The organism is Oligoflexus tunisiensis (genome assembly GCF_001748245.1).
Lineage (GTDB): Bacteria > Bdellovibrionota_B > Oligoflexia > Oligoflexales > Oligoflexaceae > Oligoflexus > Oligoflexus tunisiensis.
In genome coordinates this window covers 1,890,829-2,006,171 of record NZ_BDFO01000001.1, presented here as the reverse complement: position 1 = coordinate 2,006,171, position 115,343 = coordinate 1,890,829, and the positions used below count along the sequence as shown (strand labels likewise).

Below are 115,343 nucleotides of genomic sequence, written 5' to 3'. Positions count from 1 at the left end.
TTGCTTTCGCCGTCACTGATGCCATCGGTCGTCGCGTCACCTCGCGTGCTACCATTGCCTTCGACCACAGCGAAATCTATCCCGGCCACCCTCCGCTGAGCCGTGTGCCTGAAACGCCTTTGCCTGCGAACATCAACCCAATCCTCAAGATCACGCACCTGGAATCCGGCCAGCTTCGGATGCTGACGGATATCGCCGTGGAACCAGCTGAAACTCTGGTCGTGTCGTCCGGCAAATTGCAGATTGAAGCCGAGGCTTATATCGATAGCGTGGAAGACAATTATAGCGGATCTCTTGATTGTACTGTCGACTGGACCAGCAAAGGCGGAGTGCCGTCCCTGATCAAGGACAATGATGAATATCCGCGAAACTTCTTTGTTCAGCAGACCATTCAAGCCCAAAGCCTGGAACCCTATGAAGTCAGTCTTGCTCGCATGACATGTATGGCTCCAGACATGCCGATCATCGTCAGGGATATTCCGCTCCTTTATACACCCGAAGCCGCGCCCCTTAAAGTGGCGCTGGATCAGGCCGAGTATACTTACGCCAGCAGTAGCGGGGCCAGACTCAAATTGTTTCTGGACAAAAATGCCAGCAACGATTTCAACCGGGTTTATAATTATACGTTGAACAGTATGGACTGTGGGCAGCAGAGCGGCACCCTGGTGTCGGCGAACAATGCTAATAAGCTCACCATCAACGGATCATTTGATGGCTTGCTCGTTAACGGTGATCCAGAGAAGCTGGTTTGGCTCAATGTTCCCGTTTGTGGCAAGACCTCGGAGATAGTCTGGAAACTTCAGTCCTCGGGCAACAACTCCAACTCGGGCACCGGAAATTCTTGTAAATTGAAAGCCTATCCCACAAAAAATAGGCTGTCACTCGACAAGCCAGCCAGCTTTGATGCCGATATGAGTCAGTGCGGCAAAGCTATTCGGCCCTTGGACTGGTCATGCTCCTGGGTGACCGCAGAAAAAACCTGGATCATTCCAAGTCTGAAGTCCGTAGTGTTTACAGCCGACGGTTGGGGTCCTTCCAAGTACAATATCTTCAGCTTTGAGACAGTCGAAAATCAAGGCTGTGTCGCCCCTCAGGTTTTCCTCGCCCCCCATGCCAAGTCATGTGACTTGATCGAGGCAGGCTACAAAACCAGGGACAGCACAGGGAACATTAAACCTGCCAATTTTGTCAATGACATGGCACAATGCGCTTTCAAGATAAAACCAAGGGACTGGGGCTGCACCTGGGTCTCTGCAGATGAAACCTGGATTATTCCAAAGTCCAAGCTTGCGATTTTTACAGCCAAAGCCTGGGGTGAAGACACATACAACGTCTTTAGCTTTGAAACCATGGGCAAGCACCGCTGCAGAGATCCTCAGTCCTTCATTGCCAAGTGATTATGAATCGCAACTGAAAAGAAGGGACCGCGAGGTCCCTTTTTTGTTGCAAGAATTCCTGCCTGCCTCTTCCCAAACCAAAATCTTCTTTTTCCGGACAATTTGAACTTCCGACTGGAAATTTGACCGCACGATGCTATTCAATCCCCATTTTCCTAACAGTTCAAGAAGGAAACTGTCATGAGACACGTAAAGTTCCTGACCATCCTATTCAGCATCATCCTGCCTTTCAGCTCGCCTCTGCAAGCCGACCTGGAACCCAGTTTGAAGGACACCCAAATTCTTGAGTCCGCTTACGTGGGCGATGCTGGTTCCCTGTCGGAGAACCTGAAGCAACTCCGCGACATATTTCAAACCCAGGTGGGTGAAGTAATTAAGAGAATTTCTGAAGGGTACTACCTGAAACAGTTTGCTTAAACCATGAACCAGGCGACATTACGCTTTTACGAAGAGCTGAACGACCACCTTCCGGCGCAGCAACGCAAACGGGACATCGCGGTCAGCTGGGTTGGAGACCGGAACGCGAAGCAACTGATCGAATCCATCGGCGTGCCGGCTGCTGAAATCGACCTGATTTTGATCAATGGCGAACCCAGCCCCTTGGAAGCCACAGTCCACGACGGCGATCGCATCAGCGCCTATCCCATGTTCGAACGTCTCGACATCAGCAGCATCAGCCCAGGAACACCCAAGCGGCAGCCTCGCTTCATTCTCGATCTGAACCTGCAGAAGCTCGGCCGCACCCTGCGTATGTTAGGCTTCGATACAATCTACGGCCTCGATCGTCATGCAATCGTAACCCTGGCCGTCGCCGAACACCGCATCATCCTCACCAGAAACCCGAGCCTTTTGAAGAACGAGAAGGTCACACACGGGATCCTCCTGCATGAAACAAAGGCCGAGGCACAGGCTCGGGAAGTGGTGCACCGGCTCCAACTCGAATCGCTGGTGCAGCCCTTCGCTCGCTGTTTGGAATGCAATACTCCCCTGGCATCCAGCGCCCTGATTCCACGGGACGGCGTAAAAAGCTGGGCCGGGGAATACCGTTGCTGCGAGAACTGTGGAAAATGCTACTGACGTCCTCTTCCATGGCAAACCATTGCAAAAACCTCCGCCGCCACTCATAATGTTGGAAATCGCAGCGCTGGCCCATTCAGTGACAGGAAGCCCCATGGATCCTACAAATGCCCTTGTATCTCTCTTCGACCGCCTTGTTTCCTGGTTTGGTTTGGACGCGAAGCGATTCCCCCAATCGCAGCAGAAGCATCAAGCCATCCTCGTTTGGCTGTTCTGTTGTGTTGCGGTTCTCACCTGGGCCAGCCATGTTCCCCTCTATGCACTGATTCTGAAGAACAGCCAGGCCATGATCTATTGCCTGGCCGTGGGCCTTCCTACGTCCGTCCTCGGACTTATCCTGGTTAAAATGCGCTGGATTAAGGCCGCCGCGATCTCCTGCTATTTCTTTGGATCAGCAACTTTATTTCTGGTTGCCACCGTCACAGGCGGCGCATGGTCGCCTGTCCTGCTGTGGATGGTCACGTTTCTCCTGGCCGTCTTCCTCACCCAGGGCATTCTGGACGGAATCATCTATACTGCCGTCATCAGCCCCCTCCTGTTTCTGTTTGTCGCCTTCGTCGATCAGGTCGGACTCACGACCTGGAGCTTTGGCTTTCAACAGTTTGATTCCGTGCATAGGCTGTTCCTGGCCGGCACATACGCGGGCGCTGTCTGTGTGGTGGCGTACCTGAGTTACATTTTTGAAAATCGCGTCAGCCAGGCCTTCCGTCGCTCGGAAAAGGCCCGCCTGGAAGCCGATCAGCAAAGGCAGCTCGCGGAGCAGGCTCGACAGGGTCTGGAAGAACAGATCGCCGAAAACAAATCGCTGATCAACGCCGCGGAAATTGGCTATTGCATGATTTATAATGACCTCAAAATAGTCCCGTCCAAAACTTCAAGCTATTTCCGCAAGCTCTTTCCAGAAGCCCTGCACTTCCGCCAGATCCTCAAACAGCTGCACCTGGAAGGGATGCATGACCTGATCCAATCGGTCCTGGGAGAAAGCGAACTCACCTGGGAGTTGAATGAGGCAAGTTTTATCACGGAAGCGCAAATTAATGGGATGACGCACGAACTGGGCTGGCGGAGGGTCGTCGGGCATTTCAACGAAACCGCGGCCCTCATCTTTGTGGCCAGGAACATACAGCCCATCCTGGACAGCAAGCTCAAGATGGAAACCGTGAGCCGCTTTGCCAAACTTCTCGTGACGATCGTGGGCGATCAGGATGACAACTTCCGACAGGACCGCGAGCGCAAGAGCAAACGGGTGATGAAAGCCATCAAGCGTCAGATTCCCCAGATACAGGAAGCGATCGAACGGGCGGAACTGTCCTTAATTGATAACTGGCAGCCTATTTTCATTACTTTGCATACGTTGAAAGGCGAAATGAGTTCCTTTGGGTTCCATGAGCTCAAAGAGCACCTGCACCACGGGGAAGACATTGTTAAGGCGGTCAAGGATATTTCGGAGGCGCCTCAGCAAAACACAGGGCCACTGGCAAAAATTCAGGAGGATCTCCTGCAAAGCCTTCGCCATATTCTGGAACGATTGGAAGAGATTCGCCAGTGCTGCCAGCAAATCGGTGCTGATCAGACCATGATCAATTTACCGCGCGAGACTCTGCTTGCGGCACACAATGACCCAAAACGCTTGCAAGAGCTAATCAATCATTCCTTGTTTGAAGATCTCCACCGGACTGTGGTCTATTTTGAAACGGAAATTTTCAAAGTCGCTGGCGACCTGGGCAAACCCACGCCGCGTTTGGTCGTAAACGTACCCAGGCTCTTTATCAGTGAATTCGCTGAAGAAAAATTAAAGCAGGCCTTCACCCATGTGATTCGTAATGCCCTTGATCATGGAATTGAATCGCGCGCCGAACGGCAACGGAAAGGCAAGCCTGAGTGCCCGGAAATCACCGTGTCCGGTCGCAAATCACACTTGGGTGTCGAACTTTCGATCCATGATGATGGACGGGGCCTCGACCTTCAGGCCATCGAAACCAAGGCACGCAAGCAGCTGCTCATCACCGGGCAGCAGAAAATGAGCCGTGAGGAGATCGCGGATCTGATATTTGTTCCAGGCTTTTCGACTTCGGATTTCGTATCCCTGATTTCAGGTCGCGGCATGGGAATGGATGCCGTGCGCAAATATATAGGCGAGTTGGGTGGACGCGCGACCATTACCCTGCTGGATCAATCCACATGTCCGGCCTGGGAACTGGTGCTGTTCATACCTCCTCAGCACTTTCCCTTCGATCAGTTTGAACAGGCCCTGCCCTTGGGGGCGTGACCGCCTCACACCTCCTCCTGCAAGGCCTCATCCCGCTTCCGCCGAATGGCCGGCAGCAGCACAAAAATCAGGGTCACAAGAGCCAAGCCCAGCATGACCGCACTCACGGGGCTTGTGACAAAGACGGTCGCATCTCCGCGTGCCAGCAGCAGGGCCCGCCGCAGATATTCCTCCATCATCGGTCCGATAATATACCCCAGAAGAAGCGGCGCCGGTTCACAGCCGAGCTTGACCAGGACATAGCCGAGCAGCGCGAATATGGGCATCAAAAAGAGATCAAACGTGCTGCCATTCAAACTGAAAACCCCGATGGCACAGAAGGATAGAATCACCGGATAAAGCAGAGGATAAGGAACCCGCAGAAGGCGCACCCAGAGGCCGATCAGGGGCAGATTCAGGATAATGAGAAAGAGGTTGCCGACCCACATCGAAGCGATAAGGCCCCAGAATAACGCCGGCTGCTCCGAGATCACCCCAGGACCGGGCTGAATACCCTGCATGATCATCGCGCCGATCATCAGCGCCATCACCGGATTGGACGGAATGCCGAGCGTCAACATCGGAATAAACGAGGTCTGAGCGCCGGCATTATTCGCCGCTTCCGGCGCGGCCACGCCTTCAATCGCCCCCTGGCCGAATTCACTCCCGTGTTTCGAGACCTTCTTTTCAAGCGAATAGGCCGCGAACGATCCCAGGATCGAACCGCTGCCTGGCAGGATTCCAAGGGCTGAACCGAGCGCCGTACCGCGAAGGATGGGGGCCACGATCCGCTTCCATTCCTCACGGGTGAGCAGCAGGCTCGTGACCTTGCTGATCGTCACGTCCTCTCCGGTTTCGCTTTCAAGGTTACGCAGAATTTCGCCCAAACCAAAAATGCCCATCGCGACGATGACAAAGCTGATCCCATCGGCGAGTTCCGGCAGATCAAAGGTAAAGCGCGCCACGCCTGAATTCGTATCCGTCCCCAACAGTCCCAGCAGAAGCCCGAGGATGACCATGCCGAAAGCATGAAGCAGAGAACCGCGCGCCAGCACGATCGCCGCCACCAATCCAAACACCATCAGGGAAAAGTATTCCGCCGGCCCAAAACTCAGCGCGACATCCGCCAGGGGTGGTGCAAAAAGAGCGATCAGAATCGTCGCCAGCGTACCGGCAACGAAGGAGGCAATCGCTGCGGCTGAGAGCGCCGCGCCGGCCTTGCCCGCTCGCGCCATCTTGTAGCCATCAAGCACCGTGACCACGGACGCGGCTTCACCGGGGAGGTTCAAAAGGATTGCGGTCGTGGAACCACCGTACTGCGAACCATAGTAGATGCCCGCGAGCATGATAAGGGCCGAATCGGACGGCAGACCGAAGGTGAGCGGGAGCAGCATGGCAATGGTTGCCGTTGGACCAAGACCAGGCAGGACACCGATCAGAGTTCCGACGAATACTCCGGACAGACAGTAGAACAGATTGCTGAGGCTCAAGGCTGTTTCGAGTCCCAGACGGATAGGGGCGATGAGGTCCATCATGAGCCGGTTTCCCCCACGAAACTCAAAATCCAGGGACCGATGAGTGGAAGGGGAATGCTGAGCCCTTTCACAAAGATCAGACAGCAGAACAGAGTCAGAACCGCAGCCAGGATCAAAGTCGAAACCAGGCGAAAGCGTGGACTGGCCCACGCGGTGAGCAGGGTATAAACAGGCAACGCGATCGTGAGCCCCAGACCACGCACGGTGGCCGCGAAAAGGAGCGTGGAACCGATCGTGATGATGAGGGGTCGCAACGCGACAGGTTCAATCGCAGGACCTTTGACCTTGACGCCGCGGCCAAGAGCCAGAAGGCCGATGCCGACCAGCAGCCAGCCCAGAATCGTAGGAAAATAAGCGGGACCCATGCGTGTCGCAGTTCCCATCTCATAGTCGCGAGCCAGAAGGATCACACAGCTGCCAAACAGGAGATAAATCAGGCCAGCCCAAAATTCCTTGGGACTGGCGATACGCAGGATCATGTCGGTAGCTCCCGGATTGGGCCAAATGAAGCATTCTATTCCGCGAACTGGCCTGCTTTCCGGATCACTTCATCCCAGCGGGCGCGTTCCTCTTTCAGATAAGTATTCAGAACTTCGGGTTTCAGGCGTTCCTCGGGTTCGGGCTCTGTTCCCAATTCAGCAAAGCGGCTGATTACCGTCTTGTCCTTCAACGCCACTTTCAAGGCCTGATTCAGACGATCGATGGCGACCTTGGGCGTATTCCTGGGAGCATAGAGGGCATGCCAGACACTGATTTCAAATCCCGGCAGGCCACTCTCCGCTGCGGTAGGCAGCTGAGGAAGGGAGGCTATCTTTTTTTTACTCGTCACAGCGTAGGCCTTAATTTTCCCCGCCTTGATCTGACTGGTTGTATTGGTGGTTTGATCGCACATGAAATCAACCCGACCGCCGAGCAGATCATTCATGGCCGGGCCGGTCCCTTTGTAGGGAACAGTCGTCAGGACCGTATCCATCGCCTTCATCAGCAGCATGCCGCAGAGATGCGAAGCGGATCCCAGGCCAGCGTTGGCATAGGTGACCTTGTCCTTGTTTTTCTTCGCAAAGTCGATGAGTTCCTTCAAATTTTTTGGCGGGAAATCCTTTCTCGCGACGATCGTCATCGGCACCGCTGTCACAAGGCCGATGGCTTCGAAATCCTCCACCTTGTAAGGGAGTTTGCGATAGAGCGAGGGCGCTGTGGCTTGACCGATATGATGCAGGAGTACGGTATAACCATCGGCGGCCGCTCGCGCCACACGACCCGCCCCGAGGGTTCCCCCGGCGCCTCCCACATTCTCAATCACAATGGTTTGCTTGAGCTCGGCACTCATGGACTGCGCGATGAGCCGGGCCACCGTATCGGTCGGGCCTCCCGCCGTGAACGGAACCACCATCGTCACAGGTTTGCTGGGATAAGGCACATCCGCGGCATGTCCCGCATCCGCGAGCAGCACGTTGAAGAACAGCGATACCGTCAACAGGGTTTTACGAAAGTTGGAAGCCATGCGTCCTCGCCTATCGAAAAGAGTGGAGTGTCAGATTCCAGGCCGGGCTTCATCATAACTGAAGCCCGGAGCCCCATCAATTCCGTTGCGCCGTCTCATGGCCATCAAAGAGTTCCAGGGCAGCCGCCGTCATCATCTTCACCCCGGTTTTAATGGTCGGCTCGGGCAAGGGAGCAAACTGAGCCGAGTGCAGACTCGGGAGTTTTTTCCCGGCAGCCAAAGTCTTTTTATGGGTCTCAGGGTCCACGCTTCCCAGCCAATAGATAAGGCTCGGAATTTTGGGATCCACGCGCCCATACTGACCAAAGTCCTCGCCACCCATGGTCGGTGGCATGTCCTTGACATGAGCCTCACCCACGATGTTTTTGGCGACAGCCACGATTCGTTGTGTCAGCTCCGGATTGTTATAAACCGAAGGTGTGAATTCATCCTGGACGGTCACCACAGGAAATTTTTCTTCCGGCAACCCTGCGGTGATGGCCAGGCCGCGCGCGATCCGTTTGATGGCGGCAATGGTCTGCTCGCGAACCTGAGGCGAGTACGAGCGGAGGGTCAGTTGAAGGTTCACTTCATCCGCGATGATGTTGTGCTTGCTCCCGCCGTGAATGGATCCGACGGTAACAACGGCCGGTTCAACAGGCGCAATTTCACGGCTGACCACCGTCTGCAAGGAATTGATCAGCTGAGCCGCGAGAACGATAGGATCCTTGGTCATATGCGGATAGGCTCCATGACCTCCTTCGCCGCGAACCTTGATATCCACCGAATCGACATTCGCCAGGGCGTACCCACTGGTAAAGCCCAGCTCTCCCGCTGGAAGCTCAGCCGATACATGAAGAGCAAGGTTGTAGTCGGGACGTGGGAACTTCTTGAAAAGACCATCCTGGAGCATGGCTCGAGCCCCCATGCCGGTTTCCTCGGCCGGCTGCGCAATCATCACAAGCGTTCCATGCCACTTGCTCTTTTGGTCGATCAACTGCCGGGCGGTCCCGCTGAACACGGTCATGTGAATATCATGACCGCATGCATGCATCACAGGCTGAACGGTCCCTTCGCGATCTTTCATCGTTTTGCGGCTCGCATAAGCCTTGCCGCTTTCCTCCTTGACCGGCAGAGCGTCGGTATCGGTTCGAATCAGCACCGTGGGTCCTTGACCATTTTTAAAGACTCCGACCACACCAAATCCGCCGACGTTTTCGGTAACGGCAAAGCCCAGGCTCTTCAGCTCCTGCGCCATGCGCTGTGCCGTGGCTTTTTCCTGCAAGGAGAGCTCCGGATTCTGATGCAGCTCTTTGTAGAGCTTTTCAAGATAAGGATAATCCTGCTCCAGTGGTTTGGCCTGAAGAATCGGAGCGGCAAGAAGAACAAGGGAAAACCATGGATTGTGTACCTTCATCGAACAGCCTCGCTGCCAAAATATTACATATTAATCAGCATCATTGCATGTGTGAACCAACGTTCCCATCTCATAGGGCAGCGAAAACTTCAAGCGGGCGGGAAAAGCCCGGCCTCACCCATATCAAAATGATTCATCAATAATAATAGGGAATTTGGGTGAGCACAAAATGTAAATGATAATCATTATCAAAATGCTTGCATCGTCCCCGGCTCTTGGTTAGAACAGGTCGTCGTTAGCACAACGTGAAAAAGGAGTTTGAAATGACAATCAATACGATTTTGGTTTCCGTCGCAGCGTTCATGTCTCTGCAGGCCGTTGCCAGTCCCATCGCCGGTCTATGGCAAGGTCCCTGTGAAACCCGCGGCACTCGTTCCGTGAAATTTACCTACGATATTTCGGAAATGGATGAGAATAAGCAGGGCACGATCGCTAAAACCAAGATTTACTATGATGATGAAGCTTGCAGCGTTTATAACCATACGGGTCGCGCATCTGTAGCTTACACACTCGGTGAGCCCTCGGCCGAAGGCATTTATCCTCTCGATGTGAAAAGTCGCACGACCGTGTTCTACGATATCGTTACGATCTCGGAAGATGGTCTGACCTTGACCTTTGGCGATGCCTACACCGACAGTGCCGAAACCCGTCCGACAACCCTGTCGTCAGATGATCGCATTTTTGTCCGAATCACGGAATAAGGTCAGTACTCTCAAGCACGTGGGTCTATCGGTGGGACAGCTGCATTCCCGTTCCATCGGCAGGCCCACCTCGCCCAGCACCCGGAACCGGTTATTTACCCAGCTCCTGCCCACGAATATCAATCAAAATAAGCTTAAAGAACTGCTTGCGGGTTCCGAAACAGGCCTATAACGCTTGCTGAGGTTCTCACTATGTCGCTCCTGATCCATTTCACTCTCGCGGCATTGACTCTGGCTTCCGTCTTTTCCGCAGGATGCAATAAGCACGCGTCGACATCAACCAAAGGTCAGGACCGCACGTGTTCGTCTCCTTCGTCGCGCGACGACCGTCTTCAGCTTATCGAGGAAGCTCCCACGGATGACGATGCTGCGCGAGCCGGTGCTCTGGCCGTAGGGAATGCCATGATTGATGATCTCTGCGATGAGATCACCACGGTGTACAACGGCGAGTTGGCGGAAGTTATCGCTGATGGAGCCAGCGAGGAGATGGCCGCAACGGTCGGCAGCCTCATCATCACAGTGGAGAATGGGCTTTTCGCACGCTCCAGGTTTTCCTTTCCTCTCGTGCGCAAATCCTTTCTGAGTCTCGACGATCCGCTGGCCGACTTCTCGGCCGTGCAGGTTGTCGCCTCACCGATCATACGGGGAGCACTTCTCAGACTCACCGATTCGCGTGCCTCGTTGCGTGCCCCTCGAATGAAAGTGGCGATGGCCCAACGCATCATGTCCGGCACATCCGCATCGCTTCAGGGCCGCACCAGTGATTTGACGACAGATGAAACGCTGCAACTCATGGGGGCGATGACCAATACCGCGGTCGCCTCGCTGCCGGCAGTGGATCTGGCGGGAGAAAATTCCCAGGTGTCGGTCGCGGCCGTGACCCGGTCCGCGGTGGGTGCACTGCCCAGGGCCGGGATTGAAACAACAGCCATAAGCCAGGGGGCCCAGAAACTTACGGAAGGTGCCGTGGCGGCCTTGAGCGGTCCTGGATTTGACCCCGCCTCGCTCGGAACCTTGACCGGAGAAGTCGCAGGTTCAGCCATTCAGGGGCTTGGCGCAGCCGGTCTGTCCGCTGACACGATCATGCAAGGCGGTGCGATTGAATTGATTATTTCGGGAGCCACCTCCGGTTTAAAGAAAAGTGAAGCCGATGCCACGCAATCGGTGGGTGCGATGGGCTTCATCGCCGGGGCAGCGGTCAGCGCTCTGGGAACCGTTGGCATCCGCACACCGGAAATGAAAAAGAGCGCCCTTGCGGTTGTCATCCAATCATCCATGAGCGGGGCTCAGTCCCTGGCGACCAATGGCAATGCTTCGCTCGCAGGGGCCATGACAGCCGTCGCCAACAAGGCCGTCATGGCTCTGACGCGCGGCGGATTTCAAGCGGATCAGATCGGGGATGCCGTTTCTGTTATCGTGGAAACCGGCGTTTCGGAAATTTCAAAAGCAGGAATTACCAACGCCAGCATCGCAACTGAAATCGCAGCCGGGCTTATCGAGGGCGCCCTGTCAGGTGCGGGTTCGCTCATCCAATCAGGAACGCTCGACGCTGAAAAAGGCACCGAAGCCGCACTGAAGGCCAGCGACGGTGCTGTCAAGGGACTGGAGAGTCTCCAGACGGCGGGCATCGTAACGGGTGACGCGGTCTCGGTCTTCACAAACAGCATTGCGCAAAGTGTTTCATCCGGTCTTGAGAAAGGGGGAGCCAATTCTGAAATCGTGGCGAATGCACAATCCAGCGTCAATACAAGGCTTGAGAGTGACGAGGTTCAGGGAACGATTCAATCCAATGCGGGAACAGCGCAAGCGGTAGCCACACCGACCATTTCCGTTGCTTCGGGAACCTATACAGCCGCATTTTCCGTGACCTTGAGCACCACACTCACAGGCGCCACCATTCGGTATACGCTCGACGGTTCCACTCCCACATCGAGCAGCGGCACCATCTATACGGCCGCTATTCCGATTTCAGCGACCAAAACCATCAAAGCGATTGCCTATAAAACGGGTTGGGCCAACTCAGCTGTGGCCTCAGCTGTCTACACGGTAAACATCGCAACATTTGCGAGTCCTGTGGGATTCTCCACAGGAACCAATCCCGAAGGCATCGCGGCCGGGGACCTCAATGGAGACGGCAAAGTCGACCTTGCGGTCGCGCTCCATACGGGACAGGGCGTGAGCCATCTTCTTGGGAATGGAGACGGCACGTTTGGAGCGAAGCAGGATGTCTCCTGCTCACCCAATTCCGATGGTACTGTCACCAATATTAACGCGGCCATGATCGATGTGGGTGATCTCAATGGCGACAACACTCCTGATGTTGCCTGGGGCGCATGGGGCAACAACTACCTCAGCTACTTGACCAACACAACCTCGGCGCATGCCTCCACTCTGACCTTTGCAAATAATATACCCACAGGGCATAACGCAGGCATATCGGGCCCCCGAGGCGTCGTGATTACGGACGTCGATGCGAATGGCATGAATGATATTGCGATCGGCGAAGCCAACGGGAACACGCTCATTTTCTATATGAATCAAAGCGGGTCGCCTGGAACTTTTGTCAAATTTGGAACAGCCTTTATTTTTAATCCTGACAGCACTGTCTATAACGGGAACACTCATCCCTGGATGATTGCAGTCGGGGACTTCAATCATGACAGCAAGCCGGACGTCGCCGGTGGCGGTGGATTTGGTGGCATCATGAGTGTCCTGCTCAACAATACAACAGTAACAGCCACACCGGCCTTTCAAACGGCGAACAGGATCAATACCAACACCGCTTTGGGTTGTACCAACAACAGCAACCTGAGCCTGAGCGATCTGAATGGCGACGGCAAGGTTGATATCGTGGCGACATGCCCGACATCCGGACAGGATAAGGTGGCCGTTTTCCTCAATACAACCACGACCAGCGCAACCGCAGCCAGTTTCACTGTTTCAAGCTTCGATGCGGCTGAGGGTATCGCAGCGGTTGCCTCCGGGGACGTCGACGGCGACAGCGTCTCCGACGTTGTCGCCATTGCGGACGGAAGCCCCAATACCTTGAGTTTTTATCGCGGCCATGGCGATGGAACCTTTGCAACAGCCGAAACCTTTTCCATCGGAACGGGCACGGGACCGAGCAAAGTCATTCTGGTGGATGTGAATGGCGATAGTCGCCTGGATGCCGTCGTGAGCCATGGGACGACAAACCAGGTTTCCATTCTTTTGAATCAGACAACAGGATCATAGCCTGAGGTCAGGCGGAAGAACCACGGCCTGACCCTGGGTTTACGTTAGAGTATAGGCCTCATGGATTGACCAGCGCTTATTTCAGGCATAAGGCCAAACGATGCGTCCTTGCTGGTATCCAGCAGAACTTCAAAGCCGCCCATGATCATGCGTTTCCCATCGAAGGGCATATCAGGCCCTGGCTGCATCCGGGGATCCTCCATCACCTTACGGTTGCCGGCATCACGGGCTTCCTTCGAAGGCCACACTATCCACGAGAAGACCACCGACTCATCGGGACGAGCCTTGACAGCCGTCTTCAAATCCGTGATCTTGCCGTCCGGCACATCATCGCCCCAGCATTCCGTTACGCTCAGCGCTCCACATTCCATGAAAACCTTCGCCGCCTCGGTGCACATGGTGCGATAGGCTTCCTTCTTATCGTTCGGAACCGGAATCACAAATCCATCCACGTAACTCATAAGGTCATCCTCACGAAGGGAGTGCCCCTGTCTCATCGATGATCCGCTGATCCACGGGCACCGGATTGTTTGTCAAACCCAAGCCGGCAGCACGGCGACTGAGATCGAGCGGCCATGACTGCTCGAGCCAGGTTTGCGAGCCTGGGTGTAGCGTACCTCATTCCCGCCTGGAATCTCTCCGGGTTTTTCTACTGAGTTTCCTTGGCTCTTGCTGGAAATCATGCAAACACGCGGCCTGGACAGCCTATATTTTCAACACGACTTTCCCAAAATTCCTTCGGGTCTCGATGTATTCATGAGCTTCATGAGCTTTCTCGAAGGAAAAGGCCCGATCCACCTCAGGATGCAATTTTCCCTGTTTCGTGAGATCCAAAATCGCATCAATCCAGCTTCTCATCATGGGAGGATCAGCGGCCAGACGTGCAAGGTTGACCCCAAACACAGCCTTGTTTCCGTTCATGAGGGAAACCGGGTGAAAGAAGGGCATGGAAAGCGCAGTACCCAGGAGCTTCACCCTGCCCCAAAAACCGGAATGCGAAGCCTCGGAAATCCCGAACATCCCGAGTCTGCCGGTTGGCGCCAGCGCACGATAGCTTTTCCGAAAGCTCCTCCCTCCCAAAGGATCAAGAATCAGGTGCGCCCCGCGGCCTCCCGTCATGGTCGCAAATGTTTGCTCCCAGTCCTGGGTATTGTAGTCGATCGGATGCGACAGGCCGCGCGCCTGCAGTTGCTCGTGCTTTCTTTGACTTGCCGTGCCATAGATGGTGGCTCCAATATTACGAGCCAGATCCACCGCAGCGAGTCCCACGCCACCACCCGCGTTGTGGATCAGAACCCTTTCCTGTGGTTTAAGCGCCCCCATAACCACCAGGAGCTGCCAGGCTGTGGCATAGGTCGTGGGCAGACCGCAGGCGACTTCAAAGGAAATCTCATTTGGCTTTTGGAAAATATGTTCCACCGGAAGACAAACCTTCTCAGCGTAGCCTCCAAAAAATGTCAGTCCAAAAACGTTCTGGCCGAGCCAGTCGCTGTCGACATTCTCCCCAACCTGGTCCACGACCCCAGCAATTTCGTAGCCGGGAACAATGGGATATCCCGGCACATCGTTATACAAACCCTGCCGCACCAGAATATCGGCGAAGTTGATTCCTATGGTTTGCACCGCGATACGCACACATCCTTCCGATGGTTCGGGATCCGGAGCGCTTTCCAATAAAAGACAGGATGGTCCGCCCGTTTTTCTCACAATGATATGACGCAAGTCTTTAGCCTTTCTAAAGGGCCCTGTGAACTCGATACTTCGGCCGGGCCTGATAATCGGCCATGCCGCGAAAGTTTGTCAACCTATCGTTGAAAATCCGGGCGGAGACGACAGAGATTGTCGGGTGCGTCTCCGTTTGCTAAGATCTTAGACTCAATACCTTTGGACATCACAGGAGCAGATATGAATCGTCGTGACATGATCATGCAGGCCGCCAGTTCGGTTGGAACACTGGCTATCGGACTGTCGATGGCTTCCAGCACGCAGGCCGCCGGCAAAGCCCAGGCTGCCGAGGCCAAATTCGCAAAGCTCGCCGACGCCAGTAACAAATGCGTTACAACAGGACTGACCTGTATCAACCATTGCCAAAAGGAATTGGCCCAGGGCAACAAAATGATGGCCGATTGCCTGAACAGTGTTTTGGAGCTGGTGGCAGCCTGCGAAAGTCTGGAAAAACTGGCCCGCTATGATTCCGCATATACAAAGGAATTTGCCAAGGTCACCGCGAAAATTTGCAGTGACTGCGCAAAAATCTGTGAAAAACATGCTGGTCATATGGAATCATGCAAGGCCTGTATGGAAGCGTGCAAGGACTGCGAGAAGGCATGCCTGGCAGCCTGATATAACCGCGATTGACTTCGAAACGCGGCTTGGATGAACGTCGGGCCGCGGTGAAGTCCATCGCACAGGCACTCGGTTCTAATCATCATTCGCCTCAAAATTCCGGGTGTCGTTGCGATCAAAATTCTGATGGCAACTGAAGCAGTTCCCGAAATCCCTCAGCATAACATCATCGTCACCATCATGCTCCTCGCGCCCCTCATTGAAGTGACAAGGCAGGCAAAACTCGGCTTTCGGTGCGCTATGGGAAAAGACAAAGGTTGCAGCGACTTCATCCGGAGTTGCATGACAGGTCCCACAGTCTTTTCCCACATAGTGGCCGCTGCCCGGTGCATTCTTATTGTTAGGATCAAAGCGGGCGGGAGGCCCTTGATTCGGATAAGATCGAAGCCCAGCCGTCGCGGGGCGTGCGTGGCATGTTTCACAGGTTGGTGGCTTGGGAATATGACTGAACGCTTGCACATTTTTAAAGGATGGATAGCTGTGACAGGCAACGCAGTCTTCTTTTGCCACATGAGGTGGAGCCGGACGATTTTTTTCATGACAGGCAACGCAGGATTTCTGGCCCGCATGCAGGGCTGCGAGGGGATCATTACCGGACGGCAGATTCCCGTCTCCAGTTGGAAGGGCATTGCCACCCGACGTGGCTACCGTCGACAGGGCATCCGCTGACGTCTCGTTTCGCTGTGTTTTTAAACAGGATATTAAGATTCCAATCAACGACATCAGTCCGAGAAGCAGGAAAGCCCGGTTTCGCCTCATAAGACACCCTCCAGTCTATGCAATATATCGGCAAAAGACGGGTGGTCCTTTATGAGAATTTCGTGACAGGAAACTTGGATGTTAAAGGGTTACGAGACAGATGAAAACGATTCCATGTGCAAACTTTTTGTCTCGTCGCCATGCCTTAAAAGCGCGATTGACACATCCAGACCGCTTGGATAGTTTGTTGAGCGAATGATTGATCTCGTGAATCATTTGGACTGAATTCCATGCGCCCTTATCACCCTGCCCTCCGGGAACTTTTCGGATATGCCCTCTACCGCAGCGGTATGCACTTTCGCTGCATGCTGGCTGAGGTTCTGGAAGAGGATCATATCGTGCCGCCTCAGCTCGCTATCCTGACGGTTTTGAAAAGCGGCGCGTCGTTCAACCAGATTCAACTGGCCGAGGAGCTGGGCATCGACCGGGCTTCGATGGTGAAATTCATCGACGGCCTGGAATCATGCGGGCTGGTGGAACGAACGCCCGATGAAAAGGATCGCCGGGCCAGGCTTTTGCGTCTGACAGGCAAGGGCCGCAGGAAATATGAAAGCCTGAGAAAAAAAGAACTCGCGGTCGAAGATCAATTTTTGTCCGGTCTTGACCAAACTGAAAAGGACGCGCTGCGTGCGCTTCTCCTTAAACTTTCCTCGCAAATCGGGAGTTCCAAACCTTGACTGTTCATTCCACGGCCGCTGCGCCGCACACCCTGGATGCCGATCAGAGACGCCTCGTCCTGATCCTGGGGAGTTTGAGCGCGATCGGGCCCTTATCTGTTGATATGTATCTGCCGGCTTTTCCTGAAATGGCCAGCTCGCTGGCGGCACCTCTGCCCTCGGTCGAAGCCTCGCTCGCATCTTATTTTGCCGGTCTTTCTCTCGGCCAGCTCTTTTATGGCCCCCTCGCCGACCGATTTGGTCGCAAGATTCCCCTGCTGATTGGCCTCGTAATTTACGCCCTGGCCTCCATCGCCTGTGCCCTGGCCCAGAGCATCGAAGCGGTCATCGCCCTGCGCTTTCTTCAGGCTCTGGGAGCCTGCGGAGGGATGGTGATACCACGCGCCATCGTCCGCGATCGTTTCGGGCATCAGGAGTCCGCTCGTATCTTTTCCCTGCTTATGCTGATCATGGGCGTGGCTCCGATTCTGGCTCCCATGATGGGCGGATACGTCTCCGCGAATTTCGGATGGAGATCAATCTTCTGGTTCCTCACGGCTTTCAGTGGAATCATCATCGCCTCAGTGGCCACGTTCCTGCCTGAAACGCATGGCGTGAATCCCGAGTTCAAGATCAAAGGTTCGCTTGTGACCTTCGGCAGGCTGCTGCGGGATCGGGAGTTCATGCGCTACACGCTGGCCGGGAGTATTGCGCAGGCGGGTATGTTCGCCTACATCACAGGTTCCCCCTTTGTTTTTATCGAATACTTCGGGATTCCCCCCGAAAATTTCGGCTGGGTTTTCGGTTTCAATGCCCTTGGGCTCATTGCGATGTCGCAGCTCAATGCGCGTCTCCTCCGCACGTACAGTTATGAAAAGATTCTGCACGTGGCCCTTTACGTTCTGACAGCGGCTGGTCTGGTGCTCATGCTAAGTGGAATCAGCGGCGGCGGGTTTTGGGCGGTGCTCGTGCCTCTCTTCATCTATGTGGCGACGCTGGGTACTACGTTTCCCAATGCGGCTGCCGGAGCATTGGCCAGTCAGGGTCGCAACGCGGGCAGTGCGTCCGCGATGCTTGGCACCATTCAAATGCTGTCGGCTTCCCTTGCGGCCTTTATGGTTTCGCATCTGCATGCAACATCCGCAGCAACGATGGCGACCATCGTCGGAATCTGTGGAATTTCATCCCTGACCTTCTACATGATCATGAAACGCAAGGAAAGTGAACCCGCTCTGTAATCCGCTCCCTGCCGCCCTGAAGCCAGCAGCCGCCCGCATTTGCGCTTGACGACCGGGACCGTGAAGTCATAATTTGGGCGCATCCATTTGGTTATCCAGCAGGAGCTCCCGTGAAACCAAGGATTTCATTTTTTCTTGGGGCCTGGATTCTTTGCGCCAGCCCTGCCATGGCTGAAACTTTGACTCTGCGGGTCGGCTATGATGATTATTGCCCATATACCTGTACCGGCCCTGACCTCAAAGGTTTTGCTGTCGATATGCTGGAACAGGTTCTGGCGTCCAAAGACGTAAAAATTCAGCCTGTTGTGGCAAGCTGGAAACGTATCCGAGCCATGGCCAAAAAAGGCTATGTGGATCTCATCCTTCCCCTCAGGGATGCCGAGGCCCTTGAAATGGGAATCCCAAGAACCAGGGAGTCGATCGGCTCCCTTCAGGCGGCGTATTTCGTTCATAAAACGTCGTCCTGGGTCTACAAGGGTGTGGAGTCGCTCAACGGTCAAGTCATTGCGATCATGCAGGGTTATACTTATATTCCTCCTCTGAGCCACTATCTGGCCGATTCAAGCAACAAAAAAAATATCGTGACCCTGACCAGCGACCAGGGCAACCATCGACACATGAAAATGCTGGCCACGCAAAGGGTCACCGTCGTCCCCTCCGATCGCCTGGTGTTTTGGTTTATCGCGCGCCAGCTCGGACTGGGCACGGAGTTCAAGGAGGCAGGGCACGTCAAGCTCCCGCTCAACTCGGGCGATTTCTACATCGGTATCACCACCAGGAAAAAATCCCTCGCGACTGATCTGGCCGCCTGGCTTGATCAGGGTCTGGCAGCCATGAAGCAGGCGCACGCCGATCGCAAAATTCTGAAGAAATATCATCTCGACGATCTATGAACATCAGAATTTCCCTCAGAATGCCGCATGAGTGAATCAGCCCATTCCTGCCCCGGCGCTGCTTTCGTGCGCATCATCCTCCGCGGATTGACATTAGGACAGGCGAACGCTAGCTTCTTTTCTGGCGAGCATGCCTGTCGAACCAACGGAAATGAAACAGCCGCAGTCGACGGAGATGAACATGGACACTCTTTATTTCGTCCTGGCTGCTTTTATCATGGTGAATGTTATCCTCGGCGGCTTCCGCATTGCCGTAGGCCCTTCCCGAACGGACCGCATGCTGGCGAGTCAGTTCCTTGGGACCGCAACTGTCGCCTTGTTTCTGATTATGGCGGAAGTTCTTGAACAACCCAGCCTTCGCAATATTGCCCTTATTTTCGTAGCCCTTGCGGCTCTGACATCGGTTGCATTCGTCAAATCCTATGCATCCAGAACGGAGCCAAGGATCAATGAATGAAATAGCAAACATTGCGACCATACTGCTCCTCGTCCTGGGCGCGATTTTTTATCTGGCAGGGACCCTGGGCCTCCTGCGCTTTCCCGATACTCCCAGTCGCCTCCATGCTCTCTCGAAAGCTGACAACATTGGTCTTGGCTTCATTGCGATGGGTCTGATGATTCAGGCTGAATCATGGATGGCAGGTCTCAAAATACTCATGATCTGGCTGATCGCCCTGCTGGCGGGTGCCTTCACTTGCTTTTTGATTGCGGATCGGGAGACAGACGATGGACGGAATTCAGGTCTATGATCTGCTGCTGTGTGCGGCTTTACTGGGATCGGCCTGGACGGCTCTCTTTGGTCGTGGACCTTTTGCGGCCACCGTCTTCTTCATCGCCTATGGACTGCTTCTGTCGCTGGTGTGGGTGCAGTTGGGTGCATCCGATGTTGCTCTTGCCGAAGCGAGCGTGGGAGCAGGGCTGACCGGGGCTTTGATGCTGGGGGCGGTTCGACTTTATGAAGACGATCCCGTCCTGCATCAAACGAAACTCCATGGCTGGCGCAGTCGTCTCGTGGGTCTTTTGGCAAGCATTCTGGTCGGCGTCCTGGGATGGACGCTGTGGGAATTGCGCCTCGTCAACAAAGGTCTTCTGCCCCTCGTGGAATCGCATATGGCTGTATCGGGTACCTCGCATCCGGTAACGGCCGTGTTGCTGAATTTCCGAGCCTTTGACACCTGGCTGGAACTGGGCGTGCTCCTGCTCGCCGCCCTTTCCGCCATCATAGTCGATCGTATCAATCGCGAGAGCCTGCCCCTGCCTCCAGCCTACCCATTGCATCCGCATATCGCGGTGATCGCGCGCACCATGCTGCCGCTTTTGATCGTCATCGGAGGCATCATGCTCTGGTTCGGAGCCCGTTCACCCGGAGGAGCCTTCCAGGCCGGAGCGTTGATAGGAGCCGCGGGCATCTTTTTGCAGCTGGCGGGCCAGAAATATTTTCCGGCCGCTTCATCCCTCGCCTTTCGCGCGACGCTGGCGCTGGGCTTTGGCACCTTCATTGTGGTCGCGGTGATAACATTCGCCGCCGGCGGACGAATACTGGAATATCCCATCCCCTGGGCCGGGACCTATATTCTGGTCATGGAAATCGCGGCCACGCTGTCCATCGCGTTGACTCTTAATATATTGTACGCCATCACTTCCAAGGTGGAGGCACCGGTTTCATGATGCCGAACATTCTCTCCCCTTATCTGCTTCATGCGATCACCGGGGCGATGCTGATCGGCATGGCCGTCTATAGCATGGCCATCCATGTGCATATCCTGCGCAAAATTCTGGCCTGGAATATTCTGGGCAGCGGCGTGTTTCTGATCATGGGAGCGTTCGGCAAACGCAATGCCGTGGGTGCAGTCGCGGACCCGCTGCCGCAGGCCGTCGTCATCACCGGCATCGTGGTGTCCGTAAGCGCCACCGCCCTGGCTTTGACCATCGCGCATCGGCTTTATGTCCTGACCAGGGACAGTACGCTCGAACCCGATCACATGACGCCGGCACATCCTGACCCCAACAAAGCAAAGCAGGATATTCATGCTGAATGAAGCCGCTCTTGTCATCACCCTTCTCCTGCCTTTCCTTGCAGGTGTGACGACGTTTCTGGCGGCTGAACGTTATCTGAAGATGATCGTTGCGGGACTGCTGCCGTTTCTGGTGGCCGCCCCGCTGCAGGTGGCTGCGCGGACCTATGATCTTCATGCCTGGCGCTATGAAATATCCGGCTGGAAAGCGCCGCTTGGCATCAATCTGCACATGGATGGGCTCGCGGCGGTGATGCTGCTGCTCACGGCAGCCGTTTGCACGGCGGTGGCGTGCTATGCGCTGGGCTATTTCGGAGAGAAACAGGCTGAGGCGGTGCGGAAGGTTCGAGGTTTTTGGTCTGTGTTCTTTTTTCTTTGGGGAGCACTCAACGCCATTTTTCTGGTGGCCGACCTTTTCTCACTTTACGTCTGCCTGGAATTGATCACCCTGGCTGCCGTGGCTGCCATCGCTCTGGAGCCCGGAGCGGGAGCCCTGAAAGCCGCCAACCGCTATCTCATGACAGCTCTGGTGGGATCGCTGGCCTATCTCCTCGGTGTGACTCTGGTCTATGGGCAATGCGGAACTCTCGATTGGCTTCTCATCCGTTCGCAGCCGACCGACAGCCTGGTTTTATGGGTCGCGCTGAGTCTGATGACCGCCGGCCTTATGATTAAATCCGCGCTCGTCCCCTTGCATTTCTGGCTGCCGGGCGCTCATTCCATCGCTCCGGCGCCGGTGAGCGCGCTTCTCTCGGCGCTGGTGATCAAAGCCTCCTTTTATGTGCTGCTGCGCTTTTGGGTGCAGGTCTTTCCAGAAACCTCTGGACCCTGGACCGTTCATTTCATTGGAGCCCTCGGTGCGGGCGCCATCCTTTGGGGCTCCTTTCAGGCCATCATTCAAACCCGTCTCAAACTTATGGTCGCGTATTCCACGGTGGCTCAGATCGGTTATTTGTTTCTGGCCTTTCCCCTGCTTAAAAGCGCGATGGATTCAGAAAATACTGCCGCGCAGCTGGATGCCTGGAACGGAACGATTTTCTTTGTCCTCTCGCATGCTCTGGCGAAATCCGCTCTGTTTTTGGTGGCCGGCATATTTTTAAAAGTGGGTGAAAATGATCTCATTCACGAGATGAAAGGTACGGCGGCCCGAGCTCCCGTGGCGACTCTCACCTGGGGGATTGCCGGCATGAGTCTCATCGGTCTGCCTCCCAGCACGGGATTTCTCGCCAAGTGGCTGCTTCTGACGTCATCGATACGCTTTGGTTATTGGACCTATGGAGCGGTCATCCTGGTGGGAGGGCTTCTGGCTTCAATTTACGTCTTTCGTGTCCTCTGGTTTGCTTTTCTGGATCAACCCGATGAGGAGATTCAACCCGCAGCTCCGGCTGTCATGCCCATGGCTGCCCTTTTTCTGGCTCTGCTTATTGTTCTGCTCGGTGTCCGGCCCACGGAACTTTTCAGCCTCATGCAGCTTGGATCCCCTTTCTCCGGAGGAGACCAGCCATGAACTGGAAAATCCTGATCCCCATCCTTTTGCCTCTTACTTCCTTCATCCCGGCCCTTCTGATTCTGATGATTCGCGAGGAGCAAAAGACCCTGCGCACCACGGTGAACATGATCGGCGCCATCGCCAAACTTGTTCTGGTCGGGGTCATAGCCTATGGAGTTTATCAGGGGCTTGAATTCGAAGCCCGCTTTCCGCTCGTGGGCGACCTTGATTTTATTTTGCGTGTGGACGGGGTCTCGCTCCTCTTCGCGGCGCTCTCGGCCGCGCTTTGGTTACTCACCACCATCTATGCGATCGGCTATTTGGAAGGATCCGCTTACCGCAAGCGATTCTTCTGCTTTTTCAGCCTCTGTGTCACCGCCACCATGGGCATTTCACTCGCAGGGAACCTCATCACACTGCTTATTTTTTATGAGATGCTGACGCTGGTCACCTATCCGCTCGTGGTGCATCGCGGCACGGAAAAAGCCCTGCGGGCCGGAAGGGTCTATCTCGTGTATACGCTGTCGGGTGGCACACTTTTTCTGATGGGAACGGCCTGGATTCATGTGCTTGCCGGTCCAGTGGAATTTGTGCGGGGAGGATCCCTCGGGCCCTATGTCCTGGATCATCAGACACAATTGACGGCAATTTTTATCCTCATGATGATCGGATTCGGCGTGAAGTGCGCTCTGGTTCCTCTGCATGGCTGGCTCCCGAAAGCCATGGTGGCCCCGGCGCCCGTGAGTGCGCTGCTGCATGCTGTGGCCGTCGTGAAAGCGGGGGCCTTTGGCATTGTGCGCCTCATCTACAATGTTTTTGGGACGGATACAGCGGAAGCCCTCGGTGTTTTGCAGCCGCTGGCTTATCTGGCTTCCTTTACCATCCTCTATGGGTCCCTTCGGGCCCTCTTTCAGGTCGATATCAAAAAGCGTCTTGCCTATTCCACCATCAGTCAGCTGTCCTATATCGTCCTGGGTCTCAGCATCTGGGGACCCATCGGCACCGTGGGTGCCCTGGTCCATCTCGTGCACCAGGGCATGATGAAGATCACTTTATTTTTCTGTGCTGGAAATCTTGCCGAAGAACTCGACATTCACCGCGTGGATCAACTCAATGGTGTGGGTCGCCGCATGCCCTGGACCATGATCGCCTTCAGCGTCGCGGCCTTGGGAATGATTGGGGTACCCCCCGGCGCCGGGTTCATCAGCAAGTGGTATCTGGGTGCGGGAGCGGCATCGGCTCGCGACTATGGTTTCATCGCTGTTCTCTGTGCGAGCAGTCTTCTGAATGCGGCCTATTTTCTGCCCATGATCCATGCCGCCTGGTTCCGACCACCTTCTGATCACATGCAGCAGGTGCTGGAAAATCACAAGACCGGGCGCCCTGAAATTTCACCGCTTTTGCTGTGGCCAACCGTGGTCACAGCAATCATGTCGCTGAGCGCCGGAGTTTTTGCAGCATCACCGATCAGCCCCCTCGGAGCCGCGCGGATGATTGTGGAAAGGGTTTATTTCCCATGAACACCCTTCTTCTCTTCAGCGCGCTTCTGCCCATGGTCCTGGCCATCGCCGGTCTTTATCCGCCCTTCGATCGGCTTCTGCGCTGGATTTATGGTCTGGCTCCGGTACCGGCTTTTCTGCTCGCTCTCATCGTGCCTCTGGACACAACAGTGATGTACCCGCATCTTCTGCTGGGATCAACCATCGGACTCGATCATGTGGGGCGGGCCTTTCTGCTTCTGACCGCCTTTCTTTGGTGTGTTTCAGGCCTCTTCTCGCTGGACTATTTCCAGGACGCGGAACACGGGAGGCGCTATCGTTTCTTTTATCTTTTGACTCTCAGCGGCAATCTGGGAGTGACCATGGCCATGGATGCGGCCAGCTTCTATACGTTTTTTGGCATCATGACCCTGTCCGGCTACGGTCTTGTCACGCAGGCACGCACCGAGGCATCCTTCTCAGCGGGACGTTTCTATCTTGCGTTCGCCCTCTGCGGTGAAATGCTCATTCTCGCGGGAATTATTCTCGAAGCGCATGTGAGTGGAACCCTCGCACTTTCCGGAGTGACGAGCGCTGTGAATCATTCCCCGATCAGGAACTGGATTTACGGCTGCATTTTCCTTGGTTTTGGCATCAAGGTGGGCCTTGTGCCCTTCCATTTCTGGTTGCCGCGCGCCTATTATGCGGCTCCCCTGCCGGCCACGGCCATACTCAGCGGGACCATGACCAAGGCCGGAATCCTCGGCTGGATTCGTTTTCTGCCTCTTGGCGGAACGGGCTCGGAAACCTGGTCCAGTCTCATTGTTTTTGCCGGCATGCTGATGGCTTTCTACGGAGTTCTGGTGGGACTCGTGCAAAGCAGGGCCAGATCCGCCTTGGCCTTTTCCAGTTTGAGCCAGATGGGTTATTTGGCGATGGCCATGGGGGCTGCCCTGGAACCGGGAGGTGATGCCGGAGGCACGGTCACAGCAGCCCTGGCCTTTGTCTTTCACCATGGTGTGACCAAAGTCACCATGTTTCTGGGCTTGAGCCTTCTTCTGCATCAGGCGTCCACACCGCGCTTGCGTTATTGTGTTTTGGGGGCCCTCGTCTTCACCAGCCTTTCGTTGGTTGGCTTTCCTTATACAAGTGGGGCTCTGGCAAAATCCCTACTCAAATTGATCGGCGGCCCCCAAGGCACCTGGCATGCCCTGTCATCGGTCACACTGGTGGCGGGGAGTGTGGGAACAACGCTCCTGATTGTGCGTTTTCTCGTTCTCTGCTGGCGCCAGGAAAGTGAGGCGTTGCCACCGACGGGACGATGGTTGCCATGGCTGGCTGCACTCATTCTGTGCCTCGCTGGTGCCTGGCTTCTGCCATGGACCTTGACCGTTCTGTTGCCTGCGGAGATTCCGCGCCTGGATTTCATGGGATATTGGCAAGGTTTCTGGCCTGTGCTGGTCTGTGCCGTACCAGCGTTGCTTTTAACCAAAAGAATCTGGCAACACGATTCGCGGCTGACACCGCGCCCGCTCGAAGGCATTAAGAATCGAATGGAACACATGATGACTGTCGTTGGGCCGGATCTGATCCATCAGGGCGCTTATTACGTCACGACGAGGATGCAAATCTTTATCAGCAGTCTCAAAATTGAGGAGCGCAGCCGACGCACGGTGGAGTTTTCCCTGAAGCTTCAAACCGGGTGGCGCCTGGGGATAACGCTCCTGCTGGCAATCTGGTTTGCGTTGTGGGCGTTTCTCAGCCTGGAGGGCATGTGATGTCGAGGAAATTAAGGTCATGGCTTCTCAGGCGTTTCGGAGCTTTGGCCATCCTTTGGTCCGTGCTTGCGGAAGGATCAACCTTTCAATGGTGGTTTGGTCTGATGGTGGTCGTGGTGGCGACAGCGGCGAGTTATATTCTGAGTTATGATGAACAGAACACAAAATCGCTGAACCTCGTGGCTCTTTTTGTTTTCCTGCCTTATTTCTTCTATCAGTCCTACAAGGGGGGAGCGCGCGTGGCCTGGGCAGCGTTTTCCCCTCGCAAAGTTCTGCGTCCTTACTTGATGAAATTTCCTTTCAGAATCCGACCCGAGGACGAGTTGGCTCGCGTTACCGTCGCGGCTGTTCTTTGTCTTTTTCCAGGCACGGTGAGCTGTCGAATCGAAAACGATTATTTGCTTATGCATGTTCTCGATGAAGGCATGTTTGATATGGATGAGACCCGTAAGGTGGAACGACTCATCGCCAACATATTTTCTGCAGATCTCAGTCAGGCGGCCGTTCGGGAATGATCGGAAAGCCTTCCGCCAGGCACATTCTTCCCAGGAAAAGACATCCTCACCCACGATATCCCGTGTAAAATGAAATGGGGCGACTGTTTCGGAAAGGGAGCCATGGAGCGTTTTCCATATTTCTTTCTTCTCTGGTTCTTTTTGAGCCTGAATGCACGCGCCCTGGCCAACCCTGCCGCCGATGAAACCGCCCTGCAGCAGCTGGAAACCTTGCGTTTGAAGACCTTTGCATTTAAAGCCGAGGCCCAGGCTGAAATTGATGCGCTCTTTGTTTCGCTGAACGCCAACGATCATCCGCGGGCCTGGCTCAAGGCCTATGCCCTGGCTTCGGCTCAGGTCAGGACCGTGCACAAGGCCCCGCCTTATTCCACCGTTCTGGAGCAGGCCCAGCAGCTGGCCGATCCTCATCTTCTGGCCACCCTTTATCTCAGCAAAGCTCTTCAGTCACGGGGTGAGGAGGCCATGGAACAGGCCGTGGACGAACTGAAGAAAGCCGTTCAGGCGGCCAGGGCAGGCAACGATCCCTTGCTCGTTGGCATGATCCTCGCCGAGACAGCCTATACCTATAGCATCTTTCATAACAGGCACGGCGGGATTCAGGCGATCGAGGAAGCTCTGGCGATCATGCAGGCTCATCCAGATCATCCGCATTATCTTTACGCGCAGAGTACGCTTTCCATCCTCATGTATTATCTGGATCGTAAAGACGAGGCCCTGCGTATCAGCAAGGAGGTTTTTCAAAAATTCTCCGAGCAGAAGAATTACTACTCCGCAGCCATTGAAGCCTGCAACATCGGACTCGCCTATCGGGACATCGACCCCCATTCCCCCGAGGTCATTGCCTACTTTGATGCCGCGATCAAACTCGCCGCCCAATCCAGGGACCGCGATGCTCTGGCCGGAGCATTGAGTGGCAAGGCTCATGCGTACCTCGACCGACAGCCGGCCCAGGCGATTCCTTTGCTGCATGAGGTGATCGCCATCTATCAAAAGGAAAATGACAAAATATTTGAAACCGAAGGCATCCTGACTCTGGCGGAAGCCTATCTGAATGCCGGGGATATCCGCAAAGCCCGGCGGACCATCAATAAGGTTCGCCGCAATCCCAAATATGGCAATATCTATACGGAGCGCACACTATCCCTCGAAAGCCGCATAGCAGCGGCCGAACGCAACTTTGAAGCGGCCTACAAGGCTCACCTCGCCTACCATGATTACTGGGAAACGCGCAAGAAAACGGAAGAGAGTGCCGAACTCAGCAAACTGTCCTCGGCCTTGAATTTTAAACTTGAAGAGGAAAAAAACCGGACTCTGCAGGTGGAACTCGAAAACCAAAGGCAGGCCCGATCCCTTCTCGATCAGCAAAATCGCAACCAGCAGCTGGCTCTCGAAAAAGCGGAAAAGGAAAAGCAGTTCCTCACCGCCACCCTGGGCCTCTGTCTGATTATCGTCGGCGTCATGCTCTGGGGCCTTTGGCAGGGTTATCAGATCAAGCGTCAGAAAAAATTGCAGCAGGAGATCATGGACTCGGTGCATGAAGGGATCCTTCGCTTCGGCGCCGACCGTCGCATCGCACACCCTTATTCCAAGCATCTGGAGGAACTTCTGGGCCAGCGTTCCCTCAGCGGCGCACCGATTGTGGATCTGCTTTTTCCAGAGTCCACGGAGCAAAAATCCATGATCGAGGCCTGTCTGTCGGCCATCATTGACGAGGATCGTACCGCCTGGGAATTCAACGCCGTTCACCTTCCGAGTGAAATTCAGCTGAAGGGTCGCATTCTGCAGCTCTTCTGGCATCCGATCCTCAATCGCGTGGGCCTGACCGACCATGTGATGCTCGTGCTGCGTGACATCACCGAACAAAGAAACTATGAAAAGCTGCTTCAGAACGAACGTCACGAAAGAGACCAGCGCAACATCCGGGTTCTGGAACTTCGGCACGCCGATCGCTTACAGGTTGAACGTTTTCTGCAGCGCCTGCACGAGGCCAATCACATCAACCTCGTCACACCGCCTCCATTGGCGATACTGCTGCGACATCTGCATACCTGGAAAGGGGAAGCGCGGACCCATGGCCTCAAGGAACTCGCTGCAGAGATCCATCAGCTCGAGGACCTTTGCGCCCATGCCACGAGCACCCAGCAGCTGCATCAGCTTCAGGAAAATCTCAACCACTTTCAGCAGTTGATCGACGGCTATCGTTCCCTGCTCGAAGATCCGGCCCTTCCCACTCAGGTTTCCCGTCGCCTGAATCTTCTCGCGCTTGCGTCGGATCTCCTGTTTGAAGCCCGCAGCCGCCTGCAGCAGGAGGGCATTCGCTGGGGCGGAGCACGGGTCACGGATGCCCTCGAGGACTGGAATGAACCAACAGCCGAATTGGTGCGCACGGTTCTTTTGCATGCGATCAGCAACAGCATCGATCATGGTTTTGTGCGCGCACCCGATAGCTTTCGCAGCCGAATCCAGGCTCAGTTTGAGGTGGAAATACGGCAGGACACTGATGCTCTGATCATCAGCCTCGGCGACAACGGACAAGGCATTCAATGGAGTAAAATCGAAGACCTGGCTCGATCGAAGGGCCTTGCAACCACGACCCGGGAGGAGCTGGTGGAAACCCTCTTCCGCGATGGTTTTTCCACAGCCGATCAGCTCAGCTTGAGCAGCGGTCGCGGTGTTGGTTTAGCCGCGATCAAGGGTCTCTGTGATGAACATGGTGGCCAGGTCAGACTCATGGACCGCCCGGCGCAGCCTGGAACGCAGCTGGAAGTCAGACTCCCCCTCGCGCCTCTCCGATTTTTCAACCAAGCATCCTGACAGAAAGCCGATTTCAACTCTCCTCCACGCATCATGTTAAAGCCTCATGTGGTGGTGCTCTCCGCGCCACGCAAACCATGCACCTGGAGGCTTTTTTTGATGAGTTGTTTCTCCTTACGTGTTCCCATTGCGATCCTTCTTGCCTCAGGACTCTGGAGTTGTTCCGACAAGTCCAATACGTCCCAAGTCAGCAGCATCCTGAGTCCGGTGGAATGTGCGAAGTTTACGCCTTCCTACAATGCCAACTCAAGGATTGCGAGTCTGAAACTGGTCAACGATTGCGGTCGCAGTCTTGACTTTTCCGAAGCCAAATTGCGCTTTTCAGGCGCAAAACCCGAAACGCAACCCTGGGGTCGCAATCCCGACTATTTCAGCTGGATCAACTGGCAGCTTGATGCTGATGGTTTCTCCTACAGTCGTGATCCTGCGGCCACCTGGTTGAATGTAAGTTTGAACGCCGGTGATGAGCTCAATTTCGAATTCACAGCCGATGCGGAACCATCCCAGCCAAGACTCTATCTCGGCGTTGGGACGGTACCGGAAACTCCTGCACCGGCCCCTGGACCGGCACCCGAGCCCAATCCGGAACCCAATCCTGAACCAACGCAGCCCCCTGTTACGCCTGATCCTGAACCAGCTCCTCTGCCCCAGCCTGTTCCTGGCGGTCAGGAAATCGTTGCGTACTATCAGAGCTGGAGTGCCGGGTGGGCTTCAGAAGGCAGCAACTTAAGTCTGGCCAAACTTCCCCCTTATATCACCACGGTCCTTCTGTCTTTCGTGCGCCCGGAAACCAGCTACCAGGCTGGTCAACAGTCCTGGGTTGGAACCGGTATGGATTTCTCCTCGGACTTTAAAGTCGTGAAGGATGCCATCAAAGTTCTGAAAACCAAAAATCCGGGCACCAAGGTTCTTCTGTCGATCGGCGGCGCCACCTATGTGAACTGGAAACAGGCCAATGCCCAGGCTGTGGCGGCTCTCGTCAGGGATTTGGGCGCGGATGGTGCTGACCTTGACTATGAGCCAACCGAAGGCGTTTGCTCATGGGGTTCCGGCGGTACGTCCTGTCCTGGTGATCAGGAGTTTATCCAGATCATTCGCACCTTCCGCCGTGCCTTGCCAAGACCTTACCTGATCACCACCGCTGCGTGGAGCACAGGTGCTTTTGGAACGGCCAAGTATCCGGCTTCGTCGTTTAACGGCAATCTGATCGGATCCAACTTTGGTCTTTATGTGAACCCCTTGAAAGCCGCCGGTACGGACTTTGATGCGATCTACATCATGTCCTATGATGCTGGTGGTCCGAACGCACCTGCCGGCACTCCAACCGGTTATGATCCGAAGAAGGCCTTCCAAGCCTATCGTGAACTGTACAAGGGTCCTCTGATGCTGGGTGTGGAGATTCCACCGGAAGCCTGGGGTGGTCATGTATCAACCCCTGCGGAAGCCGCGGAACGGGCCAGTTATGTGCGCAGCCAGGGTGGTAACGGTATGATGATCTGGTCCTTGCAAAAGGCCGGCAATCCATCCGCCACCGACTTTGTGCAGGCCATGTGCCGCACTCTGGGTCTCAGCGCCTGTGATCGCCCACTGCCTTAAGTCACACAGGAATCGGGCCAAGGGATTTGGCCCGGTTCCTTCTTCACGATGCTGAATCCATCAGCTCGATGACCAGCTCGCAACCGGGCTGGTTTTCCCTATCCTTGATATGCACGTCACCCTTGAATGTCCGGGCGATCCGGCGAATGGCGGAAAGTCCCACACCGCGACCACTGGTTTGCGAAACCTCGGCAGCGGTGCTCAATCCTTCCAGAAACACGACGTCCGCGAGGCTTTGCCCGGGCTCAGGCACAAAGTTCCGCTCCTTGATAAGCTCCTGAAGGCGTGTCCAGTTCAATCCACGGCCGTTATCCTGCACACTCAGTTGGATCTGTCCCTGTGCGCTGCGCTGCAGTCTCACATGAAGCTCAGGCTTTGCAATATCCGTTTGATCCTTGAAGCCATGATCGATGCTATTGATGATCGAATGCAGGAGCACATCCTTGATCGCCTGCCGCACATCACGATTCCATTCGAAAATCTCTTCATCGATTTGAACACGATGCAGAGGAATGCCAAGGTTTTTACAGTGCATTTGGAGCGAGCCCCACTGATCCGCCAGGATCTGCACCAGACTGCTGCCTTCGAGACCTGCAGGCTGGCTTTCGCGGGCACTCATCAGCAAGGCAAAACTCTGATAGTCTCGCCAAACGTCCTGCCATAGATGGATGGCTTCCCTGATCGCATCGTCCGATGGCGGAATCTGGTGCCGTCCATCCAAAAGATCCTCGAGCTGATGGGTGATCGCGGCGAGATCACGCAAGCCCAGACTACGTGCCTCCCCTTTCAGGCTGTGAAGTTCAGGCAGGAGATCACGCAAAGCCGAGCCTCCCTGCCGAATCTTCTCGGCTCGCGGAACTGAGCCTTGAATAAACTGCTGGTAGCGCTGCGGGGAAAGCCGGGCGACCTCTTCCATGATGTGCTGGAGCCGCCCCCTTTGTGTCCGGGCCTGATCGATCTCCAGTTCCAGTTTATGCTGTCGGGTGATATCGCGCATGGCCACGATAATGCGTCGGATTTTTTTATCCTTGCCATAAAGCGGCTGCCAATGAAGGGAAATGATCCGCTCCCCGTGATCCAGAGTTAAAGTCTGAGGCAGGTTACCGACATTCAACTCCCAGACCAGGGCGGGTTCGTCGATACAGGAGGTGATCACTTCGCGGATCATGTGCCGCTCGTCAGCCTTGAGTTCGGATTTTTCCAGGAGATAGAGCATCACATTCTGCCTTGCGGAATCCGGCGCGTCGTGGCCAATGACATGGTCGAGGTAAGGCGAGAGGCTGGATTCCACCTTGAGGTCACGACCAACTGTGATAATCCCCTCTTCAATGTTATCCAGAATATACTGGATTCTGGCCTTGGCCTGCCTGGTTTTCCGCACCTGCAGGAGAGCGAAAAACAGAAGGAGCAGACAGACCAGGATCAAAAATCCAAGAATGACGGCGACCGTCTTGATCAGGTCCGCTTCCCTCAGCTGATGTTCCTTGATCTGATTTTCCTTCTTCAGGAGCTGATTTTCCTGCTCTTTCAGCTGGTAGCCGAACTTCACCTGCAGTTCATTCAGCTGCTCCTTCTTGCTCTTTTCATCAATCTTCTGATGGATGTCGATGAACTGTTGCAACGATCGAAAGGCCTCGATGGGACGTTTCAGACCCATCAATGCGTCCGCACGCTCCTGGGCCAGCTGCGCCTTGTCGTTCTGCAGGTGCTCGGGAAACAGGGCATCGGATTCGTTCAGGTATTTGAGCGCTTCGGCCCAGCGTTTTTGAGCCAGATAAACCCGGGCTTTCCAATGCAGGGAATCCGCCGTCCAGATGATGGAGTCCAGCTTCTTGAACTTTTTAAGAGCCGCATCGATAAAGACATGAGCCTTGCCATAATCCTTCAGATTGAGCAGAGCTTCCCCACGGGTGAGTTCGCTGAACGCGGCCAGGCGATCCTCATTCAGACCCTGGATCGCGACATCGGCCTGATCAAAATAAGTCAAACCCTTGCGGATGGTTTCCGGATTGTCCTGCCTTGTGTAGTTCCTTCCCAGATTGATGAGGGCAATCGCTCCCATATGGCGAATGTTTTCCAGCTTGCAGTACTCAATCACCTGCTGATAGAGCACGACGGATTTCTCATGATCCCCCATGCGACTGGCGAGGATCGCACTATCATTCTTGATAAGGATGGGCAGGATGTCCCCGGGATAACCATAATCCTCCGCCAGTTCCAGGGCATTTTTTGCATAAATGAGCGCCAGCTGCAGATTGCTTTCCGACTCGGCCGCTGCCGCATATTCGCGGTAAACATCGGCCAGGAGTCGTCCGCCGCCGTTGTCCTCGGCCAGCTTTTTGATCGGCTCCAGAACGCTGCGAAAATCCGTCACCTCCACGCCGCTGTCGGTATTGATGCCGTCCATCATCAGATGCAGGCGAATGAGCAGAGGTTTGTCCGCCTGCTTCTCCGCAATCGCGATGGCCTTCTTGATATTTTCTTCGGTGGCATAGGAATCGTCCTCACAGCCAATCTCCATGCAGGAGCTGAGATAGATGGCCATGGCCTTGGCCCAATGGAAAGGCTCCCGGGTTTCCAGCCCATCCTGAGTGAGCTGCGTCCGGGCCCACTGATTGATGGCCCTGGGATCATCCATCATGCTCTTGAACAGCTCATCATAGCTTTGATCCAGGCGTGGAGCCTGGGCGGCCTGCATCGTCAGCGGCAGGAGCAGAAGCAGGGCCAGAAACAGAACGCGCATGGCAAGGGTCCTCTGGAAAATGACAATCTCTACCATTTTAACATGTATTGCCTCGGATTCCGGGTCGCCGCATGAAGCTCCGGGTGCGCGCTCACTGGAAAATTACCCAAAATGCATACCTTTGCGTCAGACCCCTGCCCGTGGGATCAATACCAGACCCTGAAAATCCGATGCAATTGAGGCAGGAACCTACGAAAAATGATGGGAAGATTGTGTTTGTTTAAGGCCTTGCCCATACTCTGGCTCCTCAGCCTCCTGAGCCCCTGGTTGGCGCCACTCCACGGCGCCGAGCCCGCGACGAGCTATGTTTGGGGGGACCGGATTTCCACTTATCGCGCGTACTGGGATGATCCCCGTCCCCTGCTCGCGGAAGCGGAGAGGTTGCTGACCGCGATCAATCCCGACAAGGATCCGCGACGCTGGCTGGAAGTTTTCTGCGCCTATGGCATGTCCAATGATGCGATCCATCATATGCCAGGCATCGCCCAGCATATCCTCCGGGCCAAGCGCATCGCGGCCCGACTCGACCTCTGGGAGCACATGATCGATGCGCTCATTATTGAAGGGTCTTTTCTCGAATCCCTGACAGTGGAGGACCTTGCCGCCATGGCCCATGAGTTTGGCTCTGATGTCAGCGCCCCTTATGAAAAGGCCCTGGCGATTGCCCAGGAACATAAATCCCTGCGCAATACCTATCTTGTGATTGGTAACTACAAGGGCTATCTCAAGTACACGGGACAGTCCACACGCATCATGAAACTTCTGGAACACGCACCCGAGCATGTTCAATCCGCGCGGGATCTTGCGGATATTGATCGATTGAATCTGAAGAAGAACCTGGTCTTTCTCTATAAGATAGCCAATCAGCATGAAGGCGTGGCCCAGGTCACCCGGGAACTGGCCGATGCATGCGAGACCGTTCCCTATCGCGCGCTTTGCACCTATATGCTGCATGACTATGGCGTCCTTCTCGCTTCAGGCCGGATCCCCATCGACTATCCCAAAGCCATCGAAATTCTCGAAAAAGCCGAGAGCATGGCCGCAGACCTCGATGATGTTGTGATCCAGGGACTGGCTGCACTGACGCTCGCCCAGATCGCTCAGGCTCAAAAAAAGCCAGAGGAAGCCATCCATCATGCACGACGTGCGGCCTCGCATGCCCGCAGGATGGGGTACTATTCCACTGTGGGGGAAGCCGTGCTCATCGAGGCGGATAACTATCGGCGGCTCAAACGCCACGCGGAAGCGATTCGGATTCTGGCTGAACTGAAAAGGGACATGCCGAGCAATCTCTATTCGCAGCACACCAATCTCCACAAACTGGCGGCTGATATCCATTCAGAGATGCAGAGCTGGCAGCAAGCCTATGAGGAAAGGACTCTTCAGACAACTTTTGAAAGAAAATATATCGAGGAGCGCAGCCAGGAAAATTTTTCCGAGCACATGGTCAAACTTGGACTTCAGCTCGAACAGGAAAAAAACAAGGCACTGACATCGGAGAACGAACTCCAGGAACGCGAGCGCAAAACCATTATCTATGCCACGTCTGGCATCGTCCTCATCGCCATCTTTCTGCTCTGCGGTCTGATCTGGGTGAGCCGCAAGAATCGCGAGATTCGCAAGCTGCACCGTTTCATCGAAACCCAGGTGCTCCAGCGCTTTCTGCCGCCCAGGATCGTGAGCGATATCCTGAGCGGAAAAAGTCACTTTGAACAGAATGCCCAGCATCGGGTCGTCACCGTGCTCTTCGCGGATCTGGTGAACTTCACCAAGTCCGCCGAACGCATGCAGCCTCATGACCTGACCGAACTGCTCAATGGCTTTTTTGCCGACATGAGTGAAGTCGTCTTCGCCCATGGCGGCGTCATCGACAAATTCATCGGTGATGCCATCATGGTCGTCTTTGGAGCCCCGCAGGAGCTGACGCCCGCCGAGCAGGCCGAGGCCTCCACCCGTTGCGCATTGCAACTGGTGGAATGTCTCCAGCGCCTGAACATCGAATGGCAGCAGCGGTTCAACACAACCTTTGCCATGCGCATCGGCGTCCATCAGGGACCCGGCGTGGTCGGAGCCTTTGGCAGTGAACGCCGCTCCGACTATACCGTGATTGGACACACAGTGAACCTTGCCTCACGCATCGAAGGCCAGGCCATGCCCAATCAGATTCTGGTCTCTGAAAGCGTGGCCCGGTTTCTGACGGACGCTCAAAAATCCTATGCCGGCAGTTTCCGCCTTAAAGGCATCGAGCAGCCGGTGGCTCTCTTCGCCGTTCGGACAGCTCCAGCGATCGCAGGAGAAGCGGACCGCTCGGCCAGCTGAGCGTTTCAAGGGCGGCGGATGCGAACCCAATCCACCTGCATCGTCAAATCCGTCTTCGGAGCTTCCAGGGCATCCGGCGTATCCTCGGGAGCCCAGGTCGCGGAATGCCAGGTATTCAGGAGCAGATGCGCCGGCACCTGCGGAATCCTTGAGACAGGACCCCTGTAATTCCAGAGCACGAGCTTTTCTCCACTGACAGGATGCACGATCCAGAACAGCACCCCTTCCCTTTCCCAGGTAAGGCCGTATTCATAAAAGCGCGCGGCCGCATTGTAATCCGGGAGGGCCGGGACAACCTCCGGCTGCGCTTCCGCTCCGGAGAGGGGCTCTGTGTTCACAGCTCCCCAGCCGTCCGCAAAGCGCGTATATTCAATGGTCCCTTGCGCAAGATTGATCTTGCGAATCACCCTCTGCTGAGCGCCTGTGGCCTCGTCAAAGTCAGTCCATATCGTCAGATAAATCGATTCCGGTTCAGCGCACAGCCATTCAAAGTCGATTTCACTGTTATCCGCATAGCCGTTGCCATTCGGATCCGATCCATCATTGAAGTAGGTGAAGAAACCCGAGACATTGCCTTCCCGCCTGGTGGAACAGCTCGGAGTTTTCAACCGCACTTCGATGGTTCCAAACAAAAAGGGCTCGGCTCGCCATTCCAGATTGGGTCCCTTGGGAGGACCGGCAGGACTATCTTTGGGCAGTGTCAGTGTCACCACCTGCTGATCGGCAGCATCGGCTGCCGACTGTTGTGGCAAGGCCGTGCCACCGCCCCAAAAGTGAAAGATGGAATCCTGAAAGGCGCGATTGAAGTCCTCGAAAAGCAGTTGCTCCGTGCTGTCCGCCGGCTGCGACAGAGATTCAACGGAAGGCCTGCCACAGGCCAAAGCAGTGAACCAAACACAGCCGCAGACTTGACCAAAATGTTTCATGCTGGTGCTCCATGATGGATCCGATGCAGGGAGAAGCTACGAAGGCTTCTCCCTGGGAGCTATTGAAGATTTTTCATCAAGGCTCTTCTTTAAATTCCTGCGCCTCTTCTTCTGGAATGGCTTCCGAAACATCCGACGCGCTCGACTGTTGGCCTTGGGCGACAGCATCATAGTAATTGATGGCGCTGATTTTTACGGAGCGGGAGTGTTCCAAAGGATCGGAAACGAATGTCACCTTCACCGGCGTGACAAAGTTTTTCGCATTCCAGGTGCCTTTGCCGCAAAGCTTGCGGGAGTATCCGGCGGCATCCTGAATGAGAACATGATCGAACTCACACTGAGCATGAGACTCCGTATCCAGTTCGATCTTGAAGTTTACGTACTTGCCTTCCGTGCTATTGAGAGTTGTCAGCAGCTTGTTCTCGTTTGCACCGAAGGGACCGAAACTCAACACAGCAGGTTGTGTCGGCGTGCCGGGCTGCGTGGCTGTGCTGCCCTCCGGGAAGGGATTGGCCTTGCCTGTGAGATTTTGGGCTGCCTTCACCAGCCAGCTATGGAATTCCGCGACGCCGGTATAGGTCCCACCACCGTGGCAACCATACTGCGCAGATTCCTGACCGCCGGAGAGAGCGCCGGCCACATACCATTCATTGTTGCGATTGACAAACAGCGGACCACCGGAATCTCCGGCACAGGTCCCGGTAAAGTTCCGATTGGCTACGATCACGCGCCCATACGAACCGCGGCCGGAATAGGTGTTATTCACAGAACGCAGCGTTCCAAAGGCGCCGCCACCTCTCTGCAAAGTCTCACCGTAGCCAGCCTGCAACACCGCCTCGCCCGATCTCAGGGGCTGCGAGGCCGGGAGGAGTTTCACAGGTTTGTAGTTTGCGGGAATGTTCTTCGAGAGTTTCAGCATCGCGATATCATAGGGAACAATATACGGCCCGGTGGGCTTATACTGGGCATGCACGACCTTCCGTTCCACGGGAATAACTGCGCCGGTTCCCTGCGCATACATATTGGTTCTGAAGACCACACTCATCGCGCCATTGGAGAGACAGTGTCCGGCCGTCAGGATCAGGTTTTCAGCGATGACGGTTCCTGTACAACCGCTGGAAATTCCAACAGTTGACAAGCGATCCGGGCCGCTGGCATTCTCGGCGACCTGTCGGCCGTTTCGAATTTTTAGATCGGAGTCTTCGGATTCATCCTTCGAACATTGGGTGTTCATGAGTCCTATGCCAGCCATCAGCGCGAGGCAGGGCAGGGCTTTCAGCTTCAATTCCATAGTGGCCTCCATTCAATCAGCTTGTGTGCTACCAAAAAAAATCGCTTGTGCAAGGAACGCGCCGCGCGTGATTTCCCTGCCACAAGCGTTGGCCTTACTGCAGTTGAGCCAGATAACATACGGCAGGAATAACGGCGCGTCCGCACCGCTGTCTTATTCTACCGACCACATGCGACAGACGTTTGTTTCAAGTTGGAGAGTGACAAGAAAGGAAACACTGGCAGGATTTTTTACAGGAATTCCGCATAAAACCCGGTAATAAACAGCTCCTCAGAGGTCAATGGCAGTCAACTGGCTTGAGGCAGGATGCGGGAGGAAGGTCGATCGGGATGGATGGCGAACAGTTCCTGAGACTCGCTCACCCCTTTCAGTTTGAACAGACCTGCGGATTGCCAGGTTGCGGCGTCGAGCCGATGCACGACGACTCCTGAGGCCAGGATCTGATTCGGTTTGGCCATTCCTTCAATCCGTGACGCGATGTTGACTGTCATGCCGACCGCGGTATAGTCGGTGCGCTGCGTGCTTCCAAACATGCCTGCCACGACAGGTCCCGCGTGAAGACCGATGCGCATGGAAAGCAGGCTCTCCCCTTCAGACCGGAGTTCCTCGTTGAGTTCATGCAGGGCCTCCAGCATTTTGCGAGCACAGGCGACCGCGTGATCCACCTGGTCCTGTAGGGGCATGCTGACAGGCGCTCCAAAGAGGACCATGACAGCATCCCCGATAAATTTGTCGAGCGTTCCTTGTTCCGAATGAATGACCTGACTCATCGCGCTGAAAAAGCGGTTGATGATGCTGCTGATGCGCTGCGGGTCCTTGTTCTCACACTGTCTGGTAAAGTCCACAAGATCCGCGAAGAGAATGGTGACCTCCAGTTCCCTGGCATGGGCATCCCAGGCGATCTTCCTGTTCACCACATCCTGAACCAGAACGGGCGGCAGAAAGCGTCCCAGGACATCGGTCTGCAGGTGAACGTTCAGCTCATGGATACGCTTTCTTTGCTGATAGACAAAGAAGAGGAACAGGGACAGTACCGGAACGGTAATCATCAGAAAGACCACGATGACGGTCTTGAAATCGTTCTCCCGTCTTGCCTTTTCCAATTCGATCGTCTTCAGCTGGGCATCCTTCACGGCCAGCTGACGATCCTTTTCCAAAAGCTGGTTCTGCAGCTGCGAGGCTTCAAGACCCAGAAGGGCCTTGCTGTCACTCATCACGACCTTGTTCTGCAAATTCCTGCGCTCCAGAATTTCGATCAGGTCCCTGGCCTTTTCCAGCCCTGCCTGAGGCTGCTGCATTTTTTCATGAATGGCCATGGCCACGCGGAGTGACTTGGATTTTTCCGTGCCTTGTTCCGGTTTGATCGCCTTCAGGGATTCCTGAATCGCGGCCAGAGCCTGAGGCATTTCATTGCGGTTCATATGAGCAATGGCCAGTTCCCGCCAGGCTTTGAAACGCCAGATAAGACCCTGGCTCGTGGTGAGTTCAAGCGTCTGATAACCGGCCGCGAGAGCCGCCGCAGCATCACCGCGTGCGTTGGCGAGGCTAGCCAATTTTGAAGCAGCCGCAGCGGCCGTATAGAGATCGCGGATCGACAAGGCCTTCGCCAAGGTCTCCTTGAAATAATGCTCACTTTTCGCCAGATCCGGTTCCTTTAAATTGAAATAGGCATCAGCCAGAAAAAAGGCAAGGATGCCGGATTGAAAGCGCAGGTTCATTGGGACGATTTTCCGATAATAGCGTTCAAGAAGCTGAAGGTTTTTCAAGGTCCGGTCCGCCTCGAAATTCTGCTGGACCAGATTGATTTCCACGATCAGGCGCATGATAGGGTGGATGTTCGGGTAATTCCTGAGATCCGATTTGGCAGCGAGTATCGCCTGCAGGGACTGCTCATCCGCATCGAGCCGATAGAGAAGATGGGATTGGAAATCCAGGACACGCAAAAGACTATGCGGGTCCTGGCTGGATCGGGCCAGGTCGATGGCTCCTCTGGCCAAATCCAGCGCCTTCTGGCTTTCCTCCTGATTCAGAGCCCAAAGGCTGAGCCCCACGCTCAGCAGCGCGGCATCAGCCAGGCGTTTGGATTCCAAGGCGCGGTCTTTTAGGTTTTTAAGGGACGGGTGCAGTTCTTCCAGAGTTTCCCTATCATCCAGAAGATAACAAATATAAGCAAGGCGAGCCATGAGATGCAGGTACTCATGGGATGTGGGACTTTTGCCCTTCAGCTGAAGCTTCAGCACCTCCTTGAAACCCTGAGGGTCATCCGCCTCGCTCTGAATCCACACGTCCTCTGTGGACGCGGAGCTTTGCGCACGCAGTGGCAGACAGCCACCGATCGTCAGTGTCAGGCTCAGAATATTCAGGTAAAGCCAGCTTCTTCTCAAACACCCTGCTCCTAAGCGACCTGCATGAAGCGATCACCGGGTAACGACACCGAAAACGCGAACGGAACCTGCGTGGATTCTGCACGGGCCTCTTCCAGAAAGACGATCCGCACGTCACCACCCAGTTCCTGAACCATACGCTGCACCACATTCAGTCCGACCCCACGACCCGAGAGCATCGTGACAGTACGGGCTGTGGAGAGACCACTGGTGAATATCGTCATGGCAATCTTCGACGGATCTTTCTCGTCCGGCTCAAGAAGTCCACGTGCCACCGCTTTTTCATGAATGGATTTCAGATTCAGCCCACGGCCATCATCCGCAACCAGGATGGCAATCCGATCCCCCGGGACATGGCGAATCTGAATACGAATCGTGCCCTGTGGATCCTTCCCCTTGGCCGTGCGTTCTTCAGGACGTTCCAGACCGTGATCGACGGAATTGGTCAGAAAATGTGTGAATATGCCCATCATCGCCTGGTGGGATGAATCCGTCAGATGCAAGGCACCTTCATCTTCCAGAAGGATTTTGGGAGGAAGTTTACCGGCCTGGCTTGCAATCTTGCGACTGGCTTGAATAATATCTTCCAGCAAAGCGGAAAGGGATTCATAACCCAGATCCACCAGCTCCTTTCGTGCAGCCTGAACGATCTGCCGGGCCGCCTCGGACAAGGGAAGTTGATTCAATTCCTGCAGCATGCTCGTGATCCGGTCCAGATCCGTCAGGGAACATTGAACTGTCCTTTGCCGCGTGTTCCTGCCCAGCTTTTCTTCACTCAAATGCTCCATGCTATCCACATAAGCCTCGAGAGCCTCCAGCCTCTTTTTCAGTTCCGCGGATCGACTCCAATCCGCGGTGGAGGCTTTGATCTGATCCTCAAGCTCGTGAGCGCCTCGGGCGATCGAGGTGAAGCCAAAGGTTCGGGCATTGCCTTTGAGGGTATGAAGGAAGGCATTGATCCTTTGCAGAGTGTTCACATCATTGCCCTGGGCCTCATGGAGCAGCCCCTTCAATTGGTTGAGAAGAGTTCGAATGTTCTGCAGGAACCGGCTGAATTTGTTGTGCGGGACCGCGATGATCTGCTGGATCATCTCCAGCTCTTCGCGGTTCTGTTTGTTGCGCTCCTCCAGACTTTTCAGCGTCGTAACATCCCGCACGGCGACCAGGAACTTCTCGACCTTGCCCTCGCGATTCACGATCGGGTTCCAGTCGATTTCATGGAAGAGGGTCGCGTCGCCTCGCTTGATCCGCACAAAACGAGGAAGCAGGCCATGGTTCAGTTCAAAGCTCAAGGCATCATCGCCCATGGAAAAGTCCAAAACCGAGCGGATCTGGGCCACCTGATCCGTGGTAAGATCGGATGTCCCAAACAGCACGTCGATGGGGTCTTCACCGATCAAAGGGCGCCCGGGAAACAGATCCTGCATCTGCCTCGAAAGTTCGGGATCAATCCGAATCGGTATCCCGCTGAAGGTAAAAATTCCCTGGGTGATGGTTTCGAGGATACTGCGGATATCCCGTGTTCGGGCTTCCACCTTCTGATCGAGGGTCTGGATGTTTTGTTCCTGCAGGGCGATCATCTGGGTTTGGATGGCTTCCTTCTCTTTTTTGATCTCCCGGAACTGATCCGCCAGGGCCAGGGTGAGGAGAGCCACCTGGGTCGCGGAACCGATCAGGGGGGCATGCTCGATCAAAACATGCTGCCCGAGAAGGTCCATCGTCTTGGCAGCATAAAGGATGGTCCCACTCATAAGGGCGGTAAAGGACATCGAGAAAAATTTGGCCGGTCGATACCCTTTCCAGCTGAGAAAGGCCAGCACCCAGATCAGATAGGAAGCGGACGTCACGACATAAAAAATGCCGAGCTTCATGGCAATCTCATAGCGAAACAGGAAACTGGACAGCGTAACGAAGGCACCGACCAGCAGCAGGGCCTTCAGGAACAGGTCGCAGCGTGGATACTCGCGCAACTTGGGTAGGCTCATCCTCACAAAGATAACGGTGACAATGATATTGATGCCGATGAGAAAGGGGATGCTGATCTGATTGAAAGCGACGGCGTTGGGCCAAACCAGCTCAAATCCGAGGCCAAGAATGGCCATGACCAGCAGGCAGGCAGAGGCAATGAAGACGACATAAACAGCGTAGACCGGCTCACGTGTGGTCAGAAAGAAGATGAAGTTATAAAAGAACATGATCACCATCGCGCCGATGTAGAATCGGGACCCGATGCTTTCCACATGATCCTTGTTAAAATATTCCTTGAGGCTCATCAGCGTCATCGGAAACTGGGCGGAACTTGTGGTCCTCGCGTGTATGTAGAAATAGCGATCCTGTAGCGACAGTCCAGGATGGATCAGGTAGGTCAGTTCCCTGACTTTAAGGTCCCGACCTGGGATCGGAAACTTGCGGCCATTCGTATTCATCCGGTACGAGCCATCCGGCTGTGGGATATAGAGCGTGGCCATATCGATGAGAGGATAGCTGATGGACAGGACCAGCGTGTCTTCCCGGGCGAGATGATCAGGAATCCGGAAACGAAACCAGAAGCCGCTATGAGTAAAGGTAAAGTTGGGAGCCTTGGCTCCATTGACTTGATACGCTGAGGATGGAAGCTCCTGGATGTCCACGAAGGTGAGCTGGTTGGTCTTGTCCTCGATGAACTCAATCCCGTTGTGCAGTACGACGGCAGCGCGGGCTTCACCCACGAGCATCAAACTGAAAAAAGCCGCAACAAGGAGAACAGCCACGTCGCGCCCTGCGCGATACAGCCCGAAGTAGCCCGCCTGGTTTGTACAGTTTCTGTTCAGTGGACAAGCCCTAATAGGTAAATTCCCTAGGACTTATCGGCACATAAGGGCAGGACTTGAAACTGACGTTGGACGCTTTCGCCTCAATTGACGGAAATCAGGGGTGCGATCCCCATAAATTGTCAGATAACCACATCCCTTCAATGAAACATTTGCTGCTCACTGCGGGCCGATAACTCCACAAATCGCTGCATGGTGGCCAGCAGTTCCTTGATATCCACCGGTTTGGAAAGGTGTCCATCACAGCCGGCGGCGAATGACTTCTCGACCTCCTCTTTCATCGCATGCGCGGTCAACGCGATGATCGGCCTTGTATAGCCGGCAGCCCGCAGGCGCCGGGTGGCTTCCAACCCATCCATGATCGGCATCATGACATCCATCAGGATAATGTCATAGGCATGACGCGTGGCCATCGCCAGTGCCTTTTCTCCATCGCTGGCAACGTCCCAGCTCACATCCGCTTTCCGCAGATAGGCTTTCATCAGGGCCTGATTATCGGCATTGTCATCCACGATCAGAACCTTGTAGCGCGGGCCCAAGGTCGGTTCCACATTCTTATGAATGAGTTGCACTGTCTGCTGCCTTTCCAGGGATGTGACGAATCCCGTCTGTTGCAAAGCGCCGGCCAGCACCTTCATGGTAAAGCAGCTTCCATTTTCCGGGACGCTCCAGGTCAGCTGCAGATCTCCGCCCAGAGCCTGGGCCAGTCGCCGCGAAAGATGCAGCCCAAGGCCGGTGCCTCCAAATTTCCGGGTGATCGAGGCATCCGATTGGGTAAACGGTTGGAACAGTTCCATTTGCTGCTCGGGGGCAATGCCGATTCCGGTATCCTCGACATCGACCACGAACCGGGCTGGTCCGCGCGCGCTTTTATCCTCGAATCGCAGCCCCACACGAACCTGCCCCTTTTCGGTAAACTTGATCGCATTGCCTACGATGTTCATAAGAATTTGCCGGAAACGAATGGAATCCGACTCGATATACTGGGGCACGGGAGTGTCACAGACCAGGTTCAGCTCAATCTTCTTCTTTTGCGCCAGGACCGACATGGACTGAATGCATTCCACAATCAGATCCGTGACGCAGAAGCGGCGCCACTCGATCTGGAAATGCCCGGACTCAACCTTGGACAAATCGAGGATATCATCGATGATATGCAGAAGATGAGCGCCACTGGCTTTGATGCGCGAGGCGTACATGATTCTCTCAGAGTGATCAAGGCCCGGCTCGGTGAGAAGATCCGCATAGCCGATCACGCTATTCATCGGCGATCGAATCTCGTGGCTCATATTCGCAAGAAACTGCGACTTCGCGCGGCTGGCCCGTTCGGCTTCATCCTTGGCCAGGCCAAGCTCGGCCTCGAAACGCTTTTCCTTGGTAATGTCCTGAACCACGGCGATGGCTCCGGTTAACTCGCCCGTCTCGGTATGCACCGGCACCGCCGAATTCAAAACAATTTTTTCCTGCCCGTTGAAGGCTTTGAGGATGACCACATCATTCAGGGTGGTTGTCCCATGTTTCAGAGCCCGTGCCAGGGCCCAGTCGTCGGCTCCCAGTCGCTTGCCGGAATCAAACCAATAGCCTTCATACTCATCGTAGCGCTGCAGTCCCACATTTTTTACACCACCCCAGATCTGACGGAAAGCTTCATTGGTCGTCACGATCTGACCTTCCGTATCCGAGATGACAACCCCAACCGGAAGTTGACTCAGAATCGCCCGCAGCTTGGCTTCACTGGCGGCCAGCACTTCGCTGGCCTGCTTCTGATCATGGATATCCGTGCAGGTCCCCATCCAGCGCACGATATCACCCTGCTCGTTGCGGATCGGAAGCGCCCGCCCCAGCGTCCAGCGATACTGCCCGGAACGATGCCGCAGACGGTATTCAATTTCATAGGGATCGCCGGTCGCCAGACTGTGTTGCCACACTTTCCAGGCGCGTTCCTGATCCTCGGGATGGAACATGCCGTTCCACCCGTCACCATCGGTTGAGCCTTCGGACATGCCGGTGAATTCATACCAGCGCTTGTTGAAGTAATCATGAAAACCATCAGCCAGGGTCGACCAGACCATCTGCGGCATGGCATCCGCGATCGTGCGGAATTTCGCCTCGTTTTCCTGCAGCTTCTGGCTGGTGATTTTCTGCTCATGAATATCCGTATTGGTGCCGAGCCATTGAATGATGGCTCCCTGGCTATCGCGCACGGGGACCGCACGGCCCAGATGCCAGCGGTATTCCCCATCATGCCGCCTCAGGCGATATTCAATGGAATAGGGCTCGCCGGTGGCGATACAGTGGGCCCACGCCTGAACCGTGCGTTCGATATCATCGGGATGGTGGAGACCTTGTTCCCGCCACTCGTAATCATCCTCATCGGGCTCAAGCCCAAAATAGTCATAGTGCCGCCGATTGTAGTAAAGGATGTTACCCTGCGCATCCGCAAGAAATGCCATCTGCGGCATGGCTTCCGTAAAATGCCTGAAGCGCGCTTCACTTTCGAGAAGCTTTTGCTCGGATTTTTTTCGTTCATCAATATTAAGGCAGGTCCCCACAAAACGGACCGGCTGGCCGCTCGCATCCTTATGCACTTCGCCCCGGACTTCAACGCAGACTGTCCTGCCATCCACGGGACGAATCACGCGATATTCCATCATATAGGCCTGACCCGTCTTCATACTGACATCAATCTTTTGCTTCACGAGGTCGCGATCGTCAGGATGAATGAGCGCGATCGCCTCCTCAAGGGTGTCCAGCGTCTCGACGAGGCCCCAGTCCTGGCTCATCCGCGGATCAAACAGGAGGGCATTGCGATGGATATGCCAATCATAGAATCCAATCTGCGAAGCTTCGAGAGCCAGTTCCAGACGTTCTTCATTCAGTCTCTTCGCCTCTTCAATAGCCCGACGCTCCGTCATGTCCTGCGCGATCACAAGATCCACGTTGGGCAATCTTTCCTTGCCGCTTATTTTCGCTCCGCCCCAGGACACCCAGATGCTCGTTCCGTCCTTGCGCACGTAGCAATGTTCGCTGGTAAAATCCCGACCTTCCTCGATAACAGGCAATCCGGCCTCGGCCCGGGTCATGCCCTGGAGCTCCTCTTCCGTATAACCCATCATTCGAGAATAAGCCGCATTCACCTGGAGAAAACGTTCCGTATGAGGATCCAGCTCGGCGATGCCTACCGGCGCCTTCTCAAAAATCTGCCGAAAGCGATCCTCGCTCGCCCGTAATTTGCGTTCCGCAGCATGCACCGTTTCCGCCGCAACCCAGGTCATGACAGTAAAGACAGCAATGATGATCATCACAAAGGCGGAACTGGCGAAGACGGGATCGAAAATCACTCCCGCACTCGAACCAATGACAAGACTGACGACCGGTACCGCCAGAATCAAAGGAAAGAACAGGCGTCGAATGACCTGCCCGGCCAGACTCTCGCTCGATACGATTTTCATGAATCCATGCTGCGGACGCGCGGCGAGGAGACCGATAGCCAGGGAAAAAACCGTGATGGCCGCTGGAATCGACATCTGGCGAATGGATTCAAAATAGCTCGGACCATGAACGGCCTTGTTCACATGAATGACAAAGGCCTGCAGCGGAAACATCATCGTCATGATCGCCAAATACTGGGAGGGCCGATGTCCGGCCTTGGGTTCCCAATCCAGCAGCAGGAGGCCCAGAGAAATCAGAATCAGACTCAGCGCCGTTTGAAAAGTCATCTGACCGTAAGGCGTGAATCCGCCCTGCAAGGCCAGCATGTAGCCCAATAGAACCAGAACGGACAGAACCAGCGTCACCCCACAGAACAGGCGTATCAGCCGGGACGCCCGGGCCTTGGGTTTTCCATAATCCTGGTTTTGCAGAAAGAGAGCCGCGCCCAGCAGCAGACAGAGAAAGCTGGTATGGGGTTCCATCCCTAATCCGATTTGACCAGGGAGGGGGTTGCGTAACCAAGGCAGGTCGCGAACCCAGCTCAGCAATGTGAGCAATGCTGTCACGATGACAAGGACAGAACAGGCCTGCGTCACGCGAAAAAAGCTATGTGCGAGGCCCCAAAATTCCAGAGTCGGGTTTCTGGTCTCAGGTTTCGGACGGATATGCTTATTCATTCGAATCCACTCGTGTGTCGGCCTGCGGATCGGCTGTCGCGTTTTGGATTGGGCAGACTCAGGCCAGGAGAATGAAAGGCTGCGCGGCTGGCGCCTCCACAAAACCCAGGGTATTGCGGAAGCGAGCGTATGTCAGGCAGATTACTGAGTCAAGGGTGGAAAGGGATGTATACGACAGCCTTCAGGACTTTTTGGATTCCTCTGCGGCCCCCTGAAATAGGGCGATGACCGCAGCCGAATGAGTCCCATCCTGGAGCCTGTCCAGTATCCGGGCTCACGCCACCTTCTTGATCGTCGGTTTGGTTGCTGTCCGCACGACCTGATCAAAAGCACCATAGCTTGAAGCAGCCAGGTGACCGGTCCAGGTATCAAACCGCCGTTCCCCATACGTATCCGTTCTTTGATGAACGGCAACATAAGTCAGGCTTTTCAAATGACCAAAAACATTGCCTGGGCCATCATAAATCAAAGTGCGCCAGGTACCGGTATCGAGGAAATATCCAGGCTGTGAACCCGGGCACTCCAGGGGAACCTGATCGTGGTGGTGGGTATGCCCCGCGATCACAAGGTCAACCTCACCCTTTTTCAGAAGCTCCTCCTGTGCCGCGTAAGTCGCCGGCTCCGCCTTTTCCACAAAACCCTTGAGCATCAGAGCCGTTTTCACCAGCCAGACCAGTTTCGATGCCGGCGCCTTCTTCAGGAACCAGAGGATCAAGCTCGCCATGAAACGCGTCGTCAAAAAGCGGCTCAACCAGGGGGTCCCTGGTCGATTGAAGAAGGGATTGGCGAGGATCACGGCACACGCATCGCATAAAATCGGGCGCATGAGTTCGGCCACTTCATCATCCAGGTTCTCTCCAAATTCGCGATGGATGCGCTGCAGGGCACAGGTCAGATAATCAAATGTGGTATGATCCGGCCGCACATCATCAAAGTCCAAAAGGGCAAGGTAAAGCTTCCGGTAGGGCTCCCCTTCCTGTGGCTTTTGCATCAGGGCTTCATAGCGCTGCCGGAACTTATAAGCCAGCGCCGCTCCCACTTCCAAAGCGAGCACATCACCCAGCGGTGAACGCAGGTAGCGGTCCTCAGGATTTTCCCCGGGCTCGGGCGCCACGATATTGAAGCGATCATACTCATGCCCATGCCGGATCAGAACTCCATAGCGCGCCCCGTCCTCGTGATGCCGGAACGTCAGATCGTGCCCAAAGGGTGCTTCACCCGCCGGCATGCCGAGGATCTCGCGCACCTTGCGTCGGGTCTCGGGCCAGGCGTTCACCAGGCGATCATGATTTCCTGGAATGTAGATGATCTCAAAGGTCAGATCGGCAAAGGCTGCAATCGGCTGCCCCTGCTCGTCGCGCTTATGGACGAAGAATTGGCGGAAGGCGTTCAAAAATTCCCGGTTGTCCTCTTCGATTTTACCGATGATCTTCAACACCACATCGCGCAGCTCAGGCGGCGGCAGCTTCTCGTGATAGGGCCGCAGATTGCTTTCAAGCCATACGGGCGTGCGCAATATTTCGAGGATATCACCATTCAAAACCAGGCGAATCACACGGGTTTGAAACTTTTGCTGGTAACGAATCACTTCCTCTTTCAAAAGTGTAAGGGCCTCCGGCGAGATATTGCGATGCACGCCGCACTCCCGGAGCTCTCCTTTTGCGCCTTGATAGGTGAAGACATCGGCCGCCGTGTGCTGAAGATGCAAATCACTGATAACTATAATCATTTTTAATGCCTCTAAAATACATGAATTACGCAGCGTTCACAGTTCCTTATCGGCACTTTCGCATTTCCAATGGAGTGGGTAACAGGCTGTACGGGAGACTTCCTGCCGAGTCGACTCTGTACAAAGTTTGCGACATTTTATCTTCCTGACTTTTGATTATCATGGAGGCAGCTGCCTGTTCCTGAGCAAACTTTTGGGAGAGTCGTCATGCCTGCAAATGTCTGGAAAGGTTCCATCAGCTTTGGTCTGGTCCATATCCCGGTCAGTCTGCAAAATGCCGTGCGTGAGGATCATATAGAATTCCGTCTGCTCGAAAAGAACTCCCTCTGCCAGGTGAAGTACGAGAGGGTTTGCAAGAAAAACAATAAAACGATTCCATGGGGCGATATCGTCAAAGGCTACGAATATGCCAAGGACAAGTTCGTGGTGCTGACGGACGCGGACTTTGAAAAGGCGGCTCTCGCCACCTCCAAGGCCTTCGAGATCGAGGACTTTGTCCCTGCCGATCAGATCGACTCGCGTTACTTCTCCAAACCCTATTACGCCATTCCCGAGGAAGGCGCTGAAGGCGTCTATGCCCTGCTGCGCGAAGCCATCAAGGAAACCGACACCGTTGGCATCGGCCGCATTACCATTCGCAACAAGCAGCATCTGGCGGCGGTCCGTGCGCTGGATGATGCCATCGAGATCAACCTCATGCGTTTCGCCGACGAGGTGGTCGATCAGAGTGAATTCGATATCCCGAGCGGGGAAAAGCCCAAAGCCCAGGCCCTGAAGATGGCGAAACAGCTGATCGAATCGCTCACAACCGACTTCAATCCTCAAAAGTACAAGGATCAGTATCGGGAGAATCTGCAAAACATTATCAATGCCAAAGTGAAAGGCCAGAGCATCAAACTGGTCGAGGCCGAGGAGCCCCGTCCCACGGCGGTTATCGATCTTCTCGAACGTCTGCAGGCCAGCCTGAAACGTTCCGGCACGGGTTCCGAAAAGCCGGCAAAAACAGCAAAAACGGCGAAATCAACAAAACGCGCGGCCACCAAAACAGCCAAACGCACATCGCATGTGAAGAAGAGGGCTTAAATGGCACAAACGGACATCCAAAGCAAACTCAAGGTGTATCAGTCCAAGCGTAACTTCAACCGCACGGCTGAACCAAAAGGGGATGAATCGGTTGCGAAACACCAGCGGCTCTCGTTTGTCGTGCACAAGCACGAGGCCAGCCATCTGCACTATGATTTGCGATTGGAAGTCCACGGCGTGATGAAAAGCTGGGCCGTGCCCAAGGGCCCTTCCTTCGATCCCAAGGTCAAGCGCCTCGCCGTCGAGGTGGAAGACCATCCCATGTCCTACAATAAATTCGAAGGGACCATTCCGGATCAGGAATATGGCGGCGGCACCGTCATGCTTTGGGATGAAGGCTATTACACGGTCGATGATCCCACGGCCGATCAGGATCCTGAAGAGATCATGGAACAGCGCATTAGCAAAGGAAAACTCGCGATCACCTTTCATGGCCATCGTCTGAAGGGTTCCTTCACTCTTTTGCGAACCCGTCGCGGCAGCGGCAGCAAACCGCAGTGGCTGCTGATCAAACATGCTGATGCCTTCGCGGATCCAGGTTATGATCCGGTGCGCGATGAACAGACCTCAGTCCTCAGCAAGCGTTCGATGGAAGAGATCACCGGAGACAAAAAACCTACACGTGCCACGCGAAGCGCAAAGCCGAAAGCCAGGGAAAAGCCAGCCTCGGAACCGAAACCCGATCAAGGTCCCGAACTGCGGCCAATGCTGGTCTCAACTGCCGAGGACCTGCCGCGCGGCACCGACTGGGTCTATGAACAAAAACTCGATGGGGTCCGGGTTCTCGCCTTTGTCGACAAGGATGGGGTGGCTTTGGTCTCCCGCCTGGGCAAGGACAAGACCCGGCAATTCCCGGAATTCCAGGAGCCCCTTCAGAAACTCGCCCAAAATCTGAAGGGGCCTTTAATTCTGGATGGCGAAATCACAGCGGTGGATCCCGAGGGTCATCCGCTGGGATTTCAGGCCATGATGGGTCGCATCCACCTCGACGATGAAGAGGCTGTGCAGTCCGAGATCAAGGCCACGCCTTTGGTTTTCTTCATCTTTGATATTCTGCTCCATGGCACAGAAAACCTTCTGACCGAACCCTGGAGCGCCCGTCGCGAAATTCTCGAAGACGTGATGCAGCATAATAAAAATAAACTCCTTCATCTCGTTCCCTGCAGTGAGAATGCCGAAGAGATGCAAAACCGTTCGGAAGAGGAAGGCTGGGAAGGACTGATCGCCAAGAACAAGGATAGTCTCTACCAGGCCGGTCTGCGCAGCAAGTCCTGGTGGAAGTGGCGCACGCTCAAACGCGAGGAATTTATCATCGGCGGCTGGACCGAACCCAAAGGAACCCGCACGCTGATCGGCAGTCTTCTGCTCGGCTACTATGATGAACACAATAAGCTGCAGTATGCCGGTCATGCAGGCAGTGGCTTCACGAAAAAAACGCTTGGGGAAGTCCATCGACTTCTCAAAAAGCGTGAACAGCCGCATTCGCCCTTTGCCGGGGGTGCGATCGACACCAACAGCAAACCGCACTGGGTCAAACCCGAGATTGTGGCCGAGATCCGTTTCAAGGAATGGACGGCGGATCACAAACTGCGCCAGGGCATTTTTCTCGGCATTCGGGATGACAAGCGGCCCGAGGATATTCATGGAGAACCCTCCACCGCTCCTGCCACGGAACTTCAGGATCAAATCCGCACGCTTCCCAGTCGTGAGGCGGAACTCCTGGTTGGTACGGAAACGCTCGCACTCTCGCATCTCGATAAGGTGTACTTTCCCAAAGTGGGTGTCACCAAACGGGCTGTGCTCGACTACTATGCGTCCATGATGGATTTGATTTTACCGTGGATGCAGGGTCGGCCTTTGGTCCTGAAACGCTTCCCGGATGGAGTCGCCTTCAAGGGTTTTTATCAGCAGGAGCCCGATGAAAAAGCACCGGGTCGCGTGGAAACTGTGGAAACCGAACAGGGCATGGAGCGTCGTTTGATTGGTGGAGATCCCGTCACCCTTCTCTATCTCGCTCAAATCGGAGCCATCAGCTATGATCCCTGGCATGCCCGCATCGAGCGGCTATATGAACCCGACTATTCCATCATCGATCTCGATCCCGGTGAAGGCACACCTTTCGCGACCGTTCGCGAAGTGGCTCTCGCCTGCCTCGACGTGCTCGAAAGCGTGAACCTGACAGCCGCGATGAAAACCAGCGGAGCCACCGGCATTCACCTCTATCTCCCCTTGCCGGAAAAAACCAGCTGGGAAACCTCGCGCCTGCTCGCCGAGCTCGTCTGCACCCTTGTGCTGCAGAAAGTCCCAGCCCTGGCCACGCTGGAGCGCTCGGTAAAAAAGCGGCCCAAAGGAACGGTCTACCTCGATGCCCAGCAAAACTACCTAACGCGGAGCGTCGCTGGCGTCTGGTCCCTGCGGGCCGAACCCATGGCGACAATTTCCACGCCTATCAGCCGCGAGGACCTGGAGAACGGCGTCGAACCCACCGACTTCACGATCCACACGCCGGTGCGCCATCGCCAAAAGCTTTGGGATGAAGCCATGGCTGAACCCATCGAAATCGAGCGGCTTCTGCGACTGACCGAGCCGGAACCCAAGGGGCCGGCCAGGCGATCTTCGGGGAAACGCAGCGCGCGTAAACGGAGCAAATAGTGATTATTGCCGCCACCTCTGTCTCCAATCCGCCGACACTCGACAAACGGCGGAAAAAGCACTACCATTTCCCTCTCTCAACTTATCGCGAGGTGTTCATGCGTTTTTTTCCATGTATGGTTCTGGCCCTGGGTTTGAGCGCCAGTCCCTTTGTAAATGCTGCGGATCAAAAACTGGCGTCGGTGGAAGTGACTGTTGATGGTGAAGTTGCAAAAAAGACTTCAGGAGTCCGCACGCTCTACGTCATCGTCTATGACAATGAGAGCAAAATGCCGATGCCCTACGGTGCCCTCAAGGTGGACCTGAAGGCGGATGCCAAAGGCAGCATCTATAAAGGCGATATCACCATGGCCAACCTTCAACGAATGAATCCAGACGCTCCCGCCCCCAAGTCGATTCGCCTGAAAGCCCGTTTGGACAAGGACGGTGCGGCTGGCAAGGACCAGTCTGGTGATGCGGTCGGCCAGGTCGATAGCGTAAAGGTCGGTGATGCCGCGAAGATCCTAATCAACAAAACGATCTAACCGCAGGCGGCTGCTGCCTCAGGCTTTCAGCAAAGCCTCAAGCCGTGGCAGAGCATCCGCCCCAATCTCAAACTCAAATATCGCCAAATCCTCCTGCATATGCTGATCGGAAGTAGTGCCCGTTAAGGGCACGATCCCGATCTGCGTCAGGAAGCGAAAGAAAACCTGCGCCTCCGTCCGTTGATGCAGACGCGCCAGTTCCTGAACCACCCGGCTCCTTAAAATATGCGGATTCGCCGTCAGCGTCCAAAAACTCTGGTACACCACGCCAAACTCACGACAAAAAGCCCGCAGCTCCTGATCATACCCGGTCTCTGCATAAAACCGATTCTGCAGCACCGTGGGCTTGACTCGGGCCTCATCATAAAGCCTCTTGAAAACAGCCCAATCATAGCAGTTGCTAATCCCAAGCTGCCGGGCTCCCTGCTGATCATAAATGGCTTCCATCGCCCGCCACACCGTCATAAGCTGATCAAAGCGTGGCAATGGCGAATGCAGCACCAGGGAATCCACATAGTCCGTCCCCAGATTATCCTGCGACGTGGCAAACGACTGCCTGACCTGCTCCTCCAGAGGTGCATCAGGATTATAGGGAATGCGCTCCGGATCCTGCCCGGCAACCGGTGTGAACTTGGTTTGCAGGAAGATATGCTCCCGATGCAGGCCCTGCTTTTCGAGGGCCTCCAGAGCCAAACCTACGCCTTCTTCATTGTAATGTTTGGGCTGACAGGCGGTATCAATACCGGCGAATCCATAGCGGATCGCCTTTTCCACCAGCCGCGCCGTTTGATCTTTTTTCCAAGCGGTTCCATAAATGATTTTGGGCATCATAAGCTGGTCCCTCCGCTGCGATCTTCGCATGCCAGCTCTGCGCTGTCGAGAAAAAGACCAAAATCAGCTAAAATCCGTCCGAAGGAGGACCCATGTATAAGCTGCGACCCTATCAGCAGGAGGCGGTGGATGCCGCCATACGCCACTTCCAAAAGCAACGTGAACCTGCCGTGGTTGTGCTGCCGACAGGCGCCGGCAAGAGCCTCGTGATCGCCGAACTCGCGCGCATTGCCAAAGGCCGCGTGCTGGTGTTGGCTCATGTCAAGGAACTCGTGGAGCAGAATCATCAAAAATACGAAAGCTATGAGCTGGAGGCCGGCATTTATTCCGCGGGTCTGGCTCGCAAGGATAAGACCAGCAAGGTCATCTTCGGCAGCATCCAGTCGGTGGCGCGGGCTGATGCGGCCTTTTTTCAGGACTTTTCCCTGCTGATCATTGATGAATGCCATCGTGTTGCGACGGATGGCGACACCCAGTATTTGCAGGTCATCACGCGCCTGCGGACCAACAACCCCAAACTCTGCGTGCTGGGTTTGACAGCCACTCCGTATCGTCTGGGTCTCGGGTGGATCTATCAGTACCACGCGCGCGGCATGATGCGGACCGACGAGGAGCGGTTTTTCAAGCACTGCATCTATGAGCTGTCGATCAGCACCATGATTCAGGGCGGATTCCTCACGCCGCCTATCAAAATCGATGCGCCGGTGGCCGGCTATGATTTCTCCAGCCTCCGACTGCGGCAGGGAACGTTTTCCATGAATGAAGTGGAAAACATTCTGAAGGATCAAAAGCGGGTGACGCCCGGGATCGTCGCCAATATCGTGGATATGGCCGCTGATCGCCAGGGCGTGATGATCTTTACGGCCTCGGTGCGCCATGCCGAGGAAATCCTTTCCCTGCTCCCGGCAGAATCCTCAGCGCTTGTGGTGGGGGAAACGGCTTCCCACGAACGCGATCGCATCGTGCAGGATTTCAAGGACCGGAAACTCAAGTATCTTGTGAATGTGTCGGTGCTCACCACCGGCTTCGATGCGCCGCATGTGGATCTGATCGCCCTTTTGCGTCCGACCGAATCCGTCAGCCTTTATCAGCAGATCGTCGGCCGCGGCCTGCGTTTATCCCCCGGGAAAAAGGATTGCCTGGTCCTCGATTATACCGGGCTCGGCCATGACATCTTCAGCCCGACCATTGATGACGACAAACCCTCGGATGACTCCATTCCGGTCAAAGTCACCTGCCCGCTCTGTTCGCATGAGAATGATTTCTGGGGCCTTGTCGATGAGGATAGCATTCTGATCGAACACTACGGCCGCAAATGCCGCGGCGCTCAGCAGGATCCCCGGACGCTGAAAATCATTCCCTGCACCTTCCGCTTTCGCTTCAAGCGCTGCGATCAATGCGGCGCCGAAAACGATATCGCCGCGCGGGTCTGCAGCAGCTGTGAACGGACTCTGGTGGACAATGACAAGAAACTGAAGGAGGCCATGGCGCTGAAGGATGCTCATGTCATGCGTCCGGACTCGATGGTCTTTGAAAAGAAACACGACCGCAAGGGCGGCACGCATCTCGAGCTTCGGTACTATGACTGCGACGGGGAGCATTTGAAGGAATTTTTCCCGTTCAACTCATCCCAGGACATGCGGGCCTTTTACTATAACTTCATGCGCCTGCACCTGCGCATTCCGGAACGGCGTTGGAATTTTTCCAGCATCGATGATGTGCTGCAGCATCAGCACATCTTTCGCATGCCGGTCTTTATCATTGCCCGCAAGAAGAAATATTTCTGGGAAATCCGCGAGAAAATTTTCGAATAAAAAAAAGCCCCTGGGCAGAACCCAGGGGCCATGATCACGGTCATGTTCAGGGTTTGACCCACTGAATGTTACCGGAAAGTTGGCCTTGGTTATTGGACCACTCGTACTGATCCATGATGGCCAGATACAGACGGGTGGTGCCCGCCGGGACGACGAAAGACTGCAGAATGCCGTTCGCATCCTTGCCATCGCCGATGAAAAAGATCTGACCAATCTGCGGTGACAGGGTTTGAAAATTACGCGCTTCCACCGTGCTGAAATCCAGCGGAGCCGGAGCCGCAGAACGCGACGCCATCGGTGTATCGTCGAGGAAGACACCAACGAGGCTGTTGATCGGCGCGGTGATATTGGACAGGCCATTGACACTGCCAAGAGTATGCGAGGTCACCTGACCCGGTTGCCCATCGGCATCCGAAAAAACTTCGGGTTGATCATCATAGGCAATGGTTCCCGCAACCTCGAAGTAAAGGCGCCGGCCGGCATCGAAACATTTGATATCATCGGCCTGCACGGAAACCGGAGCGTTCAGAGGCGCGACATCCATGGGAGCGCGGCCGTAATCCAGCGTGGTACCTTCCACGGCACCGGCCAGGAATGGATTCGCGGTGCCAGCGATTTCATAGTTGGTGCTGCAGGCGCTGACGGGAGGATTGGTCTGAGGTTGCGTGCCTGTACCACCCGCAGGGCGGGCTGGATTCGTGGTTGCGGCACCGGTATTGCCCGGGACGGGCGCGGTCGTTTTTCTGCCAGTCGAATCATCACTTTTATTCTTTTTGGACTTGCCACCACAGGCGCAGATCGTGGCTACACACAGCATGAGGGCCATGACGTTGGCGGTCCTGAAGGTCGTATGCATATGCATCCTCTTGGTCTGAAGTAAAACCCGAGGCCCCTGTTTAGACCAAGGCTTAGTAAATGTCAAATTGATACTGCCAATCCCCCGTCCGCAATTTTGGTTCATTTGAATGGTCACGACGCAGGCAACTGATTTATTTGAAAGCACACCATCGAGCCCCCTTTAAGTATCCGGTAAAGATTTCAAAAATTTTGCTCGCAATGGGATGAAGAATGCATCCAGATAGGCTTTCTCAGGGAGAGCCATGAGGCCAGGACCCAAGCAGACTCAAGCGCATACTATTGGTTAATTTTTCTTTACCATGAGATTGTTTACATCCTATCACCCAGCGACCTTCGCCTGGGAACACGGTCAGCTCTCCATGGGTGGAATTTGGAGTGAGGTGCGCGAAAGCCTTGAAAACAAGCTCTTTCTCGCTTTGCGAAGCGACCCATTCAAAACCTGGTGTCTTGCGACACAAAGATTTGCACACAATTTTTATTTTCTTCACAGCTTTCACGTAGTCCTTTCTCACCAGGTATTCCAGATGAAGCGCAGCAGGATTTTATGCGGTTTTTCTCTTGAATATCCTGGAATCTGGCTGCTCAAAACCTGGTCTGACCCTTTGACTTTACATCATGTATTATCTGGTGTTTCATCACGAACAGAGGTATGAAACTACGGATGGACGCAACGCAGTCAGCTCATATGGACATGCGTAGCTACCCCTGAGGTGGGAAGAGAATGCAAAGACGACTACGTATTTTTGCGGAACGTATCATCAATACGGTTCGGGAACCCTTGTTGGTTCTCAACAAAAATTATGAAGTGGTGATGGCGAATCCCGCATTTTACGAAACCTTTCATGCGTGTCCAGTGCAATCGCATGGACAATCATTCTTTGAAATGGGCAACCCCGGCTGGCATCAGGAAGGTTTGCGTGAAAAACTTCAAGGAGTCTTTGATGCTGATCAATCCTTTGAAAATCATGAAGTGACCTGCAATGCTCCCGGCGGCATCAAAACCTTCCACATCAACGCCCGTCGCCTCGAGAGTTTTGATGACCGGGCGGAAGGCAACTCGAACCTTCTTCTCCTGTCGCTCCAGGATATTTCCGAACGCAAGCGCGCGGAGTTGAATGAGCAGGAAAAGGTGAAAGCGGAGCTGGCCAATCAAACGAAGAGCTCCTTCCTTGCCAACCTCAGCCACGAGATTCGCACACCTCTGTCGTCGATTATCGGCTTTGCTGATCTTCTGCAAAGGGAGGAGGCCCCGGATTCCCCCAAGGCCACGTATGTGGAAATCATCCGCAACAATGCGCGTCACTTGCTGGACCTGGTTGGTGAGGTTCTGGACCTCTCCAAAATCGAGGCAAGAAAGTTTGAACTGGCTTCCACTGAAGTCTTTCTGTTTCATGAAATAGGCCTTGTTTTTGATATACTGCGCAGCAAGGCCAAGGAAAAGAATCTGACGATGGAGCTGATCAGCAGCCCTCAAGTGCCGGAAGTGATTTTCACGGATCCGACCCGCTTCCGCCAGATCCTGATCAACCTCCTCGGCAATGCCATCAAGTTCACGCATCAAGGCGGGGTGAAACTGCTGGTCGGTCTGTGTCCGACGGGTCTTCTGCAGCTGTCGGTGGTGGATACCGGAGTCGGCATTCCGCCTCCCATGCGCGATCTGATCTTTGATCAATTCAGCCAGGCGAAGATGCCAGGCGCAAAAAATCATGAAGGCACGGGCCTCGGCCTCACTCTTTCACGGGAACTGGCACGACTGCTCGGCGGCGACATCGTCCTTACGGAAAGCGAGGAAGGCAAAGGCAGCCGTTTCGATATCTATTTGAGTCCCGGCTCCTCGAGTTGCACCAGCCATTCCCTTGCGCCTGCTCCCCCGCCCATGCCCAAGATCGAAGGGCATCGAGCGAGTCTGCAGGGCATTCGCGTGCTGCTGGCCGAGGACGGCATCGATATTCAGGCCCTCTATGAGCGCATTCTCACCTATGAAGGTGCAGACGTTGAGGTCGTGGAAAATGGAGAGGAGGCCATCCGAGCCGCAACGAGTCAGCACTTTGATATCATTCTGATGGATCACCGCATGCCGATCCTCGATGGACTCGAGGCCACCACAAGGCTCCGTGCCCTCGGCTATGCCTCGCCGATCCTGGCGCTGACCGCCAACGCCACCAAGGAGGAGCGGGATGCCAGCCTTGCTGCCGGTTGCAATGATTTTCTATGCAAGCCCATCGACAGCATCACCCTCTGTGAGAGCGTTGCCAAATGGGGCACAGCTCGATTGCAACAGAGTATTTAAAGGATTCTCCGTGCCGGGCTCAAGGGTGCTGCGGCACGGTCGCGATCAGGCGCGAGTCCTCCAGCGCGGCCATCCGATGCAGGACCACCTTCTGATACTCAGGGCTCATAATCATCTGCACAAAGGATGTTTTCGAAGGATATTGCACCAAAAACGCATCTTCCCATGCCTCGCCTTCGGGAGCAATCAGTGCACTGTGCACAGATCCCATCCAGATTGTTTTCGCGCCCACAGCCTTGATCATGGGCACCACCTGAGCCTGGTAACGCCGGTAGGCCTCACGGCCGGAACAGGCTGGTTCCGCATTCCCTTCGGGGTACTGAGCCCTCTCGCGATATTTCAAAAGATTGATCATGACGATAGGTTGATCATCCGGGGCTGAATGGAAAAACCCCTCGATGGATCCCGGCTGCGGCTTCACACTTTTCATCATCCGCCCTCATTCTGTCCTATGAATTAGTTCATAGCTGACCATAACGGAGCGCAGGCCACCCGGTCCGCAGAATTTTTTCCCCATGGGACAATGGCGTCAAAAACAAAAAGGGCCGAGTACCTGTTACAGATAAACCAAATGTAAAGGCGGGAGCCGAAGCCTGAACTATATGACGTAGTATTTTTATTCTGACATTTGCGCCGCGTGGGCAAATAGGGCAAGATCGTCCCTGGAGCAAAGTTATATTAGCCCATGAAGGAGCGTGAGTTGGACTTCGCCAAGCTGGAGCAGTCGATCAAGGCCAGACACAGCGAATTACAGATGCCCTGGATAGAATCACCTTACTGGGAGGAGATTCTCAGCGATGCAGGACTGTCGCCAGATTTGGAGCAGCAGGTTCGCAATTTTGCGAGCACAGGGATCTTGAAATTGGATCCTACGCTTCCCGACTTTGACAGGCTCGCTCAGGGTATCATACGATCACTGGATGGTCGAACGACCACACGACTGGAAAACGCCTGGGAATACTGTCGTGAAGTGCGTGAGCTGGCGACAGCTCCCGCTATCCTTCAGTTGCTCCATGTCCTCTATGGACGCCAAACCATCCCTTTCCAGACTCTTAATTTTCCGGTGGGGACGCAGCAAAGCGTACATAGCGACTGTATTCATTTTCAATCAACTCCCTCTCGCTACATGTGTGGCGTCTGGTTCGCGCTCGAGGACGTGAATGCGGACAACGGCCCACTCTTTTATTATCCTGGCAGCCACAAACTTCCTGTGATTAACCTTGATGACCTCGGCCTGGGGGGACGGGAAAATCAGATCAGCGCGCGTTATCAGATCTACGAGCGCTTCATGCAGCGCTATGTTGAGTCATTAGGTTTGCGGCGTGAAGAGCTGTATTTGAAAAAAGGTCAGGCAGTGATTTGGGCGGCCAACCTTTTGCACGGCGGCTCGCCTATTCGCAAGACGGGGACTTCACGTCACAGTCAGGTCACGCATTATTTTTTTGAAGATTGCCGTTACCACGCTCCGCTGCAATCGGCAACTACCGAAGGCCGCATGCGTTTCATCGAGTTTTATGACATCAAAAGTGGAAAGTTTGTGCCTTCGCCTTGTTTGCCCCACACTTGGCCACGTCGTCGGACCTGGACCGAAGTTTTTTATCAGAGCAAGAACATAGTGAAGGGTCTTTTGGGTCCTGTGAATCGTCATCGCATTCGCTCGCTGCTTGACAGAGCAAAGGCATGAAAGTTAATCGAGGATATTAGATAGCAGAACTTCCGATTTGATTTCCAAAAACCCCTGGACCAAAAATATTCACAGCCCAGGGAAAAATGCATTCCATTCCATCGACTTGTATTTCTTAATGAGCATGGTCATGCCTATAGCGCCAAAAAAATCGCTATAAGCGGTGCAATATGAGAGGCTATCCAGAGTCTCAATCCTGCCTGCCAATTTTGGCAGGAGGAGAATAGACTATGAAACGATTGACTTTGTCCTTCCTTGCAGCGCTGTCCCTCTATAGCGCAAACGCCGTGGCCTGCCCCGACCGTCAGCATGAAGAATGTCTATTGCCGCGCCCATGGCCCATGAAAGGCTGTGCCCAGAAAGTATGCGTACCCGACATCGACGACTTGGGCAAAGATGTCTTGTGTGAACCTTTTGGTAATTATGGAGCGGCCGGGTACGTCTCGGCAGCTGAGTTACAAGCCAGTCGGCATAGCTCTGGGCAGCAGCTGCACCCGAAATTCAAATTCGCGTTGAGACGTGAATTCGGCGAGCTGGTCGATAGCGTTCGAGTGCATTACAGCGCTACCATGCTTGATGGCTTTAAGGTTGGCGATAAGTATATCAATTATCCATCGGGCGCTCAAACCTTCGGTTCCCATATCTATTTTAATTCAGCAGAGAATGACGTTCCCCTCTCTCTGCTGGCTCATGAGATGACTCATATGAAACAGTGGGCATCCCGCGGCTCAAGTCTCAGTAAATTCGGACACGATTATTTTAGTGATTGGTGCAAAGCGGGCTTCTCTTATCACAATAACAAATTTGAAGAGCATGCCCGTGACGTCGAGCGCCGCTATGGAGATCAGAATCTCGCCGAACTTCCTGAACCCACGGTGACCCTTGCCGACTTCCACGGTGGCTGTACATTCCCTTTTGCTCACAGCAACGATTGTCAGTCAGCGATTCACACCTACATCACACATCAAGGCCTTGGTGGAGCAGGATTGGCTCAGCAAGTTGGGGATAATGTCTACGGAATTGCAGCATTCAATGCTCCATTTTACGGTGACATCAGTGTGGCCGAATTGAAAGGGTATCACGGCGGTTGCCAATTTCCTGAGGCTCAGAGCAATGAATGTGTCTCAGCCATTCAGAAAGCCTGTAATACGCGAGGTTATGGTGCTGGGTTGGCTCAGCAGATCGGCAACCAGGTTTACGGTGTCGCCTGTACAAACGTAGGATGGTATGGCGATATTTCTTTGAGCGAATTGAGATCACTCCATAATGGTTGTGCATTTCCACATGCACAAAGCAACGAGTGTGTGTCGGCCATCCATCGGGCTTGCCTGGCGCGAGGTTTTACAGCCGGCTTCGCCCAACAGATTGGCAATCAAGTCTATGGGGTAGCGTGCCTGAACAGCAGTTGGTACGGAGATGTCAACGTCCGACCATGAAATGTCTGGGTGTTATGCAAAAACGCCCCAAAAGAAAAAAGGGCCGAGTGCCTGTTACAGATACTCGAGCCCAATATCCTCTCTGGTGGAGGTTAGCGGGGTCGAACCGCTGACCTCTAGAATGCAAATCTAGCGCTCTGCCAACTGAGCTAAACCCCCTCAGAGGAGATGTATAATTGCCCGAATTCTTTTCGCGCCGCAAGATTTTTTTCCGCGCGGAAAGGAAAAATCTCAATCCCCATCCAGGATGCGGCCCAGGCCTCCGAGCACGGAGCCCTCGCCATGCGCTGCGCCCCCGACGGATGGCGCGCTGGCAATGATCCGATCCGCGAGGCGGGAGAGCGGCAGACTCTGAATCCAGACCGAACCGGTACCGCGCAGAGTGGCAAGAAAGACCCCTTCGCCACCAAACAGCATGGAGCGCAGATTGCCGGCGCGCTCGATATCAAAGTCAATGCCCTCCTCAAACGCCACCACACAGCCGGTATCGATGCGAATGATCTCGTTGTTCAGCTGCTTTTTCACGACGTGACCGCCGGCATGCATGAAGACCTTGCCGTCCCCCTCCATCTTCTGCATGATGAAGCCTTCTCCGCCAAAAAATCCCGCACCCAGGCGGCGATTAAAGGCCATGGAGACACGGGTTCCGTAAGCCGCGCAGAGGAAGGAATCTTTCTGGCACATAATGGCGCGACGCGATTGCCCCAGGTCAACCGGCACGATCTGGCCCGGGAAGGGCGAGGAAAAAGCGACGCGTTTTTTGCCCATGCCACGATTGGTGAAATGTGTGAGGAAGAGCGATTCACCCGTCAAAAGGCGCTTACCGGCTCCAAACAGTTTGCCCAGGAGGCCTCCGGCTTCGCTGCCATCGCCCATGCGGGTTTCAAAGGTGATGCCGTCTTCCATGTAGTTCATGGCACCGGCTTCCGCGATGACCGTTTCACCGGGATCCAGCTCGACTTCCACCACCTGAAGCGATTGCCCCAAAATTTCATAGTCCACTTCGTGCGAGGTACGTGACATGGTTGACTCCTATAAAAAATCAGCTGTCGGTCTATCCCAACTATGATGAGAAATCGGCAAGGATGCGACTGAAAATCCTTGCCCGGACCGCCCTTCCTGCCTAATCTCAGCCGTCCTCAAGTCCAGGAGCCTCCGTGTCAATTAGCCCCCAATTCCAGCGTTATCGTGATATCTGCCCCGACTGGCCCGCGTTTGTCGCGAGTCTCGAAAAGCCACTGCCCACCACACTGTGGGTCAATACCCGGGCCATCCCGTCCGCGGCCCTGCTTGATCTGATGCCCTGGCCGCAGGAATCCGTGCAGCCTCTCAGCTGGCGTCCGGACGCCTTTCGCGTGCCCGAGGCGTCGAGGCCAGGCACGCAGCCTGAATATCTCGCGGGCTTTTATCATCTGCAGGAGGAGGTCTCGATGATTCCCCCGCTCCTGCTCGATCCGCAGCCGGGCGAACGTGTGCTCGACCTCTGCGCCGCGCCCGGCAATAAAACGATGCAGATCGCCCTGGCCATGCAAAATCAGGGCACGGTCGTGGGACACGATTGGAATTTCAATCGCCTGCGCATCCTGCGTTCGCATAGCCAAAGACTGGGGCTCAGCATCATTTCCACAGCTCTGGGCAATGGCGCGCATTTCAAAGGCGCGGATGGTTTCTTCGATCGCGTGCTGGTCGATGCGCCCTGCAGCTGCGAGGGCACGGTGCGGAAAAATCCGCGGATCATGTATCACCAGCAGCAGCCCGGCGCCCTGCTTTACAACGGCATTCAGCTGGCCATTCTGCAAAGAGCGGTGGAAGCCTGTCGTCCGGGTGGCCGCATTGTTTATAGCACCTGCACCTTCCGCCCCGAGGAAAACGAGGTGGTGATCGATCGCATCCTGAAGGCTCATCCGGATCTCGATGTGCTGCCGGTGGTTGTGCCCGGACTGAACCATTCCTCAGGCCTGACTGCCTTTGAACAAGAGACCTTTGATCCGCGCGTGGCCCGGGCTCTCCGCATCTGGCCTCATCAAAATGATAGCGGCGGATTTTTTATCTGCGTTCTCGTGAAAGGACCAGGCCCCGCCTATCGCCTGCCCCTTAGGAAGACCGAAGATCAGGTCGGCATCAATGAGCTGGCCTTTCTGCAGGAACGCTTTGATTTTCCCGCTGCGATCTGGGATACGCACACGATCTTTCATCGCACGCCGAAGAAATTGAGCTATCACCCCGTGCCGCATGAAATCCCTGAGACCCTGCGCCTCGAGGAATTAGGCCAAAATTTTATGAAGATCAATTTTCAGTTTCCCAAACTGTCGACAGCCGCCGCACGCATCTGGGGATTGACCGCACGCAAAAATCGCGTTCATTTGAATCGAACGCAATTCATGGCCTATGCCAAGGGTGAGGATTTATTTCTGAGTGAGGCGGAGGCAAGCGATATCGAGAGCGATGGTTATGTCATCGCCTTGTATGCAGGCGCAGTGATGGGACTCGGGCTGGTCCAAAGGCGGGAGGGCGTCTATCGCCTTCGCAGTCTTTTCCCCCGCGACTGGTCCCAGCTGGCGGAACCGCTCAAGGACGAAGAGTAGACGAGCCAGCGCTCCCGCAGACATTAAAAAGGGCGAGTAAACTCGCCCCTTCGTTAAGGATTCGCCCAGGCTGTTTTCTTACCAGGCTTTTTCGCTTTACCGGCGAACTTGCTGCCAACAGCAGCGGCCGGGTATTTCTTAAAGGGTTTGCCCTTGCGGCCCTTATCATCACCTGACTCGTCGTGGCGAGCCGTGCGTGCGCTGCTGACCTTGTCCCAGGCGCGCGTTCCTTCTGAACGCGAAGCCGGAGTTACGACCGGACGAATGCGACTGTCACCACGTACCGGACGTGGACCTGCGCCCCCACGTTCGCCGGAGGATGGGAAGCCCGTGGCCGGGAATCCCGAGCGTTCCGGTTCACGCTCAGCAAAGATCTCAGGGAAGGTCAGAGCCAGGAAACGGCCCGCGACTTCTTCAGCTGTCATGGTGGCGAGCAATTCCTTCCAGTCATCACCCAGAGCTTCCACGGCGCGCGCATAACCTGCGGGCTCCTGGAACTTCTGAAGATAGAAGGCCACTTTTTTCACGCCCAGCTCCTTGCGGGTGGGGATGGTGCCTTCCAGGAGTTTGCTCTTCGTCAGACGTTCGATCTGGGCGATCAGCACGCGCTGACGGGGCGAAATCAGACTCAGGGCGAAACCGGACTTGCCGCAACGCGCGGTTCGGCCGATCCGGTGGACATAGCTATCCAATTCCTTCGGAATCGAATAGTTGATCACGTGCGTGACATCCTTCACATCGAGGCCGCGAGCCGCGACATCGGTACAGATCAGGAGTTTCACCTTCCGATCACGGAAAGCCTTCATGGTCAATTCACGCGCAGCTTGACTCTTGTCGCCGTGCAGGGAATCCACGCGGTAACCGCGATCCAGAAGATACATGGTGAGGTCACTCACCAAAGCCTTGGTTTGACAGAAGACCAGACCGTAGAAATCATCCACGGAGTCGACCAGCTTGCGCAACACTTCAGGCTTGTTCGCCTCATGGGTCACGTAATAGCGCTGTTCAATCGCAGTCGGGACCATTTCCGTACGGTTGACCTGAACCTGCTGAGGATTTTTCAGGTAGGTATCCGCCACACGCCGGACATCAGAACTCATCGTGGCCGAGAACAGCCAGGTATTGGCCTGACCTTCAGGCAGACAGTCCAGGATTGCGGTCAGGTCGTCCTTGAAGCCCATGGAAATCATTTCATCGGCTTCATCGAGGATCATCAGCTGCAGGCTTTCCAGGTTCAATGTGCCACGACGAATGTGGTCACAGATACGACCTGGGGTACCCACGACTACCGGCAGACCCTGATGCAGGCCGCGGTGCTGATCGGTGTAGCTCGCGCCGCCATAAATCGGCAGAGCGGTGACACCCAAATATTTGCCAAGGAGGGAGACCTGCTCGGTCACCTGCATGGCGAGTTCACGGGTTGGGCAGAGAATAAGGGCCTGAACTTCCCGTCTGGCGGGATCAATGCGTTCCAACATGGGAATCGTAAAGGCGGCAGTTTTGCCGGTACCGGTCGCGGCCAAACCCAGAAAGTCACAGGTTTGTTCCAGGAGGATCGGCAGAGCCTGAGCCTGAATCGGGCTTGGCTTCTCGTAGCCGAGTTCCTGAATAGCGCGCAAGACTTCGGAACTTAAGTTCAAATCAGAGAATAATGACAAGTGGATCTCGTTTCTTTAGGGCGACCCCAAGGAACGGCGTCGCACGTAAATGAGTGGTTTGGGCCAAGCCCAAGTTACACAGTGGGGCCTCTGTTATCACAAATTTTCAGGGTAGGATAGGTCATTTCTTTTCAAATGTCCGCAAGCGTAGTCCCAGCTTGCGTTTACCGAGTAATACCCGTAATTTGTCAAAAAGGCATGTTTGGGGCCACATGCCTATGTTTTGACCAGGCTCGCGACCGCGATTCATAGATCTATCATAGGTAGATCGCCAAGGAAATCCTTTTTACCTAAATCGACTCCGCCTTGCCGCAAAAGCGCGTAGGCCGTGGTCACGTGGAAATAAAAATTGGGAACAGCGCGCTGCATCACATAATCAGGCGCTCGCATCGCCTTGCCCGGTGTGCTCGGCACTTTCACTTTCCGCGCCTCGACCCCGGCAAAGTCATTGGCTTTGAAACCCTGGAGAAAAGCCCGCGTGGAACGAACGCGTTCGATCAGCTGAGTCAGCGTCGTTTCGTTGTCCTCATAGAGGGGCGCTTCCTTTCCAGCCAGTCCTGCAGCGGTAGCCTTGGCCGTGTCGGTGGCGATCTGAATCTGCCGGACCAGAGGGAACATATCGGGAGTGAGCCGCATGCCGAGAAAGTTGTTGGCATCAAAGCCGCGCCGATCCGCATGATGTTTCGCCTTCACAAGGATGGCTTCGAGGTTGCCGAGCACTTTTTGGAACTGCTGAATCGTCTCGAAATACATGAACGGGCTCCTGTTCGGGTATATTGCGACACTACCAGATTCGTGACATCCTCTCGGGAATAAATTCCCGAGCATCCTGTAGTTAGGATGCAGAGAGCCCTGGAAGAATCTTCCAGGACTCTTGAAGTTTGCAGGAGAATGGCGCAAGCGATACTCTCCGGCTACGGCCCGGATAAATCCCGGGAAGGCGGTGCCACACCGCTGATTCGTATCTTTTCAGAAGATTAAGACATGATTGATGGTCCCTCGGAAATTGAAACCCGCATTTGGGGCAGGAAAATGCCCGAATCTCCGGCTTAAGGCCATTCTTCAGCTTGTGATCACAATTGGAGCAGGTTCGCGTCGTGCCTCTTTCATCAACTTTTTGGAGCTTCTGACCAAGACGCTGGGCCTTGTACTTCAGAATGTCGATGAGCTTTTGCAGAGGGTTGTTATTTTGAACCGCCCTATTGATTCTCCTGTTTGCAAAACTGCAGCCCGTATCGGCAAGAGTTTCTCTCTTATCCCAGTCTCCTACTTTAAATTCCTTTGTATCACGATGGTCCAGTAGAATCTGATTGGCCAGGGCATGAAGATATGTTTTGGTCCTGGTTCCGATTTTTCGAAACATCTTTTTGATGAGCTTTCTTAACCTTCGTGCCGCATTGGAAGTCCTGCTTTTTAAGAGATCCAGTCTGGAGCGCATCTCATCAATGAGCTTATATGTACTCATGTTGAACTTTTTTAAGGGGGAAAGATCATACTCCCAAAATGTCCCGTCTGTCTTAATCCCCGTCAATGCCGTTTTACAGCCTGGATCAAAAAGAACAACGTGTCCAGACTCCCGTGGCCTTTCTTCCCTTATTTCGTGGGACAAGCAGACGAACCAGTCCTTGGAAAGTTCGTCAATTCCGATTTTCATGGTTTTCGGGGTTCCGAGGAGCGACCACGAATAATCAGGAAGGGTTACCGATATCCAATCCTTTGGGCCTTTGCCGTAGGCAAGCCGAAGTGTTCCATCATCCAGAACAAAGGAAGTCTTTGGCTGCGAGTATTCCTGGGTGTAGAAATATTTACGGGATTTGAACCTTGGCTGGCCGACGTTCTGGTCGCCTTGTCTTCTCTTTGTGAAAAACATCTTATAGGCTGAATCAAGATCAAAGACCACGTTTTGCAGGACCTGCGAAGATGGAACCTTGAACTCAGGACACTCTTTTTTGAGTGCCGGCAGCTCTTTTTTCTGGGAAAAAACGTTTACCTTTCCCCATGATCGGCTATCTTTCCTCTGCTCAACACATGCGTTCCAAAGCTCAGTACAGCGATGGGAGACTTCCCAAAGTTTACTTTGGGCCTCAGCATCAGGCTGTATTTTGAGCTTCAGCGTCAAGTGCATTTTCTCTCCTTGATTGCTTTTATGGTAACCATATGTTTCTACAATAATCAACGTATTCCTGGACTATTAGGTAGGATTGCATACGACCAATTCTGGTCCAGAATGAAGAAAAAGCATGCTGAACAGAGGGCGGCTCATGGTCTGTTCAAATATTTATATTGCTATTTTGACCATCCTATGCAGCCCAAGGAGCCAAAAGCCCCTGCGCAAGTCAGAATCGACTCGCGCGGCAGACTGAGTGAAATGAAATGGTTCAACCCTTATCGTCCGGATAGAGCTGATAGAGCCCGTTTCCACCGAGGCACATAATACTCTGCGGTTGAGGGCCGTCAAGGTTACAGACGGAGGTTTCAGCACCGGTTACCGGGTCTTTGTAGACCACATAGGTATCTTTCAGACCGTAGGCATGGCCCATTTCATGCAGCAGAACAGTTCGCTTATGGTTTTGGAACAACGTGATTTCAGGAATATCAAATGGAGTTACATTGGTCCATTCACGTCGGCCGGAAACCCTTTGGCACAACCAGTACAGCCAGATCCGCTTCAAACCTATTTGAAACGAAGGTTACCTTCACAGACACTGGCAGTGGGTCAGTCCACATTTGGATAGATTCGGTGATATGCATGCGCAAAAGACTTTCCTCGCCTTCAATATAGACCTTGATTTCCCGGTTATCGACCTTGTTGATAAGTTAGTATGGATACCCCTTTACTGAGACGTCGTATAGATCCCATTTCAGGGATGAATCATTGGATGGCACCTGTCCACAGGCCGGGATGAGCATTACGAATGAGAACGCAAGGATCCGCTGCATAACATAACTTTTCATGCTTGCTCCAGAAACAGATTATAAAATAGCAATGACTCGCGAAGCTGCGACTATTTGCAAAATTTTTTATAGGTTTGGTAAATTTCAATTGGGCACCGGACACCTCGCAGTTCGGCCAAATACGGCGTAAAGGATTGCCATCTCGAATCCCACTGCGCATCCGGTGACACAACGAATCTCAAAAGCTGTCAAGCTGATGGAAAGCGCCAGTGAAGCGCCTGCAGGAATTTTGATTGAAGTGCAGCCAGCGGACTTCGATCTGGTCGCCGCCGACGCTTCCGAAGGCAGAGAATTCGTCTATCGAGATGCCACGGTGCGCGCAACGGCCGTCGAACCGGAATCCAAGACCGTTGTCATGTCTCTGCAGGATGACCCATCCGTGACAATTATTGTCAAGTATGCTGGAAGCAAGTGAAATCCTGGGCGATCCTCAGCGATCGCCGGTAGTGGGTGAACTCGGTATCCTTTGGTCGGCATATGGGATTGGGTCACTCATAAGCTTCGAGATACATTTCATTATTTTGCACATCAATTATTAGTGTCAAACTTTTGAAAAGACCCATTCCGAGGATGCCTTCGATGTAAGCACCGGACTTTCTATCGTAATAAGCAATCTTTGCTTTGCTAAATGTATAGCTTCCTATTGCAAAAGGATTCGCCACATCGATATAGCCTTCTGTTTCTTCATTGTGGGCGCCCATTATTTTAATGGAGCTTTTTCCATCGGAGATATTTTTTTCTATTTCTGCCCTTGAAGAAGGGACCGCTAATGGGAATACGGCCCCTGTATCAATGAGAAACTTGCGAGGTATTCCATCAATATTGAGTATAGTGTAATATAATGAGTTATTTTTGATAAGTTTAATAGGCTTCGTCGGACTTTGGTGCCTTTTCCCTCCGAGGTCATGAAAGCGCATTCTCCTTCCTGGGAAGTCGAACTCCACTACTACACCCTTGAGCAAACTGGAACCGAGAAGCACTTTCCAGCCGACTCCACTTAGGTTTCGAATCGCAACATTATGCTTTATATCTTCGCCATAAAAACTAAAGGGAACGCCAACCGCAAAATCAGTTTTATCCGAAGAAGCAATGGTCGAGGTGTGTCCTGACAAATCAGATTTAATGTTCAAAAAAACAGCGAGCTTCTTGTCTATCACCGTCATCGAAGCTCCAGTATCAATCAGGGCTTTTACAGGATGACCCTTGACGGCAATATCAACAACAACTTGGTTATTGTACATTTCGAACGGAAACCACACAGAAGTTTTGGGCACCGTTACACACCCATATAGCACGAAGAAACTCAAACAAGGTAAGAAATATTTCATCGTGTCCTCATCCGATCCCCGAACTAACATGAGTCCAGCGCCAAGCTGTGAATCTGGAATCCATTGCCATATCAAGGTTTACCAGATCAAAGAGTATCTTCGCGACTCTGGATGAGTTGCGCTCCAGAATCATATTCGAATGATAAAAGCTTTTTACCGCCAAATTCCTTCTGTAGCGATTTTTTGAGTCGATCTGTATACCATAGGAAGTCAAGCTTTCCTGAACTTTCTTCAATTCGGTTAATGTTCCATCCAAATGTTACTTGGCTGTTGCCCGGCTTAAATATGATGTCAACGCCTGTCGCAAGATTATCATAAAAAAGACTGATGGCTATGTCTTCATTAAGGTCGATTTTCCTTTCAACTTCTTTCAAAACCTCTTGATCGTTATTGTATTGCTTAATAGTCCATTCGCCGAATTCCTTTCCAAGCGGGACGTAATTCACTTTTCCATTAAACTCCATTTTCCAGGCGCTACCGAGAAGCACGCTAAGCAACTTGATGAAGTCTGTCGCTTTATCAATATCAATTCGCGTAAATGCTGAGTTCGACATCGATTACCTCCACAGGTCAACATAGGTTATCCCTTTTTTAATGAGATAATCTTTTGCATCTTGCCTTATCGGTGTGTTTGAAATCAAATGATATGAGGCCCCATTGTTCTGAGCTATACTAAGTCTTGAACCCATATCAGACTTAAAATCTGCGAGTGTCGGATTATTGGGAGTATCAAGTTTGTCCCAATATGCACCAGTTTTTGCTTCAAACCAAGCATTTCCAACCTTTCCGTCAAATTCCCGGCCGCCCATTTTGAAGCTGGGTTGCCCGCCCAACTTCGAAGCCAAGTGTTCCTCAAAATCTCGACCTATCAGACCCTTTCCAGACTTTACTGCTTCGGCTAGGTCCTCAGGTGATTTGCCCATTTTATTAGCTACATCACTGAATGACTTAACATCAACAGGGCCTTTGATACCCAGGCTTTCTGCGGACCTGATGAAGCGCTCGGCTTCAGCCAGCTCGTCCATCCCCTTGCCGATTTTGATGAATGCCCCAAGTTTCACAGCGAGAGCTATCTTGCTCCCGACACCTCCAGTAAACACTCCGACATAGGCCAGGGTCCTTTCAAACTTCGTGAGCGGCTGACCTGTCAAAGCGTTGCGGCCAGTCCACGCTTCATAGAGATCCTTGCCAAAAGCCGTCACGGGATTAAGGCTCAGTGCGATATCAGCGGCAGTGGTGGCAACGCTATAGAGTGCATCACCCTGGGCAATCTTGCCTTCCTGATAGCTGGTCCTTGCCCCTTCTATAGCTGATTTCGCAACACCAACAAGGCCTTTCCTGACTTCATAATCGGGCTGATTTTTGAACTCCTCCACCTTTTGCTCAGCATGATCGACCAGGTTCTGGCCCATTTCGCATTTGGCCTGCTCGGGGAAGAGCTGCTCAGGCGTTTGCCCATTCGCGGGAATGTCTTCAGGTGGCGGGATAAGGCCACTGAATGTAGAAAGCTGCTGACTGGACTGCTGCTCGAACGCTCCGACTTCCCCAGCGAACGCATCGCGCTGACCAAATCCGCTTTGGCTGGCGCTTTTCTCAAGCCCTCCCTGCTCAGTTTGGAGGCTGCCAAGGGCTTCATTCGTTCCTTTGGCCAATTCTCCAGCTTCTTGCTCAAGAACAGCAATATCACCCTGCACCTTTTTACAGGCATCTCTGTAGGCTTTGGCGCGAATGGCATATATCCACCCTTCGTACTGGGGAGGCAGATAGGGACCTATGGCGGCAAGCATCACTTCATCTTTGGTTAAGTCCTGCTCTACACCCTGGGTTATAACTGCGACTACATTGCCAGCCTTGAGCTGCCCAGTTTTCGGATCAATATAAATTATGGGTCCTGAACATACCATGCCCGAGGGAGAATCTATAGGAATGGTTCCATTTGGACAGTTGAGGTCTTTCAAATTCGAAACGGAATCCTTGAGCGGCATGCAGCCGACAAGGGCAAGCAGAAATATGGTAAAATAAAGTCTCATCGTCATTTCCTTCTGCAAATTTCAGCTGCAGTCTTGTATGTGGCTTCAGCTTCCTGATACCTGTCAAACGAATCAACGATGGAAAATGTGGTCAGGTATTCGTTCATGGATCGAACGCATGGTTCCGTGACTTTTGCAGGGTTGGCTACATACCTTCCGGCCCATGCCTTCTGGCTCGTCAAATATCCCTGCCATCCTTTTTTGCCAATTCGATCAACCTTTTCCTGGAAGTACCCAATCATGCTTTCCATGCGGCTGATGTATGGGGCAGCAACGTCCGGATAATGGTCAGCTATGATTTTCATTCTTGATTGAAAATTCTTACTGGTATTGTGATCCTTAACCGCCAGAGCCAAGGGACGCGTATATTGAAGATAGACGGACTCCAGCTGATTCCTGTCCGGCTCCGTCGCGGTGAATGTCACCCAGGCCTCGAACTCTGCACCAATGGTCTTTGCCTGAAGGACGGCATCCAGCTTACCCCCAAGTTCAGAGAGACCGCCGATGATTGCATTTCTGTACGCCGTCTCAAGTGCGAGGCGGAAGTAAGCAAATGCATATTGCACCAGTGCTTCCCGGGTCTCCCGGCTCTTAACAATGGCGTTGCTAATGACTGCAGGTTCAGACGCCATGTGATCAGCAATCTGCTTAACCTTGCTCCAGTTGCCTTCAATCTCCTTGTAATTGCAGTCACCACCGGCATCAGTCTGAAGTTTAAGTCCCCCTGCAAGCCCGAAGGCTTCAAGGTCGGATTGAAGCACATCAATAGCCCTCAGCAGACGGCTTTCCTTATTGAAGACCTCAGTTAGCGAACTGATCTCAGCTGCAAACTTTATTTCCAGGTTGGACATTTGCCTCAGGATAGCTGCTTCATCCTTCGGAATATCCTTGAATTCATTGATCAGGGCTCCAATCCGCTCTTGCTTTGCAAGAGTTTCATCTTTTAGCGACAGATACCTCTGCCACATCGTGCCAGAACCAACCCCGCTGTGCTCCAGGGCGCTTGAAAATTCCTCGGACATTCTACGAAGCTGCCTTGATAATGCATCGGCTTTGTCTGAGCACTCCTTCAACTCCTTGAGCCTTGGAACACAACCATTTCTTAGGCCGTTTCTTAAGTAAACCAGGGTATCAAAAGGAAGCAGGCTCTTTGAAACCGACATGGAACAGCCCGATACAGTTTTCACCTCAGCTCGGGCTGGAGATTTCGCAGCAGAAGCCATTCCAAGCAGTACAAGAACTATGGATAATTTGCGTGTCATGCCTCGCTCCATTATTGCAGATTTCAATTCGACACCTTCTCCAATCGGCTCTTCAATTCAAGGAGACGGTTTTTGAGGCTTGCGTCATTTTTGGCTGCGAGATCATCTTGAAAAAGGGAAACTTCCTCTTTCTTGGTTGTAAACCAATTCGCAATGTTGTCGTATACGATCTTCGCCTGACACTTCTTGACAAAATTATCGAAAAGGCCTTTGCTCATTCCATCAGGTTGAGCAAGGGTTCTCAGGGTGTCATAGGTATAGCCAGCGCACGTAAGCTCGCCTGCTCTAATTTCGGGATTCGTGTCAATCTCGGTTTGCGTGCAATCGACTTCAGATTCATCATACTTGTAACCAAACATCAGGAAGAATTTGTCCTTAAGATCTATAACCACCTCTTCCATGAAGTCCTGACCGTCGTATTTTTCGATCAGGCATTTAAACGATGCTTCATCGCGAATTTTGCTATAAAGATCGGCCTGCCTCATCGGAAGAATTTGGGTATAGTTTTCAAGAGATAATGATACCTCTGTGATATACGCTTCAAGCTCTTCAGGAGTTTTGTAAAATGCGCACTCCTTGTATCGTTCAATACCAAATTCCGGAAGGCGACAGCTGGCATAGGCTTCAATTCCATGGCTGGCATGCCGACAGCTTTTGTAGCTCTCAACCCCGAACTGAGGCAGACGACAGGTTTTACGAACCTCTCTAAGCTCATAACGGCATCTGATTTCACAGGTTGGGCACCTGGGTGGGCGGGCACAGATTTCTATGTTTTTCATTTCGGTGCCGCAGGCTATATCACTGCGCTCGCTGTAAGCCTCGACTTCACAGGAGGGGCTTCTCTTTTCAAAGTAGAGACCCGCTCCACACTTTTGGTCAACTTTGGTGAAATAAAGCTCCACCCCACATAGCGGATGACGCAGAGTTTTCAACTCCGCACCGAACGCGGTGGTACACCATAAGGCCGTGAAAATCATGCTCATAAATAGTTTGGACATATTTGCCACCTATGAAGCGTGGGAGTAGTGAAAGACTCCGGTTTAGATAGTGATCGTTTCTCGTGGATGGAGCAGGGTCGAATGCATTTGCCGACTGTCACCCCGAAAGAAGCGACTAACCATTTTGTGTGGCGGGTATACAATGCTCCTATTGTCGAGTCCAGATCATGTTAAGCCATTAAGGCTTAGTTTGATGCAGATATCGTTTTCAGGCAGGACGACAAACAAGGATACCGCCGGACATTTCCGCAGCCGAATTTCATCTGTCAAGAAAATCCCATTGAGATTATTGGAATAAATTCTGATTCAATCCTGGCTATACCGAGGGATGTTGGGATTTTGACTGGCAGGTTAAGAAATCTTAAACTCTCTTACAGAAAGCACTTAATCAGAGTAGCGCAGATGCCAATCAAGCTGGGTTTAGTTTCAATGACTTTTCATGAACGCCGCTTGGCACAACTGTCCTGTGTTTCCAGCATCTCATAGCGGCAACATGCGGCCAAGCAGCCAGAACTAAAAATTCGATTTTGTTAAGAGCAACACACTTTTTTCAGACGGCTCTGGAGGGGTCGGCCCGTCGCTAAGACGCGAGATACCTGTGGGTCCAATCATTCTAAAGCCGCTGGCAATGGTCCACCGCGTGCCCCTTGTTATAACCACCCACATGCTCCGCGTGCGCGGTATCGGCTAAAAACTGGGCCGCATAAAAGCAATGGAGTTTGCTGCTCGGGTGCGTGGCATCCCAGTAGGGAGTGCTGCCGGGCTGCCGACAGAAGCGGCGCTCACCGACGACTTGACCGCGGGCATCACCGTCAAAGCAGGCGCCTTTTTTTAGAACCACACCCGCGGATTCGGCTTTTTCGCGACTCAACGCCTGCACGCCATTGGCCTGATAGGGATAGACCCGCAGACTCAATTTCTCCTTTTTGAGCTGCTCCAAAAGACTGCTTAGCCCCGCATTATGGGCGGTCGCCACCGTTTTCCAGAAGGCGCGCTGAAGGGAGGGCACCGCTGGGGATGAAGCCAGTGGCAGTTCGGAAAGATCCGGCAGACTTCCGACAGCCACCCGATGAAAACCGAGACTGTCGAGTGTGATCAAGGCCTCGCGAATCTGGTTCAGGACCTCAGGGATCGCCTCGGCATCGGCCTTATCCCGATAGGCATCAGGGCCAACCCAAAGACTCACGAGCATGACCTCGCGATTGCTTTTTTTCGTATCCTGTTTCAGATGTTCGATCTGACCCAGGAGCGAGGTGGGTGGAATGGTTTCCAGAGCCTGACCTTCCTCGATATCGGCAAAGGCATAATTGCGAACGGACCAGCCCGTGGCGCCCTGCACGTAATCAACCCAAATGGGACCATTGCTGAAGCGCGAACGCCAGAAGACCTGCGGCGGCGCCAGGGTTTGCGTTTTTTGAAAGAGATTGCCAGTATCAGACCAGCTGTCACCCAGCACCACCAGAGTGGTCACACCGGTCTGATCGGGATCCAAAACCAGACCCTTCAGCCAGTGATTTTGATGCGCCTTAACCCCTTCATCCACGCGAGGTCCGTTGTCCAGAAGCGGTTGTGGTGGCGCCGGGCTCCGGGCCGGCATCGGTGACGTTTGACAGGCGCTGATCCCAAGCGAGGCGATGAATAAAGACATGATTCGCAGCATGCGACGCCCTTTATTTTCTCAAAATGTGCCATTAAATGTCATTATGACACAAAAAGCAGCGCTGGCTTTCTGGAATTTTTCTCCTTAAAAAGAAGGTCTTGCTGCGAAAGGATTTCCATGTCGAAAAAGTTGCTGCGTATTCTGGCTCTTGGTTTCGTGTTGTTTGGTCTCTATCAATATTTGCAAAAGCCAGAGGAAGGGCCGAAGCCCCCACAGAAAACAGCCGACCCTGAACCCGCCGTCCAACCGGAACCGGGTCCTGAAACCACCGCGATCCTAAGCTTCAGCCCTCAGCATCCCAAGGACTTTGATGAAGCCAAAAACCTTTTGCGGAAACTCCATCCTCGTGGTGTCGACATCTATTGCGGCTGTCCCTACGACCTGGAGCGCAAGAATCGCATCGATGCGGCCGCTTGCGGTTACAAGGGCAAGGGCGCCCGCAGCCGCCGCATTGAATGGGAGCATGTGGTGCCAGCCAGCGTTTTCGGTCAGCGCTTCAGTGAATGGAAAAATGGGCATCCCAGCTGCGAAAATCGGGGACGGAAGAGAAAAGGCCGCGAATGTGCCCGCTCGACTTCGGATGTTTTTGCCCGCATGGAAGCCGATCTCTATAATCTTCTGCCGGCGATCGGGGAACTGAATGCCGCACGCTCCAATTATCCCTTTGGTGACGTCGGCGGGGAACCGCGGGAATTCGGTCGCTGCGATTTTGAAGTGGGTCATCGCGTGGCCGAACCACGTCGCGAGATTCGTGGGGATCTGGCCCGGATCTATTTCTATATGGATGCCCGTTATCCGGGCTTTGAAATTGTGAACCGGAAGAATGAAGGACTCCTGTCCGCCTGGGATCGCGAGGATCCCATGGATGAAGCCGAACGCGACCGGGTTCAACGCATTCAGAGAATTCAGGGCAACAGCTTTTTCATCGGTCGTCTGAGCCGCCTGGCCGCCGCCTCAGAGTGAGCCGGGTCGGTCGGTTTGAATGGTCTGTTCGCGCACGATCGGGGCTTCAAAGTCCTCGAGTTCGATCGCCGGTTTCAGCACGTTGAGAACCTTATCCTGCTTCACCGGGATCACCTGACCGGAATCCGTTTTCCAGCTGGCGATGACATCAAGGCCTTTCAACTTCTCCTGCAGCGTTTCCAGACTGGTGGCGCTGACGTTATAGAGAACATGATAAATGGAGGACGCCTCCTGATCGGTAATCGCCACCCCATCCGTGATATTGCTTGACCAGCTGAGACGCTGCGCGCTGGCTGTCAGGTCCAGTTTCTTTTTGGTCCCCTGATCGGTCAGCTGACAGCCATACTGGGCTTCCAGATCCTCGACCTTGGCTTCCTTGCGCAGGGCACAGGTAAGGTAGGATCCGGCTATGTTCACCGGAATATCCACTTTCTCTTCGCTGGCATCCTGCGATTTGTCATCTTCATTTTTTTGGGGTTCCTTGGCATTGCTGAGCGACTGACCTGGTTTGCATGACAGGACCAGACCACTGCCGAGCAGCAGCAGGACGATGAACCTTGGCGATGCCGGCGAACGCAAGAGCATGCAGACCCCTATTCCAGACAGAAGTTTCGTATGGCCACATTCACCGCTGGTCCCGTCGGGCAGTTGGTGTCCGATTTGGCGACCGTGCTCCCCAAGGGATTGGTCAACAGACGGAAGTTTCTCAGACGCGGCAGCGCCCCCAGCGTGGCCACATCCGCTACCTGATTGTTGGTTAAATTCAGAAGTTCCAGTTTCGTCAGACCCTTCAGCACGCTGATATCCGCGATCAGATTGGCCGCAGCAGTCAAATCATAGATATTGACCATATCCTTCAGCGGGGCAAGATCCGCCACCCGATTGCCCTGGAAATTCAGCACCAAAAGATTCCGTAAATCCTTGACACAGGCGATGCTGGTCAAGGCATTCCGCGCCAGACTCAGTTCCGTAAGGGCGCTGAGACCGGACACGATCGCACAGTCCGCCAGAGCCAGATCCGTCAGTTCCAGAAAGTTCAGCTGTTTGAGATTGGCGATGCCCGCCACATCCATACCCGGGTTGGCCCCGATTAAAAGCCTCTGCAATTTTACCAGACCTGTTAAAGGCGCTGTACTGGGAATCTGATTGCTGCCGATATCCAGAACGACCAGACCATTCATTCCCGTCAGGGGAGTCAAATCCTGAATCTGGTTGGAGGCGATATCCAGCTCGCGCATCCGGGTCATGCCTTTCAAAACGCTGATATCCGTCACGCGGTTGGCGAAAAGGATCAGTTCCTCCATCTGCACCATGCCGGCGAGCGGCGTGAGGTCCGCGATTCCCGTGGCATTGAGGTCCAGGGATTTCACCCGGGTCAGGCCGGTCAGACCTGTGAAATCGGTGATCGTATTGCCACCGAGTTGGATGATCTCCAGGTTTTTCAGATTCGTCAGAAACGCTGTGGTGGTCAGGGAACAGTTCGCACAGGAAAACTGCACGAGGTTGGTCAACTGACTGACCGGCGTGAGATCCGCCGGCGTATTGAAATTCAAATTCAAAGCCTTGAGCTGGGTCATGCCGTTCAGAAACGAAAGGTCGGTCATACCCTGCCGCACGAGCACAAGTTTTTCCAGAGTTTTGATACGGCTGAACACGCTTGGATCAGCGATGACCCGCGGAGGGCCGCCGATCAGATCGGCTCCGGCATCCACGTCGACGCTCAGGAGAGCCGGCAGATTCATGAGCGGGGCCAGATTTTGAACCATGGTGGAATTGATCTTGATGCCTTTGAGTTCCGTGAGATTGCTGACGAAGGAAATATCGGTCACGGCGGTGCCCTGCAGGTCGATGGCCTGCAGGCGGGTCATCTTGCTGAGCAGACTGAGATCACGAATACCAGGGTTGTTCTGTAGATCGAGAAAGGTAAGCTTCACCATATTGGTGAGCGGCGTCACATCGCTGATGGCATTGGTATGGATGCTGAGGACACCGATATCCACCAGATCCTTGATTGGGGAGATATCGGTGATCAGGTTGCGCGAGATTTGCAGCACTTTGAGATTTTTCAAAGAGCTCAGCGCGCTGATATCCACGAGCTGGTTTTCCGACAGCCCAAGTTCGATCAGATTGGTCAAATTCTTCAGAGGGCTGATGTTATCCAAACCGTTGCGGGCCAATTCCAGATATTTGAGTTCCACGTTGTCCTTGATGGGACTCAGATCGCTGATGCGGTTGTCATTGAGATTGAGGCGCTGAAGCTGCGGCAAATACTGCAGGGGTTGGATATCCGTTAAACCGGCCCCGGAAAAATCGAGTTCGGTGGCCTTGGCAAAATACGGTATGGAGCTCTCGCAACTCGCGAACTGATAATGCGCGATCATCTGCAAAAACGCCCGCTGACCCGCGGCATTGGCCTCGGCTACTGCGGGGGCACAGTATTCGGTGAGTTTGCTGACGTCGGGCTGCGGCGTGCCGGTCTCGATTGTCCGATTCACGGTCGCATCAATGGTGCCGGCACGATTGGATTGCTTTGTGAACCGCAGATCCTTTTTAAGGGGACTGCAGGAACAAAGCAGCAAGACGACATGTAAAGCCATGAAGCGCATTGCAAACCTACCGACGGTAAAAATGTCTGGGAGATACTGTCACTATCCTTATCGGCTAATCCTTGGTAAAAATTGAGATAAGCAGTCATTTAGGAAGGATTTACAGCCACTTATTGCAAAGCATTTAAGCGACTGCAGTGTGGGGGAGACCGCGTTTCAGCGTTAATAGGAAACGCGTGCCATGGACCTCGGCATTCTCTTCCACGGGCGTGCTTTCCACCTCCAAACGCCCCTGATAGCACTCCACGTAACTTTTGACGATGGGCAGACCAAAGCCGGTGCCCTTCTCTCCTTTCAAACCGGGACGCGTGGTCGGGCTTGAAATGTCGAAGATCTTCGCCTGCAGGTCGGCATCCATGCCGATGCCATGATCCATGACCGTGATCATGACCTCATCCGGTCGGGGGTCGATGCGAAGTTCAATCGTCGCATGATCCGGACTGAATTTGATGGCGTTGCTGACCAGGTTCGCGAGGACGTTATAGACAAGGCTGCGTTGTTCCGCGATCACATGCAGGCCGGCTTCCAGACCGCTGATGATCATGCGGATGCCCTTGTCCTCGAGGCGTTTTTGCAAAAGGTCCTGCATTTGGGAAATGGCTTCCTGCAGATCGACCGGCACCAGCTTCACCTGGGTCTTGCCGGAGTTAATGGCCTCAAAGTCCCGAACATGCTCGATGATTTCCTGCTGATGCATGGCGGCGCTGTGCATGCGTTTCAGATAACGCTGCACCTCCGGCCAGCTCATCTCCGGCTGTTCATGGATCGCGGCATAGTTGAGCATGATATTCAAAGGATTGGCAAGATCATGACAGATGACCCGCACCAGGTTGCGATTGGCCGCGGCCTCCCGCTCATGGATCAGCTTTTCCCGCCGACGGGCTTCGGCCATCAGCTCGGCCTCGCGGGCGGCCAGCTCTTCGTTCCGAATGCGCCGCAGATAGTTGATTTCCTGTTTTTTGATCTGATTGAATTTGTCACCAAGACAGACGGAAAGAAACACCGCCTCCCAAATGGAACCAAAGGCCAGTTCCACACCCTGCGGCCACGAGCTAAACACATGGCCGAGGCGCACCAGTGAAAACAGTACAGCACTGAGGATCAGTGGAACCCAGGCGACCAGGAACAGGATCGCAGCGCGATCGCGGCGCCAGGCCCCATAGGCCGCGACGCTAAAGATCATGAAGGGTCCCAGGATCAAGGCATAATAAAGGGTACGCATCACGAACAGATCACCGCCTCCAAAGGCCCCGAAGAATCCCACCAGAATCTGGATGCTGGCGAAAGCTTGGGTGATCCACCAGAGCATGCGGTTTTTATCGCGCAGACCCAGATACGAGGCCGTAAAAATCAAGGCGAGAGAGGGCGCGAGGCTCGGCAGAAGAATGGACATCAGGCCATTCAACTCCGGGGAATCAGGCCAGAGAAGCCCATAGGCGGAACCGAAACTGACGGAGATGGCGCCGGCTGTCACGCCTTGAAAAAGGCAGTAGCTGAGGTAAATCCGCTCCCGGCTGCTCACAAAAAGCATGAAATTAAACAGGATAATCGAGGCCATGGCTCCGAAATAAAGGGTGCCTGCATGCTGGGCTTTCGCGGCTTCCTTTTCGAGACTCCAGGTTGGATAGGCCTGCATGTCGATTTCCACCGGCGCCGTGGATTGAAAGCGCAGATAAACCTCCCGCGTTTCTCCGGGCCCCAGTGTCAGATGAAAGGCAAAGCCACGATAAAAGAATCCGCGTGAAGAAAAAGGGGTATGGTCGCCCGTATGACGTTCAAACTGCAGCCGCCCCTGATTCAGCAGATAAAAGTCGATGACATCGGTGCGGGGATCCTCACTGACCAGATAAAAGGATTTTTCCGTGGCCGCGGAATTGGTCAGGGTCGTGCGGGCCCAGAAGGCCTGATCGGTAATGCCCAACTTAAAGGTCCGCAGATCCGCAGGCAATGACTGCCAGCCGCTCAGGGACGGCATGTCCTCCACCCGTATCCCGGATGATGGTTCCGCGATCATTTCGAATTCCCTGGAGACGGCGCTTCTTTTTTCCAGATTGCCAACGTCGATCCGCCCGGCGAATGCATCACCCGCGAAACTTAGCAATAAGACCAGGATCCACCGCATATTCAAGGGAAACCTCCAACTGCATTATCGGAAGGGAGCGTCTCAGCTATAATGGTAGGAAACGCGGACGCGAGGAGGTCCTTTTATGATTCGCACACAACTCCGGCCTTTCATCTTTGGTTTGGGCAGCTTTCTGCTGCTGGCATCCTGTGGCCAGGATACCAAAAAGAAGGCTCCGCCCGCCGCCCCGCTCGGGGATGTGGCTCAGGTCTTTCATGATGTCTCCAGCCGTTATAAGCTGCCCCGGGAAATCCTTTTGGCTGTCGCTTACAAGGAATCCGGCTTTACCGCCGAACCCAGCCGCGGGATTCATGATCAGGATGGATCCCTGCGCGGGATGCTGAATGGTGAGACGGCGGTGGGTCTGCCGCGCTCGGTTTTGAAACTGGATGACAATCCCGAAAACAACAGCCTTCGTGCGCAGATGGAAGCCTATGGAGCTTTGGTGCGGGAACACCTGGATGCCCAGCACCTCGATCTCTCCCCATCATTGCATACCGCCGATGCCGTCTATGATTGGGCCTGGCAGCTCGCTCAGGTGCATTCGCGCGACAAGGAAGCTCGCAAGAATGTCCAGATCCTCTTCGCCATGGAAACGATTGAAACCCTGAATCGCGGATTTCTTTGGCAGGATGCCGGCACCCGCGAAAAAATTGAACTGCTCCCCCGCAATCCGCCTCTGACCGTCGAAAGTTTTTCCGCCCCGATTCAGGCCAACCTGCAGCTCGATACCAGCATTTCTGAAATTTATATGGTCGATTACCTGCAGCTGACGTACGGCGAAACCGGCAAGGTCGACAACCAGCCGCGACGCGTGATCATTGTCCACTGCCCGCTCACGCTTTCGAGCTGCCTGGCATCCCAGGTGCAAACGCCTGACGCGGAACATGTCATGCTCGGTGCTCATTACATCATCCCTGCGAGTGAGCAGCTTTTGAAAAAACCGGTCAAGCTCCTCCCGCATCGCGCCCCTGTGCGCTTGACTGATCCCAACGGCCAGCAGCAGCTGATCACGGATGCGATCGTGATCATGCTCGTTGGTCAGTCCGGACACTACAAGGATGGTCAGAGAATGCAGGCCGATCCCGCCTGGTACAACCGCAAGCAGCTGCAGAACATGGGCAAGGTGATCGAAGGTGTCTGCACGCTGATCAACCGCGATGATCCTTCCGTGGAACTTGAGCGCTGCCGTACCCCTCAGGATGGGCTTGAATTCCGCACGCCGAATGGCAAGGCCTTTCGCATCGGTGACATCCCGGATTTTGAACCATCCATCTTCTGGTCCTTCGCCCGAAATCCGGATGACCTGAGTGGTGACATCGAACTGCAGCTGCCGCCCAACCAGAAACTCTTTCCGGCGGGCTCCTCGGTGACGATCAATTTGGGCTTTATCCGCAGCACGGCCAAGATCGATGTCCAGATCCTGGAGCGCTGTCCTTCGGGCAAGACGGTCTGGTCCACGATCAATAGCATGGCGGTGCGGAACATCGATCGCAAAACGATTCAGGTGGAACGCTTCGATCAGGGCCCCAATCTCAACGGCCAGCAGTTTCTGCGAGCTCTGGCCTATGATTCCAGCGGTCGTTTGATGGGATGGGGGACCCAGCACTTCTTCCTGAGCAACTACGATGCCGCCGGCACACCCGGTCCGAACGAAGGTCTTTGTGCTGTTCCCTGATATTTAAGGCCACAGAAGATAACGATTGTTGATGGGCAGATCAATGACATCCATGCCATTGCGCGGCCCACGCATCGTTTCCAGTTTCGCATCGTAATAGTCCACAAAAGTGGACAGCCCATCCTCATTCACCAGATGCAAAACATTCGGCTGGCGCGGATTGATGCCTTTCACGGTCAGGGTTTCCCCGGCCTTGAAGTCATCATTCTTGCCATGAACGAGGCGCACTTCATCCTGCACCTCCATATCATGAAGCTTCGGCGGAGGCCGACGCCGGATGGTATGCTGCACCCCATCTTTCATGTAGGTGACTTTATAAGGAGCTCTGGAAAAACGTACACCCAAGCGAAAGTCCTCGCGCTCCTTAAGGGAGCCGGGGACGTATCGGCCTGGTATCAGCGGGCGTTTCTTACTTTTCGATCAGGGATTCAGGCCGGACGAATGATTCCGCTTGCATTCGGTGCGCCGCTGGCCGCAATGCCCAAAGCCTGCAGCATCACATGATGCACATCACCTTCGCTGAGCTGACGACCCGGCTCAGGTTCACCCGTGCTGAGATCACAGCCATAGGTATAACCCGTTTTGGGATCCACTCCGCCATAGACCTTGTTGCCCTTCAAAAGCGGGGAAACCATCACAGCGGCATTGTTGAGATCATGACCACTGCCCCCGGAACGGGAGCGATCGCGACCGAATTCGGTGGCCACATACATGAGGCTGCGCGACCACATGCGGCCCAGCTCCGGTTGACCTAAATGATCCTCGTTCTTGAGCAGTTGAATCAGGCGATCCATCACGGAAAGTAGTCGGCGCCACATGGTATTTTGCGCGCCCTGGTGGGAGTTATGAGACCAGTCGAAGGCCAGGGGCAGGTTGCTCATGATGCGACCGGAGCCCAGAGTTTCAAAGCGCACCAGGTTGTCCAGTCCGAGCGTCACACTGCAGCTGACCCCGTAACGCAGGAGCAAAAAGGCCATGGCCGCCTGGGCTTCCAGCGGATCATTCAAAAACTTGGGAAAGGTTTCCCGCACCTTCGCCAGGAGCGCGTTGCGTTCATCCCGCAGCTGCCCCATTTCATTGAAGCGCGCGAGATCGAGAAGGCTCAGGGCTTCCAGCAGCTGGGCCGCTTCGATCGCGGGAACCTTTTGCCGGAAGGTGAGAAATTCCTTGATCGGACTGAGGTTCTGCATCGTCTTCGCACGCGGCTGCAGCGCTTCCAATTCCGTCCGAACCACACGCGCGGCTTCCAGCAGTTCTTGGTTGGTGCGATCCGCGATGACCTGCTCCCGATGCAGGGCCAGGGGAAAGAGCAGTGCATCCGCGATTTGCTCGGCCTTCGCATAGGCTGGCAACGCCGCGTCCGTTCCGTCGATGGCATAACCACCAAACGACATATTGATATTCGGCAGGAGCTTGTCCGCTCCATACTGTGCGGCCATCGCCTCCATCAGAGTGCGGCCTTTATTGATGCCATTGCCATTCAGGGATCGCTGCGAGGCGATCAGGTGATTGACACTGCTGCAGGTGAAGGGCAGCACAGCCATATCCATGCCATGACGTTTGATAAAGTCCACCATCGCATAGTCATTGCCGACCGGCACACCCAGGGAATAATTCACCTTCCTGACGGCACGAAACGCGGAACCCGTGACACTCTCGATCTGTTCCGGCTTGTAGGTTCGAATACCCGTATTGTCACTGCTGGCCACCACCGGCAGAAATGAATCCACGATACTCGCGCCGCCCGCCGCCGCGATAATGATCAGGAGTTTGCCAGTCTCCGCATCGGCTCGCGGCACGGTGCGCGCGCGGGCCAGAAGCGAAGGACAGGACAGAGCCGCAGCTCCGGTGGCGGCAGCCTGAATGAATTGACGTCGATTCCCTTGCATGTCCCTTCTCCTTTAGAAGAACAGATTGGCCCACTGAGAACCTACTGCCAGGCAAAGGGCCTGGCTCCACTGATCCATGCGCGTGGACCCAAACCGGGCGCGATCCGCCAGTTTCAATGCGGTTGTGATCTCGGCGCTGCTGGCCGGTCTTTGGAAAAAGCGCCGATAAAGATCCTGAATCTGCTGCTGGATCAATTCATCGCTGGTTTCATTCAGGGTCCGATTCAGGGCATAGAAGCGAAAGACCGTCGCTCCACTCGCATCCTTTTTGATGCGCTGGATACAGCTCTGCAGGACGGTGCGTTCAAAGGCGGTGACGGTCAGCTGCGAAGGCTTTTCCATTGAGGTATACTGCGCGCGATCGAAGGGATCACGGCCACCCAAGGCAAAATTATGAACCAGATCCGTACAGGAATAGGTGCCCAGTTCCTTGCACAGTTGATCAGGCGGCAGCTCCAAAGCCTGGGCCAGATCATTGCGCAAAACAGTGGCCCGCTTCCAGAGCACGTCCGCCTGGAGTTGACTCGACAAGACAAGCAAGATGAGCAGGATCTTATTCCGCATCGCTGATCCTCCCGGCAAAGGTCAGGGTTTCAACCAGGCGATGCAGCAGACGATCCGCCGCATAGCCATCCTCATCCAGGTTCTGCCAGAGCTGGGCGAAATCCGTGCGCTGCTGGCTGGTTCGGGGCGCGTGTCCGATGGAGAATTGAAAGAACATGAGCGCGAGATTCTGTTTAAAGGCATCCGATTCGGCGGCGACGCGCGCCCATTCCCCCAGGTTGGCGACCGGCTGACCAAAGATATAACCCAGGCTTTCATACTCCGTGCGATCAGGCATATAAGTGCCAACCTGATAACCTGGAACCGAGATGCCCGCATAAGGGGTGAAGGCATAGGAGAGAGGATCGAGCGTGCTGTGACAGAAGGCGCAGGCCGGCTGCTTCACGCCTTTATTATCATAGTCTTTAGGCTCATGTTCAATGGGATAAAGCCCCTCGCTTTTCGCTATATCCAGACCCAGGTAGGAGCGATAGGACTGGGCTGCCGTATTCCGCGGAATTTCCGCGAACATGGTGTTCAAGGAGATGAACCACTGCGTCGTCAGCATTCCATAGCGGCGATCGATCTGCAGAGGCTGGCCGTTGCCGACCACGAATTTGCCGGGAACGGAGTGGCTGGCGATGGGCCCTTCCACCTTCTGGCCTTTCTCATTGATATGATACTGGGCCAGCAAAAGATCGCGGGCATCGTGACCTTCGCTCAGAATATAGGCGAAGAGCCGATAGTCATACATGTAGTCCCCGATCACGAAGGGGTCACCCTGGGCTCCAATCGCCAGGTTGGGCCGAATCCTGTCGTCAGCCAGGCGCTGCAGGGCTTCCTTCTTCCAGTAATCACTGCGCAGACATTGAGCGAGATAGTCCTGGCGCCACTGTTTTTTAAGGATGGGATCAACCGCCTCCCTTTGCTTTTGTAGCTCCTCACTGGATGGGCTGCTGCCGCAGAACAGAAGCCCAATTCTCCGCAGAGCCAGTTCCCCATCAAACACGAGCAGCGCATCCTGTCCCGGCTTGTGGGTGGCGTCTCCGGGACCGGTTCCCGCATCGATTTCCAGACCGTTGCCCGCCCCATCCGCATCGGAATCGAGCGGCTCCACGGTGAGCATGACGGGACGCAGATACTTTTGAAAGGCCGCGGGCTTGCGATCAAAATCGGGGAACTTGATGAGTTCCGTGCGCAGATCCTGGCCATAGGGATTCAGGTTGGGAGCCTGGCTATGGCAGGTGGTGCAGACCGTGACCTGGTTTACACATAAAGGCGAAGCCGGATAGCCTTCACAAAAAAATCGCGTGTTCTGGGGTATGGCAAGAGCCGTCACCGAACCCAGCTGGAGAAGGCCTGTGATCGCAAAAACAAGACGCTTCATGGAAAGCTCCTTGCGCTCATGAGGAGACGAAGATCTGGGACCATGCTAGATTTTTTTGCCAGATTCGCCAATAGGTATTTAGGTCAAAAAAAATTGAATACACACTCGGATTGAACGAGTTTTGTTGTTTTCCTAAACATCTGTATCCCTGGCTTCGCAGGGGGGCGCCCTCATGAATCTATGCTATCCTGTTCCATACAGTCATCGAGGATTCAGACATGCATTGCTTGCTCCTGCTCAGGCCATCCGCTGGATTGCAAAAAACGATCGACGAAGTCGTCCGTAAATTCTCGGGTATCCATGAAGTCAAGGTCGATGTCGATGTGGCGAGAACAGCCATTGAGTTTGCCAAGTGCGTGGACCAGGGGCGGCGCTATGGGGCTGTGATCATTGAAACTGAGATTGAAGAGGTGGAGGTTAACTATATTCTGAACCTCTACCATGACCTGAAGCGCAAGCCTCCTCTTCTGCTCTGCAAGGCCAACTATGAAAAGCTCGTCAAACGCCTGACCTCGACCCAGATCACTCCGGTCATCAAGGACTTCAACAAGGACTTCATTTACGACTACCTGAAAGAAACGCTGATCATTGCCGAAAAAAAGATCGACATCCGCATCATCAAGGAGGTGCTGCTGTCGGTCACGGGGATTATCCATGAAAACACGCAAGTCAAACTCGAAGCCCTGGGACTCAGCGAGATCAAGGCCAAGGATTCGAAACAGGAAATGAGTTCCATCATCGCCTTTATCGGCGATGGCGTTATGGGCACGCTCAGCATTGCCACCACCAACAATCTGATCAGTCTTTTTTGTCAGAAAATGCTGTACTGCGATGCGGCCGATGTCACTGCCACCATGCGGGCGGATGTTTTGAACGAACTCTCGAATCAGATTCTCGGTGCCTTCCGCAATAAACTCGCCCAGGATGGCTATGAGCTGTCGACCAGCATGCAGATCGTGGTCTCCGGGGAAAAGGATCACCTCTTCCAGACCAAAACCAACGGTCACTATTACTACTTGAAGTTCAAGCATGCGGACGATGATTTCCTGATCACCTTCGCCTATGGTTCCTACAAAAAGCAGAAGGGTGAGGCCAACTTCACCCGGGCCAATCTCGGTGGCCGCACTCTCGACGTCCGGATAGTGAATCTCGTCCTCAAGGCTCTGGGCGATGTGATCAATCTCAATGGCGAGCGCCCGCATAAGGTGGCGGTGGCCGAACAGAGGGGACAGGATTATCAGGGCGAATCCTTGCACATTCTGCATGGTCGGGGCCATCAGGGCAGTTTCATCGTCGCCCTCGATATCCCTCGCACAACCGTGGGTTTGATTACGCAGGAAACCATGGGCATTGCCACCGCGGATTTGAGCCCGGATATGATCAACGACGTTTGTGGCGAGCTCATCAATCAGATTGCGGGCTCGATCAAGAAATATCTTGGTCCCATGGGTTTTGACTATCTCAACGTGTTTCACGGCAGTTTCTGCACCGAAAATGAGATCAGCTATCTGCTCAAAAACCAGGGCCTCTATTGCCGCATGAGCCTGACTCTGCGGAGCCAGCCCTTTGTCCTCTGCTTTGGCCTGGAGGCTGCCCAGGGTTCCAAGGTCTACGATATCTGGAGTTACATCAAAAGTCTGGGGCAGGTGGCCAAAGCCGTGGGCAAGGGTAAAACCGCCAGCTGAGCCTTAGGAGGCACGCAGATGTTTGAGCTGCTCCTTGGCCTTGGTATAGTCCTGCGGTGCTGAATCCTGTGCAGCTTGGAAATACTGCAGGGCGTGGGTCATGTCCCCGTTCTTCTTGGCCTGCAAACCCAGGTTCATCCAGACCTTGTGAATATCCTTCTGCTGCGGAATCAGCTTGAGCATAACATCCATCAGCTTCTGAGCATCTTCATGCCGGCCGGCTTTGGCCAGCTGCAGAACGCGCAGCTGGGCATAATGGGCGACCTTGCCGGGCTGCATGGTCAGCTTCAAATTTTCCTTGGCCTGCTTGTTATGACCCAGCAGCACCGAGGCCACGACCACACCCGAACGGGCTTCGTCCTGGAATGCATCCAACTGCAGGCTGGCCTCAAATTTCTGCAAGGCCTCATCAAACTTCCCTCCATCCAGTGCCATATGCCCCATGATGGTGAGGAACCGTGGATGCTTCGGGGCCATGGCCACGCTCTTATGGAGAACCTCATAGGATTTTTCCACAAGGCCGGCGTCCTGATAGATGGCGGCGAGGGTGATGCGGGCTTCCAGGGAATTGCGATTTTCACGGATGGCAGCCAGAGCCTCCTCCGAAGCCAATTTGTATTGCTTCAGAGCCTGATGAGCCTTGGCCTTGAGCAGGTGCCCCCGGAACACATCCTTGCCCTCGTCCGTATATTGGGCGATGAGCGGCAGCGTTGCGGCCGGATCATTCTGCTTAAAGAGCGCTGCAATCTGTGCGCGCAGTTCCAGAGCTTTATGACGTTTTCGGGAGAAGAAGATGATCTTCTTGAGGCCCGGGACGAGGTCGGCACTATTGATGGGAAAGCTGCAGGGCAGAACGTATTCCAGATCAAAGCAGATGGCTTTCAAATAGGCATCGAGATCATGCAGTATCACCAGGATGGGCAGGGTGCAATGCACCGATCCCTCGCGGACGAGACGGGTCATGTTCAGAATCTTGCGGTTGCCTTGGTCGTCCTGCAGAATAAGTCCTTGAGCCGATTCGATTGTGGTCAGCTCGTCCAGACTCGCGATGCGCCTCACCTTGCAATCCAGTTCCTCAAACACGAGGAATTCCTGAATCGCATCGGCGATTTCATCCTGACTGCAGTGGATCAGCAATTCGCTCATAGCCACCTTTCCCAACATGGCCCTTAGCTATCGGAGCATCCTCGATTCAACTTCAAAAAATTGTCGATGGGCGGACTGAAGCCGACTTTGGCTTTTGGACAAAAGCCCCACAGAAACTGAAAGTCGACGGGCACGTTGCGGCATTTGCAGAAATTGAGTCCACCCTGAAAACTCAACTGAAACGAAATAATGCCGATCGCCCTTCCGAAGCGTCCCGTTTCGTCAAGGGAGTCTGTCGATGAGTGCGCACAATCGTATCCTGGCTTTAATCCTCTGGCTTGGCAGCCTGCTCGCCTGCCTATGGGTCGCCAATCTTATGATATGGAATGTAGGGGCCCACAACCGCAACGATGAGCTGCAAAGAATCCAGAACAGCTGGGAGGAATTCGGCTTCACCTTTCCCAAGGACAGCAACGAGGCACGGGTCATTGCCGCCAGCGCGCAAAACCTCAATGTGACCCGGGAGGGCTCGCTGCTTCTCGAACGCAATGCGCTGGCCATCATGGGCCTTTTGTCTCTGATCGTCCTGGGTCTGGCTTCACTCGCCCTGCTGTCAGGCTCCAACCTGCCGCTGATCGCGCGACGCCGGCGCGAGAGGGATAAGCTCCCGATTGACGATGCTGAGTCGATGAGCTTTTACCTGCAGACCCTGGAACAGACCGTGGCCGACCTGAAACTGGTCTGCCAGGATCTGGGCGATCTCGATAACGACAAGGAAAAACACGGCCAGCGTCGCAATGCACTGATTGACAGTCAGTTCGATCAGCTGGTGCGGGTCGAGGCGCAGCTGCAAAGGATCCGCAGCGATGTGCTGACCACCATCAGTTCATCCAAGGACATCACGGACAAGCTGCAACGCCTGGCCACACAGTGCGAGGATTCCTCACACTTCGCATCGGCCACGCGCCTGGAATGGAATGTGATGGGCAGCAAACTGCGGCAGATCAAGGAAAGCCACGACAAGGTGAAAAATACCGCGGACAAGATCAGCAAGCAGCATACCGTAACCAACGAGCTTCTGATCAAGACCCTCGATTTCGGCAATATCCATAGCAAACATACGGAAACATCCCGTGAACAGGTGTCGCGTCTGGCGGAAATTTCCAGGGAAACGCTCAGCACCATGGATATCCTGGCCTCCTCCATGGCGCAATCCAACCAGGATGTCAACCATGCCAGCAAGCTCGTGCGTGGCCTCTCCGAACGGGCCGAGGAAATCGTGAACACCATCGACGTCATCGATGATATCGCCGAGCAGACCAACCAGCTGGCCTTGAATGCCTCCATTGAGGCCGCCCGGGCCGGGGAACAGGGCCAGGGTTTTGCCGTCGTAGCCGGTGAGGTTCGTAACCTCGCCGCGCGTTCCTCGACCGCGACCAAATCCATTACCGATCTTTTGGGAACCATCCAGCAGGAGGCGGATCACGCCTCCCACTGTCTGGAAAAAAGCGCGCGCTCCGTGGAGCTGGCCCACTCGCGCATGCTGGAAGTCGATCGTTCCTATCGCGAGGCGGTGACCCTGTCCCGCCAGGCTCTGTCAGAGCTGAGTCAGCTGGTGGTGGATGTGGGCAATCACATGCATGACCTGAAGCAGATTGAAAAGCAATCCGCTGAACTCCGCAAGTTCTGTGTGGGCCTGAATAATCTTTTGGAAGATCACGGACGCATGACATCGGTCACCTATACGGAAGCCAATCAGTTGACCATCCATTCCGATCGTCTCGCGCGTCTGCTCAACCGTCAGTTCTTTGAAATGTCCCACTGCGATCGGCTGGTCGAGGGTCTCTTTTATTCCCTCGAAAGCATCAAAGGTCGCATTGAAGAGGGCATCGCCAATTCGGAAAACCTGCTCAACGGCTTCAATCAGGTCTATCAGCAAAGCCTGCAGCAGGATGTTGGCAATAGCCGGCGCAGTGCCCGCTTCGGCCGCATGATCGAACTGGTCAAATCCTGCAGCCGCAGTCTGGAAATTATTCGCAGTCCTTCGGAACAGGCCCGGACAGAACTGGCGGAACTCTATAGGGTCGCAGAGGCGGAACGGACCCTGCAACCCAGCCCCGTCCTGAGCAAGCAGACCAGTCCCAAGGAAGAACGCGACGAAACCGACATCAACATGCTGCCCGAGGATGATGTCTTGATCGGTGAACCGGATGAGACGCAAAAAGTGAGTTGAGCATGACCTTTATTCTCAATGACAAGGCAACCGGTCTTAAGATCACCAATGCCTTGGAACAGGCCCGCAAGGAGAACCAGAGCAGTCTGGAAAAACTCAGCTCGGGTCAGATCTTCACCACCCAGGATCCCAAGCCGGCCGACCGCGCGCTGGCTGATCGATTGGAACATAAGCTGCGAGGTCTCGCCACCTCGAAGCGCAATATCAATGATGCCGTTTCCCTTCTGCAGACCGCGGAAGGTGGTTTTACTGAAGTCACCAACATGCTGCTGCGCATGAAAGAGATCAACACGGCCGCCTCCACCACCACGCTGAGTGATACCGAGCGCAAATATCTTTTTATCGAATATGAAGCGCTGCACAAGGAAATCGATCGTATCGCCTCAACCACGGAATTCAATAGCATTCCCCTGCTCAATGGCCATAACGAAAAGGTGCCGGAACGTTTGATCTTCCGGGTGGATGAGGCCATGCGCGACGACGATGCTCCAGCCGACAGCGGTGACTGGAATGAGCTGCGTTTTGAAGGCTTGAAGGATGTCGTCGTCACCACCCTTGGGCTCGGGCTCAAATCGGTGGGCGAGTTTCTCCACGATGATGAGGGTGTGGATCTGGATACCGCACGTGAACTGATGGAACCCGAGGACACTCGCTTTTCCAGCGTATATGATGAAGCCCTCGATAAGATCAGTGGCTTTCGGGCGGCCTATGGCGCCATGCAGACCCGACTGAACCGGGCCATGGACTACAACGATGTCGTAACGGAAAACATTGCCGCCGCCAAATCGCGAATCGCTGACGTGGACTATGCGAGTGAAGTGGCGAAGATGACCCAGAACAATATCCTTCTGCAGACAGGCACGGCCCTGCTTACGCAAAACAACATCGCCGCGGGCACCGCCCTGCACCTGATCCAATCCCTCCTTTCCTAAGCGCTTCAATCAGCTATAATAGGTGCGGAGGAACGAATCATGAATCGATTCTGGCGCGGATCCCGTTCTGAATCCAATCGCAATCGCAGCTACAATGTCAATTCGCTGATCGATACGGAAACCCTGCTGACCGAGCCGGCCGCGGATATCCAGATCATCTGTGACATTGATAAAACCTATATCGAAACCCGTTTTGAAAGCGCGGTCGGCATGATCCGGATCGCCTTTGAGGATGCGGATGCCAAGATCGCTGTGAACGGCGCGCCCCTGGCCCTGCTTGCCGCCCGTTGGGGGGCAGCCTTCGAAGGCGAGGATATTCCGGGTCCACGGCCTTTGCATTTTCTCTCGGCTTCACCTCCTCAGCTGCGGCGGGTGATTCGCGACAAGCTTGCCAAGGATGGTCTCGACTGGACCAGTGATACTTTCAAGAATCAGGCCTATAACCTCAAGATGGGCCGCTTGAAATTATTGAAACAGCATGTCGCCTACAAGACCGCCACCATTTTGAATCATATGGCCAAGGCCCCGCCCAAATCCAAATTCATTCTGATCGGCGACAACGCGGAGCTGGATGCTTTCATTTACTGCGGGGTGCAGATGCTTCTCACCGGGGAGCTGACGCCAGCTGGTTATCGGGAGTATCTGAGCCTCGGCAAGGTCGAACATGAAGTGCTGAATACCCTTGAACCTTTGATCGCCCGGAATTTTTCCGGTGTGCAGGTCATGGGGATCCTGATCCGCAAGGCGCCGGGTTATATCTTCAACGAGGTGCCACCGCTGACGGATATGGTACTGACCTTTGATTCCTATTTTGAAGTGGTCCTGCACCTGCTCGCCTGGAACCTTTGCCCGGCCTCGTCCCTGCCGCGCATCACGCGTCTTCTGCACAACGACTACGGCCTCGCCCGCGAGGAACTGCTCGCCTGTCTCATGCAGGCGGAAACCGTTTTCACGGCCATGGGTCGCGATGTGGAGGCTTTAAAGAAGGCTGAGGATTTTCTGCGCCGCGGACCACCGCTCGGCAGCCTGCCGAATCGTGCCTGGCTGCGTCCCGGGCAGCATCGTGATCGGGTGGATCTTGAGGAAAAAACCATACTGGGCCTTGCCAAGGATTGGGTCAAGGCCATCGAGGAGCGGGAGTGAATCCGCGCTCCTGTCGGCTCGCGGGCTGATACCGGATCGCGGCTTGATGCTATTTCACATCCAAACCTGCGCCTGCCGGCTCGCGGCCTGAGGCTTATTTCACATCCAGAAGTTCAACCTCAAAGATCAACGTGGCGTTGGGTGGAATCACGCCGCCCGCGCCAGCTTCACCATAACCCAGATGGGGAGGAATGGTCAGTTTGCGCTTGCCGCCAACCTTCATACCCTTCACGCCTTCGTCCCAACCCTTGATCACCTGGCCAGCGCCGAGGGAGAAGGTAAAGGGCTCATTGCGGTCCACCGAGCTGTCGAACTTGGTGCCGTCGGTCAGAGTCCCGGTATAATGCACGACCACCTGCTTGCCTGGTTCCGCCAGAGCGCCGTCACCAACTTTGATGTCCTCGATTTTCAACTCCGTGGCCGCAGCAGCGGGCTCAGCCGCGGGGGTTGTGGTTGTCGAGGTTGTGGGTGTGCCTTCCTTGGTTTCATCACCACTGCATTTGCAGCCACCCATCCCGAGCAACACCACGAAGACCGAAGAAACAACATAAGATGTGCGCATAATTTGTCCTCTGCTTAGCCAAAACGTTACAAGATCGTCCATTATGTCCGAAGGGACTGCGAATGCAAGCAGCAATCCATACTACCAGATCAACGTATCAAGGGGTTCCTGGGTATTGTCGATCTCCAGATAATCCAAATTGTAGTGGATGCCCCGCGACTCCTTGCGCTTCATCGCACAGCGAATGGTCAGGAAGGCCACATCCGCCAGGTTGCGAACTTCCAGCAGGGACGTATCGATCTGATGCTCCCAGTAATAGGACTGCAGCTCATTGCGGATCGCATTGATCTTGTCAAAGGCACGCTGCAGGCGCTTCTCCGTCCGGACGATGCCGACATAGTTCCACATGATGCGCCGGATCTCATCCCAGGTATGAGTCAGGACTACCAGTTCATCCGTGGGAATGGTCCCAGCCGAATTCCAATCAGGCACCTTCGTCTCCGGAAGAGGCGGCAGACCAAAGTTTTGAACATGATGCGACACGCGATCCGAAAAAACCAATGCCTCAAGTAGGCTATTCGATGCCAGCCGGTTCGCCCCGTGCAGGCCCGTGCAGGCCACCTCGCCCACGGCATAGAGATTATTGACCGTGGTCCGTCCCCAGGAATCCGTGGCCAGGCCTCCGCAGCTGAAATGCGCGGCTGGCACCACCGGGATCATTTCCTTGGTCATATCGATGCCCTGCTCCAGGCAGACTTTATGAATATTGGGAAAGTGCGAGCGAATCTTTTCCGCGCCGAGCGAACGGGCATCGAGATAAACAAAGGGCAGCCCGCTCTTTTTAATTTCGCGGTCCACAGCACGAGCGACAACATCACGGGGAGCCAGGGATTCAAGCGGCGAATACTTATGCATAAAGGGCTGACCCTGCGCATCCTTCAGCACCGCACCCTCACCACGCACCGCTTCGGAAATCAAAAAGTTCTTGGCCTTCTGACTATACAAACAGGTGGGATGGAATTGCATGAATTCCAAATTCGCCACCTTGCAGCCGGCGCGCCAGCCCATGGACAGGCCATCACCGGTCGCGACATCCGGATTGGACGTATAGAGATAGACCTTGCCGTGACCCCCCGTACAAAGGAAGGTGGCCTGGGCCCGGAACTGAATAATCTGATTATGTTTGTTATCGAAGACATAAGCGCCGAGACAACTGTTGCTACCAAATTGTGGGCGGTACTTGTCGGTGGTCAAGAGATCAACGGCAAACATGCCGTCAAAGACCTGAATATTCGGATTGTGAGTCACGGCTTCAATCAGAGCCCGCAACACCTCCTGTCCCGTCAGGTCATGGGCATGGATGATACGTCGCGCTGAATGTCCGCCCTCCCGGGTCAGATGATAGGGCTGGTCCAGGGTCCCATCCTTGGCTCGGGTAAAATCCACGCCGAGCTCGATCAATTCGTTGATCAGAGCCGGTCCCTTTTCCACGACCATGCGTACAATATCGCGGTGACATAGACCCGCGCCCGCTTCCAGGGTATCCTCAATATGCTGCTCAAAGGAGTCCTCCGGCCCCATGACCGATGCGATTCCGCCCTGCGCATAGCGCGTATTGTTATCGAGCAGGCTGCCCTTGGCAATGACCGTAACCTTGCTGAATTGACCTAGTTTATGGGCCAGCATCAAACCAGCAATGCCCGAGCCGATGATGAGATGTTCCGTTTCTATCGTGAGCGCCATGACAGCACCTTTCATGGAAAGCCCGCAAATTCCGTGGTCTTCACGCGGCAACTTCAGCTATATTGGGATCCGTATGCCGCAGCGACAGCAAAAGCTTTGCGCAACCAAGGCCGGGCCCCCGTATGCGGTTGCTACATCAATATCATGAGCAGTGCGAAGGCGAAAGATGGATAACGACAAGCAAGATCTAAAGATGTGGATGCGTAACCTGCCGAACAAGCTCACGCTGTTTCGCATTGTCGTTATCCCGTTGATTGCTTTCCTCTACATTTGGGATATCCGCCCGCTCAATTACCTGGCCGCCGGGCTGTTTGCGGTCGGCGCCATCACCGATTTTCTGGACGGCTATATCGCGCGGAAGACGAACAACATCACGCGCATTGGCGAAGTCCTGGACCCCATTTCCGACAAACTCCTGGTAATGGCGGCGTTGGTGATCTTAACGGAAGCGCAAATTGTCAGCGGCTGGATAACGATTCTGGTCCTCTGCCGGGAGATCGCCATCAGTGGCCTGCGTCTGGCTGCGAGCGAACAGGGCTTCAGCATCAAGGTTTCGAGTTATGGCAAAATCAAAACCGCCTTTCAGGATGTGGCCATTACACTGCTGCTTCTGCGACTGGGTGAGTATCACGTCGCCGGAATGATCCTGCTTTGGGTCTCCATCGCTTTCTCCTACTTCTCGGGCTGGGCCTACTGGAACAAATTTTGGGAACATAGTCGCCACGACTTCCAATAATTTCAATATGTTATACGCAAGCCCTCCAAAACTTTCAGGGAAATCGCCGTTGAAACTTAACTTCCTTCCTAGACCGCCGATATCAGAAGAGTTAAGAGGAGTGTCCCAACAAGTCTTGGCGGTATATGTCGGACGAAAAACCAAAAAAGAAGCGCTTTGAAGGGCTGATTCAATTCAAGGAAGCCCTTCGCCAAACCATCGTTTGCCTGCAGGCGTCGATGGAAGATCGCTTCGCCAGTTCCCTGCAATCGGAACTGGTCCGCCGCCTGGATGAGAACACCGAGCAGATGCATCATCTGCTCTTCGCCACCTCGGGCACCGTGGGCAAGGTGGATGAAACTCAGCAGATGACCGATCAGCATCTTCTCGCTCGTATTTATCAGCAGCAGAGCGAAGATCTGAAAGCGGAACTGATCTGCACGCAGCCAGATCCAGCCCATATCACTGTATGGCTTGATCCTGCTGATCCTTTGGTGACCAGCTATTTCTTCCGCTTGATTTCAATGGCCTGCAACGGTACGGAAGCCTTTGATCTGAAGGATTGTCTTGCCTGGGGCAGCGTGCTGCGTTCCCAGGCGATCCAGGATCGCGCGGCAGCCGAAGCCTTTGTGAAGAATTGCAGCACCCAGTATGGATTCAGCTGGGATCGCACCGGCATCATGCTCAGTTTTGTGCAGGCTTTGTCCGAACTTTTGCAAAGCTGCGACAGTATTCATCTCGTTGCCGATGGTTCCTATGTCGGCCTTTTGATCGAAGGCCGAACCAAAGCGAGCCTGCCGCAGGACCTCCAGACGACCATGGAGAAACTTGCGAAGTGTGACGCCCATACCCTGGCCATCAACTGCGCATCCGATCCGAACGCCAGTACGCAATTCGCAATGCTCATGCCTATTCGGCTTCAGAGCAAAGCCGTCTGTGCTTCGCTTCTGAAAGGCTTTGTGGTACTGAACAATGTGCGCCGCAAGTCGAAGACCCAGAAAAACAAGCTCGCCGGCTAGAGCCACAAGCAGCTCGTAAGCTTGCTCGTGACAGAGTTCCAAAACCCGATTATAATTCAACCATATCCAAACATGGTTAAATGAATGGGGCAGTCATGGCATTACCTCAGATCGATGCGGCCACCTGCGCAGTCCTCGTCACCCTCAGCCTGTGGATGTGGACGCGACTGAAGCTGCCTGATGGCTGCCATCATCAGGAAGCCATCCTGCGTCGGCAAAATATTTACGCCTACTGGGCCTTTGGACTGCTGGTGGGTCTGGAAGTTCTCGCCGAAGCTCTGCCCTCACGCGCCTGGCAATTGGCCGTAGGACCGTTGAGTGGTCTGATTTTCTATTTCTTTGCGGTGGCGTCCTATCAGAGCGAAACCGGATTCTGGTCCAAGCGCCGCAACCAGGCCCTGGGTCTGACGATGGCCCTTGCCTTCAGCGTCGGCACCGGTTTTATGCTGGCAGAAACGGCTTTTGTTCCCGTATTTGCCGCCCTTGCGATTAGCCACCTCTGTCACAAGAAATATGTACAAACCGTCTTTGCCAGTATCAAGGACATCGAAACTCTGCAGGCCAAACTGCTGAAGCAGGAGGCTGCATACGCCAACTTGCGTCATTTTGAATCCCTCTCCGTACGGCAAACCTCACAGCAAGCCTGATCCTCATTGAACATTCCCCGTCCCTGGTCCATATTAGGCTCTTCCATAAAGTCATAGGAGTACTTGCGTGAAGAGCCTCGACGTCGTTTCCATTTGCAATGCCCTTGTCGATATTCTCGTACAAGCGGATGACCGCGATATTGAAAATCTTTCCCTCAACAAAGGCATCATGCATCTTGTCGATGACGCGAAGCAGTTGAAAGTGATCGAGCATTTCGCGGAGAAACAGCAGACGGTGGAACTCGGTGGTTCCTCCATGAATGCGATCCGCACCCTCGCTGCGCTCGGAGCAAAAACCAGCTTTGCGGGCTCGGTTGGACGGGACGCCTATGGTGAGCTGATCGACAAGCGCCTCGGTGAAATCGGTATCCGTGGAAAACTGCAGCATGTGGAAGCGCATACCGGGATCTGCTTTATCCTGGTCACGCCTGACGGCGAACGCACGATGAACACCAACCTTGGGGCCAGCTGCCTGTTCGATGAAACCATCGTGCCCGAGCAGGACATTGCCCAGGCGAAAATTTTCCATTTTGCCGGTTATCAGTGGGCCAATCCCAGCCAGATCAAAGCCATTCGCCGTGCGCTCGATATCGCCAAAGCGAATGACACCATGATCTCCTTCGATCTCGCGGATCCCTTCGTCGTACGGGCCAACCGTGATGCGTTCCTTGAGGTTATCAAAGAATATGCAGATATCGTCTTTAGCAACCGTGAAGAGACCCGTCTGCTCTTCGATTCCACTCCGGAAACAGCCGCCAACTTCATCACCGATGCGGGCGCCATTGCCGCCATTAAACTCGGTGCCGACGGCGCTCTGATCGGACACGGTGATCAGCGCATCGCGATCAAGCCCGTCCCGACCCAGGTGATCGACACCACGGCCGCCGGTGATATGTTTGCCGCCGGTTTCCTCTACGGTATGGTTCAGGGCAAGCCGCTGGATGTTTGCGGTCGCATGGCAGCGGAAATGGCCAGCGATGTGATCAGCCGGCTCGGAGCCACGGTTTCGAGCCATGCTTTGCAGTCGGTGAGAAAACTCTGAAACCGCTTACCAGGGTGTGGGTTTGGTTTTGGGCGGGATGAAGCGCACCAGCTTGGGATCGTCCGGATAAAAATCCGCACCGCGGACCAGCTTCCAGTAGAAGGCCTCGGCCTCCTTCTTTTTGGAAAAAATCACGTAGGACTCGCGAAATTCTTTCAGTTCGGGAACGGTGTAATTGACCGTCACCCGATACTGGCCATTTTGCAGAAACTCAAAAGCGACTTTATTCGCCGTATAAGCTTCGGCACTTGCGCTCCACAGTCCCAGAATCATTGTCAGATACAGGGCCTTCATCACGGTCCTCCCGACTCACATGGGACTTCTATCGGTCGGCGGCCGCCCCTTCTGAAATCCGGAGGTAGGCAGAAACTCTCAGGATTCTTTCATGACAAGTGAGGCATCCTGGGGTAAAAGTGATATCCAGGCTTGTCCAAGCCCAACACGTGATTATCAGCAAAGACCTTTTATGAGGAATCAGGAATTTTATGGCGGAAAATGTAAAGCCTCAGACCAAACCCGGGTTTTGGAGCCCGGAGAATTTGCGCCAACTGCTCATCCTAGTCCTGGCTATTTTTGCATTCCGGTGGTCTGTCGCTTCGCCTTACCACGTCCCAACGGCATCCATGGAGCCCACCATCAAGGTCGGTGATCGCCTGCTGGCTTTCAAGCTATCCTATGATCTGAAAGTTCCCTTCACGGATATCTCGCTGATCACCTGGGGCACACCCCAGCGCGGCGACATCATCGTATTCAAATACCCCCAGAACACGGATATCGATTATGTAAAACGTGTTGTGGGTCTTCCTGGCGATCATATCAAGGTGGAAAACAACATCCTTTATATCAATGGTGAGGCGCAGGAACGGGTCAATGCCAACAACGATCGCGGCATCCTGGAAGACATCACCAACAATCCCGACCAGAAGGACCTTTTCAAGGAAAATCTGGGCGGCCTGGAACACTGGGTGATGCAGGACAGGACGACCAGTCCCTTCTATGATATCAGCCGCAAGTTTCCAGCCGACGGCGAGGACAAAGTGGTTCCGGAAAATGCCCTGTTTGTAATGGGTGATAACCGTGATAACTCCACCGACTCCCGCAGCTGGGGTTTCGTGCCCTACACCTATGTCCGGGGCAAGGCTCTGTTTGTACTCTGGAGTTGGTACAACGAGGATTCAGACAGTTTCTGGCCCACGATCCGGTTCAATCGGTTCGGCCATTGGCTCCGCTAAGATATTGAATTCAAGGCGCTTTCCGCCAGACTGCAGGAAGGCCTCAACCTTGCGCGTTTTTTGCCGAAAGATGTGCAGGGAAGGCAGAGATTGGCAGCAATCGGAGGGCAAATCATGCAGCACCACAGTGAAGCGAATTTTGACGTCATGTTTGCCAAAGAATACTGGACTGGGGATTCCCGCGATGGCCGCCTGGTGAATGGTGATGGTTATCACTACTACCAGCTGACCAAGGACGGGAAAATTTTGGAAGCTTTTGAGTATTATGAACGCGAGGATGGTACGAGCGTGGTTTCGCCCCTGCCTGAAATGCGTAACGTGCACTGGATTGAAGATCTGGGCTTTGATGATCTCGAGGTTCTCGACGTCATCCCCGAATCGGAATTTCAACAGGTGAAGGAATCCACCTTCAAACACAGCTGAACCATCGAGTCCGAAAAATATTTCACTTAAACGATCAAGGGCCTGCTTTTCGCAGGCCCTTTGGCTTTTTGCTGCCCTTCAGAGCAGTTCAATATCAATCGTCGTCACCCTCTTCGGCGGCGCCGCTCGATTCCATTTCACGACGTTCCAGAACATGACGGTACCAGGACAGAGTCTGGTCAATCAGCCACTGATTGGCGGCATAGCTTTGCGGTGGAACGATTTCATCGCAGTAATCGCGCAGGTCGACCAGCGTCCCCTGAGGATTCACCCGAATCCAGTCCTTAACCGCCTTTTTGAAATGATTCACGTCAAACATAAAGTCTTGACCTTTCTCCATCCCAGCTGGATGCTGTTACCCTAAGGCTCGCTTCGGCACGTAGGCAGTTTTCTTGAGGCAATAATTTCCCTCTCATGCAGGAGCCCATCATGGCGGAATCGATAAATCCCAGACTTCTTTTCGATCTCGATAAAATTTATCGAGGCTCCCAATTTGCAGTCAGCGATGTTTTTCAACTGCTTGGAAAACCGCTCACCGCGCTGATTGAAGCCATGCTGCGTGATCACGAGGTGACCGATCGTCCGGTGGTCAAAGGACGCGTATCGCCACAGGCTGTGCTCGAAGGAGCGGTCTATGTCGCCGAGGGTGCGGAAGTGGGCCCCTTTACTTACATCCAGGGTCCCACCTTTATCGCTCCTGGTGCTGAAGTGCGACACGGCGCGTTCATTCGCGGCAGCGCTTACATTGGCCCCAAAGCGGTCGTGGGGCATACCACCGAAGTCAAAGGCTCCATTTTCTTCGATCACGCCAAAGCCGGACACTTTGCCTACATCGGGGATTCCATCCTGGGATACGACATCAACCTCGGCGCCGGCACAAAGCTAGCCAATTTAAAATTGAAAGGCGATGAGGTCAAGGTTCAGCATCCCACAGAACAGGGCCGGGTCAAATCAGGGCTCCGTAAACTCGGTTCGCTGATCGGTGACCGCGCCCAAACGGGCTGTAACGCTGTTCTGTCTCCCGGAACCATCCTTATGCCGGACACGGCGGTTCTGCCCTGTGTTCACTATCACGGCACCCTTCTCACAGGCCTGGCGCGATAGCGCCTCAGGCTTCAGCATACTCTTCAGGTAGGAACACTCAAGTCCATCGTGCTCAAGACAGATCGCGGGCACCATGCGGGCCCGCCTGGGCGAGGGTTTCAGAAGACCAGCTTGCGCAATTCGTCGAGGCGCGCTTTCTCCTCCGGCGGCAGATGGATCCCCGAGCTGCCGGTGTATCCCAGGGTTACCGACTCCTCATACAGCTCATAGGCGCGTCTGGCGAAGGGTGCCTTGGGCGCAAGACGGATCGATTCCTCCAGGTACATCCCCGATTCTCCCGACAGAAGAGATTCCCCGATGCTGAGCTCGCAGATGCCGAGCTGATAGTAGGTTTCCGCTTTGTCGGCGGCGCTGAGGTTCACCTTCTTCAAATGATCCTTCAGATACTTCGAAGCAAAGATATAATTCACAAGGCCCTGGCGATCACGATTCACATCCTTGATCAGACTGCGAGCGAATTGCAGGTCGCTCTGTTTTTTCGGACGCGCTTTCACCTGCTTCAGCGTCTTTTGCCAGGCTTCCAGGTCATGCTTCACCGGCCCTGGCAGAGGCCGCTTGAGCAGTTCCGCAAAGGTCGCCAAAGGCCGCGTGGCATCACCCTTGACGCGCACAGCCAGCACCAGGTAATCAGCCAAAGGATCGAAATGCAGGAGTTCTTCCAGACTGAGTTCACGGCCTTTCAGTATGCGCTCATACTCATCCAGAGCGCGATCGAATTGCCGGCTTAACGCCAGGAACCTGGCCTTGCCGAAAGTCCCCATGGCCTCCATATTCAAATTACCGGTCAGATCCATGGTAAAGGCTGAGTCGGCGCTGCTGCTGCGGCTGGTGTGACAGCTCAGGCAGGTGTCGTAAACTTCTTCAAGGAAGAAATGCGCCTGATCATGCATGCCGTCCTTATATTTCAAGGCGGCCTGACGCGCATTCCGCTCAAGTTGCAGACTGAGATACGCATGGCCTTTTTCATCCTTGGCGGCAAGCGTATTGATCTCTTTCGCGTGCTGCGCAATCAGATTAAGATTATCCTGAATCGCCTTGCTGTTGTCCTTGCTTGTGAAATTCTTCGTATTCAGGGTCAGAGGGAATATGGTCACGAGCGAGGAATAAACCGCACGCATATGGGGTTTAAAATCCTCGTAATCCTTTTCACCCGATTTGATGCGGAAACCGCAGAGAAGCAAAGCACTGACACCAAGAATGGCAAGACCTGACCGCATAATTGACTCCATGAATCTTAATCCTTCGAGCATACCGAAACGCCAGGGGAGCTGCAAGGAACGCTTTCAAGTGCGTGCCTGAGTGCGAAATCACGCAGCTTTTGGCCGTTGACTTGAAGAGCGCCAGGGATTGCGCTAGCATTCTTCCCCAGTCGCGCGAACGCGTCGCATTTGGGGGAACTCTTTGCAAACTTTACGCCGTCTCTGCATTCAGACTTTGGTTCTGCTCGCCCTTTATGAATCGATCCGCTTCCTCTTTTGGATGGTGAACTCCAGCCAGTTTCGCGAGATGGATGGGAGCATGCTGGCCCTGGCCTTCGTGCAAGGAGCCCGCTTCGACCTTGCCGCCATCGTGCTGACCAACGCGGTCCTCTTTCTCCTTTATCTTGTGCCACTCCCGCAGAAATGGGCGCGTGGGCAGGAAAAAATTGTGGCCTGGGGCTTTGGTCTGATCAACGGCTGGTTTTTGGCCGTGAATATCGTCGACGTGGAATACTATCGTTTCACCGGCAAACGCTTTACGCGGGATTCCTTTGCCATCGGCCAGGACCTCCTGGCTCAGGCCGGTCAGGTCGCTGTTTATTATTGGTATTACACGCTGCTCATGCTGGCCATCACCGCGGGTCTGACTTGGTTTTCCTTGAAAAATTTGCGGCGCAGCGGCCGGGATTCCAAAATTTCCCTGGCTGTGGGAACCCTGCTGCTTTTGGCTCTATCCGCTCTCGGGGGACGCGGCGGCTGGCAGCATAAGCCGATCATTCCCGCTCAAGCCTATGCCGGGGAAACGGGTTCACTCGGTATTCTGATTCTGAACAGTTCCTTTACTCTGCTGAAATCATCGGATGAAGCGATCATTGCTCCTTTGAACTTCATGCCGGATGCCGTGGCCCGCGACCTTGTCGCCACGCACAATCAGGGGCCGGTGACGCCCCTGCCCCAGCAGCCGAAAAATGTCGTCCTGGTGATCCTGGAAAGTTTCGCCAAGGAATATGTTTTCCCACCCGAGGGTCATCCCAGCTATGCACCTTTTCTGAAGAGCCTGGCGGCCAAAGGCACTTCCTTCCCGAATGCCTATGCCAACGGTCGGCGGTCGATCGATGCGCTGCCGGCGATCCTTGCCGGGATTCCGGCCTGGATGGAGTCGGCGTTTATCACCTCACCCTATCAAACCAACCGCGTGCAGGGTTATCCGGCCATCCTGCGCAACCAGGGGATGCGCACTCAGTTTTTCCATGGCGGAGAAAACGGCACCATGTTTTTCGACGTGATGGCCGATCGCTTCGGATTCGAACAGTATATCGGCGAGCGTGAATATCCGGAGCGCAAGGATCATGACGGCAAGTGGGGGATATTTGATGAACCCTTCCTGCAGTATGCCGTGCAAAGGATGGGTGATGATCAGCGGCCATTCTTTGCCAGTGTGTTCACCCTGAGTTCGCATCATCCCTATACGATCCCGCCGCAGCACAGGGATCGTTTTCCCAAGGGCAAACTCGAAATTCACGAAAGCCTGGGATACACCGACCTTGCTCTGCAAAAGTTTTACGAAAGCGCGCAGAAGCAACCATGGTTCACCGACACGCTGTTCATTTTCACGGCAGATCACACCCAGAAATCCGAGTTTCCCGAGTATGAAACCCCTCACGGCCGCTATCGTGTGCCTCTGATCTTTATCATGAATGATCAGCCTTTGCCGTTGAACAACCTTGAACGCCCGGTGCAGCATATGGATATCCTGCCGACCGTTCTGGATGCTCTGGGAGTCAAGGCCCCCGCTTATAGCCGCTTTGGCAGCAGCCTTCTGCAGGACATCAGCCGGCCAGGCATCGTTCTACGGGATACCCCGCGCTTTGTTCTGGTCGGGGAAGATCGTATTTTGACTTGGAATATTGAAAATGATGAAGTCGTTCGCTACGATGAGCCTGGGGACGTCCTTTTGAAGTCCCCGCAATCGTTCCCTCAAGCGATGGATCAGGATTTGCTTTATCTTAAGGCGCAGGTGCAGTGCTTTCACAATGGGATGGTACAAAACGCACTGGTCTGGTAAAACCAAATCAATATCCACACAAGGGCAGAACCAATGTTGAAATTCTTTGAAGGCAATACCCTCATCCAGAAGGCACGGGCCCTCGATATCGACTGGTCCGATCTGAGTAAACTGAGAAGCAGCTTGCAGGATTCCACCTTCGAAGCCAAAGTCAGGGCCGGGGAATCCCTTTATCATGCGTGCATCAAGGCAGCGCGTCGAGTGATTGGCGCTGAACTGCGTGAGGTGGAACTGAGCGACGGTATCGTTCACTACTGGACCACGAACAAACCCAATCGTGAAACCATCCTCTTCCTGCACGGCTTCGCGGATAGCAAGGACAGCGTCTACTCGCTCGCCATGCACCTGTTCAACGACTTTAATGTCATGGCCATCGATCTGCCAGGTTTTGGTCAAAGCTTTGCCAATCCTGAGCTGGCCTATGATACTCATTCCTATGGGCGTTGGCTTGATGAGTTCGTCACCAAAACCGGCATGGGTCCGGTGCATGTGATGGGCAATTCGCTCGGCGGTGCCATGGCCCTCAAACTCGCTCTGGTCCGTCCCGATGTGGTGAAGTCCGTCACCCTGCTGAACGCAGCGGGCCTGATCGATCCAGACCATGAGTCGCTCTATGATGAGATCATGCGCGGCAGGAATATTTTCCAGGTCAAAACCCTCGAGGAGTTTGAGGCATTCTGGGCCAAGGTTTTCCATCGGCAGCCGCTTTTGCCTCCCTTTGGCAAGGAATTTATCTTCCATCGCTTCCGCCAGAATCACGACTGGTATGGCGAGCTTGTGCAAAGAAACTTCGGCGGTTTCACCGACCGCACGGATCCGAATCTTTCCGACCTCTTTATGAACAAGAATCTGGATCGGATCGACAAACCGGCTCTTATCATCTGGGGCGAGCGCGACCAGCTCTTCCCCGTGGCTTATGGAGCCAAGGGTCACACGCTGATGAAGGGTTCGCGTTTTGTGGTGCTGAAGGATGTCGGGCATGCTCCGCAGATGGAAGCGCCCCGTGTGGTGGCGCGTCACGTGAAGCGCTTTATTCGCGAGCTGCCACAAGCCGAGCCCAGTAACTCTTAAACCAAAGGCCGGCGGTGGTGGTATAGCCACTCCAGGCCTTGACGATGCGCCCTTGCGTATCGATGATCAGATAGGAGGGATAGGCCCCGATACGAAGCGCCTCTTCCTCCCGCTCCTTCCCCATCAGGACCGGAACCTGAAGACCGGTCTCCCGAACAAAGTCATCCACCGCAGCGATCTGATCCCAGCTTAAAGCCAGGGCCGTCTTATGAAAATCCTGCGGCAGACGATCGATATTGCTGCCACTGGCCCGACATACGCCGCACCAGGGTGCAAACACATAGACCACCGTCAATTTCTCAGGATTCCAAAGACTCCGTGTGGTGCCCTTCAGGGTGGGCAATGACACATGGCGCAGAGGCTCAGGGAGTTCCCCTTTTGTCATGTTCCGCGACTGCCAGTATTCGACGGCGTAAACGAGAGCGAGAAAGATCACTCCATTCTTCAGCCCGCTTTTCAAGGTCTTCCGGTTCAGTTTCAGCATCGTGCGCTCAACTTCCTTTGGCCAGGAGCTGGATATCCTCGATCGAATAAGGCTTGTAACCCTGATAGATATCCTGATCCCGATGTTTTTGCGATTCCGTAGTCTGGAATTGACCGTCCTTCAGAAATTGACGAACGGCACCATAAGGATCCTGAATACCAAATTTCAGGAGAAGATGCTTGAGAGTGCTGGAGGCTTTTTCAATACTGTTCAATCGACGGGTCAAAAGCGGTTCCAGGGTCTGCCTCAGTATCTGATTGATACCCAGGCGCAGATGCTCATCCGTGCATTTGACAATACCGCCTCGCAGGTTGCGCATGGCCTGGATCACTTCGAGGCGTTTGGTCCTGGCATCGAGTTCGGGGATAATCTTTTGCCCCTCGACCATTTCAAAAATCAAAAGACCCATCACATAAATATCGGACGCGGCCACAACCGCTTCGGCACTCAGATGCTCGGGCGAATAATAGCCTGGTGTGCCAATGATCATGTTCTTATAGGAATCCAGGGCCGAATCCAGCACCAGGCTAAAGTCAGCCAGGAACACCCGGCCGCTGCGTTCAATCATGATATTCGAAGCGGAAAGATCGGCATGAACCAGATCATGCAGATGCAGCCCGTCCAGACCCTGCGCAAACTGCCAGGCTATGCAAAGGCTCACCAGAGGCGGCAGGCGCCCGAAATACCGCAGGATATGTCGCAGCGTCCAGCCATCGATCCATTGCGTGACCATATAGAAGACCGGCGGATTGTAACAGCCATCCAGATAGCGCACGAGATGCGGATGGGACACGCGTTGCTGCATCATGAGTTCACGATGGAAGACACCGGTAAAAGTCGGATCCTGCCGCAGACGATCGTGCAGGACCTTGACCGCGACCAGCTTTTGCTGCCGGGTATCGACGGCCTTGTAGACCCGTCCCAGGGAACCTTCCCCGACCGGTTCCAGCAGCTGATAAGGTCCCAACATTCCTTGCAACATGACGCCTGTTCGCTCCTTTCAGGATCAGGGCTTTATCGGCTGCTCCGGGCTGTGTCCTGAAAATTTTTAACAAAATCTTTTTCGCCATATATTTCAAAACGTTGGACAGGCCCTTTCAGACCCCCTTGGTGCAAGACGAAAAGTAAAAAACAAAAGCTTGTCAAAAAATAATAATTGCTCGGGACGCACCGGGTCACACGAAGGAGTCTTGCCTATGGGTCTTTTCAGTCGCAAAAATCCTTATGAAAAGGATGTTCTGGATCTGGAAGCCTCATTCCAGGCCGTACCGGTCACTCCCCCGCGGCCTGTCGCGCCCCCGCAGGTCATCGCTCCCCAGGCCCCGATGCCCATGCCGCCGGCGGCCGCGCGCCCGGCTCCCAATTATGGAATTGAGGATGCCATCAAGCTGATGCGGGAGCTGCCGGACAACAAGAAGGAAATGGTCATCGCCATCGTGCAGAAGACGCTTATTTCAGCCAAAATCAACGTGGCCACCATACTCGATGATGCCGGCCGCAAGATCGATCGGCTGGAACGCAAAAATGAAAAGCTGGGTCAGGAGATTCGGGAGCTGGAAGAGGCCATCATGCAGCGCAAGTTGGAAATGGATCACAATGCACGTGACATCGTGGAAACGCGTGAAGTTAAAACCAGTTTTGAAAGCACCACCCGCATGCCTATGGAGGAGACCACCATCAGTGCACCGCATCTGAATCTGGAGGACAGCCCCTTCCATCATGCGCCCTATATTCCAAGTCAGAAAGCAGGCTAGAGTTATTCAACGGGAAGGTTGGAGCCGGGGTTTTTCGCCCTGACCAAGAACCCAATATAGGATTTGGCTCGTGAGCCCTGCCTTGCCATCCCAGGTCAGGGCCTCACGCGCAAAAGCCTGACCATTGCGGCTCAACTCCAGCAGCCGTGCGCGATCCTTATCCAGCTCGTCCAGGGTCTTTTGGATAAATTCCACCGCAGCCGTTTCATTGTTCAATGGAATCTTAAAGCCGATTCCTTCATGCACGATATCACCGGGTCCACCGTAATCGGAGACCATGGGCACAGCCCCGGTTGCCAGTGCCTCAAACACCACACCACCGCCGAATTCCCGAATGGAAGGAAACACCAGCACATCCGCTTTGGCGAAATGCTGCAGCGTCACCGGATGACTCAGCATGCCGGTAAAGGTCACGCACGCCGTGAGGCCAAGCTTGCGAACGAGTTCCTCCAAAGCTTCACGCTCGCTGCCATCTCCTACGATCGTCAGATGAGCCCGACCGGACAGCAGGAGCTGCGCTGAACCTTTGATGGCCAGATCACAGGCCTTGAAGGGCACAAGCCGCCCGGCAAAGAGCAATTGGAGAGGGCGACTGGTATCGACCAAGACCCGACGCTGCTGGATCATATTGGGTGTGATTCCATTCTCAGGAAGGAAGAAGACCTTGTCCTGATACGCGGAAAATTCCGAGCAGGTCTGCGAGGAGCCGGCGATGATTGCGCGCGCCTCGCGATAGGTGGAGCGCGCATAGGGCATCAGCCGATACAGCTTTCTGAGATTGGAAATCCATTCCTTTTGCTTTTGAGCCTGCTCATAGCCGGCAGGAAAAGGCAGGCCCCCGTTGATGGGTCCAATCACAAAGGGTACGTTGGCCGACCTGGTCCAGCGGGCCCAGGGACTGGGCAGCACGGGAGCCACCGGCGTCAGGCGCAGAACGCAGTCATAGTTCTGCCGCTGCACAAGGTCCTGCAGCTGACGCCAGGCCAGCCATTCAAAGATGATGTAAAACGGCACGCGAACGGCAGTGAGCGCCTGGCTGCCGAAATCACTATTGAAGATCTTCTCAAACATCCACTCGTAGAATGTATCGATCCAGCCGAGATCGATATAGGTGATTTCCGCGAAGGGTTCCCGCTTCTTTTCATGGGCCGGCTTGTTCCGCACATGGGTCACAAGATGCACCTTGTGCTGACGAGCCAGGGCCTCCGCATGGCGGTAACCCACGAGCGGGACGCTGATCCAATCCGGGTTGTTCTGCTCACTCAGAATCAGAATACGCAGCGGTTTCATATTCAGCCTTTGGCGAGGATCGCCTTGTGAAGTTCGGTTGCAAAGTATTCCGCGGAAAATTGCGTGACGGCGGTCTGGCGTGCGGCCTGGGACAGGGCGATACGAAGGTCACAATCCGCACCGATTTTCAGCATGGCCTGAGCGAGACCGGCCACATCCTTTTGTTCCACAAGGATTCCATTGATGCCAGGCTCGATCATCTCCGGGGTGCCGCCAATGATGGAGGCAATCACGGGGAGCTGACAGGCCATGGCTTCCATAACGGAAACCGGAGCGGCTTCACCAAAGCCAACGCTGGGCAGGACAAAGCAATCGGCCTCGTGCAGATACTGGAGGACTTCATGTTCCCCGGCCGTTCCCAGCATGCGCACATGGGCCTGCAGATTCAGACGCTCCACTTCCTTTTCCAGGTTGGGACGTTCCTCGCCATCACCCACGATGGTGTAGGTGGCATTCAGTCCCTGATCCAGGACCTGTCGGAGAGCGCGGATCGCATAGACATGCCCCTTGCATTCGGCCAGCCGGGCGACGGTAATCATCTGAAGGATGCCCGCCTGTCCCGGACGGGTGGGTCCTGGCTGGAATTTTTCCACATCCACGCCCATGCGGATGACAGGCAGACGCATTTTATCGATACCACAGACTGTGTTCACCTGTTCCTGGAGGGCATAGGTCACGCAGGCCACAAACCTGGCCTTTTCGAATTTGTAACGATGATCACCGCCATAGACCGGCAGATCCCCATGAAGAGTCACACTGTAGGGCAGATCACCGCTCTGATTGGCCAGAGCCAGAAGATGCGCGACGTCCGCGCAGCTGTGCCCATGAATATGTCCAAGTTTTTCCGCCTGGGCCAGGAGCAGAAGGTCCGCGGCGCAGATCATCAGCCCAAAGAGCCGCAAACGGTTCTTCCAGGTCGCGTCTTCAAGGCGGCTGATATAGTGCAGCATACGCAGCGTGAGCAGGGGTCGGCCGACGAGATAAAGCAGGGCTTTGAAAATACGGGGTGGGAAAATATAACGGGTTTCCGCCTGCGCCTTGGGGCCGAAATCATGCCGGCTGAGTCGTCTCGGTCTCCGGGTCGAAAGCAGGAGGAGGTCCACCTCCAGCTTGCGGAGCACGCAGATCTCACGCCAGAAGAAAATATGGGTTTGGCCCGGAAATTCCGGAACGAGATAACCGATGCGCATGGCGGCTCCGCTCGTGATCAGATATCAAAACCGAGTCCGGCCTGAAAGTGACCGTGTTCAGACTTATCGACATTGTAAGCCGCATAGACATGAAAATTCGGTTTTCCGAGCATAAGTCCCAGGCCCGCGAAAGGGCCGCCGAGATCGGCATTGGCATCGGGATCATCCCCGACCGCCGCCGCCGTCCAGGCCCCGATTCCGACCTGGACATAGGGGGTGATCGCGCCGGTGCTGAATCGATACTTCACGTTCAAATCCCCGGCCATGGCCAGGTCCAGGTTTTCGTCTTCCTTGGTCTCGTCGTCTTCACTTACAATTTCATCTTCGTCATCGGCACCCGAATCAACCTGCACCCATCCGATTCCGGCTTCAAAATTCCACTGACTGCCCCAGTACAGGAAATTCACGCCTATATGGGCGTTCATAGGATTATGATAACCAAGATTCAAGGTCCAGTTCGCGTAGCAGGGACTTGCCAAACAAAATCCTGCCGAAGCCATCGCGACAAGCAGCTGTTTCTTCATGCCTTCACCCTTTTCCTTTTTAATTAGGTTAATGCATCCCATGGCCTGCGTCATCAATCTTTCCGTCAAGGCATAATGGTTGCAGCAACTTATCGGAAGGACAGCGAAACTCTCCTTCTTGAAATTATTTCTCAAGATTGTGTGCAAAATGCCGATACAGTGGGCTAGAAACCGTTTCACCCGTAAATGGGTCTTAGAGATTTTGCTGAGGACAAGGCTTTCGCCATATTTTCTGTGGGGTTAATCGTCATGCAAGCAGGCGAACGTTGGCAAAATTCGGCTAGGATTTGGGGCCTGGATTAATTGGGGAGTCTGGTCATGAAGTTTTGGGGTGCCAAGGTCTTACATAAAAGTGTTGTTTTGAGTTTGGGTGTTTTGGCGTTTCACACCGCCTGTAGCAACTCAAGCTTTCGAAGTACGTCCGCGCAGACCGTGACGGAGGACCCAGCGGAGCCAGCCAGCGAGGATGCGACGCCGGAGATACCGGAAGTGCCGCTACAGGATAGCGGAGTGACGACGACGCCGATTGGAACGTCGATCCTTGACGTCCCACCGATTTTGAAAGAAGTCCCGGATTCTCTATTTTCTGCCTTTCCGACCAGTATCCTGAAGGATGCTGAAACCCGGTTCACCCTGGATCTCAAGGATGTTTCCACGACGGTGACTCTCAAGGATAAGAGAGAAGAAAAAACTGATAACTTCACCCAGAATACGCGTCTCATACAAACTGAGCCTTTTACTCAGGGCACTCCGGGTGAAACCAAAACGGACAAATTCACGCAAGCCGGGAAGAAAGGGCTGGTGGATATCCTTGTCGTCATTGACAACTCGGGTTCCATGCAAGAGGAACAGGCCAATCTTTCGTCAAAGCTTGATGATCTTCTCGTCGCGATCAAAGATGCCGACTGGCAGGTGAGCGTTATTAACACAAGTCCAGTCGTACCGGCTGGCGTGAACATGAATAATGCCAATTCTGAAGGCAAGGAACTCTGCGTTTCAACCTTGATCAGAAAAGGCGACGCCACAGCTGCTGCAGATTTCGCCAGAGCTGTGCAGGCCGGCGTCTCAGGCAACGGCAATGAGCAGGGCATTCGTCAGGCTGTCGTCGGGTTGCGTTGTCCTGGCAAAACGGTGGTTCGCCCCATGTCGACTGTCGCAGTTTTAATTGTCAGCGATGAAGATAACTGTAGCAATGGCAACGGTTGCGGTAACCTGCCTTGGAGCAACGAATCTTATCTGATTAATTACGTGCAAAACACACTGGGAAGAACAGTTGGCAAAAACGCCGGTTTTTACGGTATCGTCGCGCCAAGCATAGCTGCCTGCCAAACGGCTGGCAACGCGGCTCCTCAGTATATTCGTCTCTTCAACACCGGCTCCACGCCTGGCGACAATTATGGAAACATTTGCGATGCCAGCTACGCGACAACCCTGACTCGCATTTCAAACAACATCGCGCTGCAACTCGACAGCGCGTTTGAATTGTCGAATAAGCCTGATGCCGGCACCTTGAGTGTCAGTATCACATCTGGAGGTGTGGAGACCCCGGTCAATCCAGGCGACTACACACTGACAGAGAAAACTTTGAAATTTGCAGCCGGCAAGGAACCGGCCAATGGCAGCACAATCAACGCAACCTACAAACTCGGTGCCAAGCCGTTGTTTAAAAGCGTAACTTTGAAAGAGGATCCTGCGGCCAATACAGTCTCTGTGAAAGTCGATGGAGCGCAACTCGCACCAGGAGCATTCACAGTTACCGGCCGCGTGGTTACGTTTGCCACGCAACCCGCAGCCAATGCCAAGATAAGCGTCGATTATCGTCAAAACACGCCACTGATTGATCGCGTGAAGCTGGCGTCTGTTCCCTTGGCCGGGACTCTCAAAGTGGTGGTCAACAATGTTGCCACGACTGATTTTGTCTTCAATGCCGCTGCGAATCAGGTGGTACTCAACCAGATTCCTGCGGACGGCCAGAAGATTGATGTCAGCTATACAACGGTTGTGGAACAAATCCTTACCTATTCGGTGTCCATTGCAGCTGGATCGATAAATTTCCGCCTCCTCGATGGGACGACTCCCGTCAAACACACGGTGGATCTGGTCAATAACACCATCACCATTGATAAGGCAGCCTTTGAGGCCGGCAAAGTTCTAACTCTCGTGTATGAAGCGCCTGAAGGTGAACGTCGCTTCTCTCTGGACGGCAAGCCTGAAGTCGGCACTCTGAATATTCAGATGATGGAAGGCAAATGTGTTTTTGGCGACACTTTGAAGATTGATGAAGTGACGAATGAACTCGTCGCGAATTGTCCTATAACAGAGAAGACTGATTTCATCGTGACATATAAATACAAAGTCCAGTTTAAGTCCTTCACAGTGAATGGCATCCCTGACCCCGAAAAGGGAACCTTCGAAGTTTATTATGACGGAGCCTTCACCACCGA

General features: G+C 54.3%; 95 protein-coding genes and 1 tRNA gene (2 of these 96 only partly in view). 48 read left to right on the top strand and 48 right to left on the bottom strand.

Annotation, left to right across the window (positions count from 1 at the left end):
• From OLTU_RS08675 to OLTU_RS08660, 4 genes are all read left to right on the top strand, one after another.
• Nucleotides 1-1,397, top strand: partial view of a hypothetical protein gene (locus OLTU_RS08675; protein WP_141732360.1) — the 3' portion only. 1,810 nt of this gene lie to the left of the window's left edge; the window shows 1,397 of its 3,207 coding nt (coding positions 1,811-3,207); its start codon lies beyond the left edge, outside the window; the stop codon is at nt 1,395-1,397.
• Between the two features lie 180 nt (nt 1,398-1,577).
• A complete protein-coding gene (locus OLTU_RS08670; protein ID WP_141732359.1) occupies nt 1,578-1,814 on the top strand; it encodes a hypothetical protein in 237 nt (78 codons plus the stop codon).
• 3 nt (nt 1,815-1,817) lie between these two features.
• Nucleotides 1,818-2,474 (top strand): Mut7-C RNAse domain-containing protein, encoded by a 657-nt coding sequence (locus tag OLTU_RS08665; protein WP_141732358.1) that lies wholly within the window; start codon nt 1,818-1,820, stop codon nt 2,472-2,474.
• Nucleotides 2,475-2,568: 94 nt separating this feature from the next.
• On the top strand, nt 2,569-4,743 hold the full coding sequence (locus OLTU_RS08660) for an ATP-binding protein (RefSeq protein WP_176736454.1): 2,175 nt from the start codon (nt 2,569-2,571) through the stop codon (nt 4,741-4,743).
• A gap of 5 nt (nt 4,744-4,748) precedes the next feature.
• On the opposite strand, the gene OLTU_RS08655 is transcribed toward OLTU_RS08660, so the two are convergent.
• From OLTU_RS08655 to OLTU_RS08640, 4 genes are all read right to left on the bottom strand, one after another.
• Nucleotides 4,749-6,254, bottom strand: coding sequence for a tripartite tricarboxylate transporter permease (locus OLTU_RS08655; RefSeq protein WP_141736766.1), 1,506 nt, complete (start codon nt 6,252-6,254; stop codon nt 4,749-4,751).
• On the bottom strand, nt 6,254-6,736 hold the full coding sequence (locus OLTU_RS08650) for a tripartite tricarboxylate transporter TctB family protein (RefSeq protein ID WP_141732356.1): 483 nt from the start codon (nt 6,734-6,736) through the stop codon (nt 6,254-6,256). Before OLTU_RS08650 ends, OLTU_RS08655 begins: the two co-directional genes overlap by 1 nt.
• Nucleotides 6,737-6,771: 35 nt before the next feature.
• On the bottom strand, nt 6,772-7,761 hold the full coding sequence (locus tag OLTU_RS08645) for a tripartite tricarboxylate transporter substrate-binding protein (RefSeq protein WP_141732355.1): 990 nt from the start codon (nt 7,759-7,761) through the stop codon (nt 6,772-6,774).
• 76 nt (nt 7,762-7,837) lie between these two features.
• Nucleotides 7,838-9,157, bottom strand: a complete 1,320-nt coding sequence (locus OLTU_RS08640) for an amidohydrolase (RefSeq protein WP_141732354.1) — start codon at nt 9,155-9,157, stop codon at nt 7,838-7,840.
• A 263-nt stretch (nt 9,158-9,420) separates the two neighbouring features.
• On the opposite strand from OLTU_RS08640, the gene OLTU_RS08635 reads away from it, so the two are divergent.
• Together OLTU_RS08635 and OLTU_RS08630 are read left to right on the top strand one after the other, a co-directional pair.
• Nucleotides 9,421-9,858 (top strand): hypothetical protein, encoded by a 438-nt coding sequence (locus tag OLTU_RS08635; RefSeq protein WP_141732353.1) that lies wholly within the window; start codon nt 9,421-9,423, stop codon nt 9,856-9,858.
• 192 nt (nt 9,859-10,050) lie between these two features.
• Nucleotides 10,051-13,092 (top strand): FG-GAP-like repeat-containing protein, encoded by a 3,042-nt coding sequence (locus tag OLTU_RS08630; protein ID WP_141732352.1) that lies wholly within the window; start codon nt 10,051-10,053, stop codon nt 13,090-13,092.
• Nucleotides 13,093-13,136: 44 nt separating this feature from the next.
• On the opposite strand, the gene OLTU_RS08625 is transcribed toward OLTU_RS08630, so the two are convergent.
• Both OLTU_RS08625 and OLTU_RS08620 read right to left on the bottom strand, forming a co-directional pair.
• Complete coding sequence (locus OLTU_RS08625) at nt 13,137-13,553, bottom strand: DUF1428 domain-containing protein (RefSeq protein WP_141732351.1); 417 nt, start codon at nt 13,551-13,553, stop codon at nt 13,137-13,139.
• Between the two features lie 244 nt (nt 13,554-13,797).
• Nucleotides 13,798-14,814, bottom strand: a complete 1,017-nt coding sequence (locus OLTU_RS08620; RefSeq protein ID WP_141732350.1) for a zinc-binding dehydrogenase — start codon at nt 14,812-14,814, stop codon at nt 13,798-13,800.
• Between the two features lie 183 nt (nt 14,815-14,997).
• Here OLTU_RS08620 and OLTU_RS08615 point away from each other — a divergent pair, with 183 nt between their 5' ends.
• A complete protein-coding gene (locus tag OLTU_RS08615; protein ID WP_141732349.1) occupies nt 14,998-15,435 on the top strand; it encodes a Csp1 family four helix bundle copper storage protein in 438 nt (145 codons plus the stop codon).
• Between the two features lie 78 nt (nt 15,436-15,513).
• Here the strand turns inward: OLTU_RS08615 and OLTU_RS32265 are convergent, their stop codons facing one another.
• Nucleotides 15,514-15,948, bottom strand: a complete 435-nt coding sequence (locus OLTU_RS32265) for a hypothetical protein (protein ID WP_218109926.1) — start codon at nt 15,946-15,948, stop codon at nt 15,514-15,516.
• A 27-nt stretch (nt 15,949-15,975) separates the two neighbouring features.
• On the opposite strand from OLTU_RS32265, the gene OLTU_RS32865 reads away from it, so the two are divergent.
• The 14 genes from OLTU_RS32865 (at nt 15,976) to OLTU_RS08550 (ending at nt 30,669) form a co-directional block, all read left to right on the top strand.
• Nucleotides 15,976-16,107: a hypothetical protein gene (locus tag OLTU_RS32865; protein ID WP_281181139.1), complete on the top strand. Its 132-nt coding sequence runs from the start codon at nt 15,976-15,978 to the stop codon at nt 16,105-16,107.
• 320 nt (nt 16,108-16,427) lie between these two features.
• On the top strand, nt 16,428-16,874 hold the full coding sequence (locus OLTU_RS08610; RefSeq protein ID WP_141732348.1) for a MarR family winged helix-turn-helix transcriptional regulator: 447 nt from the start codon (nt 16,428-16,430) through the stop codon (nt 16,872-16,874).
• Nucleotides 16,871-18,091, top strand: coding sequence for a Bcr/CflA family multidrug efflux MFS transporter (locus OLTU_RS08605; protein WP_141732347.1), 1,221 nt, complete (start codon nt 16,871-16,873; stop codon nt 18,089-18,091). The genes OLTU_RS08610 and OLTU_RS08605 overlap by 4 nt, the downstream gene beginning before the upstream one ends.
• A gap of 110 nt (nt 18,092-18,201) precedes the next feature.
• The gene (locus tag OLTU_RS08600; RefSeq protein ID WP_141732346.1) at nt 18,202-18,984 is read left to right on the top strand and encodes a substrate-binding periplasmic protein; all 783 of its coding nucleotides are present in this window, start codon (nt 18,202-18,204) and stop codon (nt 18,982-18,984) included.
• A gap of 130 nt (nt 18,985-19,114) precedes the next feature.
• Nucleotides 19,115-19,441 (top strand): MrpF/PhaF family protein, encoded by a 327-nt coding sequence (locus OLTU_RS08595; RefSeq protein WP_141732345.1) that lies wholly within the window; start codon nt 19,115-19,117, stop codon nt 19,439-19,441.
• A complete protein-coding gene (locus OLTU_RS08590) occupies nt 19,434-19,733 on the top strand; it encodes a cation:proton antiporter (RefSeq protein ID WP_141732344.1) in 300 nt (99 codons plus the stop codon). The genes OLTU_RS08595 and OLTU_RS08590 overlap by 8 nt, the downstream gene beginning before the upstream one ends.
• Nucleotides 19,711-20,652, top strand: a complete 942-nt coding sequence (locus OLTU_RS08585) for a hydrogenase subunit MbhD domain-containing protein (protein ID WP_141732343.1) — start codon at nt 19,711-19,713, stop codon at nt 20,650-20,652. The genes OLTU_RS08590 and OLTU_RS08585 overlap by 23 nt, the downstream gene beginning before the upstream one ends.
• Nucleotides 20,649-21,023 carry an NADH-quinone oxidoreductase subunit K gene (locus OLTU_RS08580; protein ID WP_218109925.1) on the top strand — a complete coding sequence of 125 codons (375 nt, stop codon included), beginning with the start codon at nt 20,649-20,651 and terminating at the stop codon, nt 21,021-21,023. The genes OLTU_RS08585 and OLTU_RS08580 overlap by 4 nt, the downstream gene beginning before the upstream one ends.
• Entirely contained in the window at nt 21,013-22,506 is a 1,494-nt protein-coding gene (locus tag OLTU_RS08575) for a complex I subunit 5 family protein (RefSeq protein WP_141732342.1), read from the top strand. The genes OLTU_RS08580 and OLTU_RS08575 overlap by 11 nt, the downstream gene beginning before the upstream one ends.
• Nucleotides 22,503-24,008 carry a complex I subunit 5 family protein gene (locus OLTU_RS08570; protein WP_141732341.1) on the top strand — a complete coding sequence of 502 codons (1,506 nt, stop codon included), beginning with the start codon at nt 22,503-22,505 and terminating at the stop codon, nt 24,006-24,008. Before OLTU_RS08575 ends, OLTU_RS08570 begins: the two co-directional genes overlap by 4 nt.
• Nucleotides 24,005-25,744 carry a complex I subunit 5 family protein gene (locus OLTU_RS08565; protein ID WP_141732340.1) on the top strand — a complete coding sequence of 580 codons (1,740 nt, stop codon included), beginning with the start codon at nt 24,005-24,007 and terminating at the stop codon, nt 25,742-25,744. Before OLTU_RS08570 ends, OLTU_RS08565 begins: the two co-directional genes overlap by 4 nt.
• A complete protein-coding gene (locus OLTU_RS08560; protein ID WP_141732339.1) occupies nt 25,744-26,259 on the top strand; it encodes a Na+/H+ antiporter subunit E in 516 nt (171 codons plus the stop codon). Before OLTU_RS08565 ends, OLTU_RS08560 begins: the two co-directional genes overlap by 1 nt.
• A 102-nt stretch (nt 26,260-26,361) precedes the next feature.
• The gene (locus tag OLTU_RS08555) at nt 26,362-29,073 is read left to right on the top strand and encodes an ATP-binding protein (protein ID WP_176736452.1); all 2,712 of its coding nucleotides are present in this window, start codon (nt 26,362-26,364) and stop codon (nt 29,071-29,073) included.
• Between the two features lie 99 nt (nt 29,074-29,172).
• Entirely contained in the window at nt 29,173-30,669 is a 1,497-nt protein-coding gene (locus OLTU_RS08550) for a glycosyl hydrolase family 18 protein (protein ID WP_141732337.1), read from the top strand.
• 43 nt (nt 30,670-30,712) lie between these two features.
• Here the strand turns inward: OLTU_RS08550 and OLTU_RS08545 are convergent, their stop codons facing one another.
• Entirely contained in the window at nt 30,713-33,412 is a 2,700-nt protein-coding gene (locus tag OLTU_RS08545; protein ID WP_176736451.1) for an ATP-binding protein, read from the bottom strand.
• 228 nt (nt 33,413-33,640) lie between these two features.
• On the opposite strand from OLTU_RS08545, the gene OLTU_RS08540 reads away from it, so the two are divergent.
• Nucleotides 33,641-35,731 (top strand): adenylate/guanylate cyclase domain-containing protein, encoded by a 2,091-nt coding sequence (locus tag OLTU_RS08540; protein ID WP_218109924.1) that lies wholly within the window; start codon nt 33,641-33,643, stop codon nt 35,729-35,731.
• Nucleotides 35,732-35,736: 5 nt separating this feature from the next.
• Here OLTU_RS08540 and OLTU_RS08535 read toward each other — a convergent pair whose 3' ends face one another.
• The 6 genes from OLTU_RS08535 to OLTU_RS08510 all read right to left on the bottom strand — a co-directional run bounded on the left by OLTU_RS08535 (nt 35,737) and on the right by OLTU_RS08510 (nt 48,980).
• Complete coding sequence (locus OLTU_RS08535) at nt 35,737-36,657, bottom strand: glycoside hydrolase family 16 protein (protein WP_141732334.1); 921 nt, start codon at nt 36,655-36,657, stop codon at nt 35,737-35,739.
• A 76-nt stretch (nt 36,658-36,733) separates the two neighbouring features.
• On the bottom strand, nt 36,734-37,948 hold the full coding sequence (locus tag OLTU_RS08530; protein ID WP_176736449.1) for a trypsin-like serine protease: 1,215 nt from the start codon (nt 37,946-37,948) through the stop codon (nt 36,734-36,736).
• 287 nt (nt 37,949-38,235) lie between these two features.
• A complete protein-coding gene (locus tag OLTU_RS08525; RefSeq protein ID WP_141732332.1) occupies nt 38,236-40,332 on the bottom strand; it encodes an adenylate/guanylate cyclase domain-containing protein in 2,097 nt (698 codons plus the stop codon).
• Between the two features lie 11 nt (nt 40,333-40,343).
• Nucleotides 40,344-43,082 carry a 7TM diverse intracellular signaling domain-containing protein gene (locus OLTU_RS08520; RefSeq protein ID WP_141732331.1) on the bottom strand — a complete coding sequence of 913 codons (2,739 nt, stop codon included), beginning with the start codon at nt 43,080-43,082 and terminating at the stop codon, nt 40,344-40,346.
• Between the two features lie 200 nt (nt 43,083-43,282).
• Nucleotides 43,283-47,056, bottom strand: a complete 3,774-nt coding sequence (locus tag OLTU_RS08515; RefSeq protein ID WP_176736448.1) for a PAS domain-containing hybrid sensor histidine kinase/response regulator — start codon at nt 47,054-47,056, stop codon at nt 43,283-43,285.
• A gap of 469 nt (nt 47,057-47,525) precedes the next feature.
• Complete coding sequence (locus OLTU_RS08510; protein ID WP_141732329.1) at nt 47,526-48,980, bottom strand: hypothetical protein; 1,455 nt, start codon at nt 48,978-48,980, stop codon at nt 47,526-47,528.
• A gap of 207 nt (nt 48,981-49,187) precedes the next feature.
• Here OLTU_RS08510 and ku point away from each other — a divergent pair, with 207 nt between their 5' ends.
• The 3 genes from ku to OLTU_RS08495 all read left to right on the top strand — a co-directional run bounded on the left by ku (nt 49,188) and on the right by OLTU_RS08495 (nt 53,239).
• A complete protein-coding gene (ku, locus tag OLTU_RS08505; RefSeq protein WP_141732328.1) occupies nt 49,188-50,063 on the top strand; it encodes a non-homologous end joining protein Ku in 876 nt (291 codons plus the stop codon).
• Nucleotides 50,064-52,715 carry a DNA ligase D gene (gene ligD, locus OLTU_RS08500; RefSeq protein ID WP_141732327.1) on the top strand — a complete coding sequence of 884 codons (2,652 nt, stop codon included), beginning with the start codon at nt 50,064-50,066 and terminating at the stop codon, nt 52,713-52,715.
• Between the two features lie 98 nt (nt 52,716-52,813).
• A complete protein-coding gene (locus OLTU_RS08495; RefSeq protein WP_141732326.1) occupies nt 52,814-53,239 on the top strand; it encodes a hypothetical protein in 426 nt (141 codons plus the stop codon).
• An 18-nt stretch (nt 53,240-53,257) separates the two neighbouring features.
• On the opposite strand, the gene OLTU_RS08490 is transcribed toward OLTU_RS08495, so the two are convergent.
• Nucleotides 53,258-54,070, bottom strand: a complete 813-nt coding sequence (locus OLTU_RS08490) for an aldo/keto reductase family protein (RefSeq protein WP_218109923.1) — start codon at nt 54,068-54,070, stop codon at nt 53,258-53,260.
• Between the two features lie 92 nt (nt 54,071-54,162).
• Here OLTU_RS08490 and radD point away from each other — a divergent pair, with 92 nt between their 5' ends.
• Nucleotides 54,163-55,884 carry a DNA repair helicase RadD gene (gene radD, locus OLTU_RS08485; protein WP_141732324.1) on the top strand — a complete coding sequence of 574 codons (1,722 nt, stop codon included), beginning with the start codon at nt 54,163-54,165 and terminating at the stop codon, nt 55,882-55,884.
• A gap of 46 nt (nt 55,885-55,930) precedes the next feature.
• Here radD and OLTU_RS08480 read toward each other — a convergent pair whose 3' ends face one another.
• Both OLTU_RS08480 and OLTU_RS08475 read right to left on the bottom strand, forming a co-directional pair.
• Nucleotides 55,931-56,740 (bottom strand): hypothetical protein, encoded by an 810-nt coding sequence (locus OLTU_RS08480; RefSeq protein WP_141732323.1) that lies wholly within the window; start codon nt 56,738-56,740, stop codon nt 55,931-55,933.
• Between the two features lie 232 nt (nt 56,741-56,972).
• The gene (locus OLTU_RS08475; RefSeq protein ID WP_218109922.1) at nt 56,973-57,239 is read right to left on the bottom strand and encodes a hypothetical protein; all 267 of its coding nucleotides are present in this window, start codon (nt 57,237-57,239) and stop codon (nt 56,973-56,975) included.
• 224 nt (nt 57,240-57,463) lie between these two features.
• Between OLTU_RS08475 and OLTU_RS08470 the strand changes: the two genes are divergently transcribed.
• Nucleotides 57,464-59,032 carry a response regulator gene (locus OLTU_RS08470; RefSeq protein ID WP_141732321.1) on the top strand — a complete coding sequence of 523 codons (1,569 nt, stop codon included), beginning with the start codon at nt 57,464-57,466 and terminating at the stop codon, nt 59,030-59,032.
• A gap of 19 nt (nt 59,033-59,051) precedes the next feature.
• On the opposite strand, the gene OLTU_RS08465 is transcribed toward OLTU_RS08470, so the two are convergent.
• Nucleotides 59,052-59,465 carry a DUF1330 domain-containing protein gene (locus tag OLTU_RS08465; protein ID WP_218109921.1) on the bottom strand — a complete coding sequence of 138 codons (414 nt, stop codon included), beginning with the start codon at nt 59,463-59,465 and terminating at the stop codon, nt 59,052-59,054.
• 267 nt (nt 59,466-59,732) lie between these two features.
• On the opposite strand from OLTU_RS08465, the gene OLTU_RS08460 reads away from it, so the two are divergent.
• Together OLTU_RS08460 and OLTU_RS08455 are read left to right on the top strand one after the other, a co-directional pair.
• The gene (locus tag OLTU_RS08460) at nt 59,733-60,716 is read left to right on the top strand and encodes a phytanoyl-CoA dioxygenase family protein (protein WP_176736447.1); all 984 of its coding nucleotides are present in this window, start codon (nt 59,733-59,735) and stop codon (nt 60,714-60,716) included.
• 230 nt (nt 60,717-60,946) lie between these two features.
• Nucleotides 60,947-62,152, top strand: coding sequence for an eCIS core domain-containing protein (locus tag OLTU_RS08455; protein ID WP_141732319.1), 1,206 nt, complete (start codon nt 60,947-60,949; stop codon nt 62,150-62,152).
• Nucleotides 62,153-62,235: 83 nt separating this feature from the next.
• Here OLTU_RS08455 and OLTU_RS08450 read toward each other — a convergent pair.
• Nucleotides 62,236-62,311, bottom strand: a tRNA-Ala gene (locus OLTU_RS08450).
• Between the two features lie 72 nt (nt 62,312-62,383).
• The gene (locus tag OLTU_RS08445) at nt 62,384-63,175 is read right to left on the bottom strand and encodes a TIGR00266 family protein (RefSeq protein WP_141732318.1); all 792 of its coding nucleotides are present in this window, start codon (nt 63,173-63,175) and stop codon (nt 62,384-62,386) included.
• A gap of 134 nt (nt 63,176-63,309) precedes the next feature.
• Here OLTU_RS08445 and OLTU_RS08440 point away from each other — a divergent pair, with 134 nt between their 5' ends.
• Complete coding sequence (locus OLTU_RS08440; RefSeq protein ID WP_141732317.1) at nt 63,310-64,737, top strand: RsmB/NOP family class I SAM-dependent RNA methyltransferase; 1,428 nt, start codon at nt 63,310-63,312, stop codon at nt 64,735-64,737.
• A 53-nt stretch (nt 64,738-64,790) separates the two neighbouring features.
• Here the strand turns inward: OLTU_RS08440 and OLTU_RS08435 are convergent, their stop codons facing one another.
• The 4 genes from OLTU_RS08435 to OLTU_RS08420 form a co-directional block, all read right to left on the bottom strand.
• Entirely contained in the window at nt 64,791-66,395 is a 1,605-nt protein-coding gene (locus OLTU_RS08435; protein WP_141732316.1) for a DEAD/DEAH box helicase, read from the bottom strand.
• 246 nt (nt 66,396-66,641) lie between these two features.
• Nucleotides 66,642-67,148: a DUF1993 domain-containing protein gene (locus tag OLTU_RS08430; RefSeq protein WP_141732315.1), complete on the bottom strand. Its 507-nt coding sequence runs from the start codon at nt 67,146-67,148 to the stop codon at nt 66,642-66,644.
• An 82-nt stretch (nt 67,149-67,230) separates the two neighbouring features.
• Nucleotides 67,231-68,520 carry an RNA-guided endonuclease InsQ/TnpB family protein gene (locus OLTU_RS08425; protein WP_141732314.1) on the bottom strand — a complete coding sequence of 430 codons (1,290 nt, stop codon included), beginning with the start codon at nt 68,518-68,520 and terminating at the stop codon, nt 67,231-67,233.
• 253 nt (nt 68,521-68,773) lie between these two features.
• Nucleotides 68,774-68,974, bottom strand: coding sequence for a hypothetical protein (locus OLTU_RS08420; RefSeq protein ID WP_141732313.1), 201 nt, complete (start codon nt 68,972-68,974; stop codon nt 68,774-68,776).
• Nucleotides 68,975-69,513: 539 nt separating this feature from the next.
• Here OLTU_RS08420 and OLTU_RS08415 point away from each other — a divergent pair.
• Complete coding sequence (locus OLTU_RS08415; RefSeq protein ID WP_141732312.1) at nt 69,514-69,765, top strand: hypothetical protein; 252 nt, start codon at nt 69,514-69,516, stop codon at nt 69,763-69,765.
• Between the two features lie 73 nt (nt 69,766-69,838).
• Here the strand turns inward: OLTU_RS08415 and OLTU_RS08410 are convergent, their stop codons facing one another.
• The 6 genes from OLTU_RS08410 to OLTU_RS08385 all read right to left on the bottom strand — a co-directional run bounded on the left by OLTU_RS08410 (nt 69,839) and on the right by OLTU_RS08385 (nt 76,628).
• Nucleotides 69,839-70,678: an aspartyl protease family protein gene (locus tag OLTU_RS08410; RefSeq protein WP_176736445.1), complete on the bottom strand. Its 840-nt coding sequence runs from the start codon at nt 70,676-70,678 to the stop codon at nt 69,839-69,841.
• Nucleotides 70,679-70,764: 86 nt separating this feature from the next.
• Entirely contained in the window at nt 70,765-71,232 is a 468-nt protein-coding gene (locus OLTU_RS08405) for a hypothetical protein (RefSeq protein ID WP_141732310.1), read from the bottom strand.
• Between the two features lie 3 nt (nt 71,233-71,235).
• A complete protein-coding gene (locus tag OLTU_RS08400; RefSeq protein ID WP_176736444.1) occupies nt 71,236-72,708 on the bottom strand; it encodes a pre-toxin TG domain-containing protein in 1,473 nt (490 codons plus the stop codon).
• 2 nt (nt 72,709-72,710) lie between these two features.
• Nucleotides 72,711-73,970 carry a hypothetical protein gene (locus OLTU_RS08395; protein WP_141732308.1) on the bottom strand — a complete coding sequence of 420 codons (1,260 nt, stop codon included), beginning with the start codon at nt 73,968-73,970 and terminating at the stop codon, nt 72,711-72,713.
• 23 nt (nt 73,971-73,993) lie between these two features.
• Nucleotides 73,994-74,968, bottom strand: coding sequence for a hypothetical protein (locus OLTU_RS08390; protein WP_141732307.1), 975 nt, complete (start codon nt 74,966-74,968; stop codon nt 73,994-73,996).
• 613 nt (nt 74,969-75,581) lie between these two features.
• Nucleotides 75,582-76,628 carry an SGNH/GDSL hydrolase family protein gene (locus OLTU_RS08385; RefSeq protein ID WP_141732306.1) on the bottom strand — a complete coding sequence of 349 codons (1,047 nt, stop codon included), beginning with the start codon at nt 76,626-76,628 and terminating at the stop codon, nt 75,582-75,584.
• Nucleotides 76,629-76,745: 117 nt separating this feature from the next.
• Between OLTU_RS08385 and OLTU_RS08380 the strand changes: the two genes are divergently transcribed.
• Nucleotides 76,746-77,591, top strand: coding sequence for an endonuclease I family protein (locus OLTU_RS08380; protein ID WP_141732305.1), 846 nt, complete (start codon nt 76,746-76,748; stop codon nt 77,589-77,591).
• On the opposite strand, the gene OLTU_RS08375 is transcribed toward OLTU_RS08380, so the two are convergent.
• The 3 genes from OLTU_RS08375 to OLTU_RS08365 form a co-directional block, all read right to left on the bottom strand.
• Nucleotides 77,583-78,176, bottom strand: a complete 594-nt coding sequence (locus OLTU_RS08375; protein WP_141732304.1) for a hypothetical protein — start codon at nt 78,174-78,176, stop codon at nt 77,583-77,585. The genes OLTU_RS08380 and OLTU_RS08375 overlap by 9 nt on opposite strands.
• Before the next feature lie 8 nt (nt 78,177-78,184).
• Nucleotides 78,185-80,086: a leucine-rich repeat domain-containing protein gene (locus OLTU_RS08370; RefSeq protein ID WP_176736443.1), complete on the bottom strand. Its 1,902-nt coding sequence runs from the start codon at nt 80,084-80,086 to the stop codon at nt 78,185-78,187.
• 235 nt (nt 80,087-80,321) lie between these two features.
• The gene (locus OLTU_RS08365) at nt 80,322-82,319 is read right to left on the bottom strand and encodes a sensor histidine kinase (protein WP_245676862.1); all 1,998 of its coding nucleotides are present in this window, start codon (nt 82,317-82,319) and stop codon (nt 80,322-80,324) included.
• A gap of 85 nt (nt 82,320-82,404) precedes the next feature.
• Here OLTU_RS08365 and OLTU_RS08360 point away from each other — a divergent pair, with 85 nt between their 5' ends.
• A complete protein-coding gene (locus tag OLTU_RS08360) occupies nt 82,405-83,997 on the top strand; it encodes a hypothetical protein (protein WP_141732301.1) in 1,593 nt (530 codons plus the stop codon).
• Nucleotides 83,998-84,000: 3 nt separating this feature from the next.
• Here the strand turns inward: OLTU_RS08360 and OLTU_RS08355 are convergent, their stop codons facing one another.
• The 4 genes from OLTU_RS08355 to OLTU_RS08340 form a co-directional block, all read right to left on the bottom strand.
• On the bottom strand, nt 84,001-84,342 hold the full coding sequence (locus OLTU_RS08355; protein WP_141732300.1) for a hypothetical protein: 342 nt from the start codon (nt 84,340-84,342) through the stop codon (nt 84,001-84,003).
• An 83-nt stretch (nt 84,343-84,425) separates the two neighbouring features.
• A complete protein-coding gene (locus OLTU_RS08350; protein WP_141732299.1) occupies nt 84,426-85,886 on the bottom strand; it encodes a hypothetical protein in 1,461 nt (486 codons plus the stop codon).
• A 12-nt stretch (nt 85,887-85,898) separates the two neighbouring features.
• On the bottom strand, nt 85,899-86,450 hold the full coding sequence (locus tag OLTU_RS08345) for a hypothetical protein (protein WP_141732298.1): 552 nt from the start codon (nt 86,448-86,450) through the stop codon (nt 85,899-85,901).
• The gene (locus tag OLTU_RS08340; RefSeq protein WP_141732297.1) at nt 86,440-87,816 is read right to left on the bottom strand and encodes a hypothetical protein; all 1,377 of its coding nucleotides are present in this window, start codon (nt 87,814-87,816) and stop codon (nt 86,440-86,442) included. The genes OLTU_RS08345 and OLTU_RS08340 overlap by 11 nt, the downstream gene beginning before the upstream one ends.
• Before the next feature lie 218 nt (nt 87,817-88,034).
• On the opposite strand from OLTU_RS08340, the gene OLTU_RS08335 reads away from it, so the two are divergent.
• Nucleotides 88,035-89,501, top strand: a complete 1,467-nt coding sequence (locus OLTU_RS08335) for a chemotaxis protein CheX (protein ID WP_141732296.1) — start codon at nt 88,035-88,037, stop codon at nt 89,499-89,501.
• 3 nt (nt 89,502-89,504) lie between these two features.
• Here OLTU_RS08335 and OLTU_RS08330 read toward each other — a convergent pair whose 3' ends face one another.
• Nucleotides 89,505-90,647 carry a tetratricopeptide repeat protein gene (locus OLTU_RS08330; protein WP_176736442.1) on the bottom strand — a complete coding sequence of 381 codons (1,143 nt, stop codon included), beginning with the start codon at nt 90,645-90,647 and terminating at the stop codon, nt 89,505-89,507.
• A 238-nt stretch (nt 90,648-90,885) separates the two neighbouring features.
• Between OLTU_RS08330 and OLTU_RS32860 the strand changes: the two genes are divergently transcribed.
• The 3 genes from OLTU_RS32860 to OLTU_RS08315 are packed head-to-tail and all read left to right on the top strand — an operon-like array spanning nt 90,886 to nt 94,895.
• Nucleotides 90,886-92,820, top strand: coding sequence for a methyl-accepting chemotaxis protein (locus tag OLTU_RS32860; RefSeq protein ID WP_141732294.1), 1,935 nt, complete (start codon nt 90,886-90,888; stop codon nt 92,818-92,820).
• Nucleotides 92,821-92,822: 2 nt separating this feature from the next.
• Complete coding sequence (locus tag OLTU_RS08320; RefSeq protein ID WP_141732293.1) at nt 92,823-93,752, top strand: flagellin; 930 nt, start codon at nt 92,823-92,825, stop codon at nt 93,750-93,752.
• 39 nt (nt 93,753-93,791) lie between these two features.
• Nucleotides 93,792-94,895 (top strand): phosphatase domain-containing protein, encoded by a 1,104-nt coding sequence (locus OLTU_RS08315; protein WP_141732292.1) that lies wholly within the window; start codon nt 93,792-93,794, stop codon nt 94,893-94,895.
• A gap of 94 nt (nt 94,896-94,989) precedes the next feature.
• On the opposite strand, the gene OLTU_RS08310 is transcribed toward OLTU_RS08315, so the two are convergent.
• Complete coding sequence (locus tag OLTU_RS08310; protein ID WP_245676816.1) at nt 94,990-95,457, bottom strand: FKBP-type peptidyl-prolyl cis-trans isomerase; 468 nt, start codon at nt 95,455-95,457, stop codon at nt 94,990-94,992.
• A gap of 81 nt (nt 95,458-95,538) precedes the next feature.
• Nucleotides 95,539-97,140, bottom strand: coding sequence for an L-aspartate oxidase (gene nadB / locus OLTU_RS08305; RefSeq protein ID WP_141732291.1), 1,602 nt, complete (start codon nt 97,138-97,140; stop codon nt 95,539-95,541).
• Between the two features lie 166 nt (nt 97,141-97,306).
• On the opposite strand from nadB, the gene pgsA reads away from it, so the two are divergent.
• The 4 genes from pgsA to OLTU_RS08285 all read left to right on the top strand — a co-directional run bounded on the left by pgsA (nt 97,307) and on the right by OLTU_RS08285 (nt 100,563).
• Entirely contained in the window at nt 97,307-97,876 is a 570-nt protein-coding gene (gene pgsA, locus OLTU_RS08300; protein ID WP_141732290.1) for a CDP-diacylglycerol--glycerol-3-phosphate 3-phosphatidyltransferase, read from the top strand.
• Nucleotides 97,877-98,001: 125 nt separating this feature from the next.
• Nucleotides 98,002-98,874: a hypothetical protein gene (locus tag OLTU_RS08295; protein ID WP_141732289.1), complete on the top strand. Its 873-nt coding sequence runs from the start codon at nt 98,002-98,004 to the stop codon at nt 98,872-98,874.
• A gap of 95 nt (nt 98,875-98,969) precedes the next feature.
• The gene (locus OLTU_RS08290) at nt 98,970-99,521 is read left to right on the top strand and encodes a hypothetical protein (protein WP_141732288.1); all 552 of its coding nucleotides are present in this window, start codon (nt 98,970-98,972) and stop codon (nt 99,519-99,521) included.
• A gap of 67 nt (nt 99,522-99,588) precedes the next feature.
• Entirely contained in the window at nt 99,589-100,563 is a 975-nt protein-coding gene (locus OLTU_RS08285) for an adenosine kinase (RefSeq protein ID WP_141732287.1), read from the top strand.
• A gap of 6 nt (nt 100,564-100,569) precedes the next feature.
• Here the strand turns inward: OLTU_RS08285 and OLTU_RS08280 are convergent, their stop codons facing one another.
• Nucleotides 100,570-100,860 (bottom strand): hypothetical protein, encoded by a 291-nt coding sequence (locus OLTU_RS08280; RefSeq protein WP_218109920.1) that lies wholly within the window; start codon nt 100,858-100,860, stop codon nt 100,570-100,572.
• A 188-nt stretch (nt 100,861-101,048) separates the two neighbouring features.
• Between OLTU_RS08280 and lepB the strand changes: the two genes are divergently transcribed.
• Nucleotides 101,049-101,795, top strand: coding sequence for a signal peptidase I (gene lepB / locus OLTU_RS08275; RefSeq protein WP_141732285.1), 747 nt, complete (start codon nt 101,049-101,051; stop codon nt 101,793-101,795).
• A 114-nt stretch (nt 101,796-101,909) separates the two neighbouring features.
• Nucleotides 101,910-102,218 carry a hypothetical protein gene (locus tag OLTU_RS08270; RefSeq protein ID WP_141732284.1) on the top strand — a complete coding sequence of 103 codons (309 nt, stop codon included), beginning with the start codon at nt 101,910-101,912 and terminating at the stop codon, nt 102,216-102,218.
• 94 nt (nt 102,219-102,312) lie between these two features.
• On the opposite strand, the gene OLTU_RS08265 is transcribed toward OLTU_RS08270, so the two are convergent.
• Nucleotides 102,313-102,558, bottom strand: a complete 246-nt coding sequence (locus OLTU_RS08265) for a hypothetical protein (RefSeq protein WP_218109919.1) — start codon at nt 102,556-102,558, stop codon at nt 102,313-102,315.
• Nucleotides 102,559-102,647: 89 nt separating this feature from the next.
• Here OLTU_RS08265 and OLTU_RS08260 point away from each other — a divergent pair, with 89 nt between their 5' ends.
• Nucleotides 102,648-103,322 carry an LbetaH domain-containing protein gene (locus OLTU_RS08260; RefSeq protein ID WP_141732282.1) on the top strand — a complete coding sequence of 225 codons (675 nt, stop codon included), beginning with the start codon at nt 102,648-102,650 and terminating at the stop codon, nt 103,320-103,322.
• A gap of 98 nt (nt 103,323-103,420) precedes the next feature.
• Here OLTU_RS08260 and OLTU_RS08255 read toward each other — a convergent pair whose 3' ends face one another.
• The gene (locus OLTU_RS08255; RefSeq protein ID WP_141732281.1) at nt 103,421-104,539 is read right to left on the bottom strand and encodes a hypothetical protein; all 1,119 of its coding nucleotides are present in this window, start codon (nt 104,537-104,539) and stop codon (nt 103,421-103,423) included.
• Nucleotides 104,540-104,723: 184 nt separating this feature from the next.
• Between OLTU_RS08255 and OLTU_RS08250 the strand changes: the two genes are divergently transcribed.
• Both OLTU_RS08250 and OLTU_RS08245 read left to right on the top strand, forming a co-directional pair.
• Nucleotides 104,724-106,586, top strand: coding sequence for an LTA synthase family protein (locus tag OLTU_RS08250; protein ID WP_141732280.1), 1,863 nt, complete (start codon nt 104,724-104,726; stop codon nt 106,584-106,586).
• A gap of 33 nt (nt 106,587-106,619) precedes the next feature.
• Nucleotides 106,620-107,657 (top strand): alpha/beta fold hydrolase, encoded by a 1,038-nt coding sequence (locus tag OLTU_RS08245; protein ID WP_141732279.1) that lies wholly within the window; start codon nt 106,620-106,622, stop codon nt 107,655-107,657.
• Here the strand turns inward: OLTU_RS08245 and OLTU_RS08240 are convergent.
• The gene (locus tag OLTU_RS08240) at nt 107,617-108,141 is read right to left on the bottom strand and encodes a TlpA family protein disulfide reductase (RefSeq protein ID WP_141732278.1); all 525 of its coding nucleotides are present in this window, start codon (nt 108,139-108,141) and stop codon (nt 107,617-107,619) included. The two genes, OLTU_RS08245 and OLTU_RS08240, sit on opposite strands and share 41 nt — an antisense overlap.
• A 7-nt stretch (nt 108,142-108,148) precedes the next feature.
• Nucleotides 108,149-109,123 (bottom strand): serine/threonine protein kinase, encoded by a 975-nt coding sequence (locus OLTU_RS08235; RefSeq protein WP_141732277.1) that lies wholly within the window; start codon nt 109,121-109,123, stop codon nt 108,149-108,151.
• Between the two features lie 214 nt (nt 109,124-109,337).
• Here OLTU_RS08235 and OLTU_RS08230 point away from each other — a divergent pair, with 214 nt between their 5' ends.
• A complete protein-coding gene (locus tag OLTU_RS08230) occupies nt 109,338-109,895 on the top strand; it encodes a hypothetical protein (RefSeq protein WP_141732276.1) in 558 nt (185 codons plus the stop codon).
• Nucleotides 109,896-109,901: 6 nt separating this feature from the next.
• On the opposite strand, the gene OLTU_RS08225 is transcribed toward OLTU_RS08230, so the two are convergent.
• The 3 genes from OLTU_RS08225 to OLTU_RS08215 are packed head-to-tail and all read right to left on the bottom strand — an operon-like array spanning nt 109,902 to nt 112,899.
• Nucleotides 109,902-111,185, bottom strand: a complete 1,284-nt coding sequence (locus tag OLTU_RS08225) for a glycosyltransferase family 4 protein (protein WP_141732275.1) — start codon at nt 111,183-111,185, stop codon at nt 109,902-109,904.
• Between the two features lie 2 nt (nt 111,186-111,187).
• Nucleotides 111,188-112,375: a glycosyltransferase gene (locus OLTU_RS08220; RefSeq protein WP_141732274.1), complete on the bottom strand. Its 1,188-nt coding sequence runs from the start codon at nt 112,373-112,375 to the stop codon at nt 111,188-111,190.
• A 17-nt stretch (nt 112,376-112,392) separates the two neighbouring features.
• Nucleotides 112,393-112,899, bottom strand: a complete 507-nt coding sequence (locus tag OLTU_RS08215; RefSeq protein ID WP_141732273.1) for a hypothetical protein — start codon at nt 112,897-112,899, stop codon at nt 112,393-112,395.
• Between the two features lie 318 nt (nt 112,900-113,217).
• On the opposite strand from OLTU_RS08215, the gene OLTU_RS08210 reads away from it, so the two are divergent.
• Nucleotides 113,218-115,343, top strand: partial view of a hypothetical protein gene (locus tag OLTU_RS08210; RefSeq protein WP_141732272.1) — the 5' portion only. The gene runs 88 nt beyond the window's last position; the window shows 2,126 of its 2,214 coding nt (coding positions 1-2,126); its start codon is at nt 113,218-113,220; the stop codon falls past the right edge of the window.

Coding starts and splice junctions, on each gene's coding strand:
- OLTU_RS08555 (WP_176736452.1), top strand. CDS start 26,362: ATGGAGCGTTTTCCATATTTCTTTCTTCTCTGGTTCTTTTTGAGCCTG.
- OLTU_RS08230 (WP_141732276.1), top strand. CDS start 109,338: ATGGGTCTTTTCAGTCGCAAAAATCCTTATGAAAAGGATGTTCTGGAT.
- OLTU_RS08235 (WP_141732277.1), bottom strand. CDS start 109,123: ATGTTGCAAGGAATGTTGGGACCTTATCAGCTGCTGGAACCGGTCGGG.
- pgsA (WP_141732290.1), top strand. CDS start 97,307: ATGGATAACGACAAGCAAGATCTAAAGATGTGGATGCGTAACCTGCCG.
- OLTU_RS08565 (WP_141732340.1), top strand. CDS start 24,005: ATGAACACCCTTCTTCTCTTCAGCGCGCTTCTGCCCATGGTCCTGGCC.
- radD (WP_141732324.1), top strand. CDS start 54,163: ATGTATAAGCTGCGACCCTATCAGCAGGAGGCGGTGGATGCCGCCATA.
- OLTU_RS08270 (WP_141732284.1), top strand. CDS start 101,910: ATGCAGCACCACAGTGAAGCGAATTTTGACGTCATGTTTGCCAAAGAA.
- OLTU_RS32860 (WP_141732294.1), top strand. CDS start 90,886: ATGAGTGCGCACAATCGTATCCTGGCTTTAATCCTCTGGCTTGGCAGC.
- OLTU_RS08350 (WP_141732299.1), bottom strand. CDS start 85,886: ATGCAAGGGAATCGACGTCAATTCATTCAGGCTGCCGCCACCGGAGCT.
- OLTU_RS08560 (WP_141732339.1), top strand. CDS start 25,744: ATGTCGAGGAAATTAAGGTCATGGCTTCTCAGGCGTTTCGGAGCTTTG.
- OLTU_RS08640 (WP_141732354.1), bottom strand. CDS start 9,157: ATGAAGGTACACAATCCATGGTTTTCCCTTGTTCTTCTTGCCGCTCCG.
- OLTU_RS08335 (WP_141732296.1), top strand. CDS start 88,035: ATGCATTGCTTGCTCCTGCTCAGGCCATCCGCTGGATTGCAAAAAACG.
- OLTU_RS08400 (WP_176736444.1), bottom strand. CDS start 72,708: ATGAGACTTTATTTTACCATATTTCTGCTTGCCCTTGTCGGCTGCATG.
- OLTU_RS08490 (WP_218109923.1), bottom strand. CDS start 54,070: ATGATGCCCAAAATCATTTATGGAACCGCTTGGAAAAAAGATCAAACG.
- OLTU_RS08465 (WP_218109921.1), bottom strand. CDS start 59,465: ATGATGAAAAGTGTGAAGCCGCAGCCGGGATCCATCGAGGGGTTTTTC.
- OLTU_RS32865 (WP_281181139.1), top strand. CDS start 15,976: ATGACAGGCAACGCAGGATTTCTGGCCCGCATGCAGGGCTGCGAGGGG.
- OLTU_RS08660 (WP_176736454.1), top strand. CDS start 2,569: ATGGATCCTACAAATGCCCTTGTATCTCTCTTCGACCGCCTTGTTTCC.
- OLTU_RS08650 (WP_141732356.1), bottom strand. CDS start 6,736: ATGATCCTGCGTATCGCCAGTCCCAAGGAATTTTGGGCTGGCCTGATT.
- OLTU_RS08530 (WP_176736449.1), bottom strand. CDS start 37,948: ATGGAATTGAAGCTGAAAGCCCTGCCCTGCCTCGCGCTGATGGCTGGC.
- OLTU_RS08655 (WP_141736766.1), bottom strand. CDS start 6,254: ATGGACCTCATCGCCCCTATCCGTCTGGGACTCGAAACAGCCTTGAGC.
- OLTU_RS08445 (WP_141732318.1), bottom strand. CDS start 63,175: ATGTCACGTACCTCGCACGAAGTGGACTATGAAATTTTGGGGCAATCG.
- OLTU_RS08430 (WP_141732315.1), bottom strand. CDS start 67,148: ATGTATTTCGAGACGATTCAGCAGTTCCAAAAAGTGCTCGGCAACCTC.
- OLTU_RS08320 (WP_141732293.1), top strand. CDS start 92,823: ATGACCTTTATTCTCAATGACAAGGCAACCGGTCTTAAGATCACCAAT.
- OLTU_RS08625 (WP_141732351.1), bottom strand. CDS start 13,553: ATGAGTTACGTGGATGGATTTGTGATTCCGGTTCCGAACGATAAGAAG.
- OLTU_RS08425 (WP_141732314.1), bottom strand. CDS start 68,520: ATGCACTTGACGCTGAAGCTCAAAATACAGCCTGATGCTGAGGCCCAA.
- OLTU_RS08455 (WP_141732319.1), top strand. CDS start 60,947: ATGAAACGATTGACTTTGTCCTTCCTTGCAGCGCTGTCCCTCTATAGC.
- OLTU_RS08405 (WP_141732310.1), bottom strand. CDS start 71,232: ATGTCGAACTCAGCATTTACGCGAATTGATATTGATAAAGCGACAGAC.
- OLTU_RS08510 (WP_141732329.1), bottom strand. CDS start 48,980: ATGATTATAGTTATCAGTGATTTGCATCTTCAGCACACGGCGGCCGAT.
- OLTU_RS08585 (WP_141732343.1), top strand. CDS start 19,711: ATGGACGGAATTCAGGTCTATGATCTGCTGCTGTGTGCGGCTTTACTG.
- OLTU_RS08380 (WP_141732305.1), top strand. CDS start 76,746: ATGTCGAAAAAGTTGCTGCGTATTCTGGCTCTTGGTTTCGTGTTGTTT.
- OLTU_RS08580 (WP_218109925.1), top strand. CDS start 20,649: ATGATGCCGAACATTCTCTCCCCTTATCTGCTTCATGCGATCACCGGG.
- OLTU_RS08410 (WP_176736445.1), bottom strand. CDS start 70,678: ATGAAATATTTCTTACCTTGTTTGAGTTTCTTCGTGCTATATGGGTGT.
- OLTU_RS08255 (WP_141732281.1), bottom strand. CDS start 104,539: ATGCGGTCAGGTCTTGCCATTCTTGGTGTCAGTGCTTTGCTTCTCTGC.
- OLTU_RS08495 (WP_141732326.1), top strand. CDS start 52,814: ATGCGTTTTTTTCCATGTATGGTTCTGGCCCTGGGTTTGAGCGCCAGT.
- OLTU_RS08220 (WP_141732274.1), bottom strand. CDS start 112,375: ATGCGCATCGGTTATCTCGTTCCGGAATTTCCGGGCCAAACCCATATT.
- OLTU_RS08340 (WP_141732297.1), bottom strand. CDS start 87,816: ATGAAGCGTCTTGTTTTTGCGATCACAGGCCTTCTCCAGCTGGGTTCG.
- lepB (WP_141732285.1), top strand. CDS start 101,049: ATGGCGGAAAATGTAAAGCCTCAGACCAAACCCGGGTTTTGGAGCCCG.
- nadB (WP_141732291.1), bottom strand. CDS start 97,140: ATGGCGCTCACGATAGAAACGGAACATCTCATCATCGGCTCGGGCATT.
- OLTU_RS08670 (WP_141732359.1), top strand. CDS start 1,578: ATGAGACACGTAAAGTTCCTGACCATCCTATTCAGCATCATCCTGCCT.
- OLTU_RS08630 (WP_141732352.1), top strand. CDS start 10,051: ATGTCGCTCCTGATCCATTTCACTCTCGCGGCATTGACTCTGGCTTCC.
- OLTU_RS08315 (WP_141732292.1), top strand. CDS start 93,792: ATGAATCGATTCTGGCGCGGATCCCGTTCTGAATCCAATCGCAATCGC.
- OLTU_RS08470 (WP_141732321.1), top strand. CDS start 57,464: ATGCAAAGACGACTACGTATTTTTGCGGAACGTATCATCAATACGGTT.
- OLTU_RS08515 (WP_176736448.1), bottom strand. CDS start 47,056: ATGGAACCCCATACCAGCTTTCTCTGTCTGCTGCTGGGCGCGGCTCTC.
- ku (WP_141732328.1), top strand. CDS start 49,188: ATGCCTGCAAATGTCTGGAAAGGTTCCATCAGCTTTGGTCTGGTCCAT.
- OLTU_RS08635 (WP_141732353.1), top strand. CDS start 9,421: ATGACAATCAATACGATTTTGGTTTCCGTCGCAGCGTTCATGTCTCTG.
- OLTU_RS08615 (WP_141732349.1), top strand. CDS start 14,998: ATGAATCGTCGTGACATGATCATGCAGGCCGCCAGTTCGGTTGGAACA.
- OLTU_RS08295 (WP_141732289.1), top strand. CDS start 98,002: ATGTCGGACGAAAAACCAAAAAAGAAGCGCTTTGAAGGGCTGATTCAA.
- OLTU_RS08575 (WP_141732342.1), top strand. CDS start 21,013: ATGCTGAATGAAGCCGCTCTTGTCATCACCCTTCTCCTGCCTTTCCTT.
- OLTU_RS08595 (WP_141732345.1), top strand. CDS start 19,115: ATGCCTGTCGAACCAACGGAAATGAAACAGCCGCAGTCGACGGAGATG.
- OLTU_RS08390 (WP_141732307.1), bottom strand. CDS start 74,968: ATGTCCAAACTATTTATGAGCATGATTTTCACGGCCTTATGGTGTACC.
- OLTU_RS08590 (WP_141732344.1), top strand. CDS start 19,434: ATGAATGAAATAGCAAACATTGCGACCATACTGCTCCTCGTCCTGGGC.
- OLTU_RS08645 (WP_141732355.1), bottom strand. CDS start 7,761: ATGGCTTCCAACTTTCGTAAAACCCTGTTGACGGTATCGCTGTTCTTC.
- OLTU_RS08545 (WP_176736451.1), bottom strand. CDS start 33,412: ATGCGCGTTCTGTTTCTGGCCCTGCTTCTGCTCCTGCCGCTGACGATG.
- OLTU_RS08570 (WP_141732341.1), top strand. CDS start 22,503: ATGAACTGGAAAATCCTGATCCCCATCCTTTTGCCTCTTACTTCCTTC.
- ligD (WP_141732327.1), top strand. CDS start 50,064: ATGGCACAAACGGACATCCAAAGCAAACTCAAGGTGTATCAGTCCAAG.
- OLTU_RS08330 (WP_176736442.1), bottom strand. CDS start 90,647: ATGAGCGAATTGCTGATCCACTGCAGTCAGGATGAAATCGCCGATGCG.
- OLTU_RS08345 (WP_141732298.1), bottom strand. CDS start 86,450: ATGCGGAATAAGATCCTGCTCATCTTGCTTGTCTTGTCGAGTCAACTC.
- OLTU_RS08365 (WP_245676862.1), bottom strand. CDS start 82,319: ATGCGGTGGATCCTGGTCTTATTGCTAAGTTTCGCGGGTGATGCATTC.
- OLTU_RS08265 (WP_218109919.1), bottom strand. CDS start 102,558: ATGGAGAAAGGTCAAGACTTTATGTTTGACGTGAATCATTTCAAAAAG.
- OLTU_RS08385 (WP_141732306.1), bottom strand. CDS start 76,628: ATGCTGCGAATCATGTCTTTATTCATCGCCTCGCTTGGGATCAGCGCC.
- OLTU_RS08395 (WP_141732308.1), bottom strand. CDS start 73,970: ATGACACGCAAATTATCCATAGTTCTTGTACTGCTTGGAATGGCTTCT.
- OLTU_RS08310 (WP_245676816.1), bottom strand. CDS start 95,457: ATGCGCACATCTTATGTTGTTTCTTCGGTCTTCGTGGTGTTGCTCGGG.
- OLTU_RS08360 (WP_141732301.1), top strand. CDS start 82,405: ATGATTCGCACACAACTCCGGCCTTTCATCTTTGGTTTGGGCAGCTTT.
- OLTU_RS08290 (WP_141732288.1), top strand. CDS start 98,970: ATGGCATTACCTCAGATCGATGCGGCCACCTGCGCAGTCCTCGTCACC.
- OLTU_RS08550 (WP_141732337.1), top strand. CDS start 29,173: ATGAGTTGTTTCTCCTTACGTGTTCCCATTGCGATCCTTCTTGCCTCA.
- OLTU_RS08480 (WP_141732323.1), bottom strand. CDS start 56,740: ATGCATACGACCTTCAGGACCGCCAACGTCATGGCCCTCATGCTGTGT.
- OLTU_RS08260 (WP_141732282.1), top strand. CDS start 102,648: ATGGCGGAATCGATAAATCCCAGACTTCTTTTCGATCTCGATAAAATT.
- OLTU_RS08225 (WP_141732275.1), bottom strand. CDS start 111,185: ATGAAACCGCTGCGTATTCTGATTCTGAGTGAGCAGAACAACCCGGAT.
- OLTU_RS08215 (WP_141732273.1), bottom strand. CDS start 112,899: ATGAAGAAACAGCTGCTTGTCGCGATGGCTTCGGCAGGATTTTGTTTG.
- OLTU_RS08245 (WP_141732279.1), top strand. CDS start 106,620: ATGTTGAAATTCTTTGAAGGCAATACCCTCATCCAGAAGGCACGGGCC.
- OLTU_RS08535 (WP_141732334.1), bottom strand. CDS start 36,657: ATGAAACATTTTGGTCAAGTCTGCGGCTGTGTTTGGTTCACTGCTTTG.
- OLTU_RS08665 (WP_141732358.1), top strand. CDS start 1,818: ATGAACCAGGCGACATTACGCTTTTACGAAGAGCTGAACGACCACCTT.
- OLTU_RS08610 (WP_141732348.1), top strand. CDS start 16,428: ATGCGCCCTTATCACCCTGCCCTCCGGGAACTTTTCGGATATGCCCTC.
- OLTU_RS08240 (WP_141732278.1), bottom strand. CDS start 108,141: ATGCTGAAACTGAACCGGAAGACCTTGAAAAGCGGGCTGAAGAATGGA.
- OLTU_RS08375 (WP_141732304.1), bottom strand. CDS start 78,176: ATGCTCTTGCGTTCGCCGGCATCGCCAAGGTTCATCGTCCTGCTGCTG.